Origin of the sequence: Arthrobacter sp. B1805 (genome assembly GCF_002929745.1) — a bacterium.
Classification (GTDB): Bacteria; Actinomycetota; Actinomycetes; order Actinomycetales; family Micrococcaceae; genus Arthrobacter_D.
The window spans coordinates 336548-451890 of the sequence record NZ_PJIQ01000001.1 but is presented as its reverse complement, the minus strand read 5'-3'; the positions used below and the strand labels follow the sequence as shown (position 1 = coordinate 451890).

The window sequence follows — 115343 nt, the reverse complement described above, 5'->3', positions numbered from 1 at the left end:
ACTGATCGCTCTCGCCCCGCATCGCTTCCCGCGCTCCGGCACGAGCCGCTTCTTCAATCCGCAGCTGAACCGTGCCCACGTGAGCTGTTCCCAGCAGGAGCGCAAGGAGCGCGACCAGGGCGGGAAGCACGACCGCAACCTCTGCGGTCACCGATCCTCGCTGATGTCCGTCGGCTACGACTGGTGGCTCGAACTGCATGGACGCTCGGCCCAGCCTGCTGGAGTGGCAGCGCCTCTCCGTAGGGCCAGGAATACCCGGTCGATGCTTCGAGCCGCCCTGGTCGCTCCTCACTAGCCGAAATTCAGTGCGGACGTGATCAGGGACATCAGGAGTCCTTTGATCTCACCGCTGGACAGGACAGCTACAAGAAGCGCGGCGAAACCTACCGCGGCAAGCGTCGCGATGGCGTACTCGGCAGTTGCCATTCCTGCCTCCCGGTCCAGCACTCCAGCCCGACGACGTCGTACTGTCCGTGCAATGGCTCTCTCCCGTCGTGCGTCGCGCCGGCGGGTCTCCCGGTCATCGCCGCTCGCCCCGTTCGCAGCACCCGGCGCTCCGTCCTGTGAGCCCGCGAAGAAGCCACCCCACTGCCGCTGTCCGATGGGACCGGACTCCACGGATCGCATGCGTGGCTCGACTTGCCCGCCCTGTGCCTCGTGCTCGCCTGCTGGCGAATCCGTATCCTGCTCACCGGACGCAGGCGTCGGCTGCAACAGCTTCCTGCTGCGCGGGCCGCCGGACGCGAGAACGCGTAGGCGGGTGCACTGCGTCTGCTCGGGCGAAGCACTGTCAGGCGGGTACTCGTCAATGCCCTGCCGTGTGCACTGAACCCGGAATGCCGAGCCATTCTTCGTTGTCGGCTGCGTTCCAATAGACATGGAGTCTCCCTCGATCGACGCGGGGTATCTTCCCCGCGTTCCGCTAGTAGCGACGGCTATCGCTGCAACAACTCTGGCGAAGCAGCGCCGGACACGGACTGCCGGGGCGGGCTAAGTGGACAACTGGAGCCGACCGTTCAGGCGTGTCCCCGCATCTAGCGTCTACGCGGGCATCGGCAGCAGGATCCGGCTGGTTCCCGTACCAGCACAGGGCACGTGGGAGTAGCGGACTCCACCTCGACGCCGGTGCCCGTAACGCCGGTGCTACAGGGCAGGAAGGAGCCCCAGAACAACAGGCACGACTCCCAGGCAGATGAAGGCCGGCAGTGAGCACAGTCCGAGTGGCAGGACGAGCTGCACTCCGAGTGCCGCTGCTTTCCTCTCCATCTCCCGGTTATGTCGCCGTCTCAACTGGGCCGCGTGAGCGTGCAGGAGCGCCGCGGAAGGTGCACCCGTGGACGTCGCGAAGCGCAGACCCTCCCGCACTTCTTCGGCGCTTCGCACTGCCTGGTCCGTCAGCGCGATCATTCTGGGAAGTCCGCGCCGCCGCTGTGGGAGACGGTGATGATGTGCGTCCAGTCCCGCGTCCCAAGCCGCGTTCCAGGACGCACCGAGCAACCTGGCTGCATGAACTCTCTGCAGTAGGAAGCCCATAGTGGGATCACAGGACGCCGCGACGACGGACAACGCGTGCTCGACCGACGCGCCGCCAGTGAGGAGAGCGCCCAGGAGGTCGAGAATGAGCGGCGCCTCACGGACGCCACGCTGAGTGACCGCGCTCCTCGGTCTCACAGCGTGGCGCTTCACGCCCGCGGATCGAGCGTCGAGAACGCTCGCTGCGCACGCCAGGAGGAACGACACCAGCAACCCCGTCACCGCGGCGTCCCTCCTCCAGCCCGCTGTACCAGACGCCGGGACCACACTCGTCCGGCAAGCATCAGCAGCACTCCTGCCCCAAGAGCCCACCGTCCCAGCGGTGAAGCCACCAGCACCTCTATCGGGTTGACGCCGAGTGCGAAGCCGAGAACGATACCGACGGCCGGAAGCCAGGCGAGGAGAACGACTGTCGCGCGTGGTCCAGCCAGTGCTGTGTCCCGGGCTGACAAGCCGTCGAGCTGGGCGTCGAGCTGAGCGGCATAGTGCTCGAGAATCCCTGCCAGCGGTGCCCCGCTGCGCTCTGCCACCTCAAGGCATCCGGCGAGATCGATCCACATGCGGTCGGTGTGCTCCGCCGCGGAGATTCGACGACCGGTGCATCCCACGGAATCATCACGGAGCGCATCGGGGACACTCAGGCCGAGTTCAGCAGCACGACGTGCCCTGGCGATGACGGGAAGCACCGCACAGGAGAATACGGTGCGCCCGTCGGCATGGACCTGCTCCATGTCCGCCCAGAGGACACGCGGCGGTCGCCCTGCTCGAAGGAGCCCGGCGAGTTGATGGACGAAGAGCGGGAGCTCATGCGGATCCATCGTCGGAGACTTGCCTGACAACCGCTGGACGAGCCTCTGCACGCCCGTCGGTGCCGACGCCATCGCATCATCCCGACGCTGCCCGGCACTGCCGCCGGCACCGGGGAACCGCACAAGTTGGTCACGACGCCACTGCCCCGGACCCTGCAGGACGGTCACCGCGCACGCTGCGACCAGCAGAACGGCCACCGTCATCCCTGTCATATGTGGACTCCGGTCCAGCCGACGCGACGGGCGAACTCCGGCCATGCTGTGCCTGCTCGGCACGCTGTCCCGTCATTCACCAGAACGGGCCTGACCACGAGTGTGTTGTCCGGACTCAACTCCAATAATCCGAGGCTTTCGACACGGCGACCCCTGGAATCACGCACCACGTGCACGAGGGCATCGAGGGCACTTGCAGCCTGGAGAGCCAGGGCCTCCGGGCTCAGTCCCGCGAGCGCTGCAAGTGCCCCCAGCCGTGCCGGTACCGCGTCCGCCGAATTGGCATGCACAGTCCCTCCGCCGCCGTCGTGCCCGGTATTCATCGCCGACAGCAGTTCCCGGACTTCCGCTCCGCGACACTCTCCGACGACCAGGCGGTCCGGCCTCATCCTGAGGGCTTGTCTCACGAGCTCGGTGAGGTCAAGCACGCCAGTCCCCTCCAGATTGCCGTGGCGGGACTGGAGCCCGACAGTGTGTCGGTGGGCAGGGTTCAGTTCCGCTGCGTCCTCGACCAGCACCACTCGCTCATCCGGGGCAGCCAGGCCGAGGAGCGTGGAGAGCAGTGTCGTCTTCCCTGTCCCCGTGGCGCCGCTGATCAGGAAGTTCAAGCGGTGCTGCATCATCGACGTGAGTGCCTGAGCCATCACGGGCGCCACGGTTCCGCTGTCCACCAGTTCTGGCAGGGAGAAGACGCGGGAGCGTCTGATCCTTATCGACAGGAGCGTTCCCGCAGTCGAGATCGGTGGAAGCACAGCGTGGACCCGGAGGTTTTCCACCCGCACGTCGACCGCCGGACTTCCATCGTCGAGCCGCCTGCCACCTGCGGCTATCAGTCGGACGGCGAGCGAACGGACCTCGTCATCGTGCTGGAAGACGCGGTCGATCTGCCGCAGGCCCGTCGCCCCGTCGACCCAGACGTCGTCCGGTCCGTTGACGAGGATGTCCGTGACCGTCTGGTCCGCAAGGAGGTGCTCGAGGGGTCCAAGTCCCTTGAGTTCTGCTCGGACACGATCCAGAACCGAGAGGGTGCCCTCGGAACCGAGAAGCCTGCCACTCGACCCGACGGCGCCGGCGAGCGCCGCACTGGTTGCCGGCACGGTTCCCGCAAGGACCGCCCTGCGCACGGTGTCCACCATCGACGCCGGGCCCTGGCCATCCTGCACGGCATGGCCCTCCTCGTGCCACCCCTCACCGCCCCGGTACCCCGTGTCGTTTCTCATTACGCGCATCTGACGTCTCGTCAGCCCACCCTGCATATCGCCGCGAGTGTTCGCCTCTGTCATTCCAACAGCTCGATCGCGCTCGTGACGGAGCGAACAACCTTCCTCACGGATCGAGGCACCACGAAAGACACCATCCGGCCGGCTGCCTCGGCCTGGTGGGCGCCCCGCACGAACGGAAGGAACGGAAGCGGTCCGGGACGCCCCATCAGGTCCGCGACGAGCCACGCATCCAACCCTTCCTGTACTGGCCCGCGCAGGACGACCGTCGTGGGTACCGAGTTGTGAGCGCGGAGAACCCCACCAGCTGCGGCGACGCTGCGCGGCCTCGACGGAACGAGGAGCACGACGTGGTCGCAGACCGCGGCGAGAAACCGGGCAGCGGGACCGTTGCCGAGGTCGATGACCGTCACGTCGAAGGCTCCACGGGCGGCGTCGACGACCGCTCCGGAGGACGGCATGGCGTCACCGGGCCCGCCGCCGGCCGTCCCCGCCCGCGCTGCATGCGACAGCACGGAGAGCCTGCCATCGCTGGGTAGGGCAGACGCGAGCTGCTCGGGGTTGAGCGTGCCCCGGATGTCGCTGAGGTCGTGCCACCGCACACCCGGGCGGTCCTCGATGCCGAGGGCGAGGTCGAGCCCGCCGTTCAGGGGATGTCCGTCCACCAGCACGGTCGACTTGCCCGCGCCCGCGATCTGGCGGGCGCACCAATAGGCGAACGTGCTGACCCCACAGCCCCCGGCAGCTCCGAGGAACCCGACGACGGACCCGGACGTGGCCGAGCCCAACCGGCGTCCCAGATACTCGGCAAGCCAGCCCGCCCCCTGCGGCAGGATGGCTACTCGGGAGGAGGCGAGGTTGGCGGCAGTCCCCCAGACCGAGTTTTCGTCCTCGGTCATGCCCACCACGATGACGTCCCGCTGACCCGTCGTCCCTCCGGCCGCTTGCTCGGGCCCGACGAGCAGCACCACGGGATTCAGGGCCAGACCTTCCTCGAGACCAGGAACGAAGACGGGCGCCACCCCGGCCGAGGCGCACGCTCTGGCCACCAGGTCCCGAACGCGCTGAGAACCTCCGGCGAGGACTACCGGCTGCCGTCGGGCGTCCACGGCCCACGTCTGCTGCGTCATGGACACAGCCTCGTCCCGCAGACCGCTCCCACCTACTCGCCCCGGTCCTATGTGGACAACACGGATTGCAGGAATGGCACCGGGTCGGCCGACAATGAGGGGATGTACATAGCCGTGGGGCCCGTCCCGTCGAGTGCCGGCGGCGGGGCCGGCATCGCCCTTCAGGACCTCGATGCACGCGGAGTCCGACGCGGTGACGCAGTCGTCGTCGACCCCCAGCAGCTTGCGGAAGCGGTAGCACGTGCAGACGAACGGCGTCCTCGGTGGGTCTGGAACAGCACGCGGGAATGGTACCCGGACCTCCTGCGCGCGGGTGTCGACGTCGACCGGTGCTGGGACCTGGGCCTGACACGGAACATCCTCGCGCACTCGGGGTCGTGTCGGCCTTCCCCGTACATCGACGCGGCGAGGGCAAGCGCGACGACGGACGACGGTACCGAGCCGCCCCGGATCCTGTTGCCACCTCCACCGCCGCCGAACCAGCATTCGCTGTTCGATGAGCCTCGCGACCACGCCGGCCCCGCACTCGACGCTGTGATCGAGGAGTTCGGCGAGCAGCTGGCCACCGCTGCCGAAGCGACAGAATCCGGACGACTCAACCTCCTGCTGGCGGCCGAGTCGGCGGGGTCCCTCATCGCCGCCGAGATGGAACACTCGGGGCTCCCCTGGCGCAAGGACGTCCACCAGGACCTACTCGAACGCACCCTCGGACCGCGCCCGCCGGAGGGCAGGCGGCCGGCAGAACTCGAAAGGCTCGCCGGTGAGCTCCGGACAGTACTCGCGAGCCCTTCGCTCAACCCGGACTCACCGCAGGAGGTTCTGCGCGCGCTGCACAGGGCCGGAATCGAGGTCACGACGACACGCTCCTGGGAGCTCGAGCGGCAACAGCACCCTGCCATCGCGCCACTCCTGACGTACAAGAAGCTCTCGAGGCTCATGACGGCGAACGGCTGGAACTGGCTCGACGCGTGGGTGCACGACGGCCGGTTCCGGCCCGAGTACGTGGTGGGCGGCGTGGTGTCCGGGCGGTGGGCGTCACGCGGTGGCGGTGCCCTGCAGATTCCCCGACAGGTCCGGGACGCGGTCCGTCCCGACGACGCGCATGTCTTCATCGTGGCCGACGCGGCGCAACTCGAACCGAGGGTCCTGGCGGCTCTCGGCCAGGATTCCGCGCTCGCCGCCGCAGCCAGGGACAGGGATCTGTATCAGGGGATTGCCGATCAGGGGTTCGGCGGCGACCGGGCCAAGGCCAAACTCGCGATGTTGGGAGCTATGTACGGCGCGACGAGCGGCGAGTCCGGTCGGCTGATGCCGCAGTTGACGCGCGCGTACCCGCGGGCGATCGGTGTCGTCGAGGCGGCCGCGAGATCAGGGGAAGCGGGAGAGGGCGTGTCGAGCTACCTCGGCCGGGGCTGCCCGCCCGCCTCGGATGAATGGCGTGCCAGGCAGCGGACGACGACGGCGGAGGAGCAGCGCCGCGCGGATGCAGCCGCGCGCGCCCGGGGTCGTTTCACGAGGAACTTCGTGGTGCAGGCTTCTGCGGCCGAGTGGGCGCTGTGCTGGCTCGCCGAGATCCGGCGTCGATTGAGAGCCAGCAGCATTCCGGAACCAAGGAGCCGCATCGCCCTCTTCCTGCATGATGAGGTGGTCCTCCATGTCCCGTCGGAGCAGGCGGGCGATGCAGCAGTCATCCTGGAGGACGCTGCCCGGGCAGCCACCCATCTGATCTTCGGCGACATCCCCATCGAGTTCTCCATCAACACCGTCACCGTCATGTCCTACGCGGACGCGAAGTAGGCAGACCGTACCGTCCGCGCGCCGCTTGTCCACATACCGCGGCCACCTTTCCCGGTACTCCTGGAGTGCCCGTACGGTGACATCACGAACGGGGAAGGACGGTGCGCGTGAGCATCCTGAAAATCGATACGAACCGATACGGGGAAGCGGCAGGCCTCGCTGCTGTAGCGGGACAGGGAATCTCCGAAGCGGTGGTGTCGACGAACTCCGCGCTCATGCACACTGCCGGCATGGCGGGATGGGATGCGATGGGTGCGGAGTGGTCGGTTTCGTACGACAGGGCGGCCCGTGAAGTCCTCGAAGCCTGTCGGGAGCTCGCGCTCGCATCGTCGGACACATCGCGGGCGCTCACCTACTCCGCCGGTAACTACATCGATGCCGAGTACGTAGCGTCCATGGGGTTGTCCGAGCTTGTCGTGCCGCTGCTGCCGGCATCTGTGCCGGATATGACTGCTCCGAACCTGCCTTCCGCCGGTGGCGCCAACCCAGGGTGGCCCCCGCCGTGCTGGGACATCATCGCCGGCTTGGCAGGCGTCGTCTGGCCCACGGGCAGCCCGGAGATGCTTCGGGTAGCCGGTACTGCGTGGTGCACTCTGGCCGACGACGTCGAGGCGAGCGTCAGTGGTCCTGTCCGCTCGGCGCAGGACGCGGTGAACGGCCTGATGGCCGAGGATCTCACTCTCCTTCGTGAGCGCAGTGCTGCAATCAATTCAGCCGGAGTCGAGACCGCACGTGCCTCGCGCGACATCGCAGCTGGCTGTACGTCCCTCGCCGAGGCTGTAGAAGCGGCTCATCAGGAGTTGATCCACGAAACGCAGTCGTTCGCCCTGGAGTGCGCCGGCCTGGTTGTGGCCGGCACCGCACTGAGCCTCGTCACACTCGGAGGGTCGGCAGCCATCACCACGCTCATCGGCGCCGCCCGCACCGCGCAGATGATCGCACGGGTGCATCAGGTGCTCACGCGGCTCGCTGCGCTCGCGCGCACCGCCTCGGTATTCGCGTCGCGCATGCCAGGAGCTACTCGCCTCACAGCCGGGCTGCAGGCCCTCGCCAGGACACCGGCTGTGCTCGGAACAGCCGCGCGCTCCGCGGAACGGACACTCGTCCCCGCGCTGCGCTCCCCGGTCATGACGGCTACGTTGTCGCGGCTTGCACCCGCCGTCCGCATCGTCCGTCCGCTCGGGAAAGCCGGCATCCAGATCCTCGACTCGAAGGCGGTGTCCGTGGCCCTGTCCAGCCCGGCGGCGCTCGCCCGGGAGCAACTGGCGTGGCACGTCCGCCGAAACGTGCTGGGTTCGAGTGCGGTCAAAGGTGACCTGACCGAGCAGGCGTTTGCGGTGCTGCGGACGACAGGCTTCCGGGCGCCCCGGACGATGCCCGCGCTCGAAGCGACCCTTCGCGCCAAGGACCGGGTCGAGACCGTCATAGACCTCGCGGCGCTTCCCGCGTCATCCGTGGCGCGCTATGCGCCAGGGAGGATCGAAGGCCCAGCGGCCAGCGCAGCGGGGCCTGGCCGTCTCACAGCGGTGCAGGCATCTCCCGCGACCGGTCCCAGGCCCGCGTCCAGCCGAGGCCATCGAACATCGCGTCCAGCATCAGCGCCGTGAAACCCCAGATAACTGCATCGGACGTCAGGAAAGCGGGCGTGCGACTCACGAATCCGTCTCTGCGCACCACGGCCGTTCGCCGCCGTGACGGATCCAGAAGAGTGCTGACCGGACATCGGAAGACCAGTTCGGACTCGGCCGCGTCGACCGCGTGGACGGGTGACTCCTCCGCCCACCAGGCGAGCACCGGAGTGACCAGGAAGTTGCTGATCGGGAGCCCGACTTCCGGCAGCGTTCCCAGAATCTCGACGCCCTTCGGATCGAGCCCGGTTTCCTCCCGCGCCTCGCGTAGCGCCGCTGCCCCCTCGTCCACATCGCCCGGGTCGATAGCACCTCCCGGAAACGCGACTTGGCCCGGATGGTTGGCGAGCGACGCTGCGCGCATCACGAACAGGATGTCGAGGTCATCACGGGCGGCTTCCCCGGCCGAGCGGTGTATCACGCCTTGACGAACTCCGACGAGGATGAGGACGGCGGCGCGACGGGTCCTCTCGGGGTCCAGCGCCCCGAACTGCCAACCACTCGGCTGCAGCAGCACGGCATCGGGGCTTCCCATCCGTCCGACCCACTCGGTCAGCTCGCCGCGAGCGCTCATGCCAGGACCAGGGGAATGTGCTCCACCAGAGCACGTCGGGATTCAGGCACCCAGACCGTACCCGGCCTCGCGCAATTCTGCACGCGTTCGTCCTGCGCGCATCAGGTCGAGCAACTCTTCCCTGCCCGGAGCGAGTTCGTACTTGAGAAGCTTCGCAGCCTTCATGGGATCCGTCTCTCCCTCCCCGTAGGACGGGCACAGCGCAGCGACCGGGCACACGCCGCATGCCGGTTTCTTGGCATGACAGATCCGACGCCCATGGAAGACGACGTGGTGGGACAGCATCGTCCAGTCCTGGCGGTCGAAGAGAGCTCCGACCTCGAGCTCCACCTTGACCGGATCCTCGGAGGCCGTCCATCCGAACCGGCGGGACAATCGGCCGAAGTGCGTGTCGACGGTGATGCCAGGGACACCGAAGGCGTTACCGAGGACGACGTTCGCGGTCTTGCGCCCCACACCTGGCAGAGTCACCAGATCCTCCAGCCGGCCCGGCACCTCGCTGTCGTACTCATCGACCAGCCGACGGGACAACGCGAGGAGGCTGTTGGCCTTCGCCCGGTAGAACCCCGTGGGCCGGATGATCTCCTGCAACTCGAGCTCGTCAGCCTCCGACAGCGCCTGGGCATCGGGGTAGCGCTCGAACAGCGTGGGCGTGGTGAGGTTGACCCTGACGTCGGTGGTCTGCGCCGAGAGAACCGTCGCCACCAGCAACTCGAAGGCGTTGCGGAAGTCGAGCTCCGCCACCGCGTAGGAGTAGGTCTCGGCCAGGATCCTGTTGATCTTCCGCGCCCTGCGCTTGAGGGCGACCGGTGACTCTTCCTCGGTCTTCGCTTTCCTGCCTGCCACGTGCACCTCTCCTTCCAGCGATACCTCTCGAACACTGGGAATCAGTGGCGGAGGTCCAGGGTTCAGTCGCGGGGCGCGCGCTCGATGTTGCGCAGGTCGCGCAAGATGCCGACCGCGCCCGTGCGCTTGTCCTGCACGAGGAATTCACTTCCGCGGTCCTCGATTCCCACCTCCCAGTCGCCCGGCTGCAATGCGAACACTTCTCGCCCGGCCTGCTCGTCGAACACGGGCCTCGGGGACCCGACGGCAAACCAGAAGGCCTCGACAACAGGCTCTTCCTCCGCCGATCGCGTCGCCGTGATGGGCTCCTGCCGACCCCGGTCCTCCGAGTGGCCGACCGTCGCGTACGTGCGCGTGGAGTCGTCGGCTGCGACGTCCTGCAGGCGCGTCTGGTCGTTGGACGGGGACTGCGACGAGCGCGCCTCCGGTGTGCCGGCCGCGACCGGGTGATCCCGGCCCTCGCCTGTCTCGTCGTGAGCGGATTCCCGATCGACGTCCTGATCGACATCCTTACCGAAAGCGTGCACGCCGGCCGGTGCTCCGTCCAGGCCCTGCCCTGCCTGCCTGCCTCCCGTTGCCGCCAGCCCAGACTGCCCGGATGCGGCAGCACCTGCTCCCACGGCGCCGGCCCCGCCGGCCCCGTAGAGACCCGCACCGTTCTGAAGGACCGCGGCGGCAGCCGGGTTCACACCCGCCTGGCCGGGGTGCCCGGAGCGAGGGCCCACTGCTCCAGGGATCGTGCTCGCTTCGGCGGGCTTCGGCGGCTTCGGGGGGCGGGGACGCGCGGCGGCGATGGGGCGTGCCAGACGATGCGCCGGCACCTCCGGCCGACCAGCGAAGTCGTCCTTGATGATCGGCAGGAACGGCCCGACGACAGTCGCGGCCACCATGCCCAGTGAGCCGATCAGCGCCACCATCGGTCCGGCATGGAAGTCCGTGGCCGTCTGCAGGAAGAAGAAGGTCGCCGCCAGAACCGCTGAAACGGATGCGAACTGGTCGACGGACAGCGAACCGACGCGAAGGCCAGTGCCCCCCAGCCGACGTCCCGCAAGGAGTGCGAGCGCGATGACGGGCAGCAGTATCCCGATTCCCACGAAGAACAGCGGGACGCTGTTCCAGAAGTTGATGTACCGCACAATGCCGTCGACGAAGGGCAACAACGTACCGATGAACACGAGCGCAACGCCACCGCCGAACACCAGTTCCCGCAGTGTGAAGGGACCCAGGAGGGCCTTGCTCGGACCCGAACCCTGTTCCTGGTCCGGCCCAGGCGCTCCGGACGCAGCGGTTCCGACCGGCTCCGTAGCGCTGGATGGAGAACCGCCAGCAGTGGACTCAGTCGCGACAGGCGATCGGCCAGCACCCTCGAGGTTCGCCTGTCGAGCCGTCTCGGAGGGGCCAGCATCGCGCTGCCCCTCGGTTGGTTCGGTCATGTCGTACTCCCGTTCGTCGCGCTGGTGCCGCCGACCATGGCCGAAGGCGTCGTTTACCTCCTTCCACCCTAGCCACCGGCCCGGGCCTTCTCCACCGACGCACTGCGCGGGCAGGAAGCCGCTCATCGCACAATCACCGCAACTCGGCTAGGGCCTGTGACGCGGGGCACACGCGCAGGCGGAGAACTCGATAGGGTTCCCCTAGAGCACGTGGTGGTGCGGCAAGCCGTCGCACCAGACTGGGTCCCGTCCCGTCCACCACCGAACACGTCACAAAGGGGTAGAACATGAGCGCTGAACGGCAAGGCGACGCCTTCGAGAACCTGCTGCACGAGGAGCGTCGCTTCCCGCCCAGCGAGGAGTTCGCCGCGGATGCGGTTGCCCAACCGTCCCTCTATGACGAGGCTCGGAACGAGGGAACGGACTTCTGGGCGCGTCAGGCCCGGGAACTCCTCACGTGGGACAGGGACTTCACCGAGACGCTCGACTGGTCGGACGCACCTTTCGCGAAGTGGTTCGTGGGCGGAACTGTGAACGCCGCGTACAACGCCTTGGACCGTCACGTCGAAGCCGGTCTGGGCGACCGCGTGGCGATCCACTTCGAGGGCGAGCCGGGCGATACGCGCACCATCACCTATGCGGAGCTGACCCAGGAGGTCAAGAAAGCATCGAACGCTTTCGAATCACTCGGCGTGCAGAAGGGCGACCGCGTCGCCGTCTACCTGCCGATGATCCCCGAAGCCGTGATCACGATGCTTGCGTGTGCCCGGATCGGCGCCGTCCACTCCGTGGTCTTCGGGGGGTTCTCGGCGGACGCTCTTCGTAGTCGCATCGACGACGCGGAGGCAAAACTCGTGGTCACCTCCGACGGAACCTACCGCCGCGGGAAGCCCAGCTCCCTCAAACCGGCCGTCGACGGCGCCCTTGAGAGAGAGGGCCACACCGTGACGAACGTCGTCGTGGTACGCCGCAACAACGAGCCCGTGGAGTGGACCGAGGGCCGCGACGTCTGGTGGCACGACGTCGTCGGCAACGCGCCGGACGAGCACATCGCGGTGGCGCACGACGCCGAGCACCCTCTGTTCATCCTGTACACCTCGGGGACCACCGGAAAGCCGAAGGGCATCCTGCACACGACCGGCGGCTACCTCGTCCAGACGGCATTCACGCACCGGAACACGTTCGATCTGCGCCCCGAGTCGGATGTCTTCTGGTGCACGGCGGACATCGGGTGGGTCACCGGCCACAGCTATGTCACCTACGCCCCCCTCGTGAACGGTGCGACGCAGTTGATGTACGAGGGCACACCGGACACGCCGCACCAGGGTCGGTGGTGGGAACTCATCGAGAAGTACAAGGTGTCGATCCTCTACACGGCCCCCACCGCCATCCGCACCTTCATGAAGTGGGGCCGCGACATCCCGAAGAAGTACGATCTCTCGTCGATCCGGGTGCTCGGTTCCGTCGGGGAGCCCATCAACCCCGAGGCGTGGATGTGGTACCGGGAGGTCATCGGCGGCGGAAAGGCTCCGATCGTCGACACGTGGTGGCAGACGGAGACCGGTGCCCACATGATCGCGCCGATGCCCGGAGTCACCGCGACCAAGCCCGGCTCCGCGCAGGTGGCCGTCCCCGGCATCGCCGTGGACGTCGTGGACGAGATGGGCGAGTCGGTGCCCAACGGATCGGGCGGCTACCTCGTGATCCGCGAACCGTGGCCGGCCATGCTGCGCGGCATCTGGGGTGACCCGCAGCGGTTCAAGGACACGTACTGGTCCCGCTTCGACGCGATGTACTTCGCCGGTGACGGCGCGAAGAAGGACAGCGATGGCGACATCTGGCTCCTCGGCCGGGTCGACGACGTCATGAACATCTCGGGCCACCGACTCTCCACGACCGAGATCGAGTCAGCACTGGTGAGTCACCCGTCCGTGGCGGAAGCGGCTGTCGTCGGGGCGAGCGACGAGACGACGGGCGAGGCGGTGGTCGCGTTCGTCATCCTGCGCGGTTCCGCGAAGGACGACGACGACATCGTCACCACGCTGCGCAACCACGTCGGCAAGGAGATCGGCCCGATCGCGAAGCCGCGGAACATCCTGGTGGTCCCCGAACTGCCGAAGACACGCAGCGGGAAGATCATGCGCCGGCTGCTCAAGGATGTCGCCGAGGGTCGGGAAGTGGGCGATGCGACCACGCTGTCGGATCCCACGATCATGCAGCAGATCGCAGTCTCGCTGAGGAAGTAGGGCTCGCTCAGGAGGTAACGGGGCGGGTACGGCCCCGGGGCTCGAGGCCGGGATAGGAGAAGGACCCCTGCATCTGCTGGGGTCCTTCCTCCTACCGGCGGGACGACACCGGTGACGCGCGGGACAGAAATCAGCCGATCGTCGCGTCGACGGTGACCTCGATGTTGCCGCGGGTCGCGTTCGAGTACGGACACACCTGGTGTGCCTGCTCGACGAGCCGGTCCGCCGTCTCCTGGTCCACCCCGCCGATCTCCGCATGCAGGGCGACGGCGAGCTGGAACGCACCGCCCTCGACCGGAGCGATGCTGACCTCCGCTGTGACGGCTGTATCACTGATCCGAGCCTTGCTGCGGCTCGCGACGAGCTTCAGGGCACTGTGGAAGCACGCTGCGTAGCCGACGGCGAAGAGCTGCTCCGGATTAGTTGCTCCTCCAGGACCGCCCATCTCCCTGGGCACGGCCAGGTCGACGACGAGTTGCCCGTCGTCGGTGCGGGCTGCACCGTTCCGCCCGTCGCCGGTTGCCGTGGCCACTGCTGTGTACAGAGCACTCATGCTGTCCATCCTTCGGTCGTGGAGCCTGGCTATCCGCCCGCCCCGAGGGTTACCAGCTGGTAACCCTACCTCCGGCCGGATTCGCGGAATGCAGCGCGGGAAGTCGCGCCCCGGGAAGAACCCTCAGTGGAAGGCGACGAGGAGCATTTCCAGCGCCGGCCCGCGCTCCCGAAAGCGGCAAATCACAGGGCAGTGTGATGTTCGTCGTGAAAGATGGCCCAGGGCAGAGGGCGAGAGGACAATTTCACCGTGTCCACAACCGTGCAGCAGCCCCCCGTATCGAATCCGCGCATGGCCCGTCGCGTCGCCGGAGCCTCTTTCGTCGGAACCGCCCTCGAGTCCTACGACTTCTATGTGTTCGGCACAGCAGCCGCGCTCGTCTTCAACACAGTCTTCTTCGCTGAGCAGGATCCGTTGGCCGGCACCCTCTCCGCTTTCCTCGTCTTCGCGATGGGCTTCGTCGCCCGCCCTCTCGGCGCGATCCTCTTCGGTCACCTGGGCGACAGGATCGGGCGCAAGCGGACCCTCATCTGGACCATCACGCTGATGGGTGTCGCGACCGGGACCGTGGGACTGCTGCCCGACTACAACACCATCGGCATCTGGGCACCGATCATCCTCACGGCGCTGCGGTTGCTGCAGGGTCTTTCACTCGGTGGTGAATGGGGCGGTTCCATCCTCATCGCAACCGAGCATGCCGAGCCCCGCAAGCGAGCGCTCTACGCGTCCATCCCGCAGCTCGGCTCCCCCGTCGGCACCATGCTGATCTCGGCCATCTTCCTGATCCTCGCCGTCGTCGCACCCGATGTCATGACCACGTGGGGTTGGCGGATCCCCTTCCTGCTCGCCTTTCCCTTCCTTGCCGTGGCGATCTACCTCCGCCTCGCCATCGATGAGACGCCCGTGTTCAAGGAGACGAGCCGGAAGCAAGCACTGCCCCGCGTCCCGTTCCTGGAAGTCCTGAAGTCCCAGCCCGCCGCCATCGTGGTCGCGATCGCCTCAGCTGTGCTCGGCATCGGGTCCTACTTCCTGATGGTCACCTACACGCAGGCGTACGGCACCCAGACGCTCGGGTTGTCGCAGGAGACGGTTCTGAATGCGGCCCTCGTCGGGTCGATCCTGCAACTCGTCACCATCCCGGCCTTCGGCTTCCTCGCGACGCGCATCGGCTCGGCGAAGGTCGTCGCGGGGGGCGCTCTCGGAACCGCGCTCATCGCCTTTCCGCTGTACTGGATCATCAGCATCGCCACCGAACCGATGTACATCGCCGCGATCATCCTCGGCGGAATCCTCCCGACGGCCAGCTGGGCAGCGCTCGGCGGACTGATGGCTGACATCTTCAAGCCTGCGACGGCGTTCACAGCGCTCTCCTTCGCCTACAGCATCGCCGCGATCGTCGCCGGCTTTGCGCCGTCGATCACGCAGCAGTTCGGAATCGCCACGGACGGCGCCTGGTGGCACCCCGGCGTCGTGCTCGCGTCCATGAGCCTCGTGACGGTTGCCGGCGCCCTCGGCGCGGTACGCCTGCGTTCCCGCCTCATCGATCCGGTGGGTACCCGAGCAGGTGCGGCATAGTTAGGGCATGACCCCCGCGCGCGCACCCAGCATCCTCGTGATCAACGGACCGAACCTGAATCTGCTCGGCAGCCGGGAACCGTCCGTCTACGGCTCGTCCACGCTCGACGACGTCGTCCGCCTCGCGGAGACCGCAGCGCAGCAGCACGGCTGCACCACGACGGCGATGCAGTCCAACCACGAGGGCGAGATCATCGATGCGATCCACGCCGCCCGGCTGACCGTGGACGGCATCGTAATCAACGCGGGGGCGTTCACCCATACCTCGATCGCGATCCGTGATGCCCTGTCCGGCGTAGCGCTACCGGTCGTGGAGGTCCACATCAGCAATGTGCATCGACGCGAGGAGTTCCGTCACCACTCCTACATCTCCGCGGTGGCCGACACCGTGATCGTGGGAGCGGGCATCGACGGCTACCGCCTGGCGGTGGACCATCTCGCCGGACGGCTCGTGGCGACGGCTGCCGGTTCCGCATCGTCACCAGAAAGTTAGCTCCGTCGCCGCCCGTTGGACGGTGACGAGATCGCTCATAGGGCACGATGGTGCTATGACGGACATCACTCCCGCCGAGAGCGCGACCGACCAGCCCCATGACCCCGACGCACCCCTGCTCGAGGTGCGGAATCTCGCAGTGAGCTTCCGGACGACGCATGGCGAGGTGCAGGCGGTCGAGGACGCGAGCTTCACGCTCAAGCGCGGCAGCGCCCTGGCGATCGTCGGCGAGTCCGGCTCGGGCAAGTCGACGACGGCGATGGCGTGCATCGGATTGCTGCCGGGCAACGGCAGGGTCACCTCGGGCAGCATCCTGTTCGAGGGACAGGACCTCGTGAAGCTGTCGGAGGCGAGGATGCGCTCCATTCGCGGCAGGGCCATCGGCCTGGTGCCGCAGGATCCGATGTCCAACCTGAATCCGGTGACGAAGATCGGCACGCAGGTCGCCGAGACACTCCTGGTGCACGGCATGGCGACCAAGAAGGACGTCAAGCAGCGTGTCATCGAGGTACTGACGGCCGCCGGGCTCCCGGATGCGGGCGAGCGCGCCAAGCAGTACCCGCATGAGTTCTCGGGCGGCATGCGCCAGCGGGCGCTCATCGCGATCGGCCTCGCCTGCCAGCCGCGGCTGCTCATCGCCGACGAGCCGACGTCTGCCCTGGACGTGACGGTGCAGCGCACCATCCTGGACCAGATAGAGACGATGACCGAGCGACTCGGCACATCGGTTCTCCTGATCACCCACGATCTCGGCCTCGCCGCCGAGCGTGCCTCGCAACTCGTGGTCATGCACCGGGGCCGGGTTGTCGAGACCGGCCCTGCGGACCAGTTGCTCAACGACCCGCAACACCCCTACACGCAGTCACTCGTACGGGCTGCGCCGAGTGTCGCGGCCGTGCGCCTGCGGCCGGGCGCATTCACCGCGGATGCGGCAACCCGGCTCAAGCTGGCTGAAGCCGTGTTCGCGGAGCACGAAGCCGGGCACCAGAGCGGGAGCACGGGCGCGGTGCTCCCGGACGGCAGTGGCCGACGCGTGGCTGATTCCGTCACCGCGGGCTCCGACTCCGATTCCTCCCGCGGAGGCACCGGAACCCACGTTGCGACGTCGTCGTCGGACCGCCCCGCAGCTCCGGTCGGGGCCGGCAGCTCCGAAGGGCAGGCGGTTCCGGCCGCTCCCGCCAACATCGTCGAGATCCGGGACCTCACGAAGATCTACAAGCGCCGGGGCAGCAAGGAGGACTTCTACGCGGCGAAGAACGTCACGCTCGACGTCCCGCGCGGAAAGACTGTGGCGATCGTCGGAGAGTCGGGCTCGGGCAAGACGACGACGGCCCGCATGCTCCTGAAGCTGATCGAGCCGACGTCGGGCACCATGACCTTCGACGGCATGGACGTCGCGACCCTCGACAAGGCGCAGCTCAACGACTTCCGCCAGCGCGTGCAGCCCATCTTCCAGGACCCCTACTCCTCCCTGAACCCGATGTTCACGATCGAGCGCATCGTCGAGGAGCCGCTCAATGCCTACAAGCGCGGGTCGAAGAAGGAACGTGCGGCGCGCGTGCGTGAGCTGATGGACCAGGTGTCGCTGCCGCAGAACGCCTTGCGGCGTTATCCGGCGGAGCTCTCGGGCGGGCAGCGGCAACGCGTGGCGATCGCGCGCGCCCTCGCCCTGCAGCCGGAGCTCATCGTGTGTGACGAACCGGTCTCCGCGCTCGACGTGCTGGTGCAGGCGCAGATCCTCAAACTCCTCGGCGACCTGCAGTCCGAACTGGGGCTGAGCTACCTCTTCATCTCGCACGACCTCGCCGTGGTGCGCCTCATCTCGGACTACGTCTGCGTGATGAAGGACGGCGAACTGGTGGAGGCGGCAAGCTCCGAGGAGGTCTTCCAGAACCCGCGACACCCCTACACGCGGAAGCTTCTGGCCTCGATCCCCGGCAACGAGCTCAATATCCCCCAAGAGCTGGCGTCCTAGCGCCACTTGTCAGCTGATCGGAAACGGAAGCCTGCGCGTGGGGGCCGTCATGGCATCCCGGCACCGGCTGCCGTCGGGCGACTGTGGGTGCCCGGGAGCATGAACGACAGGCACATCACGACGACGGAGGACATGATGACCGAGCGGGGCACCACGGATGGAACGACGGGCGAATGGCCCGAGTTGCGCGTAGCGGACTGGCAGGACACCCAGGCGACCCTGCACATGTGGATGCAGGTGGTCGGCAAGATCAGGATGGCGCATGCTCCGCTGGTGAACCACTGGTGGCAGGTGCCGCTCTACGTGACCCCTCGTGGTCTCGGCACGTCGTCGATCCCCTACCGGCACGGCATGTTCGACCTGGAGTTCGACGTCGTCGCCCACCGCCTGCTCGTGAGGAGCTCGTCCGGTGAGGACCGCAGCGTGCCCCTCGAGCCGCAGTCCGTGGCCCGGTTCCACGAGCGGACACTGACGGCCCTGGCCGAACTCGGCATAGATGCACCCATCCGGCCGGTACCCACCGAGGTCGATCCCGCCGTTCCTTTCGCGGAGGACCACCACCACGCGTCCTACGACGCGCAGGCCGTGACGGCATTCTGGCGGCAGCTGATCCAGGCGGAGCGCGTGATCACCCGCTTCCGCGCGGAGTTCCTCGGAAAGGTCAGCCCCGTGCACTTCTTCTGGGGAGGCATGGACCTGGCGTGCACGCGTTTCTCCGGCCGATCGGCTCCCACCCATCCCGGTGGCGCCCCGAACTGCGCCGACTGGGTCATGGAGGAGGGATACTCCCACGAGCTCTCCAGTTGCGGGTTCTGGCCGGGCGGCGGGGAGGAGGGCGCGTTCTACTCGTACGCGTACCCGGAACCCGAGGGCTACCGCGAGACGCCCATCGACGTCGAAGGCGCCTACTACAGCGCCGAGTTCCGACAGTTCCTGCTGCCGTACGAGGCAGTGCGCCGTGCGGAGGATCCCGACGCCGCACTGCTCGAGTTCCTGCGCGCGACGTACCGGGCTGCGGCGACGGCGGGCGACTGGGACGCCGGTCTACTCACCGACCCACACCGCCTGGACAGGCACGCCCGGTCCTCGACCTCGGCATAAGCGACCGCTCCGCCGGAACAGGCATGCCCGGTCCTCGACCGCGGCACAAGCGACCGCTCCGCCGGAACAGGCACGCCCGGTCCTCGACCGCGGCACACTCCACCTACCCGGCAGCCGCCGTCGCACGCGGAAGCGGCCACCGAATCCCCGTTCGGTGGCCGCTTCTCGTATTCGCAGATGCCTACTTCTTGCGGGTCTTCGGATCGAGGGCCTCGCGCAGGGACTCCCCGAGCAGGGTGAACCCGAGCGCCGTGATGGCGATGCAGGCGCCGGGCAGGAAGGCCAGCTGCGGGGCGACCGCGAGCTCGACCTGGGCGTAGGTCAGCATGCGCCCCCATTCGGCTGCCTGGGGCAGTCCACCACCGAGGCCCAGGAAGGACAGCGCCGCCGCATCGATGACGGCGGTCGCGAGCGTGAGGGTCGCCTGCACGATCACCGGCCCCATGCTGTTCGGCAGCAGGTGGCTCATCGTGATAGTCCGGCGGCTCAGGCCGAGGGTCTGAGCGGCCAGGATGTAGTCCGCGCCGCGCTGGGAGAGCATCGAGGACCGCAGGAGCCGCGCGAAGATCGGGATCTGCGAGACACCGATGGCGATCATGATCGCGTAGGAACTCTGCCCCAGCACCGCAGCGATACTGACCGCGAGCAGGAGATTGGGAACGGACAGCAGGATGTCCACGAAGCGCATGATCACGTTGTCCACCCACCCTCCGAGGCCGCCGGCGAGGATGCCGAGCAGCATGCCGCCGGCGAGTCCGAGCGCCGTCGAGACCACCCCGATCAGCAGGGAGGCCTGGGCGCCCCAGATGAGCTTGCTGAGGACGTCACCACCGAAGCGGTCGAGACCCAGCGGGAATCCCTCGATCTCGCCCGGACCCGGAATGGTGGTCGGAGTGATCGAGGTGCGCCCCGGGAGGTCGTTGCCGCCGTACGGCGCGAGGAGAGGGGCGAGGATCGCGACGAGCAGGAACAGTCCGATGATGACGGCGCCCACGATCGCCTGCGGGTTCTTGCGCAGCCGGAGGAAGGCGTCCTTCCACAGGCCGGTGCCCCGCCCCGTGTCGATGGCGGGATCGTTGGGAGCCGCTGAACCGCCGGCGGCGGGAGGCAGGATGGTACTCATTGCACACGCACCCTCGGGTCGATGACGGAGTAGGAGAGGTCGACGATCAGGTTGATCAGCGCGTAGAGGATCGCGATGAAGATGATGAAGCCCTGAAGAACCGGATAGTCGAGCCCGAAGATCGCATCACGCAGGAACCGACCGATCCCATTGAAGGCGAACACGGTCTCGGTCAACACCGCGCCCGAGATCAGCAGTCCCAGCTGCAGCCCGATCGTCGTGACGACGGGAAGCATTGCGTTCCGCAGGATGAAGCTCCCGCGGATGGTCCGCTCCATGAGTCCTTTTGCCCGCGCCGTGCGGACGTAGTCGGCATTCTGTACCTCGAGGACCGACGCCCGGGTGATGCGGACGATGATCGCCAGCGGGATGGTGCCGAGAGCCAGCCCGGGGAGGATGAGGTGGAGGAAGGCGTCCCACGCGGCGTCGTACTCGCCCGTGAGCAGTCCGTCGAGGACGTAGAACTGCGTGTAGTGCGTCGCGTCCATGCGGGGGCTCTGCCGGCCGTCCGGAGGCAGGAGGGACCACTGGATGGCGAAGAGGTATTTCAGGATGAAGGCCAGGAAGAAGACGGGCACGGTGATGCCGACGAGGCTCAGGACCACGGAGCTGTGGTCGAGGAACCGGCCGTAGTGCCGCGCGGCGAGGTAGCCCAGCGGCACCCCGACGCCGATGGCGAAGATCAGGGCGATCACCGTGAGCTCGAGGGTCGCCGGGAAGCGGGTGGCGAACTCCTCGAGGACGGGACGCCCGGTGTTGATCGACACGCCGAAGTCGCCCTGGAGCAGCTTGCCGATGTAGGTCAGGTACTGCGTGATGAGGGGCCGGTCGAAGCCGTAGAGCTCGTTGACCCGGGCGATCGCCTCGGGGGTCGCCTTCTCCCCCAGCAGCGCTGTCGCCGGACCGCCCGGGAGGCTGCGCACCCAGAGGAACAGCAGGATGGACAGTCCGAACAGGGTGGGGATGAGCAGCGCTAGCCGCTTACCGATGACGCGTAACACTCAGTTCCTTCCGGGTTGACCGGCTGCTGCCGGACAGGGGTTGTGCACAGCACGGGCCGGCCACCTCGTCGATGGCCGGCCCGGACGACGGTACTGCTGCTACTCGCTCAGCTCGATATCCGTGAAGACCTCGTCGTTGACGGGGCTTGCCGGGTAAGAGGTGACGCGGGGCGCGAAGGCCAGCGAGGGGGCCGGATGGGCGAGCGGGATGGCCGGGTTGAACTGGGCGATCTGCTCGTTGATGTCCTTGTAGAGCTCCGTCTGCTGGTCGCGGTCGCTGATGCCGCGGGCCTCGTCGAGGGCCGCGAACAGTTCGGGGTTGTTGAAGCCGAATTCGAGCTTCTCCTGACCGAAGAAGACGCCGATGAAGTTGTCGGTGTCGTTGTAGTCGCCGGTCCAGCCGAGCAGGTGCAGGCCGTGGTCCGGTGTGCCCTGGACCTGGTTCAGGTAGTCGGGCGACCATGCGGCGGGAGCCGGGTTGACGGTGATGCCCACCTCACTGAGCTGTGCCTGCAGGTTCGTGAAGACCTGCTCCGGGGTCGGCATGTACGGACGCGAGACGTTCGTCGGGTAGTTGAACGTGACCTCGAAGCCCTCGGGGTAGCCGGCCTCGGCGAGGAGCTCCTTCGCACGCTCGGGGTCGTACTCGTAGGTCGTGACGTCCTCGTTGTAGCCGTCGACGACCTCCGGGATGAACTGCGTGGCGACCTTCGTGCCCTCGGGCAGGGTCTGCGAGACGAGCGCGTCCTTGTCGATCGCGTGCGCGATGGCTTCGCGGACCTTCGGGTCCTTCAGCTCGGGGATTGCCTGGTTCATGCCGAGATAAAGGATGGTAAACGGATCGCGGGGCGTGATGTTGTAGCCCGCATCCTTGAGCGATTCGGTGTCCGCGGGAGCCACGAGGTCGTAGCCGTCGATGTCGCCGGCCTCGAGGGCCTGGCGGCGTGCCTGGGGATCGTCGATGATGCGGAAGATGGTGTTGGTGATCTGGCCCTTGTCACCCCAGTAGTCGTCGTAGATCGACAGTTCGAGCTGCTGCCCGACGTCCCAGGAATCGAACTTGAAGGGACCGGTTCCGACGGGGTGGCCCAGGGCGTACTCGCTCAGGGACGGCGCCTCGGCGGTCCCACCGATCTCATCCGCGGCGAACTCCTCGAGCGCCGTCGGGCTCTGCATGGCGAAGGCCGGAAGCGACAGCGCGGCGATGAATCCAGCGAACGGCTTGGCGAGATTGACGGTGACCTCGTTGTCGCCGTTGGCTTCGCACGACTCGTAGACGGCGTTCTCCGGGCTGTCTGCGAAGCCGCGGAACAGGGAGCCGTAGTAGTAGGACGTCGTCTCGGCCTGCTGGATCCCGGTCCAGTTGTACCAGCGGTCGAAGTTGAAGCAGACCGCTTCAGCGTTGAACGGGGTGCCGTCGTGGAAGGTGACGCCTTCCTTGAGCTGGAAGTCGGTGGACAGACCGTCCTCGGCAGTCTCCCAGGACTCCGCGAGCAGCGGAGCCGGGTCGGCGGTGCCGGATTCCACGCCGACGAGGCCCTCGAAGATCTGGCGGCTGACACGGAAGGACTCGCCGTCGCTGGCGAAGGCCGGGTCGAGCGACTTCGGGTCCGAGGACGCGGCGAAGACGAAGGTGGAGTCGACGGCGCTCTCGCCCTCGGCACCGGTGTTCTCCTCACGCTGGCTCTGCACGCAGCCGGTCAGGAGGAGTGCGGCGATGGAGAATCCTGCGGTGAGCGCAGCGCGTTTCCTCGCGAAACCTGCACCTCGCACGGATGTGCCTCGGTTAGACATGTGTTGCTCCCTGGTGAACGAGTGATTCCTACCGGATGTAACCGGTATCCATGGGGACCACAGCGGCGAACGCGCTGATCCGTGTGACGAGCCTAACTTCCGGAGAGTCCCGTGGCGGTATTTTCGGGGCATCCATGGTTACGATTTGGCATCGCGGAACACCCGCCCGGAGGACGTCATCCTCTCGATACATCCCCGAAACCGGAGGACTGATGACTGAAACAGACGCCGCAACATCGGTACGCTACAGGCGGTTCGCGGAGATCGAGGCTCGGGGCTACTCGCCGACGTACGACGAGTGGTGCATCGGCATCAGCGGCGACCCGGAACTCCTCGCCCTGCTCGACACCCTTCCCCCCCCCCCGCCGCCAGCCCAACCTGTTCCTGGGCGCGGCCCGTTTCGTGGGTGCCCCGCTGGGCGACTACGCCTCCTTCCGCTCGTTCGTCCTCGACCGCTGGCCCGGCATCCGCGACGTCATGGCGAGCCGCAGCACCCAGACCAACGAGGCCGGCCGTTGCGCCGTCCTCCTCCCGTCCCTGGCTGCGATCAGTGCGTCCGAGGGAAGGCCGCTGGCCCTGATCGAGGTCGGTGCATCGGCCGGCGTGTGCCTGTACCCCGACCGGTACGCCTATTCCTACTCCCCCGGCCCCGTGCTGGAACCCGCAGGAGGATCCCCGGTACCCCCTCTGACATGCTCTGCGTCGGGGGACGTGCCGTGGCCGTCCCGGCTCCCCGAGGTCGTGTCGCGGAGCGGCGTCGACCTGAACCCCCTGGACGCCGAGAACGACGACGACACCCGGTGGCTCGAGGCGCTCGTCTGGCCGGAGCACGGCTTCCGTGCCGAGCGGTTGCGCGCCGCACTGGGGGTCGTCAGGGCAGACCCGCCACTGCTCGTCCGCGGCGACCTCAACGAGCACGTCCTTCCGCTGATCGACCGTGCGCCGTCGGACGCCGTCGTCGTCGTCTTCCACAGCGCGGTGCTCGCCTACCTCGACCCCGCCGGGCGGGAGCGCTTCCGTACCACGATGCTGCGGCTCGCGGAGGACCGAGCCCGGCCGCTGCACTGGCTTTCACACGAGGGCCAGGGCACCCTGGCCGGCGTGGCCGGGGCGATGGAGAAGGCGCCCGGGGAACGGGATGGCCGCTTCGTCCTGCAGCACAACGGGCGGACCGTCGCCCGGACGGGACCGCACGGGCAATCCATCGAGTGGCTGTAGCCGGGCGTCAGCCGCGGGTGCACTGCCCTGCCGAGACGGCGTCATTCAACGCCGGAGCACTCTCGGCGATCGGCCGGAGCTCCTCCAGTGACAGGGCGTACCCGACCGGGGCCTCTGCGGTGGATTTGGCGAAGACCACTCCGGCGACGCGGCCCTGCAGGTCGAGCAGCGGGCCGCCCGAGTTCCCCTGCTGGACATTCGCAGCGAGGCTGTACACCTGTAGGGGCCGAGGGTCGGCGCCGTAGATGTTGTTCACGAGCACGGGCGACAGGCCCTGCACGCTCGCGGGCTGGATCCGGTAGGGCCCACCCGCCGGGTAGCCGGCAAAGGCGACCGTCGATCCGTTGTCGAGTTCCTCGCCGAGCGGAAGCGGCGCCGCCTCGAGGTCGTCCACGGCGATGACGGCGATGTCGCGGGCCGTGTCGAGCTGGACGACGCGGCCGGGCAGCGCGCCACCGCCGGGCACCTCGACGACCGGCTCGTTCACTCCGGCGACGACGTGCGCGTTGGTAACCACCCGGCCCGGCGCCACGACGAACCCTGAGCCCGTCTGGTTCTGCCCGCACTGGAAGGCGGTGCCGGTGATCCGGACGACAGACGCGGCGGCCGCCGCGAGCTCGGGAGTGTCCACCGACTCGTCGGGGATTTCGGCAGGGGCCACGGGGCCGACGCTCTCGAGGATCGTGGGGATGCCGTCGTCGACCGCGATAGTCCTCAGTTGCGCCATCCAGGTGCGGACCGGCCCGGGGGTCGCGGTGTCGATGGCACGGATGACCTGCGAGGCTGCGAGTTGCTGGGACAGGAACGGGACGCCGAGCGTCCCCACGCTGAAAGCGAGCATCGACAGGACCAGAGCGGCGACGACGACGTTCACCACGCCGCCGAGGATCCGGTCGATGACGCGCAGCGGCGGGAAGTCGGACCAGCGGCGGATCGATGCGCCGAGCGCTGAACCGACGGCCTGTCCGACGATGATGAGGACGATGACCGTGCCGATGACCGCGATCAGGCGCCAGGGGTTGTCGGGCACCCAGGCGCTGACGAGGGGGATCGCGAAGAATGCCGCAATGGCTCCTGCGACGAAGCCGGCGATGCCACCCAGCGTCACGAGGAACCCGTTGCGGAGACCGCTCACGAGGTAGCCGAGGAGGACCACCACCAGGATGAGGTCGAGGAGGGTGAACTCGGCGAGGTTGAATTCCGGCACGTACATTCTCTCCTGGCTATGAACGACGGGGCGCGGCATGGCTCCCGGCACTGCGAGCGATTCTAGCCGTCAAGCATGGGAGCACGGTGGGAGGAATGGGTGCACTGCCGGCAATACGGGCCGCACGCCGTGTATCAGTCGTCACAGCCGCTCCCGTACGGCAAGATGGACAGGAGAAGACAGCGGGGACAGCCGCAGGACGACGCACTAGAGACGCATCAGGAGAATTCATGGACATCGAGGTACTGCGCCGGGCGCCCCTCTTCGCATCACTCGGAGACGACGTCTTCGCCGCACTCACGGACGAGTTGATCGAGGTGGACCTCCCCCGCGGCTCGTCGGTCTTCCGCGAGGGCGACCAGGGCGACCAGCTGTACTTCATCGTCTCCGGCAAGATCAAGCTCGGCCGCACGGCGCAGGACGGGCGCGAGAACCTTCTCGCGATCCTCGGCCCGGGCGAGCTCTTCGGCGAGATGGCCCTCTTCGATCCCAGCCCCCGCACCGCGACAGCGACCGCAGTGTCCGAGACGCGACTCGCGGGCCTGAAGAACGAGAACCTGCGCACGCTCCTCGAAACCCGGCCGGAGGTGTCGGCCCAGCTGCTGCAGGCCCTCGCCCGACGGCTGCGCCGCACCAACGAATCTCTCGCCGACCTCGTGTTCAGCGACGTCCCCGGCAGGGTCGCGAAGGCTCTGCTCGATCTCGCGGACCGTTTCGGCAGGCCTGCCACGGACGGCATCCTCGTTGCCCACGAGCTGACGCAGGAGGAGTTGGCTCAGCTGGTCGGCGCTTCGCGTGAGACGGTCAACAAGGCCCTCGCCGAGTTCGTGCAGCGTGGCTGGCTGCGCCTCGAGGCGCGCGCCGTCGTCATCCTCGACATCCAGCGCCTGCGGCAACGCAGCCGCTGACCCATCGGTCGCATACAGGAACGGCACCTGCCCCTGGCAGGTGCCGTTCCTGTATGCGAGACCCTTCGTCCTCCACCATTGCCGGGAGGACAGGCGGAACCGTCGACGCGAACCCTTGCGGGCAGTGCCCGTCGGTACGCGCCCTGCTGTCAGCGACCGCGCTGGAACGATCCGCCCTCGGTGAGCTTCGGACACTCGACCTGCAGCATGAGGTTCCCCTCCTGCTCGGACAGCTGCGGGTGGTACACCTTCACCGGCCGCTTGTGCGAGAGGTACGCGATGCAGCCGCGCGATGACCCGATCTTCTCGAGGATGATCTCCACCGCGGGGACCGCGAGCTCGCTGAGCGTCCGGCCGACTGTGTTGGGCTGCCCCACCTCGTCACCGAGCTTCGTGGTGTCACGGTCCGCGACCTCCTGCGCAGCCCAGCGCCATTGCCCCCAGACACCCTTGCTGGCGAGGATGCTCGGTTCCTGATTCACCGGCTGCGCTGCAGCGAAGTAGTGGGTGTCGAAGCGGCGGTGCGCGAAGTCGGGGGTGAGCCAGTGCGAGAGCGGTTTGATCAGGTCCGTGCGAACGCCGAGGCCCCGACGCGTGAGGATGTCGGTGAAGCGGCACTCACCCTCGTTGATGGCCACGCGGGCCTTCATCCACTCCTTGGCCTGCGTGCCCTCGACCATCGACGACGCATCGGGGCCGGCGAGCAGCACTCCTGTCTCCTCGAAGAGCTCCCGGATCGCGCAGAGCACATGCCGGCGCGCCACGCGGTGATCGTCGACGCCGAGCGTCTTCGCCCAGGCCGACGGCGTGGGGCCGAACCACGGGAGGTCGTCGTCGTCGGATTCCTCGATGCTGCCACCAGGGAACCCGATCACTCCGAGCGGCGACTGCCCGCGGCGGTACGAGAGGTAGGTCTCCGTACCGATGGCGCTGTCGCGAAGCAGGACGACCGACGACGCCGGCCGGGCCTTGAGGGGCGTGCGCTCCCCGTGTTCGATCCAGCTCTGCGCCGCGGTGCGCTGGTCCGGGTGCACGGGGAAGAGCCTGGTGCTGAGACGGTCCACGGCTTAGACGAACTCCGCGATGACCTCGACCTCGACGGGCGAGTCGAGTGGAAGGACGGATACGCCGACGGCAGAGCGGGCGTGGACGCCTGCGTCGCCGAGGACGGCGCCGAGCAGCTCCGATGCGCCGTTGATGACGCCGGGCTGGCCGGTGAACGAAGGGTCGGACGCGACGTAGCCCACGACCTTCACGATGCGTGTGATGCGGTCGAGATCGCCGATCTGGCTCTTGATCGCAGCGAGGGCGTTGACGGCGCACGTTGCGGCCAGCGAGGTCGCGGTCCCGGCGTCGATTCCGCCTCCGGGTGCCCCTACCTTGCCCGAAACTGGGAGTTTGCCCTCAATAAAGGGCAGCTGGCCGGAGGTGTACACGTAGGAGCCCGTGACGACGGCGGGAACGTAGGCGGCTACCGGCGGAGCTACGTCCGGCAGGGTGATGCCGAGACCTGCGAGACGCGTCTCGACCGCCGAAACCGCTGTGTTTCCAGCAGACACTGCTAGCTCTTCTCCCTCTTGAGGTAGGCGACGAGACCATTGCCGTCCGGACCGGGAACCACCTGCACGAGCTCCCAGCCGTCATCGCCCCACTGGTCGAGGATCTGCTTCGTGGCGTGGATGATGAGCGGAATCGTCGAGTACTCCCATTTCGTCATGGGGAAAGCCTAGCGCTTGCTTGTAAACTGGAATAATGGCTGCGCGCAAATCACCCCTCTTCGACACGGCAACCACCCTCGGCAAGATCATTGCGTTCCTCGGAATCAGTGGACTCGCCGGCGTGCTCGCCGCAGGCCTCCTCGTTCCCGTGGCCGCGGCTGCCGGGACCGGGGCATCCGCCTCGATCCAGTTCTTCGAGGAACTGCCGGCCGAACTGGAGCGTGAGGCGCTCGCGCAGCCGACCAATATCCTGGCCGCGGACGGTTCGCTCATCGCGACTCTCTACGAGGAGAACCGGCAGCCGGTGACGCTCGACCAGGTGTCGCCGTTCATGAAGGACGCCCTGATAGCCATCGAGGACTACCGCTTCTACGAGCACGGCGGCGTGGACCTCGAAGGCATCTTCGGTGCGATCGCCAGCAACGTCTCCAGCGGGACACAACGTGGCGCCTCGACCCTCACGCAGCAGTTCGTGACCAACGTCCTGAACGACTCGGCGCGGCAGAACGGCGGGCAGGTCACCCTGAACGGCGGCGGCAAGTCGGTCGGCGACAAGCTGCGCGAGATGAAGCTCGCGATCGCGGTCGAGAAGGAGCTCTCGAAGGACGAGATCCTCGAGGGCTACCTGAACATCGTGCAGTTCAGCGGCACGAGCTACGGCGTCCAGGCGGCCTCGAAGTACTTCTTCAACGTGGACGCGAAGGACCTCAACATCCAGCAGAGCGCGTTGCTCGCCGGCGTCGTGAACGGACCGACGTACTACAGCCCGACGGACAACCCGGAGCGCGCGCTGCAGCGTCGGAACCTGGTCATCGATGCCATGCTGACGCGCGGGAAGATCACGCAGGAGGAGCACGACGCCGCCATCGCCACAGACCTGGGCCTCGTCGTCACGCCGACACTGAGCGGGTGCGTCGGCGCAGCTCAGGCCCCGTACTTCTGCGACTATGTCTCGCACCTCATCCTGAACGATCCCGCCTACGGAGAGACGGAGGCGGACCGCAGGAAGGTGCTCGAGCGCTCGGGACTGACGATCAGGACGACCCTCGACCCCCGTGTCCAGGCCGCAGCGCAGACGGCCGTCAACGAGACGGCCAACCCGGACACCACGGACGGCGCCGTCGGCCACACGATGCTCAGCCTGGACCCGAAGACCGGGAACATCCTGTCGATGGCCCAGAACACGCGCTACAACCCGGAGGTAGCCCAGGGGAACACGGTCCTGAACTTCAACGTCGACCAGTACGCGAATGGCGACCCCAGCAAGAGCCTCGGTGGCGGCGGCGGTTTCCAGCCCGGTTCAACCTACAAACCCTTCACGGTCGCCGCGTGGGTGGAGGCCGGCAAGGCTCTCAATCAGCAGGTGGACGGACGCAAGCGGACCTACCCGGAGGGGGACCGCTGGCGTGCAAGCTGCGTCGAGGGCGGCAATTACGTCATCAACACCCCGGAGCTCGAGGGCTACACGCCCCAGAACTACGGGGACGAGAACTACGGCACCAACACCGTCCTGTACGGTCTCGCGCAGTCGCTGAACACCATCACGATGGCCACTGCGAAGCAGCTCGATCTGTGCCGCATCCGTGACATCGCCTACGAGATGGGCGTCCACGAAGCGAGCAGCAGCGACGGCTCCCTCGCGGCCCCGTCCATCAACCCCCCGGCCCTCATCGGTGGCGGTGTAGCCGCCGCTCCGATGTCCATGGCGAAGGCCTTCGGTGGATTCGCCAACGAGGGGACGGTATGCGAGCCGCGGGCGATCACGGAGGTCACCGCGGTCGACGGAACCAGCTACCCCGTTCCTGCTCCCTCCTGCAAGCAGACCATCTCCAAGGAGGTCGCACGGGGCGTCAATGCAGCCACGCAGGAGGTCATGCGGATCGGATCGGGTTCGACACTCCAGTACGGAGGGATCCCGATGGCCGGCAAGACCGGCACGAACGATGCCCGATCGCAGACCTGGTTCATGGGCTACAACTCGGACATGGTCACGGCGAGCTGGGTCGGTAACTGGCAGGGCGAGGGCGAGGGCAGCTCCCTCGGTGGGCTGCAGATCGGCGGCCAGGTCTACCCGGAGATCGACGGTTCCCTCATCGCGGCACCTTCCTGGGCGCGCTTCATGCAGCAGATTCCCGGCCTGTACGTGGGGACTCCCTTCGCTGCACCGCCTCCCGCCATGCTGAACGGCACGCAGCGCAGCACTACACCCGTCAACCCGCTCCGTCCGGCCTTCCCGATCGCCCCCGGCTCGAACACCGGGACCAACACCGGGACCAACACCGGGACCACCATCAACCCCGGTACTGGCACCGGTACCAACCCCGGTACTGGCACCGACAGTGGCACCGAGAGTGAGACCGGTGGTAACACTGGAGGAGACGCCGGCAACGGCACCGACAACGGCGGAGGGAACGACTAGCGTGACACCGACTCAGACATCCCGGAGCGGGGCACCGCTCGGCTGGGCGGCAGGTCTCACCCTGACTGCCGCCGCCGCAACCCTCGCCTACGCCTCGGCTGTCGAGCGCACGCTCTACCAGGTACGTGAAGAGACCCTTCCGATCCTTCCGGAGGGTGCCGCTGACCTGCGGGTCCTGCACCTCTCGGACATCCACATGGTGCCCGGCCAGAAGTCGAAGTCCGACTGGCTCCACAGCCTGGCCGGGCTGAAGCCCGACCTCGTGGTCAACACGGGCGACAACCTCAGTTCCAGGAAGGGATTGGGCCCGTTGCTCGAGGCGCTCGAGCCCCTCCTGCAGGTTCCCGGTGTCTTCGTACCGGGCTCGAACGACTACTACGCCCCGATGCTGAAGAATCCCCTGCGGTACTTCGCAGGTCCGTCGATCGCACCGAAGGAGTCGACACCCGAGGACCTGCCCTGGGCGGAGATGTTCAGTGCGTTCGGTTCTGCCGGCTGGGTGGACCTGACCAACAGGTCGCAGTCGATGGGGTTCAAGAACATCCGCATCGACTTCACCGGGGTGGACGATCCCCATCTCGACCGGGACCGCTACACTCCCTACCCTCCGGGCAGCAGCACCTCGGCGGAGGCGCCGCACATCAAGGTCGCCGTCGCACACGCCCCCTACCAGCGCGTCCTCGACTACTTCACCGACGGTGGAGCGGACCTGATCCTCGCCGGCCATACGCACGGCGGACAGGTGTGCGTCCCTGGCTACGGTGCGCTGGTCAGCAACTGCGACCTCCCGACCTGGCGCGCGCGCGGCCTGACCCAGTGGGAGGCGAACGGTCGGACCGTGCCACTGAACGTGTCGGCCGGCATCGGAACCTCCCGTTTCGCACCGTTCCGGCTTGCCTGCCGCCCGGAAGCCGTGCTGCTGACGCTTACTCCCCGAAGCGCGCGGTAGCCAGCACTTCCTGGCTTCTTCGGGTCCTGCACATCGTGATCTGCTGTGCAGCGCCCTGACCTAGAATGGTTGCTGAGGGACACCAACAACTATCGATGACCGAAGAGTTGGCATGAAGAACCAGACCACGCTGTGGGAATCGCTCGGACGGCTCTACCCGCATGTCAAACCCATCATTCCCCGGCTCGTCCTGGGTCTGCTGTGCGCCCTCGGAGCGAGCGTCATGGCCCTCGCCATCCCCCAGGTGCTGCGCGTCCTCATCAATGACGCCCTCGCCGAAGGCGCCTCCGCCCGCACTGTCTGGATCGCATCCGGCGTCGTCCTGCTGCTCGGAGTCCTCGAGGCGACGTTCGTAGCACTACGCCGCCAGTTCGTCATCGCCCCGGCAACGACCGTGGAGACGAGGATGCGCACGTCCTTCTACCGCCATCTGCAGAACCTGACCGTCGAGTTCCACGATCGGTGGGGCAGCGGGCAACTCCTCTCGCGCGCCATGAGCGACCTCAACCTGATGCGGCGCTGGATGGCATTCGGCCTCATCATGCTGGTGGTCACTTCGCTGACCGTGGTGATGGGCGTGATCGTCATGTTCATGACCAGTTGGGCCCTCGCCTTGATCTTCGTCGCGGCCGCCGTTCCACTGATGATCTACGGCTACCGCTTCCGTACGTCCTACAGCCGGGTATCGCGCAAGAGCCAGGACCAGGCCGGAGACCTCGCCACGACGGTCGAGGAGTCCGTGCACGGGATCCTCGTCCTGAAGGCCTTCGGTCGGAGCGGCGAGGCGCTGGAGGACTTCGAGGAGCAGGCGGAGGAGCTCCGTCGGACCGAGATCTTCAAGGCGAAGTCGCTCGCCAACTTCTCCATGGTCGTCACCCTGCTCCCCGAGCTCGCGCTCGGCGCCTCGCTCGTCGTCGGCGTGACACTGGCGGCCAGCGGTGACGTCTCCATCGGGGCGCTGGTGGCCTTCTTCGCGACGGCGGCCGCGGTGGCCGGGCCCGTGGAATTCATCGGTCCGCTCCTCGCCATGACCTTCACGGCGAAGACCGCCATCGACAGGCACTACGAGGTCATGGAGTCGGAGAACACCATCACCGACCCGGCGGAGCCCGTCCACCTCGAGGCACCGCGCGGTGATGTCGTGTTCCGCGACGTGCACTTCCGGTACCCGGATGCGCAGGACGACAGCGATGACGTCCTCGACGGCATCGACCTCCAGCTACGGGCGGGCGAGACGATGGCACTGGTCGGCGTCACGGGATGCGGCAAGAGCACGCTCCTCCAGCTGGTCCCACGCCTACACGACGTCACGGGGGGCAGCATCAGCATCGACGGGGTGGACCTCCGCGCTCTCAGCCTCGACGAGCTGAGGACGCTCGTCGCCGTGGCCTTCGAAGACACCACCCTCTTCTCCAGCTCGGTGCGGGACAACGTCCTCATGGGCTCCGACGCCGTCGGCTCGGCCGCAGACAGGGTCCTTGCGGAGGCGATCGAGGTCGCGCAGGCGCAGTTCGCCTACTCCCTGCCCGAAGGTCTCGACACCCTCATCGGAGAGGAAGGCCTCAGCCTGTCCGGTGGCCAGCGCCAGCGGATCGCACTGGCACGTGCGATCGCGGCGCGTCCCACGGTGCTGGTGCTGGATGATCCGCTCTCGGCACTCGATGTCGCCACGGAGGAACGCGTGGAAGAGGGGCTCCGTGCGGTCCTGAGCTCGACGACGACGCTCATCGTGGCGCACCGTCCTTCCACCGTCGCCCTGGCCGACCGCGTGGCACTCCTGCAGGAAGGCCGCATCACGGACGTGGGAACGCACTCCGAACTGCTGGCCCGCAGCGACCACTACCGCTACGTCATCGCCAGCCTGGATGACGAGGAGATCGCGCAGCTCGGTCGCGCCGAGCAATCCGTGCACGACGACGAGGAGGCGTTGGCATGAGCCGTACCACCGCAGCACCGGGGGACGGCCCGAAGAGCGCCAGAAACGCCAGGAACGCTCAGGGCCCCACGTCCGCCGGGGTCCTGAACGAGGACGATGTCCTCCTCGACCGCGCGCAGAGCAGGTCGGTCCGCTCGAGGTCCTTCCGGCTGCTCGGCTCCCTCATCCGCCCGAACCGCCGGCAGTTCATCTGGACGGTGGTGCTCGTGGTCATCTCGCAGGCTGCCCGGGTCGCGGGGCCCGCCATCATCGCTTTCGGGATCGACCGCGCGCTTCCCGCACTGATCGCGGGGGATCCGCTTCTGCTGTGGTTCGCCGGTGGCACCTACCTGCTGGCAGCCGTGCTCGCCTCGGTCCTGACGGCGGGATATGTCCGGGCGACGGCCCAGCTCAGCCAGGCGATGCTACTGGACCTCCGCGTGCGGGTCTTCAGGCACACGCAGCGGCTGAGCCTCGAATTCCACGAGAAGTACACGTCCGGGCGCATCATCTCCCGGCAGACCTCGGATCTCGAGGCGCTGCGGGAGCTCCTGGATTCCGGCGTCAGCTCCCTTGCCTCCGGAGCTGTCTTCATGCTCTTCACGGCGGCCACCATCTTCGCGCTCGACTGGCGCACCGGCTTCCTGATCCTGGCCGCGGCAGTACCCATGTTCTTCCTGGCGCGCTGGTACCAGAAACACTCCCAGATCGCGTACCGCGAGTCGCGCGTGGTGTCGGCGAAGCTGATCGTCCACTTCATCGAGACCATGACCGGCATCCGCGCCGTGAAGGCCTTCCGGCGGGAGGCAGTGAACGCGGAGCGCTACGACGAGCTCGCGGAGGACTACCGCAGGGTGACGGTCCGCTCGATCAACCTGAACGGCGTCTTCCAGCCCGGTCTCGTGCTGATCGGCAACGTGACGGTCGCCGTCGTGCTCGTGTTCGGCGGGTTCAGGGTGCTCGGAGGCACGCTCGAAGTGGGAGCCCTCCTCGCCCTGATCCTCTACAGCAAGCGCTTTTTCCAGCCCGTGGACCAGATGGCGATGTTCTACAACTCCTTCCAGTCCGCCTCCGCTGCGCTCGAGAAGGTCTCCGGCCTGCTCGAGGAGGTGCCCACCGTCCGGCCGCCGAAGAACCCGGTATCCCTGCCCAGCCCACACGGTGCCATCGAGTTCCACGACGTCGCATTCCGCTACGGCAGCGGGCCCGTGGTGCTGCCGACGATGAACCTGTCCATCCAGGCGGGGCAGACCGTCGCGCTCGTGGGACAGACGGGCGCCGGGAAATCCACCCTCGCAAAGCTCATCGCCCGCTTCTACGACGTGTCCGAGGGCAGGCTGACGCTCGACGGCGTGGACCTCCGGGACCTCGCATCGACCGACCTGAGGCGCGCGGTCGTCATGGTCACGCAGGAGGCCTTCCTCTTCAGCGGCTCAGTGGCGGACAACATCGCCCTGGGAAAGCCCGACGCGAGCCGTGAGGAGATTGTCGCTGCGGCCCGCGCGGTCGGCGCGGAGCAGTTCATCCTCGAGCTTCCCGAAGGCTTCGACACGGACGTCAACAAGCGCGGTGGTCGGGTCTCCGCGGGTCAGCGGCAGCTCATCAGCTTCGCCCGTGCGTTCCTGGCCGACCCGGCCGTGCTCATCCTCGACGAGGCGACGTCCTCGCTCGACATCCCGAGCGAACGCCTCGTGCAGGAGGGGTTGCAGAAGCTGCTGGGCAAGAGGACGGCCCTGATCATCGCGCACCGGTTGTCCACCGTGGCGATCGCCGACCGCGTACTGGTGGTGCATGACGGCCACGTCGTGGAGGACGGCACGCCGGCCGAGCTGATCGCCGGTACGGGCCGGTTCGCGACCCTGCACGCCGCGTGGAAGGACTCCCTGGTCTGATGGCCCGCGGAATGGTTCCGCCCGGTTTTCCTCGCCGCTGATCCTCGGCTATTCTTGGACAGTTGCCGATCGGGAGGCTTGGCCTTACGGACGCGACATCGGGGTGTGGCGCAGCTTGGTAGCGCGCGTCGTTCGGGACGACGAGGTCGCAGGTTCAAATCCTGTCACCCCGACCAGTGAGGAAAGGCCCGCCGGCATCTGCCGGCGGGCCTTCATCTTTCGAACTCGGTCCTGGTCCGGCACGGTGACCGGGCGAACCCGGCACCAGCGGCGATCAGACGAAGGTGCGGCCCGTCAGCCGTTCGTAGGCCTCGATGTAGCGGGAGCGCGTACGCTCGACGACGTCGTCGGGCAGCGCAGGGGGTTCCGACCGGCGGTCCCAGCCCGAGGCATCGGAGGTCAGCCAGTCCCGGACGAACTGCTTGTCGAAGGAGGGCTGCGCCTGCCCGGGCGCGTAGAGCGCTGCGTCCCAGAAGCGTGACGAGTCGGGCGTCAGCACTTCGTCCCCGAGGGTGATTCGGCCCGAGACGGGATCGAGCCCGAATTCCACCTTGGTATCGGCGAGGATGATCCCCCGCTCCCGCGCGATGGCCTCGGCCCTGGTGTAGATGTCGAGCGTGAGCGACCGGAGCTGCGCGGCGGCGTCATCGCCCACCGTCATGACGACGGCGTCGTACGTGATGTTCTCGTCGTGCTCGCCCACCTCCGCCTTGGCCGACGGCGTGAAGAGCGCGGGTTCCAGACGCCATCCGTCCACGAGCCCCTCCGGCAGCGGCAGGGAGCACACGGTCCGGGACGCCTGGTACTCCAGCAGGCCGCTGCCGGTGAGGTAGCCGCGGGCGATGCATTCGATCGGGTACATGACGAGCTTCCGGCAGATCATGGCCCGGCCCTCGACCTCGGCGGGCACACCTCCGGCGACGTCGGAGGCGATCACGTGGTTGGGAATGCCCTCGAGCCGCTCGAACCACCACAGGCTGAGCTGCGTCAGGACGCGTCCCTTGTCGGGGATAGCTGTCGACAGGACGTGGTCGTAGGCGCTGATGCGGTCACTGGCGACCACGAGCACGACGTCGTCGGTCCCGTCCTCCGGCTCGTACAGGTCACGGACCTTGCCTGAATAGACATGCCGCCAGCCGGGCAGTTCGGGGTGCGCGGGCGCGAAGACGCTCATGCCGTCGCCGCTGCGGGGCCGGTGACCGTGACCTCGGCGCGTGAGGCCTTGAGGGCGATGTCGGTGCGGAACTGCCCACCCTCGAGCTCGATGTGGGAGAGGCTCTCGTAGGCGGTGGACCGCGCGTCCTGGAGTGAATCGCCGAGACCGACAACAGCGAGCACCCGGCCGCCCGCACTGACCACCTTGCCGTCGCGGGAAGCAGTGCCTGCGTGGAGGACCTGGGCGCCCGCCACCTTCGCGGCCTTCTTCAGTCCGCGGATGCGGCGCCCTGTGGCGGGAGCGTCCGGATAGTTCTCGGACGCCAGCACGACGGCGACCGCCGTTTTCGGCGACCAGTTGAGCTGGTCGATCTGGTCGAGGGTTCCCTTGGCTGCGGCGAGCAGCACGCCCCCGAGCGGCGTCGTCAGGCGGGCCAGCACGGCCTGCGTCTCCGGGTCGCCGAACCGCGCGTTGAATTCGATGACGCGCACCCCGCGCGTGGTCAGGGCGAGGCCCACGTAGAGGACACCGGCGAAGGGGGTTCCGCGATGGGCCATCTCGTCGATGACGGGTTGCGCCACACGCTCGATGACCTCGTCCACCAAACTCGCGGGAACCCACTCGAGCGGTGAGTACGCGCCCATTCCGCCGGTGTTCGGTCCCTGGTCGCCGTCGTGGATGCGCTTGAAGTCCTGTGCGGGCGCCAGCGGGACCACCGTGCGTCCGTCCGAGAGCACGAAGAGGGATACTTCGGGACCGTCGAGGTACTCCTCGATGACCACACTGCCCCCGGCCTGGAAGCACGCCGACGCATGGGCCAGTGCAGCGTCGAGATCGTCCGTCACGACCACACCCTTGCCCGCGGCCAGTCCGTCGTCCTTCACCACGTAGGGGGCTCCGAAGGTGCACAGCGCCTCGTTCGCCTCCTCGTCCGTGGTGGCGACGCGTGCCATGGCTGTCGGGACGCTGGCTGCCGCCATGACCTGCTTCGCGAAGGCCTTGGACGCCTCGAGCTGGGCTGCTGCCCTCGTGGGACCGAAGACGGGGATGCCTGCGTCGAGCAGTGCATCGGCGACACCGGCCGCGAGCGGCGCTTCCGGCCCGATGACCACGAGGTCGGCAGCGAGGCTGCGCGCGAGGTCGGTGACGACGGCGGGATCGTTCGCGTCGACGTCGTGGATCGGGACGTCCTCAGCGATTCCGGCATTGCCGGGTGCCGCATGGACCTCCCGCACGAACGGGTCGGCCACCAGGGCCCGGACGATGGCGTGTTCGCGGCCTCCGGGGCCCAGCACAAGTACCTTCACAGTAGGACAGCGTACTGGAGGCACTCAGGGCGACACAGTGTGCGTCCTCGTGAGGGCCTCGGTACCCATACTGCCGGCGTCCCTCTCCGAATACCTCGCATGAGCAACTCCATCAAGCCCCGCCGCGGCATCACCCTCCTTGCCGCCCTCGCAGGGGTCCTCTCCGCCGGCGTGGTGCTCGGTATCGCCGAGCTCGTCGGCGCCTTCTTCCGCGCCAGTGCGACCCCGGTCATCGCGATGGGTTCGACGTTCATCGACTTCACACCACCCTGGATGAAAGATTTCGCGATCCGGACGTTCGGTACCAACGACAAGCTGGCGCTGCTGGTCGGGATGGCTGTCACCATCGCGATCCTCGCCGCGATCCTTGGCATCGTGGCGATGAAGCGCTGGATCCTCGGGGTCGCGGGAGTGCTCCTGATGGGTTCGATCATCGTGGCGTGCGTCCTCACCCGCGCGGGGGCATCCCTCCCCGACGCGATCCCCACCGTCGTCGGCACGGCCGCCGGGCTCCTTGCCCTTCGCTGGCTGACCGCTCGCCTGCGCCACGCCGCCGTCGCCGGCCCCTCGGGTTCTCCCACCACCGGGGTCACGACGGACGGTTCCGATCCCGCCGGTGTCGCCATGGCGCGACCACGGTTCCGCGCTGCGTCCCGCACCCCGTCCCGCACCCCGTCCGCCCGGCACGTCGACGGCACCCCGGTCAGCGCACGGGCCGCGGCTGCGGCGACGGGAACGACCGGCACCACCTCCCGCCGCGGGTTCTTCGCAGCGGCGGGAATCACCGCCGTCGTTGCCGTGGCAGCAGCAGGGGGCGGGCGACTGCTGGCCGGCGCCCGCAACAACATCGCGGCGGTGCGGGACAGCCTCCAGTTCCCCTCGCCCGCCAGTCCAGCGCCGGCGTTACCCGCCGGAGTCCAGTCTCCCGTTGCGGGCGTGACACCCTTCGTCACCCCGAACAGCGAGTTCTACCGCATCGACACCGCGCTCAGCGTTCCCCAGCTCACCACGGACGACTGGGTGCTCCGCGTCCACGGCATGGTGGAGGAGGAATTCGAGTTGTCATTCCAGGATCTTCTCGACGCCGATCTCATCGAGCGGCACATCACGCTGACGTGCGTCTCCAATCCCGTCGGTGGCTACCTCGCAGGCAACGCGAAGTGGTTGGGCTACCCGTTGCGGGAGGTGCTGGCCCGTGCCAAACCGCTCGACGGCGCCGACATGGTCCTCTCCACGAGCTCCGACGGCTTCAGCGCCTCGACTCCCCTTCCCGTGCTGCAGGACGACCGCGACGCCATCCTCGCCATCGCCATGAACGACGAACCGCTGCCGGTGGAGCACGGTTTCCCCGTCCGCATGGTGGTGCCGGGGTTCTTCGGCTACGTCTCCGCCACCAAATGGGTCGTCGACCTGGAGGTCACGCGGTTCGCGGACAGGAAGGCGTACTGGACCGATCGCGGCTGGTCCGAGATGGGACCCATCAAGACGATGGCCCGCGTCGAGGTTCCGCAATCCTTCGCGTCGCTCGACGCCGGACCGGTCATGATCGGCGGCGTGGCCTGGTCCCAGCAGCGGGGCATCACGAAGGTAGAGGTCTCGGTGGACGGCGGGGACTGGGAAGCGGTGACACTCGCGGCCGAAGCATCGGTGGACACCTGGCGCCAGTGGTCGCACGAGCTCACCCTGGAGCCCGGCCTCCACACGGTGAGGGCACGGGCGACGGACGCTGTCGACGGCCTCCAGACGGACGAGCGGGCCGACACGGTCCCCAACGGCGCGTCGGGCTGGCAGTCGGTGCAGTTCACGGTGAAGTAGGTGAAGCAGCAGCATCCCCGCGGAGATCTCCAGGACCTGCGCCCACCGGATGACCGTCCTCTCCGGTGGGCGCAGTTGCCCCGGGGGCGTCATCGGTTCCACGGAGACGGATAGGGAATACTGGAACCATGCCCTCCACCTTCACTACGGCTGATGCCGTGGACTTCGCCGTCCTCGAACGCAACGGCTTCATCGAGTCCCGCCACGTGGGTTCTGCCGTCGTCCTCGCCGCAGACGGCTCGGTCGTGACAGAACTCGGAGACATCGCCAGCCCGATCTTCCCCCGCTCCACGCTCAAGCCCTTCCAGGCACTCGCCAGCATGAAGGCCGGCGTGCCGCTGCGGGGCCCCCAGGTGGCCCTCGCGGCGGCCAGCCACGTCGCCAGCAACGAGCACATGGCCGTGGTCCGCAGCATGCTCGATGCCGCGGGTGTCACGGAGAACGACCTCCAGTGCCCGGCGGACTGGCCCCAGGACGAGGACGCGCGCAACGAGCTCGTGCGCAGCGGCAAGGGCAAGCAGCGCATCGCCTTCAACTGCTCGGGCAAGCACGCCGCCTTCCTCTGGGCCTGCACGGAGAACGGATGGGACACGGCGACCTACCTCGAGCCCACGCATCCCCTCCAGCGTTCGGTGGCGTCGGTCATCGAGGAGTACACGGGAGAGCCCGTGGCCGCGTGGGGCGTGGACGGCTGTGGCGCCCCGGTAGCCGCCGTGTCCCTCACGGGCCTTGCGCGCGGCATCGGCAAGATCGCCAAGGCGCCGTCGGACAAGCACGCCGACGCGCGCGCGGCGACGATCGCCACCGCGATGCTCGACTACCCGTGGGCCGTGCACGGCAACGGGAGGGAGAACTCCGTGGTCATGGAGGACCTGGGGGTCATCGCGAAGAGCGGTGCCGAGGGAGTCCTCGTGCTCGCTGCCCGGACCGGCGCATCCCTCGCCCTGAAGGTCCTGGACGGCAATGCCCGGGCGGCCACGCTCGTCGGCCTGACGCTGTTCGCCGCATCCGGCGCGATCGATGCCGACAAGGTCGGGCCCGTACTGGAGAAAGTCGTTCCCCCGGTCCTCGGCGGCGGCCGCGCCGTCGGCAGCCTCCGCCTCGCCGCCCCGATCATGGCACTGCTCGACTAGGAGCGGCAGAACCATGGCACGGCGACGTATTCCACGCGAGGACGGCCACCACGCTCTGGACCTGGTGGCGGCAGGCTCGGCCGGGCGTTCCGAGCTGGCGACCGCGGTGCGCTTCACGCTCGAGGAACTCGCCGAACTGGCGCCCGGCAACAGCGTCGAGGTACGGGTGCCGCCCTTCGGCGTCACCCAGTGCGTGGAAGGCCCACGCCACACGCGCGGCACTCCGGCCAACGTCGTGGAGACCGATGCCGCCACCTGGCTCGCCCTCGTCACCGGCTCCACAACCTGGTCCGACGCCGTCGCTGCCGGAAAGGTCGCTGCCTCGGGACTGCGTGCCGACCTGAGCGACTGGCTGCCCCTCTTCGGGCGCCCCGCGTGAGCGCCGGTGCTCCTACGAGGAACACGGTCTCCGCAGGCTGGGCAGCCACTGTCGCGGCGGTGCGCCGCCAGCCCCCCGGCGCCTGGCTGACCGGCCTCCTGGCTGCCGTCCTGTATTCCGTCTTCTCCGTCACGCACTGGCACAGGTTGAGTTCGCCCTCCTGGGACCTGGGCATCTTCACGCAACTCGCCAAGGCCTATGCCGACCTCGCCACCCCGATCGTGCCCATCAAGGGCGAGGGCTTCAACCTGCTCGGCGACCACTTCCACCCGCTGCTCGTGCTGCTGGGACCGGCGTACGCCGTCGCGCCGTCAGGCCTGACCATCCTGATCGTGCAGAACCTCCTCTTCGGCCTGTCGGTCGCCGTCGTGAGCCGGGTCGGCATCCGGCTCATCGGCACGCCGGCCGGGGTCGCCGTCGGCGCCGCCTATGCCCTGTCCTGGGGACTGCAGTCGGCGGTTGCCGCGCAGTTCCACGAGATCGCGTTCGCCGTGCCGATCCTGGCGCTGAGCCTCGAAGCGGTCCTCCGGCGTCGAGCCCTGCCCGCCGTCCTGTGGGGCGGGCTGCTCGTGTTCGTCAAGGAGGACCTCGGGCTCACCGTCATCGCGCTCGGCCTGGTCATCGCGTTGCGGCTTCGCACCGCCGTCGGTCTCTGGCTGGCCGTCTGGGGTGCGCTGTGGCTGATCATCTCCGTGCGGCTGATCCTGCCGGCGTTGAACGCCGGCGGGCAGTACGACTACTCCGACCGCATCGACGTCAGTGCGATGATCGCGGATCCCGTCGGTGCCCTCGTCGACCTCGCATCCGGCACGGCGAAGCACCAGACCCTCCTGCTGCTCCTCCTGGCCGGCGGATTCCTGTTCCTCCGCTCCTCACTCACCCTGGTCCTGTTGCCGACCCTGCTGTGGCGATTCGCCTCGGGCCAGGAGGGGTACTGGGGACCGGAGTGGCACTACAGCGCCGTCCTGATGCCGGCGCTCTTCCTCGCACTGGTGGACGGCGTGCACGCTCTTCGGAGAAGCCGCCGCGACTGGCTGCGCAGCACCGCAGTCGTGGGCGTTCCCGCCGCCGTCGTCGGCTGCCTCGTCCTGCTGCCAACCCAGAAGTTCGGCGTGCTCCTCGAGCCGGAGACGTACCGGCAGTCCGAGCGCTGGGACGCCGCCCACCGCATGATGGACCTCATTCCCGAGGAATCCAGCGTCGAGAGCGGCGTGGTGCTGATGGCCTACCTCGTCCCGGACACCCGCGTGTACTGGCTCGGGAACGCCAATCCGCCGCCGGACTATCTCATCGTGGACGCCGATGACTGGAGCTGGGGACCGGTCCGGCCGAGCGACGCCGAGGCCCACGCCGAGGAGCGGTACGCCGGCACAGACTACGCGCTCGTCTTCAGCGAAGCGGGTTACCAGCTCGTCGAGCGGCAACGCTGATGCCCGGTAGCCTTAAACCATGACCTCCGAGCAGCACTCGCCGAACAGCACTCCCGAGCAGCCTGACACGCGCGGCGCGGTGCCTGCGGACCGGCAGCCCGCACCCGCCGACCGCGGTGTTGCTCCGGCGTCGGTCCCCGAGGTCGACGCCGCTTCCGTCGCGGAGGCTCCCGGCGCCGCTCCCGTCGCCGAGGCTCCCGCCTACCGCGAGGTGACCGTCCGGAGAGCGCCAAAGTTCGTGCCCTTCATGGCGATCGGCGCGATCCTCGGTTTCCTCGGAGCACTCGTGGTCGCCTATACCGGCCCGGCCGATCCCACGCTCACCCGCGAGTCCATCCTCGGTTTCTTCACCGTGGCCTTCGCCATCCCGGGCCTGCTGCTCGCGGCGCTGCTCGTGCTGATCTTCGACCGGCGGAGCGTGAGGAAGGCGGAGCGGGCCCGGGCGGAACGCACGTACGACGACGACGCCGCCTGAGACCCAGCGCCGGCTCCCGCGTCGGCACGACGCCGGCTTCCCTCCCGCGAGGGCGGCATTGCCCGCCGTGAGAGAATGGGCCCATGGTGCGCGGCGACGGACAACTCTCCCATGATCTACTTCCCGGCGAAAAAGGACCACAGGATGCCTGCGGTGTTTTCGGCGTCTGGGCGCCCGGCGAGGAGGTGGCCAAGCTCACCTACTACGGGCTGTACGCGTTGCAGCACCGCGGCCAGGAGTCCGCAGGCATCGCGACGAGCGACGGCCGGCGCATCAACGTCTACAAGGACATGGGCCTTGTATCCCAGGTCTTCGACGAGGCGACACTCAACACCCTGACCGGGCACATCGCCGTCGGTCACTGCCGCTACTCCACCACCGGATCCTCGCACTGGGCCAACGCACAGCCCACGCTCGGTGCAACCGCGGCCGGAACCGTCGCCCTGGCGCACAACGGCAACCTGACCAACTCCGCCGAGCTCTACGACATGGTCCTCGCCCGGCATGGCAAACCCCGCTCCGGGGAGCTGGCCCAGGGCAACACGACGGACACCGCACTCGTCACCGCACTCCTCGCCGGCAATGACGGCCGCTCGCTGGAGGAGACGGCCATGGAGCTCCTACCCAGCATCCGCGGTGCCTTCTGCTTCGTCTTCATGGACGAAGGAACCCTCTATGCCGCCCGCGACGCCTATGGAGTCCGTCCCCTCGTCCTCGGCCGCCTCGAGCGCGGCTGGGTGGTTGCCTCCGAGCAGGCCGCCCTCGCGACCGTGGGCGCGAGCTACATCCGCGAGATCGAGCCCGGCGAGTTCATCGCGATTGACGAGGACGGCGTGCGCAGCAGCCGCTTCGCCACTCCGACCGCCGCCGGCTGCGTCTTCGAGTACGTGTACCTCGCCCGGCCGGACGCCGCGATCGCCGGCCGCTCGGTCTACGAGTCCCGCGTCGAGATGGGCCGCCAGCTGGCCCGCGAGAACTCGGCGCAGGCGGACATCGTGATCCCCGTCCCCGAATCCGGCACGCCGGCCGCCGTCGGCTTCGCGGAACAATCGGGTATCCCGTTCGCCCACGGCTTCGTCAAGAACGCCTACGTGGGCCGGACGTTCATCCAGCCCAGCCAGACCCTGCGCCAGCTCGGCATCCGGCTCAAACTGAACGCCCTCGAGTCCGTCATCCGCGGCAAGCGCATCATCGTCGTCGACGATTCGATCGTCCGCGGCAACACGCAGCGAGCCGTCGTCCGGATGCTGCGCGAAGCCGGCGCAGCCGAGGTCCACGTCAAGATCTCCTCGCCGCCCGTGCGCTGGCCATGCTTCTACGGCATCGACTTCGCCTCCCGCGCCGAACTCATCGCCAACGGCGCTGCGATCGACGAGATCAGCACGTCCATCGGAGCCGACAGCCTCGCGTACATCTCCGAGGACGGCATGATCGACGCGACCCAGCAACCGCGCGAGCGCCTGTGCACCGCGTGCTTCACCGGGAGCTACCCGATCGAACTGCCCGACGACGACCGCCTCGGCAAGAACCTGCTGGAGCGCTCCAACCCGGCCGACAAATCCGGCGCCACGGGATGCGACCCCGGACCGGACGCCGAGTTCGAAGCCGTACTGACTGACGAAGACAAGAAAGAGCGGGTATGAGCCTCGAGGACCAGATGTCCAATCCCATCACCTATGCCAGTGCAGGAGTGGACGTCGAAGCGGGTGACCGCGCCGTCGAGCTCATGAAGGATGCCGTCCGCGCGACGCACGGGGAGCAGGTCATCGGTGGGGTCGGCGGCTTCGCGGGTCTCTTCGACGTCTCCCGCCTCCTGACGTACACGCGGCCGCTCCTCGCGACGTCCACCGACGGAGTGGGCACCAAAGTCGCCATCGCGCAGGCCATGGACATCCACGACACCATCGGTTTCGACCTCGTGGGGATGGTCGTGGACGACATCGTGGTGGTCGGTGCGGAGCCGCTCTTCATGACGGACTACATCGCGTGCGGGAAGGTGGTCCCCGAGCGGATCGCCGACATCGTCCGCGGCATCGCGGCAGGCTGCTCGGCGGCCGGTACCGCCCTGGTCGGTGGCGAGACGGCCGAACATCCGGGCCTGCTGGGTGAGCACGAGTACGACGTCGCCGGCGCTGCTACGGGTGTCGTCGAAGCCGATCGCGTCCTCGGACCCGACCGTGTCCGCCCGGGCGACGTCGTCATCGGGATGGCGTCGTCGGGCCTGCACTCCAACGGCTACTCCCTCGTGCGGCGCGTCATCAACCAGGCGGGCTGGGCCCTCGACCGGCAGGTATCCGAACTGGGCCGGACGCTCGGTGAGGAGCTCCTGGAACCCACGCGCGTCTACGCCGCGGACTGCCTCGCGCTGGCCCGGAACGACGCCGCCCAGGTGCACGGCTTCAGCCACGTCACGGGCGGTGGACTCGCAGCGAACCTCGCGCGTGTCCTTCCCCGCGGGCTGGAGGCAACGGTGGACCGTGCCACCTGGGGCCTGCCCCCGATCTTCACCCTCGTCTCGCAGCTCGGCAACGTGCCCCTGCCGGACCTCGAGCGCACCCTCAACCTCGGAGTGGGAATGGTGGCGATCGTCGGAGCAGCGGGTGCCGACACCGCGCTGGCCCAGCTGAATGCCGCTGGTGTCCCCTCGTGGGTAATGGGCACGGTGCAGGCCGCGGGTACCGGAAGCACGGACGGACCGGACTACGTGCAGGGCGCCAAGGGCGTCGACGGCGGATCAGTGCGGCTGGTCGGCGCCTACGCCTGACGAATCTTCCACTCCCGCTCGACTCGGAGTGGGCACGTTCGAACATCCCCACTCGTCGAGGTGCCGGAATGGGATGGAAGCCGCAACCTCACGAACTCGTGCGACATCGCTGGTCAGTCCCGGACCGTCAGGGCCTACCGGCCTGCTTGCGGGTCACGATGACGTCGAACGACGTGGTGCGGGTGTTGCCCACTCTGTCCGTCGCCGTGCACGTCACCGTGGTGGTGCCGACCGGGAAACGCGTGCCCGGGGCAGGCGTGCAGGTCAACTGCACGGGGCCGTCGAGCGTGTCGATGGCGGACGGCAGGGAGTAGTTCACCTTGACCCCGCTGGCACCGTTCGACACCGCCCGGATGTCCGACTGGTCGGCGATCCGCGGCGGCAGCACGTCCGCCGGACGGGCAGGCAGGCGGCTCGGGTCGACGATCCCCCAGTAGGCCGGGGTGACCTGCAGCTCATCGTCGAAAGGCAGCGGCTGCTCCCAGGGACGTGCCATCGGCCAGGTGCGGAGCCATGTCCGGGCGTTGCTGATGCCCCAGAAGGTGACCGAATCGACGGACGCGTTGTGCTCCCGCAGCATCGCGAAGAGGTCGCGGTAGTAGTAGCCGACCTCCGCAGCTGCGTCGGCGTCGTCCTCGAATGCGGGACTGTACGGGTCCGCCGGAGCGCCGCTGACATCGGCGCCCTGATTCTCAGTGGACGAGTTCACGTCGAGCTCCGTGATGGCCTGCAGGAGCTTCGGGTCCAGTGCCTCTACGGCCTTGATGGAGTCCTCGAGCCACTGCACCGGACGCGCTACGTCGACGTGGGCCTGGTGACCGACGCCGTCGATGGGCACGCTCCGGGCCTTGAGTGCTCCGATCAGCTCGAGGTAGTCGGCGCGCTTCTCCGGCATCTCCGTGTTGTAGTCGTTGATGAACAGGGCTGCATTCGGGAAGTAGCGGTCGGCGAGTCGGAAGGCCTCGTCCACGAATCCCTCGCCGAGGACCTGGAACCAGCGGCTGTCGCGCATGTCGTGCGGGTTGGCCGTATCGCCGTCGGCGATGACCTCGTTCACGACGTCCCACGCCCAGATGGGGCTGTCCCCGTTGGGGTAGCGCGCGTCGATGTGGTCCGCGATGCCCCTGATGTGCGCTTCCATCCGGGCCTTGAGAAGCGCCTGATCTGCCGCACTGTTGGTGAGATCCCGCGTGCCGTCCTTGAAGAACCAGGCCGGGGTCTGCGAGTGCCAGGCAAGGACGTGTCCGTACACCTGGATATCGTTGGCGTCCGCGAAGTCCAGCAGCTGGTCGAGCTGCGTGAACGCGAACTGTCCCTCGACAGGCTGCACGCTCTCCGGCTTGCCGGCATTCTCGGGTGTGAACGCGTTGAAGTGCTTGCGCACCAGGTCCGCGGCCGTGCCGACGGTCTCCCGCGCGTCGATGGCCACACCGACGTGCTCGATCCCCCCGGCGCCGAGGACGTCCTTCAGCCCGGGAACGTCGGTCTGGATGGGCTTCTCGACGATCGCGGCAAGGCTGAAGTCGTCCAGCAGGAAGCTGACACCGGCCGGTCCTTCGACGTACACCTGCGCCTTGTCCGCGGCAGCGCCGAGAGTGTAGGTGCCCCTGAGCTGTGTCCAGCCGTCCGCGGTGACCGAGGCACCGGCACCGGCGACGCCGTCGTACGCGCTTCCCCCGCCGTTGTCCCGCTGCACGGAGACCTTGAGCGACGCCGGCGACTGACCCGGTGCGAGCTTCGCCCATACCGAGATCTCCACCGCCGTACCGACAGGCATGCCCACGGTCACGTCGAGGGCGGCGCCGTGCCAGGGCTGGGTACGGTTGGTCACGAGCAGGCTGCCGGTGCCGGAGTGGGCGTCGCTGCTTGCAGCGATCTGTACGCCGTCGCCACGCGCAGTCCAACCGTCGGTACCCGTCTCGAAGTCGGAGGTGACACCGGCGGGCGCGTCTGCCACGCCCCCCTGAGGGAGCGTGAAGGTCCAGCCCTCCGCGATCTTCTCCGTGACGACCGTGGCCACGGCCTTGACGGTGTTCGAGCGGTCGCCGCCGCCGTCGTGGGCTAGGACCACAGCGCCGGGGCTGAAGGCCTCGCGAAGGTTGGCTGTGAGGGTCGCCTCGCTGAGATCGTTGCCGTCCCAGTCGGAGATGACCTTACCGAGGCCCAGCGGCTGCATGCCGAGGGCGGAGGCCACCTCGCCGGTAGAACCCCAGCTACCGTTCGGCGCCCGGAAGTACGGCACCTGCAGCGCTGAATCACCTGCGGCTGCCCGGATGATCCGGAGGTTCTCCTTGAGATCGGCCTCGACCTGCGCCTGCGTCCAGGATCCCATGTCCGCGTAGGACGTACCGTGGTTGCAGAGAGTATGCCCCTCGGCGACGATGCGGCGCAGCAACTCGGTGCCGCCCGGTGCCGTCACGTTCTGTCCGATGACGCAGAACGTCGCGGTGATTCCCTTGTCCTTCAGGAAGTCGAGGAGGGCGGTGGTCTCACCCGGGTTCGGGCCGTCGTCGAACGTCAGGGCTGCGACATTGCCCGTGCCGCGAGCGGCTGCGAGGGGCGTTGTCGTCGGATTGGTCGCACCGCCGGGAACGAAGGCCGGATCGGGGGTGGGCTGCCAGGCGCCGCCGTCAGCAGGTGCACCCGTACCGCTGATCACGACGTCGTCCACGAGGTAGTCATAGGGCGCACTCAGATTTCCTGTTCCGAGGTAGGCCCGCAGCGCGGCAGGGCTGGCACCGGCAGGGGCATTGAAGGTTCCCGTCACAGTCGTCCACGCGTCCGCCGAGACGGAGGTGTTGCCGACCCACGTGTAGGCGGGCTCCACGACGAACCGGGCCGACGTCGTCGTGCCTGCTGCCGCCGAGAGCTTGACCTGCGCGGAGAAGGTGTAGCTGCCTCCCGCCTGCAAGAGGTTGGCCGGCGTCTTGAAGCCGTCGTAGTCGTTCGCCCTGCCCTGTACCAGCAGGGCCTTGTCGCCGTCGGCATCGACGATCGACAGCGCGGACCCACCGTTCTGGCTCAGCGGGCCGAAGTCGCCATCCTCGAAATCTTCCGTCAGCAGCACCGCCGGTTCGTCGGCGGAGGCAGCCGGCAGCGCGAGCGCGCCGGCGCCGGTCATCAAACCGAACGCCGTGGCGCCCGCGATCAGACGTCGTTGTCTCATGATTCTCCTGTCGTTGCGGCCCGCCCCCGGGATGGGGACGGGCCGCCGTGCTTCTTGTGGGGGGAGGTGCTACACGTTCCTAGCGGTTACCGCGGCCTGGGGATGCCTGCTCCAGGGTGTCCTGCAGCGCGTAGTAGGCCGGCTTGCGGGTGAAGTCGTTCCACATGACCGTCGCTTCACCTTCATTCGCGAAGAAGACCGGGACCCAGGAGTACTTGTCGGTGAATCCCCAGATGGTGAAGGAGTTGCACTCGTCCACGTTCACGCACGCCTGGAGGGCACGCTGGTAGTACGAGGCCTGCTCAGCGAGCTGGGCTGCCGTCGGCTGGGTGCCGGCGGGCACTCTCATGCGCACGTCGATCTCGGTGATGGCCGTCTCGAGCCCCAGGTCGTCGAAGCGCTGGAGGTTCGCCTGGAGGTCCGCAGGGAACCCGTACTGGGTGCTGAGGTGCCCTTGGACGGCGAAGCCGTCGACCGGAACACCCTGGGCCTGCAGCTTCGGGATGAGGTCGAGGTAGGCATCGCTCTTGGCGTTCAGGCTCTCCACGTTGTAGTCGTTGAAGAACAGTTTCGCCTGCGGGTCGGCTTCATGTGCCCAGCGGAACGCATCGCCGATGATCTCGGGCCCGAGTTCCCGGATCCAGATGTTGTCGGTCGTGCGCAGCTTTCCGCTGTCGTCGAAGATCTCGTTGGCGACATCCCACTGCTGGATCTTGCCCGCGTACCGACCCACGACGGTCTGGATGTGCTCCTTGAGGATCGCCCGCAGTTCGTCCTTCGAGAAATTGCCCTGCTCGAGCCATGCGGGGTTCTGGCTGTGCCAGAAGAGGGTATGTCCGCGAACCACCTGCTTGTTCTCCTGTGCGAACTGGACGATCGCGTCCATCTCGGCGAAACGGTAGGCGTCGCGGGCTGGGTGCACGAACTCCCACTTGAGCTGGTTCTCGGGCGACACCGAGTCGAACTCCGCGGCGAGGTGCCGCAGGTATTCCTTGTCATTCGGGAACGGAGCGGGATAGCCCTGGGTCTCGTGGTGGCCACCGCCGGCAACGGCCGTTCCGATCTTGAGATCCTGCGGCGCGACCCACCGGAGGGTGTCCTGCTTCTGGATGCCCGGTGCCTGGGATCTCTGGTCCTGTGCCGCGAAGGCGGGGACCGCGGTGGGAAAAATCATCGCCGAAGCCAGGACTGCCGCGGCAATGGATTGGTAAACCTTCATGAGCTCTCCTTTGAGGTACCTGAGGTGCGGCAGTCCGATACTTTGATCGGAACGTTTCCGGAAGTTTCCGGAAATACCGTTGCTGTAGGTTAGGAACACCGCGCAGGTGAGGTCAAGGGTGCGGCGGAAATATGTCCCCGGGGTGTACGCCAGCGTCTTCGGGTGCCCGAGGAGGATTCGTGCAGGAGAACACCCAGCAAGCCGTGACGATCTCGGCCATCGCCTCGGCGGCCGGAGTATCCGTCCCCACGGTGTCCCGCGTGCTCAACGGTCGCTCCGATGTCGCCCCCGCGACGCGCGAACGCATCGAGAACCTGCTTCGTGAGTACGGCTACCGCCGCCGTGGAGCAACCCAGGCGCCGTCACGCCTGGTCGACCTCGTGTTCAACGACCTCGACAGCCCCTGGGCCGTCGAGATCATCCGGGGCGTCGAGGAGGCGCTGAACGCTGACGGGCTGTCCGTCGTCGTGTCAGCCATCCACCGGCGCGGCAGCGCCGACTCGACGCGGAAGTGGCTCGACAACCTGGGAGCCCGGACGAGTGATGGCGCCATCCTCGTCACCACCGACCTGGATTCGTTCCTCCACGCGGAACTGCAGCGCCTGAACCTACCCGTGGTCGTGGTGGATCCCGCCGGAGTTCCGGACCTCGAGGTACCCACGATCGGCGCCACCAACTGGACCGGGGCGGTCACGGCCACCGAGCATCTCATCCAGCAGAACCACCGTCGGATCGGGTTCGTCGCCGGGCGGCCGGGGCTCTGGTGCAGCCGCGCCCGCCTCGACGGCTACCGGGCAGGGCTCGACGCCGCGGGCATCGGCTTCGACCCGGCACTCGTCATCAGCGGCGATTTCGACTACGAGTCGGGATTCTCCGCCGGAACGGAACTGCTCGCGCTCCGCGACCGTCCGAGCGCGATCTTCGCCGCAAGTGACCAGATGGCGCTCGGCGTCTACGAGGCGGCACGGCAGCAGGGACTACGCATCCCGGACGACCTGAGCGTGATCGGATTCGACGACCTGCCGGAAGCCGGCTGGGCGTCTCCCCCGCTGACGACCGTCCGGCAGCCCCTGTCCGAGATGGGCACGCTCGCAGCCCGGACGCTTGTACGCCTGATCAGGGGCGAGGCCGTCGAGAGCCCCCGGATCGAACTGTCCACCCGCCTCGTCACCCGAGCGAGCGTGCGGGCGGCCGGCTGATACGGCCTCCGGCAACTTCCGCTTGACTTCGGGCGTAAACCCAATATGTTTATTAGGACAACATATTGGTCACACACCCCTGGAGCACTCAATGGCGATCGAGCCCACCCGCGACGACAAATTCTCCTTCGGCCTCTGGACGGTGGGCTGGGAAGCCCAGGACCAGTTCGGTTCCGCAACCCGAGCGCCGCTCGACGTCGTCGAAGCGGTCAACCGCCTCAGCGACCTCGGTGCCTACGGAATCACCTTCCACGACGACGACCTCTTCCCCTTCGGTTCGAGCGCCACCGAGCGCCAGGCGCAGATCGACCGGCTCAAGGGCGCCCTGGAGTCGACCGGACTGATCGTTCCCATGGTCACGACGAACCTCTTCAGCCACCCGGTCTTCAAGGATGGCGGCTTCACGAGCAACGATCGCGGCGTCCGCCGCTTCGCCCTCCGCAAGGTCCTCGACAACATCGACCTCGCGGCAGAGCTCGGCGCCAAGACGTTCGTCATGTGGGGCGGCCGCGAAGGCAGCGAGTACGACGCCGCCAAGGACATCCGCGGCGCACTGGAGCGTTACCGCGAGGCCGTCAACCTGCTCGGCGACTACGTCACCGACAAGGGTTACGACATCCGCTTCGCGATCGAACCCAAGCCCAACGAACCACGCGGCGACATCCTGCTGCCCACCCTCGGGCACGCGATGGCCTTCATCGAGACGCTGGAACGTCCCGAGCTCGTGGGCATCAACCCCGAGACCGGCCACGAGCAGATGGCCGGGCTGAACTTCACGCACGGCATCGCGCAGGCCCTGTACCAGGGCAAGCTGTTCCACATCGACCTCAACGGCCAGCGCAGCATCAAGTTCGACCAGGACCTCGTCTTCGGACACGGCGACCTGCAGAACGCTTTCTCGCTCGTGGACCTGCTCGAGAACGGCGGCCCCGCCGGCGGCCCGTCCTACGACGGCCCGCGCCACTTCGACTACAAGCCGAGCCGCACCGAGGACATGGACGGCGTCTGGGACTCGGCTGCAGCGAACATGCAGACCTACCTGCTGCTCAAGGAACGTGCCGCAGCATTCCGCGCCGACCCCGAGGTCCAGGCCGCACTCGCCGCATCACGCGTATCCGAGATCAATGAGCCGACCCTGAACGAGGGCGAGGGCTACGAGGCACTGCGTGCCGACCGCGCCTCCTACGAGGAGTTCGACACCGACGCCTACTTCAACGGCAAGGGCTTCGGTTTCGTGAAGCTCCAGCAGCTCTTCATCGAGCACCTGCTCGGGGCCCGCTGACCCATGGCCGTCGTTGCCGGAGTCGATTCGTCGACGCAGAGCTGCAAGGTCGTCGTCGTCGACACCCTGTCCGGCGCCGAGGTCCGCAGCGGCCGTGCCCTCCACCCGGAGGGCACGGAGGTGGACCCCGCGGCGTGGTGGCAGGCCCTGCTGTCCGCACTGGACGGCGCCGACGGACTAGGGGATGACGTCGACGCCCTCTCCATCGCGGGACAGCAGCATGGAATGGTGCTGCTGGGCTCCGACGGCAGGGTCCTCCGTGACGCGCTGCTGTGGAACGACACCCGGTCAGCGGACGCTGCGCGGGACCTCATCGGCGAGTTAGGTGCCGATGAACTCGTCGCTCGCACCGGTCTTGTTCCCGTGGCGTCGTTCACCGGCACCAAGGTGCGGTGGGTGCGCGATGCCGAACCCGGGATCGCGGCGGCGATCGCCGCCGTCGCGCTCCCCCACGACTGGCTGACGTGGCGGCTGAGAGGCTTCGGCCCCGAGGGCGAATCGCCGCTCGGCCCTGTGCTGGAGGAACTCGTCACCGACCGCTCGGATGCGAGTGGTACCGGCTACTGGAACCCCGCGACGGATGGCTACGACCTCGAGCTGTTCGAGCGGATCCTCGGGCGCCCTGCGCGCGAGGCGCAGAGCGACGCGCACAAGGACAAGGGCAAGGACGCGGTGGTTCTCCCCCGCGTCCTGCAGGCGGACGCCTCCGCCGGCACCGTGCATGCCTCGTACCTTGCTTCGGCAGACCGGCGGATCGTCCTCGCGCCAGGCGCAGGCGACAACGCGGGTGCTGCGCTGGGGCTGGGCGCGGAGGAGGGCGACGTCGTCGTGTCCCTCGGGACCAGCGGTACCGTCTTCGCGGTCGCCGCGGATGTCGTAGCCGACCCGTCCGGCGCGGTGGCGGGGTTCGCCGACGCCAGCGGACTGTTCCTGCCCCTCGTGGCAACCCTCAACGCGGCTCGCGTGCTGTCCTCGGTGTCGGGGATCCTGGGCGTGGACCATGCCGGTTTCGCGGCCCTGGCCCTGGCTGCCGCTCCTGGATCCGGCGGCGTGGTCCTGCTGCCCTACTTCGAGGGCGAGCGCACCCCCAATCTCCCGACGGCGAAGGCGAGCTTCCACAACCTGAGCATCGCCTCGACCACCCGGGAGAACGTCGCCCGGGCCGCGATCGAGGGGATGCTGTGCGGGCTCGCGGATGCCCTCGATGCCGTGCGGGCTACCGGGGTCCTCCCGCGCCATCTGCTGCTGATCGGCGGGGCGGCGCAGAACAAGGCCGTGCAGGAGGTCGCCGCGCAGGTGTTCGACCTCCCCGTCCGCGTTCCCGCTCCCGGCGAGTACGTCGCACGGGGCGCTGCCGTGCAGGCCGCGTGGGCACTCACGAGGTCCCGGCCGCAGTGGCGGGTGGAGGCCGCGGATGACCGCCCCGTCGACCATCGGCCGATCATCCGGGAGCAGTACCACGCTGCGGCACGATCGGTGACCTTCTAGGGTCGCGGATCGCGACGAGAAGGAGGCGCCGCCCCTCGTGGAGTGGCGCCTCCTTTCTCGTTCCGGCAGGCTGCCGTCGTGTCGGGGCCGGTCGGGCGTCGGGTCAGCCGGCCGCCTGCAGCCCGGCGACGCCGTCGTCGATGCGGAAGGACGCCTTCGTGCCGATCGGCGATCCCGGCGTCGTCACGTAGTCGAGAACCCGGAAATCGACCGCCATCGAGTCCTTGGTGATGCGGGTGTTCACGTAGCCGCGCTGGTCGTTGTAGAACTTCAGGTGCGGATTCCATGCCTGCACCGGATCGCTCGTCGCGCCGTTGCCGTTGCCCGTGGAGGTTACGGACGTGCAGACGAGCTCGGTCCCGACGGCCGGTGACTGGGGATCCTTGTAGTCCACCTTCACGTCGTTCGCCCAGTTCCTGTGCACGTCACCCGTGAGGACCACGGCGTTGCGCACGTTGGCGTCGACCCAGCCCTGGGTGATCCTGCGTCGCGATGCCGCGTACCCGTCCCAACCATCCATGGACACGTCATCGACCTCGGGGGCTCGGTCGCGGTCCCGCTCGGCGAAGAAGACCTGCTGCCCGAGGATGTCCCACTGTTGCGTTGAACTCCTGAACCCGTCGAGCAGCCACTTCTCCTGCTCGTCTCCCGTGATGGTGCGGTTCTCCGCGAGCCGCTCCGCCACGTTCTTCTTCCAGCCGTCGCCGGCAAGCTGGTCGTCGCGGTATTGACGCGTGTCCATCATGTGGAAGTTGGCGAGCTGTCCCCACTGCAGGGTGCGGTAGATCTTCATGTCCGGGCCCGTCGGCACGGACGAGGCGCGCAGCGGCATGTTCTCGTAGTAGGCCTTGAAGGCTGCGGCACGCCGCAGGCGGAAGCGCTCCAGCGTGTCGTTCTGCTCCGCGGCGTTCACGTTCTCGGGGACGTCATCGGCCCAGTTGTTGTCCACCTCGTGGTCGTCCCACACCACGAGCCAGGGAGCGATCGCGTGCGCCGCCTGCAGGTCGGGGTCGGACTTGTACTGGGCGTGACGCTGCCGGTAGCCCTCGAGGCTGACCGTCTCCGGCCCCGCATGGTCGCGCGGGTTCCCTCCGTCGATGACGTAGCTGTCCTTACGGTACTCGTACAGGTAATCGCCCAGGTGCAGGACGAGGTCGGGGTGGTCCTCGGCGAGGCGCCGGTAGCCCGTGAAATAACCGTGCTCGTACTGGGCGCAACTGGCGAAGGCCATCGCCAGGGCTGCGGGTGTCTCACGCGGCGCGGGGCTCGTGAGCGTCCTGCCGGTCATGCTGAGGTGGCGGCCGGCGCGGAACCGGTAGAAGTACTCGCGTCCGGGCCTCAGGCCCGACACCTCCACGTGCACCGAATGCGCCTCGTCGATGGTCGTCCGCCGCACACCGCGCGCGACGATCCTCGCCATGCGGGCGTCCTCCGCGACCTCCCATGCCACCACGACGGGACGGGTGGGCATGCCACCCAGCCCGTTCTCGGCGAGCGGATCGACGGCGAGGCGCGTCCAGAGGACGAATCCGTCGGGTGAGGGCTCACCCGAGGCGACGCCGAGAGTGAACGGATCAGTACGGAGACCGGAATCCTGAGCGGTCGAGACGTTGGCGGAAGCAGCGCCCGGAAGGGCGATGATGGCACCGGCACCGAGGCCGGCGCCGAGGAGTGTTCTGCGGCTGATGGCGTCCATGGCTCCGACGCTAGGCACGGCACCATGACACCGATTGTTGCCCCGATGAACGAAAAATGAACTCCCCGCGACGTGTCGACGGTGCGCAGCATCATCGACATGTCGCGGGGAGAACAGGCGTACGGTGGGTCCGCCGCCCGTCCGGGCTGATGCCAGGGCTGCCCGTGGCCCGGCGTCAGACGGCGCTCACCCGCACGTCGCAGTGCAACCGGCGGGTGTGGTCCACGGTCCGCACCGTACCCGTCAGGTCGAGGGGCAGGGCTGCGCGGATGTCACTGCTCGACGCTCCCAGCCGCAGCTCGAGCGCCCCCGGCTCGACGATCCTCGCCCCGTCGCGACCCGTGAAGGACGTGACATCCGCAGGGACGGTGAAGGCGACGCGCGCCGACGCTCCAGCCGCCAGTTCCACCCGGGCATAGCCGATGAGCCGCTGCACGGGCCGGACGACCGACGCCACCGGATCGTGCAGGTAGAGCTGGACCACCTCGACGCCGTCGCGCTCGCCCTCGTTGGTCACCGTCATCGTGACCGTAACCTCGCCGTCGGTCGCGGCGGTGTCCGCCGTCGACCCGGCATCGTGCCACGTGAACCGGGTGTAGCTGAGGCCGTGCCCGAAGGCGAAGGCCGCCGTCGGATCGATGTTGGACACGCCGCTCGACTGTGCCAGCGGCGCGGCAAGGTAGGTGGACGGCTGGGCACCCGGTGTCCCGGGAATGCTGACGGGCAACCGGCCGCTCGGGTTGGTCCGCCCGCTGAGCACACCGGCCACGGCCGCTGCACCCTCCTCCCCCGGGAAGAATCCCTGGACGACGGCGGCAGCACCCCTGGCAGCGGAGCCGAGGGCGTACGGGCGACCTGTCAGCAGGACGACCACGACGGGCTTGCCGGTCGCGATCAGTGCGTCGAGCAGCTGCTGCTGGACGCCGGGCAGCGCCAGCGATTCCGCATCACACCCCTCACCGCTCGTACCGCGCCCGAAGAGTCCGGCCCGGTCCCCCAGCACGGCGACGACGACGTCGGACCCGCCGGCGACGGCGAGCGCTTCGTCGAATCCCGTGGTCGCGGTGCCGTCGACGGTGCAGCCAGCCGCGATGGTGATGTCGCTCTCGGAGAACTCACGCTGGAGCGCGTCCGCGACCGTCGGGATGGTCAGCCCCATGGCGACGTCGGGATGCTGCTCGCCGACGTGCGCCGGGAAGGAGTAGCAGCCCAGGAAGGCGCGGTGGGTATCGGCGTTCGGTCCGATCAGGGCGATCCTCGGAGCCTTCGAAAGGGGAAGGATGCCGTTGTTGCTGACCAGGACGATCGACTGCTCGGCCAGCTCGCTCGCGATCGCACGGTTGCCCGGCGGATCGAGGTCGATCGACGGCACGCCCGCTCCGCTACCGCGAAGGGCCGACGGGACGGGCGACCAGTCAGGATCCAGCAGCCCGAGGTCGAGTTTCTGCCGCAGGACCCGGCGGAGGGCGCGGTCGACCAGTCCCTCGTCCAGCCTCCCGCCGTCGATCTCGGCGATCAGGTGCTCGCCGAAGGTGTGGACGGTAGGGAGCTCGACGTCGACGCCGGCAGTGAGGGCCGCGGCCGCTGCCTCTCCGAGCGTCGCGGCGACCCGGTGGAGCTCCTTGAGGAAGGCGATGCCGAAGTAGTCGGCGACGACCGTGCCGTCGAAGCCCCACGTGTCGCGGAGGAGCGAGGTCAGGAGCGAGGCGTCGGCCGCCGTCGGAACCCCGTCGATGTCCGTGTAGGCGTGCATCACCGAGCGTACTCCGGACTCGCGGACAGCCATCTCGAACGGAGGCAGGAGGACGTCCGCCCGCTCACGCTCGCCGATGGAGACCGGGGCGAGGTTGCGGCCCGCCTTCGACGCCGAATAACCGACGAAGTGCTTGAGCGTGGCGACGATGCCGGCCTGTTCGAGTCCCTGCACGTACGCCGTCGCGATCGTTCCGATGAGGTACGGATCCTCGCCGATGGTCTCCTCCACGCGACCCCAGCGAGCATCGCGCACCACGTCCAGCACGGGCGCAAGGCCCTGGTGCACGCCCACGGAGCGGAGGTCGGAGCCGATGGCGGTGGACATGGTCCGGACGAGGTCGGGGTTGAAGGTGGCGCCCCAGGCCAGGGGCACGGGGTACGCCGTCGCCTTCCACGCGGCGAAGCCGGCAAGGCACTCCTCGTGCACGAGGGCAGGAATGCCGAAGCGGTTGGCTGCCGCGATGCGCTCCTGCGTGCGCTGCAGCGACAGCGCGCCGAGACCCGGCTCCACCGGGGCGGTGCCGAAGGGGCGCGTGAGCTGGCCGAGCCCGTGCGGCAGCAGCTCGTCGAGATCCACGGCCTCGTTCATCTCGTGCTGGTGCGGGGCCACCTCACCGCCCTCGGTGTTGGCGCCGACCCACACTCCGACGAGCTGCGACACCTTCTCCCGCAGGGTCATCGCCCCGATCAGCGCCTCGACGCGTTCCTCGGGTGCGGTAGCGGTGTCCCGCCAGGGGGCGTCGTTCAGTGTTGTCTCAGTCATGGTTACTTTCCGCCAGCGCCCATGAGGCCCTGGACAAGTGCGCGGCGCGCAAACAGGTAGACGAGCAGCACGGGCACCATCGAGAGCGTGACCGCGGCGAGCAGGCCGGGGATGTTGATGCCGTACTGGGTCTGGAAGTTGAAGAGGCCGAGAGTGACCACACGGGTGCTCTCGGACTGGGTGAGGATCAGCGGGAAGAGGAAACCGTTCCAGGCCTGGAGCGCGGAGAAGACCGCGATCGTGGAGATCCCGCCCTTGGACAGCGGGAGGACCAGCCGGAAGAAGGCACGCGCCGGGCTAGCACCGTCCATGGCCATCGCCTCGTACAGCTCGCCGGTGATGTCACGCATGGTGCCGCTCAGGATCAGCGTGCAGATCGGCAGCGCGAAGGCCGCGGTGGGCAGGATGACGCCGATCAGGTTGTCGTAGAGCCCCACCGTGTTGATCAGGTAGAACACCGGGACGATCACCGCCTGCGCCGGGATGGCGAGGCCCAGGAGGAAGAACCGGAACACGAACGACGCCGCGCGGCTCTGGCTGCGCACGATCGCGTAGCTGAGCGGCGGTACGAGCAGCAGGACGATGGCGACGACGCCGACCGTCACCACGACGGTGTTGAGGAAGTATCTGCCGAAACCGCTCGTGATCGCGTCCACATAGTTCTGCAGCGTGAAGCTGGTCGGGAAGGACAGCGGGCCGTTGTCGCCGAATTCCTCGCGCGTCTGGAAGGTGCCGGAGAGCATCACGTACAGCGGGATCGCGACGATCAGCAGCCACAGGAACGAGCCGATGCCGGCGAAGTAGTTTGGGCGGGTCTTCATCACAGTCCTTCCAGGGAGCTGTTCATCTTGTCGTAGCCGGACACCTTGACCACCACGAGGGAGATCACGGTCGCGACGACGACGAGCACCAGGGCGATCGCGCTACCGACACCGAAGTCGAAGCTCTGGAACGCCTCCTGGTACATGTAGAAGGCAGTGATGGTGGTGTCGGTGCCGGGTCCGCCGTTGGTCAGGATCAGCACCGTCTCGAAGGTCGTCAGGCCGCCGACCACCATGAGGATGATCGACGTGATGGCCGTGTTCCGCAGCTGCGGAAGCGTGATGGAGAAGAACTGGCGCATCATGCCCGCGCCGTCGATCGCTGCCGCCTGGTACAGGACGGTCGGGATTCCCTTCGCGGCGCCCTGGTAGATCAGGGTGTGGAAGGGCGTGAACTGCCACATCCCCACGAAGATCAGGACGCCGATCGCGCCGCTCTGGGTGCCCAGCAGGTTGCCGTCCCCGAAGAGCCACGACAACTGCCCCGGGATACCGAAGTTGGGGTCCAGCAGCGCCCGCCAGAGGACGGAGATCGCCGCCGAGGACAGCAGCAGGGGAATGAAGTAGATGGCGCTGAGTACCGCGCGGTTGCGCTGGTTGCCCGCCGCCCATACGCCCAGCAGGATGCTCAAGGGTGTCTGCGTGACCACGCCGAGGACGATGAACAGGAGGCTGAGCCACAGGCTCTTGAGCATCACCGGGTCGGCGATCAGGGTCTCCCAGTTCTCGAGCCCCACGAACTTCGGATCACCGAGGCCGCTCCATGAGGTGAAGGACAGGACGGCGACCGCCGCGAGCGGAACCAGGGCGAACAGTGCGAAGAAGATGGTGGCGGGCAGGGCCCAGGCGAAGCCAGGGCGGCCCACGGACGAAGCGCCCGAGCGGGCCGGGCGGCTCTGGGGGGAGCCGCCCGGTGCTGGACGCTTGCGGGTGGCAAGCGTTGTCATGGGATGTCCTAGAGGCTCTGCATGGCCTTGATGAAGCCGTCTTCATCGATCTGGCCGCTGAAGAACTGGGAAACGGCGGTGTGGATGGTCACGGTCGCCTCGGGCGGGTAGGCCTGGTCCCAGGAGAGCTGGAAGTGGGGTGCTTCCTTCACGAGGTCGAACTGGTACTTCGCGTACTCCGGGTTGGAGGCCTCGTCGAGGAACTGCTCGGTGTTGGTGGTGGTGGGCAGGTTGCCGATGGCGATCTGCTCCTGCACGAACTCGTCCGAGTACATGAGCTTCAGGAACTCGGCTGCCTCTTCGGGGTAGCGGGTGTCCTTGTGGACGGAGTAGAAGTTGTTCGTGTTGCCGGCGAGGTTGTCCGGATCGCCCTCTCCGCCCTCGATCGCGGGGAACTCGCTGTAGCCGAGCACGTTCTCGGCGAACTCGGGGTTGGCATCGAGGTGGGTCGCGTAGGCCCACGATCCCATGAGCTCGAAGCCGGCCCGGCCGCTGGAGAGCAGTGTGGGTGACCCTCCGTCGGTGAACTTGACGGAGTCGAAGTTGGTGCCGAAGGCTCCTGCGTCGACGAGTTCGCGCAGCATTCCGAGCGCCTTCCGGCTCTCCTCCGACTCCCACACGTCGGTGTCACCGTCGAGTGCTGCCTGGAACAGGCCTTCGCCGGCTACGCGGTCGAACATGTACTGGAACCACATCTGGGTCGGCCACTGGTCAGCGCCGCCGAGCGCGATCGGCGTGACACCTGCGGCCTTGAGCTTCTCCACGGCGTCGAGGAGCTCGTCCCAGGTGGCGGGAGGTGCGTCGATACCGGCCTGCTCGAGGACCTCGGAGTTGTTGAAGAGCATGACGGGCTGGGTCCCGCGCATGGGAATGCCGTAGCTCTTGTCGTCGATGACGGCGGTCTCGAAGACCGACGGCAGGAATGCGTCCTTGAGCTGCGCATCCTCCTCGATGAAGTCGTCGAGGGGCAGCAGCAGGTCGGCCTCGACGAAGTTCGCGATGCTTCCCCCGCCCCAGTTGAAGAAGATGTCAGGAGCGGAATCGGTGTCGATGATGGTCTGCAGCTTGGTCTGGTAGTCCGCGCCGGGAATCGTGTCGAGCACGATCTTCACGTCGGACGTCTCGTTGAACTTGTCCACCATGGCCTGCTCGACCTTGTTGCTGGCATCCCCGTAGACGGCGAGGTGCAGTTCGTTCTCGGGCCGGCTTGACGCGTCGCCGCCGCCGCCACCGCATCCGGCAAGGGTGAAGCCGAGCATCATGACCGCGGTGCCCGCAAGGCTGCGTGACATCCAGGTTCGGTTGTTCATCGTTGAACGCCTCTCGAAAGTTTCGATGTTATTATCGAAAGTTGTGTGATGGCATGAGTGTATGTATCGACACCGTGAATGCGCAAGACCATGTGTGCGAGCGGTCACATGACGAGGCGAACGGCAGCTCCTTCTCGGCCCAATGCCCGGATGTAAGCTGTCGACATGTCGATTCCGGCGGAAGAACCGCGCGTCACACTGGCCCAGCTGGCTACGGCGGCAGGCGTGTCGCTCTCGACTATCTCGAAAGTTCTCAACGGCCGTGCCGACGTGTCGCCGAAAACCAGGGCGAAAGTTGAGGAGCTCCTCGAGGAGCATGGCTACCGCCGACGCAAGGTGTCGGCAGCGAAAGCCGGTCTCGTCGAACTCGTCTTCCACGAACTCGAGAGCGCGTGGGCGCTCGAACTCATCCGCGGCGTGGAGAACGTGGCGCGCGAGCACGGCATGAGCGTCGTCCTCACCGAGACCGGCACGCGGCACGCCCCGGGAGCGGAGTGGATCGAGGGAGTGATGGCGAGGCGCCCGGCCGGCGTCGTCCTGGTCTTCTCCGACCTGCCACAGGAGTTCCGCAGGAAGCTCGATGCCCGCGCCATTCCCTTCGTCATCATCGACCCGGCCGGGGACCCGGCCCCCGACGTTCCATCGGTCGGCTCGGCCAACTGGTCGGGCGGGATGATCGCGACCCGCCATCTGATCGACCTCGGCCATACCCGCATCGCGGCGATCAGCGGCCCCGAGGACATGATGTGCTCCCTCGCCCGGATCGACGGCTACCGCTCGGCGATGAATATGGCGTCCCTGCCCATCGAGCCGGACTTCATCCGGTACGGCAACTTCCACGTCGACGGCGGGCGCGACCACGCCTTCACCCTCCTGCGCGGCCCTGAGCGCCCGACGGCGATCTTCGCCGGCAGTGACCTCCAGGCTTTGGGAGTGCTCGACGCCGCACGCCAGATAGGGATCCGGGTTCCGGATGAGCTCTCCATCGTCGGCTACGACGACCTGCAGCTCGCGCAGTGGTCCAGCCCGGCCCTGACGACGGTGCACCAGCCGCTGATCCAGATGGCGGAGGAGGCCACGCGCATGGTCCTCCGGTTGCGTGACGGGGAACGGCCGAACAATCTGCGCCTGGACCTCGCGGTCAGCCTCGTGGTGCGGCAGAGCACGGCGGCGCCGGCCGAGCCGAGAGGACGGGCAGCGCGAGCCGCCGAGCAGCGGGCCTGACCCGGGGGGCCGCAACCTCGTCTGGATACGATAGGACAGTGCCAGGTGCGCCAGGGCCCCTGCAGGACGAAGGAGAACGCAGGGCTGTGCAGTCGCTATCAGGCGTGGTGAACGGCACCGAGGGTCTTCGTACCCAGAACCTCTCCCACATCCTGACCATGGTGCACCGCAACGGACCGCTGTCCCGCGCCGAGTTGACGCGGCGGAGCGGATTCAACCGATCGACCGTCGGTGCGCTGGTGTCCGCGCTCGTCGAGAAGGGGCTCGCACGCGAGACCGAGCCGGCGATGGGCGGGCGCGTAGGGCGCCCGAGCCCCATCGTGCAGGCGAATCCCGACGTGGCGGTCATCGCGGTGAACCCTGACATCGATGCGCTGACCGTCGGCGTCGTCGGACTCGGAGGGCGAGTGCACGAGCGGGTGCGTCGCGAGACCGGTCGACTGCCCACCCTTGACGATGCGGTGCAGCTGACGCGCGCCATCGTGGCCGATTTGACCCCCGCACTCGATCGGCTCGATCGCATCGTGGGCGTGGGGATCGCCCTTCCCGGACTAGTCAATGCGGGCTCCGGCCGCGTGCTCATCGCACCACACTTGGGCTGGCGGAACGCCGACCTCACGGGCCCCTTCGAAACCGCGCTCGGCCTTCCCTCGGTCGCCGCGAACGATGCGTCGCTCGGCTCCCTCGCTGAGAGCATCTTCGGCGCGGCGCTCGGCGTGGGTCATGCCGTGTACCTCAACGGAAGCGCGAGTGGAATCGGTGGCGGCGTCGTGGCCGGTGGCACCCAGCTGGTGGGCAGCCGCGGCTACGGGGGCGAGTTGGGCCACACGCTCGTAAGCCCCGGCGGGAGCCCGTGCCACTGCGGACGCTCGGGCTGCCTCGATGCGGAGGTGCGCCTTGAGCGCCTGCTCGACGCCGCAGGCCTTCAAGGCGGCGGCATCGAGGCGCTCGAGGGAGTGCTGTCCGACGATCCCGGCCCGGCGGTCCGGCGCGAAGCAGAGCGACAGCTGGAACTCCTGGCCGTCGCCCTGGTGAATTTCGTCAACATCTTCGACCCGGAGCTGATCGTCCTCGGAGGTTTCCTCGGCTCCCTCTTCGGCTTCCACGGCGATCAGCTCGGGGACGCCGTGAATGCGCGGGCACTGGCCGGCGGAGTCACCGTGCGCCGTGCAACGCTCGGCCCCGAGCTCCTGCTCGTCGGCGCGGCGGAACTCGCCTTTCGACCCCTGCTCGCATCGCCCTCCTGATCATGCGAGAGGAGGGCAGCCGAGTACTTCCGGACACACAAAACGGCGCATCGTCCCGAGGGACCTGATGCGCCGTGTGTGGTTCACAGAAGAAGGACTGACCTGAATCAGCCGATGCGGCGTGTGCCGCTCTCCCCACCGTCGTCGTCGAGCTCATCGGCGTACTTGTCCGCATACTCCGAGTAGTCCGGTTCAACCGGCTCGAGAGGTTCGGTACGTCGAGTGGAAGCGCGACTACCCGGGCCTGTGAGCTCTCGCTGCAGTGCCGAATAATCTGTGGCCGGGCTGAAGTACTTCATGTCCCGGGCCTGCTTGGTAGCTTTTGCCTTTTGACGGCCGCGCCCCATGGCGTGACCCCCTTTGTGCGTCGATCCGGAGGTGGTCACTGGGGCACGAGGCCCAAGGCTGCAGCGAGGCCCCGGAGTATTTGGTCAGTTTGTCGTGACTATAGGTTACATGCTTTCCGTGGCATCCGAGTGCCCTGTCCATCAGGTGGGAGCCACGACACGTGCGGGGGAACTGGTGCAGGGGAGTACATGACGTGACCGGCTCCACCTAGGCCCGTGTGCGGGTGATCTTGGATAGAGTCGAAGCCAGACCAGAGCCCCGGCTTCGCGGCACCAGGAATCCAAGGAGACAGCGCCCCACCATGAGCAATGAGGAGCAGGTACCCGGGGGACCCGGGCAGGGGCCCGCGCAGGAGCCCGGACAGGGTCCAGGGCAGGAGCGCGGGCAGGAAACCAGGCAGGAGATTAGTCAGGAGCCCGCTCAGGACGTCCCGACCGTGGTCGATCCCGACGACGTCGTGCTGGACGACGGCGAGGTCTCCGCCGAGTCCCTGGAGCCGGAACTGTCGGTATCGCCTGACACCCTGGATCTGGCAGAACCTGCGCTCGAACCCGCGCAGATCAGCAGCGACACGGCGGAAGCAGCGTCCTTGGAGGACGCGGCCGCCGAGGCCCGCGCCGTGGCCGCCGAGGCGGAGAAGACCGGGACCCTCGTCGGTGGTCCGATGCCCGCGGACGCACCCGTCGTCGAGGCGGCCCCGGACGGCACTGCTCCCCCGGGCGGCCCTGCGGGAGATACGGATCAGGACGCCGACACGGGCACGCAGACGGACCTCGACACAGCCGCGGCCGCTCCTTTCGACGGGGAACCGGAGAACACGGGCGACGAGCGGTCCGTGACACCCGAGCTCGATGCGGACGCTTCGCGCGAGGAGATGCCCGATACCGGAGGAGGATCCGGCGACGCCATGGAGGAGGGTGCGACGTCAGGGACACGCACGCGTCCCGGCGCGAGCGAAGAAGAGCTGGATCAGTCGGCCCAGGACAACCATGAGGGCCACGAGGGCCAGGAGGCGGACCACGAGGGCCAGGGCCTTGAGACGGACCACGACGCGGACGGTCCGGTCGGTGGTCCCTACGCGTTCTCCCCCGAGGGCGGCGAGCCCGGGCTCGGTCACCCGGGGCTGTACCCGGGCACCGATCCGGGTGCAGTCGGCCGCACCGGATCGTCTGCTGTCAGCCCTTCCCCGGCACCTGACGCCGACATCGACGGGCCCCGCAGCTGGATCCCGTCAGCCTCCGGAGTCGATCAGGAGACGGACGGGCATCCCAAACGGGACCGGACACGGACCAAGAGCAGCAACCTGCCGCTACTCCTCGTTCTCGGGGGCGCCGTCGTGCTCGTCGGGCTCCTCATCTGGCTCCTGGTGTCGCTGTTCGGCGGGTCCGGCGATGAAGGGCGCGTCGATCCGTCGTCGCTGGCTGCCGGTGAATGTCTCGCCGACTTCACGGACATCACCGAGGATGCCGTGCTGGTCGACTGCACGGAGCCCCACAACGCCCAACTCCTCGCCAGCGAGAGCTATCCGGACGCGGCGGAGTTCCCCGGCCGCGACCAGCTGGGCCTGCGCGCGGAAGCCGCCTGCGCAGCGGCCTCCGCGGACATCAATCCCGAGGTCGTCGTGGACGAGCTCGACGTCACGCTGCTCCGCGCGACCCCGACGGCGGAGACCTGGGCGGACGGGGACCGCAGGGTGGACTGCTTCGCCGTCATCGAGAACGGCGGCACCGTGAGCCAGAGCCTGCTCAATCCCTGAGTCTCCACCGGGGCAGGACGCACGAAGGGGAGGAACGCATGTTCCTCCCCTTCGTTCATCCGGGCCGGGACTACCGGGCGGCGTGCACCAGCAGCCCGCCGGCGTCGAGGCCGGCGTCACCGTCGACGTCAGGGTCCTGGCGGTCGACGACGACGGTGTCACCGTCGACGATCTGGCCGGCGAGGATACCCTTTGCCAGCCGGTCACCGATCTCGCGCTGCACGAGCCTGCGCAGCGGCCGGGCGCCGTAGGCGGGATCGAACCCGGTGAGGGCGAGCCACTCTCTGGCAGCGGCACTGACATCGAGCTCCAGCCTGCGGTCACGCAGCCGGTCACCCAGCGCCTTGACCTGCAGTTCCACGATCCGCGAGAGCTCGTCCAGGCTCAGCGGGTCGAAGATCACGACGTCGTCGAGCCGGTTCAGAAACTCCGGCCGGAAGTTCGCGTTCACCGCGGACATCACGGCCGAGCGCTTGGCGGCGTCGTCGAGCGACGGATCGACGAGGAACTGGGAACCGAGGTTGGACGTCAGCACGAGGATCACGTTCCGGAAGTCCACCGTCCGGCCCTGGCCGTCCGTGAGTCGCCCGTCGTCGAGCACCTGCAGGAGCAGGTCGAAGACCTCCGGGTGTGCCTTCTCGACCTCGTCCAGCAGCACCACGCTGTACGGGCGGCGCCGCACGGCCTCGGTGAGCTGGCCGCCCTCCTCGTAGCCGACGTATCCCGGCGGGGCACCGACCAGCCGCGCCACGGAGTGCTTCTCCGAGTACTCGGACATGTCGATCCGGATCATCGCACGCTCGTCGTCGAACAGGAAGTCTGCGAGCGCCTTGGCGAGCTCCGTCTTGCCCACGCCCGTGGGGCCGAGGAACAGGAAGGAACCGGTGGGGCGGTTCGGGTCGGACACGCCTGCGCGGGCCCGGCGGACGGCGTCGGACACGGCTGCGACGGCCTTCTGCTGGCCGATCAGGCGCGCTCCGATGACCTCCTCCATGTGGAGGAGCTTCTCGCTCTCGCCCTGGAGCATTCGCCCTGCGGGGATGCCTGTCCACGCGGAGATGACCTCCGCGATGTCGTACGCGGTGACCTCCTCCGCAACCATGAGCTCCGGCGCGTTGGCTGACTGCTCCTCGGCGGCCTGGGCCTCGCGGAGTTCACGCTCCACCTGCGGGATCTCCCCGTAGAGGATGCGTGACGCCGTCTCGAGGTCACCTTCGCGCTGGGCGCGGTCGGCCTGCGAGCGCAGATCGTCCAGGGACGCCTTCAGGTCGCCCACGCGGTTCAGGCCGGCTTTCTCGGCCTCCCACCGCGCGTTCAGCCCGTCGAGTTCCTCCTGGCGGTCGGCCATTTCGGCGCGCAGGGCCTGCAGCCGTTCGGCGGACGCCTCATCCTTCTCGCGGGACAGCGCCATCTCCTCCATGTGCATGCGCTCAAGGGCACGGCGCAGCTCGTCGATCTCCACCGGCGCGGAATCGATCTCCATGCGGAGCCTCGACGCGGCCTCGTCCACGAGGTCGATGGCCTTGTCGGGAAGCTGTCGGCCCGGGATGTACCGGTGCGACAGCTTCGCCGCGGCGACGAGGGCGGAATCCGCGATCGACACCTTGTGGTGCGCCTCGTACCGCTGCTTCAGCCCGCGCAGGATGCCGATGGTGTCCGCCACCGATGGCTCGCCGACGTAGACCTGCTGGAACCTTCGCTCCAGCGCCGGGTCCTTCTCGACGTTCTCGCGGTACTCGTCCAGCGTCGTCGCACCGATGAGCCGGAGCTCGCCGCGGGCGAGCATGGGCTTGAGCATGTTCCCCGCGTCCATGGAGCCCTCGGACGCACCCGCTCCGACGACGGTGTGGAGTTCGTCGATGAACGTGACCACCTGCCCGTTCGACCCCTTGATCTCCTCGAGCACGGCTTTCAGCCGCTCCTCGAACTCGCCGCGGTACTTCGCGCCCGCGATCATCGAACCGAGGTCGAGGCTGATGAGGGTCTTGCCCCGCAGCGATTCGGGCACGTCACCGGCGACCATGCGCTGGGCGAGACCCTCGACGACCGCGGTCTTCCCGACGCCGGGTTCACCGATGAGGACCGGGTTGTTCTTGGTGCGGCGGCTGAGCACCTGCACGACGCGGCGGATCTCGGCGTCACGCCCGATCACCGGATCGAGCTTGCCGCTGCGCGCCACCTCCGTGAGGTCCACGCCGAACTTCTCGAGCGCCTGGAAGGTGTTCTCGGGATCAGGGGTCGTAACGCGGCGGTCACCCCGGACACCGGGCAGCGCGGATGCGAGGGCCTCCCGTGTCAGCCCGGCCGAGCGCAGTAGGGTGCCGGCGGTTCCGCCATCGGCCGCGAGGGCGAGCAGGAGGTGCTCGGTGGACACGAACTGGTCGCCGAGGGTCTCCGCTTCCTGCTTCGCTGCATTGACGACCTGCAGGGCGCCACGGGAGAACTGCGGCTGAGCGACGGACGAGCCCGACGACGACGGCAGGGCCTTGATCGCTGAACTGGCCTGCACGCTCACGGAGTCGGGGTCCGCTCCGGCAGCCTTCAGCAGCGCGACGGCGATGCCGTCCCGCTGATCCATGAGCGCCTTCAGGAAGTGTGGCGGCTCGATCTGGGCGTTGCCCGCCGTGGATGCGTTCATGGCGGCGGCCGACAGCACCTCACGGCTCTTGGTGGTGAAGTTGGTATCCACGCGCGGTTCCTTTCTCTCCGACAGGGGGAATCCTCGATCATGTTGAGTGTACTTGACTCAACTTTGCCCGGGGAGAAATTATTCCATCACACCGAGGTTTGGCAAGCCCTCCTATATCGGGCAATCTGGGGCCAGTACGCCCGATATACCGACGGCGCCGGCAACACCGGCGTTGAGATTCCCCTCCGCGGCACACCTCCCCCGCAAGGGGGCGTCAGGTGTTCTCGGACATAATGGGCCCTATGGGGAAATACCAGCGCGCCACCTGTGTCCTGACTACTGCAGTCCTGGCCCTCACGCTAGCGGGGTGCACCGATGACGGTCCGACCGCCGAGGACGCCGCAAGCACGCTCGCCGAGGGACTGGCCCAGCTCGACGTCGGGCAGTCCGCCTTCACCTCCGTGGAACCCGCCGAGGTGACCGGCCAGCTCGCCACGATCACCGAAGGCTTCGGGCCGCAGGCACCGCAGGTCGAGGTCGCCGGCGTCGAGGAGACCGGTGATGACAGCGCGACCGCGACCCTCGACTACACATGGGACCTCGACGACACCGATCAGGACTGGACCTACAGCACGACGGCGGAGCTCACGCGCGTCGAGGACGTCTGGCAGGCAGCCTGGGAACCCGCCGTCTTCGTCCCGAACCTCATGCCGGACGAGAAGCTGACCCTGACCAGCGTGCCGGCGGATCGTGGGGAGATCACCGGAGCGGGCGGCGAGGTCATCGTCACCAAGCGGCCCGTCGTCCGGGTCGGCATCGACAAGACGCGCGTTCCCGAGGAGCAACAGGGCGCTTCGGCACGCGCCCTCGCAACGCTGCTCGAGCTCGATCCGGCCGCCTACGAGGAACAGGTGCTGTCCGCGGGAGCGGAAGCGTTCGTCGTGGCCCTCGTCCTGCGTGACGACGCGACCAGGACCGTGACCGATGCCCAGATCGCTGCCATCCCGGGAGCCCTCGGCCAGGCCGACACACTGGAACTCGCCCCGACCCGCAACTTCGCACGCGAGCTCCTCGGCAGCGTCGGCGAAGCCACCGAGGAACTGGTGGAGCAGTCCGGCGGCGCCGTCAGGGCCGGCGACATCACAGGGATCAGCGGGCTGCAGTTGCAGCACAACGCCCACCTCGGGGGCACGCCCGGCCTCGAGGTCAATGCCGTCGCCGTGGAAGCCCCGGGACAACCGACGCAGCGGCTCTTCGCGAAACCCCCGGTCGACGGCGAGGACCTCGCGACAACGCTCGACCCGGGGCTGCAGGCCCTGGGCGAGGAAGTGCTCGCAGACGAGCCCTCGGCGTCGTCGATCGTGGCGATCCGCCCCAGCACCGGCGAGATCCTCGCCGCGGCCAACGGGCCGGGCAGCGAGGGCCTGCAGACCGCGCTCCTCGGCCAGTACCCTCCAGGCTCCACGTTCAAGGTGGCCACGAGCCTCGCCCTCCTGCGCAACGGTTTCACGCCCCAGTCGCCCACGGAATGTGCCGAGGAGGTCACCGTGGACGGCCGGCGGTTCAACAATGCCAGCACCTACCCCGCCCAGTTCATCGGCACCATCCCGCTTCTCGAGACCTTCGCCCAGTCCTGCAACACGGGATTCATCTCCGCGCGGGGCGAGATCACCCAGGCCGACCTCGCGAAGGCCGCCACCGACCTCGGAATCGGCGTCGAGGCCAGCATCGGCACGCCCGCCTTCTTCGGTTCCGTCCCGAGCGAGGCCGAAGGAACAGCACATGCCGCCGCGATGATCGGGCAGGGAGAGGTACTCGTCTCGCCACTCTCCCTCGCCACGATGGCCGCCTCCGTCGGAGCCGGCTCGCGCATCACGCCGACGCTCCTGGCGCCCGGTGAGTCCACCGAGCTCGAACCCGGCTCGGAGAGCGCCGCCGCGAGCCAGGCGCCTTCCGACGACGCGAGGGCGAGTGCTTCCGCCGATACCGAGCCGTCCGGGGACGCTGCGCCGAGCAGCTTCACGGCCGCGGAATCGGACACGCTCAAGACGCTCATGGCCGCCGTCGTCGCGCAGGGTGGCGCCCAGCTGCTGCGGGACGTTCCGGGCGAGCCCGTGCTCGCGAAGACCGGTACTGCCGAGTTCGGCAGCGAGGATCCCCCGCGGACGCACGCGTGGGTCGTCGCCCTGCAGGGTGACCTCGCCGTGGCGGTGTTCGTCGAGGAGGGCGAACTCGGATCGACCTCGGGGGGCCCGCTGATGCAGGCGTTTCTCGCCGGAGCGGCCGCGCGGTAGGACTCAGCGTCCGCCGGGGTCGCGGGTTATCCACTTCGAATGACATGGGGGTCAGATCACACAGTGCTTGCAGTAGCTTGATCATCCTCCGGCGGGCAGAAGCTGCGCCGGAGGCAATTCGAAGACCGTTGAAAGGGTCGCAGTGGATCTCACGTTCATCCCGCTCATCATCGGCGCGGTGGTATTGCTCGTCGCCATCGTCGTCGCCATCGTGCTCGCCCGCATGGCTCTGCACATCGCGAGCCCGGACCAGGCGCTCATCATCTCGTCCAAGGACAGCAAGGGGCAGCCGGATCCGGACAGCCAGCGCGTTGTCTTCGGCCGCATCTTCATCAATCCGTTCTCCCAGCGGGCCTATCCGCTGTCCCTCGCTTCCCGCCAGGTCTCCCTGCGCATCGAGGGCATCTCCAAGAACGGCATCAAGCTCCACCTCACGGGAGTGGCCCAGGTCAAGGTGGGTGGTGATGCGGACGCCGTCCGCAAGGCGGCCCAGCGCTTCCTCAACCAGCAGGACGCCATCGACCACTACACCCAGGAGACCCTCTCGGGCTCGCTGCGCTCCATCGTCGGCACGCTGACCGTGGAGTCGATCATCCGTGACCGCGCCACCTTCGCGAAGAGCGTGAAGGAGGAGGCGGAGCACTCCATGCACAACCAGGGCCTGGAGATCGATACCTTCCAGATTCAGTCGGTGGATGACGACTCCGGATACCTGAAGAACCTCGGCCGCCCGGAGGCCGCCCTCGCGGAACGCAACGCGAAGATCGCCGAGGCACGTTCGATGCAGGAATCCGAGCAGGCCCGCGCGCTCTCCGACGAGCAGGTGGCACTCGCCCAGCAGCAGCTGATCATCCGCCGCGCGGAGCTGAAGGAAGAGGCCGACGCCCGCCAGGCCCGCGCTGACGCGGCCGGCCCTCTCGCTCAGGCGGAACAGCAGGAGCAGGTAATCATGCGCGAGCAGCAGGTTGCGCAGCGCCGCTCCGAGCTTCGCGAACGCGAACTCGACACCGAGGTGCGCAAGCCGGCGGATGCCGAGAAGTACCGCCTCATCCAGCAAGCCGACGCAAAGCTCGAGGAACGACGTCGCGCTTCGGAAGCGACCGAGATCGAGGCGCGCGTCGACCTCGCGCGCCGCAAACTGGTTGCCGAGGGTGACCGCGTGGCGGCCGAGGCGGACGCCGCCGCGAACACCGCACGCGGTACCGCCGAGGCTGCTATCGACGAGGCGAAGGGCCGCGCCGATGCCGCTGTTATCGCTTCGCGGGGTCAGGCCGAGGCCGGCTCGACGGAGGCGCGGGGAAAGGCGGAAGCCGCAGGTATCGCCGCGCAGGCCGAGGCCTACGAGAAGTTCAACCAGGCAGCCATCCTGTCGAAGGTCCTCGAGGTCCTGCCCGCGATGGCCCGCGAGATCGCAGCACCGATGGCGGCGATCGATACCATGACCGTCGTCTCGAACGACGGTGCGGGCCAGCTCAGCAAGAATGTCTCCAGCGGTGTCCACCAGACCACGCAGATGGTGAAGGACACCACGGGCCTCGACATCATAGCGCTGCTGGGTGATCTGCTGAAGAACGCGGACAAGCCGAGCATGAACGGCTCCAGCGGTCCCGCCGTCGTGTCCGGCTCCGACTGATCCTGGTGGAGGGACCGCTGCCGCTCCGTCGGTGGCGGTCCTTCCTGCTCTTCAGCACCGTCGGACCCGCGTCCGCTCCTTGCCGTGCCAGAATCGACGTCATGGCCAGCTTCCGTATCAGGGCAGAGTTCGATCTCGACGTTCTCGACGAGGGTTCCGCCCGCGAGATCGCCCGGCAGTTCCTGATCGCCCAGATCGATGACGCGACCATGAAGGGTGAGGAGATCCGGACCGGCACGCAGACACCGGCCGAAATGTTTGATGGAGTGCTGGACTCACCGAAGGCGCTGGCCTCACTGATGGCGACCTCCGTGATCACCCGCGGCGCGTCGTTGACGCAGGCGGTGAGGTGTTCAAGCCTTACTGTGGAGCACCTTGATCCCTGAGTGGTCCGGGGACCGAGAGCCCCGATGCAGGACGGTAGGTGCGTCCGCATGGCCACCGTGACTCCTTCTATATCCCTGCCGGAAGTCGTTCCGACCGCCCTCCCGGTCCTGCCCTGCCTCAGGGAGACTTCCTGCCGATGCTCGCACTACGAGGATCGAAAAACTGATACCAGAACGCTTGGTTCTGATTCCTGCAGTGAGCACGAGGGATGGGTCCCGAAACGGCTGCACAGCTCCTGTTATCCCTGGCGTTGATCGCAATTGTTCGCTTGTTCAATCCATCCCCAACGGCGCGACAGTCTCCGGCTTGCTCTGTCAAGCTTCGACAAATCTTGTGGGTAATGTGAGTCCTGAAGCCTCGTGCACAACAGGTTTCTGGAATAACGTCGGTGCCAGCGGCTGATTCATGTGCGGGAAGCTCGTCTCACTCCTGCTCGGCCGTCAAGCACTACTCACAAGGGGATATCCACGTGGTAAACGTCGCGCCGAAACAGGCCATTTCCGCACCCGTCACTGCGATCACGTCGCGGCGGCGCAGGTCCGGGGGCCGAACGAGTGCCAGCATCGCGCTGGTCGTCTGTTTCATCGGCGTCCCCGGTGTCGTGCCGTCTCCAGCCCATGACGCCATCAGCCTCGGGATCGGCAGCAGCCAGGACATCACGGGCACCCCGGCCGACCCTGCGACAGGTTCCGTAGGCACCCCTCTCCTGCCGACGGACACAACCACCAGCGGAACCCACGAGAGCCTCGAAGCACAGGCCAAGGTTCGCGCGGCATCCTTGAAGGAAACCGGAGCCGACGCAGCCGCGTCTGCGAGGCGACCGGCCGAGGGCATGCTTCTCGCACCCTTGGAGGTTCTCGTTCCGACGTCGGCGTTCGGCTACCGGATCAGTCCCATCACCGGTGAAGCAGGAGAGTTCCACACCGGCCAGGATTATGCGGCCCCCTGCGGCACCCCGGTCCAGTCAGCCGACGCAGGCACGGTACGAGCCGTGGGCTGGCACCCTTGGGGTGGAGGAAACCGTGTCGAAGTTGACCACGGGAACGGCCTCATCACCACCTACAACCACCTCCAGGGCATCTCCGTCAGCACCGGAGACACCGTCAACGGCGGCCAGACCATTGCGACGATCGGAACAACCGGGTCCTCCACCGGCTGCCACCTGCACTTCGAGACGATCCTGCACGGCGAACACGTCGACCCCCAGCGCTGGAAGCTGCAACTCACCGCACCTGACAGCAGCGCACAGCACTTCAAGGACTACACGCCTGGTGCCGGTTCACCAACGGACATCCCGTCCTGGGCGCAATCAGTCACCCGCGCAGGCCACACGACACCCGCTGCACCTTCTGGGCTCGGGATACCGGAGCTTCCTCAGACACCGCTCTCTTCAGGAACCCCGGTAACACCGGAGAAGCTGCCCACCGGAACTACCCCGGATCCCCAGACACCACCGACGTCACCACGGCCCGGGCCTCCGGTCACGGTTCCTCCGCCTGTCCCGAACCCCGATCGACCACAGGCGGCACCTCCAGCAGCCGTTCCCGATGCCAAACCGAAACCGAAGCCTGAGCCGACACAGGAAGCCGCTCCAACGCCAATCCCTACGCCCAGCCCTGAGCTCACGCCCACGCCCACGCCGGGTTCTGAGACTACGCCTACGCCTGACCTTGAGCTCACGCCCGAACCCGAGCCTAAGTGCGAGGTCGTAGAGGACGTGCGGGCTCCTGTTCCGGCGCCGGGCACCGGGCAGGAGATCCAGGGCGATCCAACTCTCCCCCCGTGCGAGGATGCCGAGGAGGACGTCGAGCAGGATGGCGCTCCTGTCGCCGCCGGTGCGGCGGGACCAACAGATCCTTCAGCGACGGATGACGTCCTTGATGGCGCTCGTTAGTGCTCTCCCCGTGCGGGTCTTGCTCGTGATCAGGGAGAAGTAGCGTGCTGGGCGGCTTCGCGCAGCGGTGGAGCACCATCAACGCCGTCGAGGCGTCGGGCCTGGAACCCGATGACGTCGTCGCGGCGTACATCGACGCGACCGGGCGCGCCGACGCCCCGGAGGTTCGGCAGTATCTCGAGGGCGTGGTGATGCTGCCCGAGAGGGAACGTGACCTGCTCACCCAGACCATCAACGAACTGCTCGACTATGCCGATCTGACGATCGGTGGCGCCTACTACAGCGACGACGACTCATTGCTCGTACCCGAACACATAGGGCACCTGGACTCATTGACCCTCGAGGCAGGAGAAGACGACTTCCTGGGTACGTCGGCGACTGAGGAACAGGATACGAGCGCCCAGGATTTCCCCTGATCTCCCTTCCGCCGAACGTCACTCCCATACCGACTCAGCGCCCTGACGTTCAGGAGAACGGCAGATGTGCCCGCAAGCACCTTCGGAATCTACCTGGGGTCGCGTCCGCAGCCGACCTCACGGGCAAGGACATCACGAACACCGCGACCGGAACAGGCACCGTTCCCGGTGAGGACCCGGTCACCTCGGATCCGTCGACCGCGAAGGCCGACCGAAGCACCTGTGGTCATCGCTCCGAAGGAGCCGGCACCTCCGGCGAAGGGCAAGCTGGTACACCGGCTCCACCGCCGGCCAGATCGCCCTCGGCGGCCTCGCGGTCCTGCTTCTCGGAGCAGGCGCCGTCGCACCATCCAGGGTGCGACGCAGCGGAAACGCCTGATCACCCTGACGGGTCGCCCGGCCACAACAGGACGGGTCGAGCTGCCCGGAACGCACGACTGGTAGATACGACAGCACCTGGGGGCGAGATTCCGCCCCCAGGTGCTGTCGTCGTCAGGGCACCACGTTGAGTCAGCGGTAGGTCGGCAAGTACGTCCCGGACGACGGCACGATGACCTTGCCGAGGGGCGCGAGTGACACCGGGATGAGCTTGAGGTTGGCGATTCCCAGTGGAATCCCGATGATGCTGACGAACATCGGGATGGCCGTGAGCACGTGGCCGATGGCGATCCAGATACCGGCGACCAAGAGCCAGATGACATTGCCGATGGCGGAGAAGGCACCGGTCCCGCCGCCCCGATTCACGACGGTCTGACCGAAGGGCCACAGCGCATACACGCCGATCCTGAACGAGGCGATCCCGAACGGGATGGTCACGATGAGGAGACAGCAGATGATGCCTGCCGCGAAGTAACCGAGTGCAAGCCAGATTCCGCCGAACAGGAGCCAGATGACGTTCAGGAGTGCGTTCATGCGCCCATTGTTCCGCACCCGGTCCTTCACCGCACGCAACGCGGACGAGAAGGGCCTCCTACCCCTCGGGTAGGAGGCCCTTCAGGCACTCGTCGTTCGGGGAACGCTAGTGCGAGCGTCGGTCGTTCGACGCCGGAGCGCTGGCCCTGCGTGATCCACCTGCGCGGCGGGCGCCGCCCTCGGCCCGGGGGGCAGACGACGGCGCGTGGCTGCGCTGACCGCCAGCGGCGGGTGCACCCGCGGCCGGGCGACGCACGGCGTCACCCACTCGCTGGCCCGTTGCAGGACGGCGGCTGCGTGTCGCCGTCTCCGACGCGGTACGCGGCTCCTCTGTCCGACGGCGCGATCCACCCGACTTCGCAGCAGCACCAGCATCGGTGCCGAAGCGAGGCGCCTGTGGCTGGTCCTTGCGGCGCTCGGCCCGGTTGCCCTGCGCGGACTGCGGGTCAGCGGACACGCGGCCTCGTCCACCCCTGCCACCTCGTCCGCCTGCGGCGGGAGCAGCAGCACCACGACGCGCACGCTTGCGCTCCGCGTTGGCCCCTGTCGAGGTACCCGCACCGCGCGATGCCTCGCGGGACGCGAGGAGAGCTGCTCGAGTGCGGGGATCGATCTTGTCCGCGAGGTCACCTGTCAGGGACAGGACCAGCGGCGAGGTCGCCTTGACGTTCTCGAAAGCCACGTCGACGCCGGCAGCCTTCATGAGCTTCTGCACTTCGGACTTCTGCTCGGGCAGGGTGATCGTGACCACCGTTCCCGAGGAGCCCGCGCGCGCCGTGCGGCCGGAGCGGTGCAGGTACGCCTTGTGCTCGGTGGGCGGATCGACGTGGACCACGAGCTCCACGTCGTCGACGTGCACGCCGCGAGCCGCGACGTCGGTCGCCACGAGAACGCGGACATCGCCCGAGGAGAATTCGGCGAGGTTCCGGTCCCTGGCGTTCTGTGACAGGTTGCCGTGCAGGTCGACAGCGGGGATCCCGGCGTCGGTCAGCGTCTTGGCGAGCTTCCGCGCGTGGTGCTTGGTGCGCATGAACAGCAAGCGGCGACCGGTGCCCGAGGCCAGCTGGACGATCAGCTGCTTCTTCTGCGTCTGATCACCGATCAGGAGCACGTGGTGCTCCATCGTGGTGACCGCGGCCTGGGGATCGTCGACCGAGTGGGTGACCGGGTTGGTCATGTAACGGTTCACGACCTTGTCCACGCCGTTGTCGAGCGTCGCCGAGAACAGCAGGCGCTGACCGTCGGCCGGCGTCGTGTCGAGCAGCTTCTTGACCACCGGCAGGAAGCCGAGGTCGGCCATGTGGTCGGCCTCGTCGAGGATCGTGATCTCCACCGATTCGAGCGTGATGAGCTTCTGGCGCATCAGGTCCTCGAGGCGTCCGGGGCAGGCGATGACGATGTCCACGCCCGCGCGCAGGGCCTTCTCCTGGCGCTGCTGGGATACACCGCCATAGATCACGGTGGTGTTCAGGCCGAGTTCCTTCGCCAGGGGTTCCACCGTGGCGTTGATCTGGGTCGCGAGCTCGCGCGTCGGGGCGAGGATCAGCGCCAGGGGACGGCCCGGCTTGCGGCGGTAGGCCGCTTCCTGCTCGGAGAGGCGCGCAACCATGGGAAGCGTGAAGGCCAGGGTCTTGCCCGAGCCGGTACGGCCGCGTCCGAGGACGTCGCGCCCGGCGAGGGAATCAGGAAGGGACTTGACCTGGATGGGGAAAGGTTCGGTGATTCCCTGCGCGGCGAGGTTCTCGACCAGCGCTTTAGGCACACCAAGGGCGGCAAAAGTAGTCATGTAGTTAGCACGAACTTTCTTCTCATCTTCCCCGGCGCCGGTTGGCGCAGGGGTTCGCCGAAGGAAAGTCAGACAGTGTCCACCGCGCTCACGAAATTGGGAGCTGGATGCGGGACAAAAGAATGCGTTCATCGACGCAGGCTGCGCGTTGAACTCGCCGGACTGATCCGGCGTGCGCAGGCAAGTAGGGCCAGTTTATCAGGAGGGGTGCCCGATCCCCGCATCGGCAGGCGTCCGCGGCCTGTTGCCCCAGCACCGACGACCGCCCGTTCCGTGCGCGGCCGCTCCGCTGCACCTGCCGGTAGCCTTGACGGTGATGGAGCCACAAGAACAGACCCCCGACCAGCCGCACCGCACGCAGCCCGTGTCCTTCGTCAGGCGGGGCTCGCGCCTGCAGGGCCGGCGTCGCGAAGCCTGGGACGAGCTCGCGGAGGCTTTCCTCATCGACGTGCCGCGCATCGACACTGCCGACACCTCGGTGGCGCCGGGCTTCGTGCTCGACGTCGACGCCACCTTCGGGCGGTCCGCTCCGCTCGTCGTCGAAATCGGGTCGGGACTCGGCGAGGCCATCACGCATGCCGCCGAACTCGACCCGGACCGCGACTACCTGGCGCTCGAGGTATACCGTCCGGGACTGGCCCAGACCATGCTGCGCATCAGCCAGAAGGACCTGACCAACGTACGGACCGCCCAGGTCAACGCAACGGAAGCCTTCGCGGGGATGATCCCGGCTTCGTCCGTCACCGAACTGTGGACGTTCTTCCCGGATCCCTGGCACAAGGCGCGCCACCATAAGCGCAGGCTCGTCAAGAACGATTACGTGGAGCTCGCAGCACGCGTCATCCAGCCTGGCGGGATCTTCCGCCTCGCCACCGACTGGTCCAGCTATGCGGTGCAGATGCGCGCCGTGCTCGACGCCAGCGGGCATTTCGAGAACCTCCACGACGGCGAGCGCGCCGGTGCCGAGAGCCCTCTCACCCAGGTATGGGAGAGCGGCGTGGAGTCGGTGGTCGGCGGTGCGCCCGTGCGCGAGGGCCGGGACCCGGTCAGTACCGGGAACACCGGCGTCAACGAGGGCATCGACGAGGTCGGCGGATGGGCACCACGCTTCGACGGCCGGACCCTCACGAGTTTCGAGAACAAGGCGATCAAAGCCGGGCGGATGGTTTTCGACCTCGCCTACCGCCGCCGCTGACCGGACAGCACCCGTGATCGGACGTCCGCCTTCGGGAGTGCTCGCGTGACGGAAGGGACCTGGCCGGGTCATGCGCAGGGCTCCCCTGCCTACAGGAGGATCCTCGCCGCCCTGTTGTTCGCCGGTGTGGCCACCTTCGCGCAGCTCTACTCACTGCAGGCAGTGCTGACGGGTGTCGCCGCCGAGTTCGGGGTGTCCCCCGCCGATGCGGCGCTCTCGGTCTCCGCCGCCACGCTGGGACTCGCCGTCGCGGTCATCCCCTGGTCCGCCGTCGCGGACCGGGCGGGGCGGAGGCGGACGATGGCGTGGGCCATCAGTGGCGCCGTCGTCCTCGGTTCCGTCGCGGCGCTGGCGCCCACCTTCGAGCTGCTGATCATCCTTCGCTTCCTCGAGGGCGTGGCCCTCGGCGGGGTTCCCGCCACCGCGCTCGTGTATCTGTACGAGGAAGTGCAAAGGCTCCACGCCGCCGTCGCTGCCGGCACCTACGTCGCAGGAACGACACTCGGCGGACTTGCCGGACGTCTCGTGGCCGGACCGATCGGAGACGCGTTCGGCTGGCGCTACGGCGTGCTGGCAGTGGGCATCATGGCCGGTGGATCCGCGGTGGCGTTCATCCTGCTCGCCCCCCGGCCCCGCGGTTTCCGCGCTGTCATCCGTGGTGCGGGACCCTCGCTGGTCGGGCGCATCACCACGAACCTGCGGTCGCCCGGGCTGGTGGCCGTATACGCGCAGGGTTTCCTGCTCATGGGCGGGTTCGTCGCGGTCTACAACTATCTGGGCTTCCACCTCGAGGCGCCGCCCTTCGTGCTGCCCGCCTCCCTCGTCAGCCTGTTGTTCCTCGCCTATCTCTCCGGCACGGCGACGTCGCGCCTCGCCGGTGGGCTGAGTGCACGGTTCGGCCGCCTTCCGGTGCTGCTCACGGCCATACCGGTGATCATGGTCGGGCTCACGGCCACCCTCACGGCGTTCCTTCCGCTCGTGGTCGTCGGCCTCGTGGTCTTCACCGGCGGCTTCTTCGCCGCTCACGCCGTCGCGTCGGGATGGACGACGGTCCTGGCGACCGCCGGCCGGGCACAGGCATCGGCGCTGTACAACGTGGCGTACTACGCCGGGTCGAGCGTCCTCGGCTGGCTGGGCGGCCTGTTCTTCGGGCAGTTCGGCTGGCGGGGTGTGGCTGTGTTCAGCGGTTCCCTGGCTGCTGCAGCCGGGATTATCGCCGTCGTCGCGCTGCGGGGTGCTCCGGGGAGCGGGCCGCGCGCTCCGAGGAACGAGTGAGATTCAGCGCTGCAGCGCCCGGAGTACCGCCCGGCCGGCCGGGCGGCGGGAGGGGCACGAGCGGGCGACGGCCGGGGCCATGGAGGGTGTAGCGTCGCTGGAGTCGGAGCAGGCCGGACGATCCCGGCTGCGAGCACCAGGGGAACTCAGGAAGCATGGGTATTTTGAGGCGTCGTACTACCTCCCGCCGGGCGGCAGGAAAGGACCCGGTCGCGGCGTTCTGGCAGTGGTGGGCCGACGACGGCGAGGACCTGCTGACGACCGCTACGCGTGCCGGCGACTTCGATGCCTACGTCGATGTCGTCACCCGACGGGTGAAGGCGATCGCCCGTGGTCTGGAGTGGGAGACACGGGCCGGCACGGATGCCGAGCACGCCCTCTGCGTCTCGAGCGGTGGTGACCCGTCGCTGCGCCCGATCGCCGAGCGATGGTACAGGGCGTCACCACCGCGGACCAGGCGCTGGGAATTCATCCCGGCCCGCAGCGCCAAGCCGGACATGCTGGACTCCACCATCACCTACCGCGGCAGGACTTTCGACCTCAGCCGCACCAAGGTCCACGTCGCCACGACCCCCGCCGGCTACGGGTTCATGGTGTCCGTCCACAATCCTGGATTCACCGGTCAGTGGGACGACGAGTACGGGCTCTGTGTCCTCATGCTCGAATGGCTGCTCGGCGAGGACGACGTCGAACGTTGGGTGAGACGCATCGACTGCATCGCCTACGACGTCGTCGACAGCATTCCCGCCTCAGAGTTGCCCGATCGCGTGGCGGCCCTCGCCCGGACCCTGCCCGAGCCTGGCTGGCTCCTGATGCAGGGCACGCTGGGCGGGGGCGAGACCATCCTCGTCCGCGTATTACGGCCGCTGCGCTGGATCGATCATCCGCGCTTCGACCTGCACACCGCGCTGCGGGCCTCCTTCGAAGCCGATGCCCAGGGCCTTCCTACCCCGGAGTCGTCCGAAGCACTGGACGGATTGGAGGACGCGCTCGTGCGCGCTATGGGTGCCCGCGGGATGCTCGTCGCCGTCGAGAGCTCGAAGGGAATCCGGACATTCCATTTCTACTCCGATTCCGAGGACCAGAACGGCCGCGATGTCCTCGACTCCGCCGCCCGCGAGCACCCCACCGTTTCGGCACGCCACGTCCTCGACCCGGGCTGGAAGAAAGTGCAGGACTTCGCATGACTGTTGGTAGACCTACCTTTGTCGGCCACCTCATCGGTGCGTCCTTCGGCGTGGTCTTCGTCATCGTCAACGCTGCGGGACTCGAGGCTGCTGCCGCCGTTCCGCTGCGGATCCTCGCGGTGGCGGCGTTCGCTGTCGTCCTCGTGGCCTTCGTCCGCACCATGCGCATCCTGCGTGCAGCAGGCGACCGTCCCCCGGTGGGCTTCACGCGGTTCTTCTGGCTGGTGGTGGTGATCGAGGCGGTCGCGCTGTTCGGTGGGCTCGCCGTCCTGAGCCAGATCGAACCCGCTGCGGCACTCGGCTGGATCGCACTGGTGGTGGGCGTGCACTTCTATCCCCTGGCGCGGCTGTGGCGCGAGGGGCGGCGCCAACTGCTCTCCATCGCCACCGCGATGACCATCCTCGGAGTCATCGGGCTGCTCCTGGCGTTCACGCTGCACGACGCCGTCCTCGTTGCCGCGGTCTCGGGCGTCGGCTCCGGCGCGGTGCTGCTGGGCTGGTCGCTCCTGCAGGCGGTCGGAACGCTGTCGGCGCGGAGCGCTGTCACACCGGGATAGTAGACACGCGGGGTGCAGGCGTCAGAACGACGTGGACGGGAGGTCCCGTTCACCCTCGCGGATCGCCGCGACGATGCGCCCGGCCACGGCCACCGGGTCCTTGCCCTGCGGCAGTCTGGGCGCCTGCCCCGCGATGGGTCTGGCGGCCAGCCCGGTCTCGGTGTGCGGCGGACGTGCATCCAGGACCCGGACGCCCTGCCGGCGCAGTTCCAGCGTGAGTGCTGTGCCGTAGGCGCTGAGGCCGGCTTTCGAGGCCGAGTACGCGGCCATCCCCGCCGTCGGGCTCTCCGCGACGACGGCACTGATCTGCGCCACGAACGAATCCCTCGGAAGGCGTGGGGCGACATCCCGCATCAGTCGCATGTATCCGAGAAGATTCACGAGCATGAGCTCGTCCAGGGTGTCGTCGTCCACCTCGACCGCGGGACCGAAGGCGACGACGCCGGAAGCGAAGACCACACCGTTCAGTTCGCGTCCGTACACGGCAGCGGCGATGTCCGCAGGGCCGCTCGGCTTGCCGAGATCGGCAGCGACCTGATCGACGACGGCGTCGCCGAGCTCGTCCGCCAGCCTCGACAGCTTCTCCCTCGACCGCCCCGACAGCGTGAGCTGGGCCCCCTCGAGAGCGAGCTGTCGGGCCAGCTCCGCTCCGAGGACGCCGGTAGCACCGACGACGAGGACGTGGGAACCGTTCAGTTCAGCCATGGGCCGAGTGTAGCTCCCGGAATGCGAACCGAACGCGGCTGTACTTCTGGACGGCGGTGGCGTACCCGTCCGGGCTCGTGGCCGTCCGGGCTCGTGGCCGTCCGGGCTCGTGGCCGTCCGGGCGACGAACAGTCCGGTTACCTGGCACATCCGGGTCCGTCTCGCGGAGGACGTCGACGCCGCCCTCCGCGCCATCATTGCTGCGCGGGTGGGTAGCCTCGGGAATTCCTTCGCTTGAGGTCCTCCAGTTCCTGCTGCGCCTCTGCTTCGGCTTCCAGCTCCTCGAAAGCCTGCTTCAGGCGCGGCGATGACGGATCGGTCCAGGACAGCTCCTCGCGCGCCCTGGCCTGGGCTTCCAGGCGTCTGACGTCGAGCTCGGCGTTGCGGCGTGCAGCGTCGAGCGCGGTGGCTTCGCCGGTAGACGAAGCGAGCGCGTCGTGCACACCGAGGGCGGCCTGCGCAGCAGCACGGCGAGCAAGCATGGTGTCCCACTCCATCGCGCTCTGCTGCACACGGTGCTCGATCCGTTGGACGTCGTCATGGAGCTGCCGTGACTGCCGTTCGGCTTCGCGCAGCTGGGCGACCAGGGCATCGAGGCGGCGTCGAGCTGCCATCGACTCTCGGATCGCGTTTCGGGCGGCGTCGTCGTCGCCCCTCTGCACGGCCGCAGCCGCGGCAGCCTCCACGCGGTCGAGATAGGCCGCGGCCTCGTTGGCGGCGAGGCCCACACGGTGGTGGTGTGCCGCGACATCAGCTGCGCCGCGCCGTGCCTGATCGAGCAGCGTCCGCTGCACCTGCTGTGCGTTCTGCGCCTGGGCCTGGGGGTCCTGCCCGGCTTCGGCCGCCGCAGTGCGGTTCGCCCGCACGATGCGGGTGATGCGGCGTTTGATCGACATGGTCGGACCCCCGGAGCTGGAGCGGATGGTTGAGGTTACCTGTTGAACCGGTTACCAGACCTGCCGGTTCCCGTACGAGTCCCGCCACGTCGACATCGCCGATATCTCCGTGCGAAGCCTCTTCGTCGCCTGCTCGAGCTGGAGGGTGTCGATGGACCGCGACGTCTGCAGGAGGGAGCGGCGCAGATCGGCCGAGAGCTCGTCGAGCGCGCGGGCCTGAGCCGCGAGGTCCGTGGTCAATTCCTGCTTCAGGGCCCGGTTGGGCTCGCGGTCCGCCACCCTCAACAGGTCCTCCAGAGATGCCGCTGCCTGGTCGATCTCCGCGGCCGCCCGGGGCAGGTCGCCGACGGGGCGGCCCTGGGCCGCGGCTTCGCCGAGTGCGAGCTGGGTGGCGTGCGAGGATCGCTTCAGTTCGCCGATCAACCGGGCGGGCTCCCGCGTCAGCTTGTCCGGGGCGTAGGCGCGGGCAGCCAGCATCCCACGATCCTTGGTCCGCTCGATGATCCGCGATCGGCGGATCTTGCGTACCGCCAGCCACCCGGCCACACCGGTCCCGGCTCCCAGCGCGGTCAGCACACCGAGTCCGACCACGAGGGCCTCGACGAATTCCTCAATCATGGTGTGACTCCGCGGCGTTGTCCATCACTCCAGTCTGCCTGCGTACCCTGACAATTTCCACCGGTCATGACCCTGCAACGAGCGTCGACAGCGGCCCTTCCAGCGCATGCTGTCGGGAACGGCGAGCAGCTCCTGATCGAAGCGACCGAACGCACCATGCGGCTGCTGCTCCTCGGCGCAGCGGTGTCCTCGTCGGTCGACACGCGACGCCAGGAAGTGCGGCTGGCCGATGCTCCCCGATAGCCCGGCACAGGCTACGGACGCGTCGCCCGCCGGCGGGCAGTAACCCGACCCGCCTAGTTCGCCCGGGCAGTATCCGTCCGGGCGGAATCCGGTCGCCAGACGACCAGCGCCTGGCTGCGCGGGCGCGGGCGCTGCCCCCGTGACAGCGTGATGACGTCGCCCGCCAGCCCCGCCGCGAAGATCCTGCTCGACTCGGACTGGACGCGGCGGCTGGCCAACTCGGACGAGAGCTCGCTGACGCGCGACTGCAGCGCCGACACCTGGTTCTCGAGATCGAGGATGCGCCGGATGCCCTCGAGGGACACTCCCTCCTGCGAGAGCCTCTGGATCTCCCGCAGCGTGCTGACGTCCTTCTGCGAGTATCGCCGCGCACGGCCGGGCGCCCGGCTCGGCGTCACGAGGCCGAGCCGGTCGTACTGGCGCAGGGTCTGCGGGTGCATGTCGGCGAGCTCGGCGGCCACGGAGATGACATAGATGGGCATTGAGTAGTCCATTGCGTGCCTCCTTCCGTTGCCGGTGTGCCCGGCGATCGCTCAAATGTACTGTTACAGGCGGGCCTTCGCGGCCAGACCCGCCCGCGGATCGGCATCCTTCGTGGCATCCCGAAACGCCTCGACGGCGGCCTCAGCCTCTTTCGAGAGATTCTGTGGGACGACGACGTCGACGGTCACCAGCAGGTCGCCCGTTCCCTTCGCTGTCTTCACGCCCCTGCCCTTGAGCCGCAGGGTCCTGCCCGACGGCGTTCCGGCCGGGACGCGCATCTTCACCATCTCCGCGGTGAGCGTCGGCACCTCGATCTGCGCACCGAGGACCGCCTCGGGAAAGGTGACGGGCACATGGATGCGGATGTTGTCCCCGTCGCGCGTGAAGACCGGGTGCTCTTTCACGTGGACGGTGACCATGAGATCACCCGGACCGGCCTGGCCGGGCTGTCCCTTCCCCTTGACGCGGACCTTCTGCCCGTCCCGGATGCCCGCCGGGATGCGCACGTCGATCTGCTCGCCCGAGGGCTCTCGCAGGCCGATCGTCGTCCCGTTGATCGATCCCGAGAACGAGATCGACGTGCTGGCGGTGCGGTCGGCGCCCTTCTGCGGGCGCGTCGACTGGAATCCGCCGGGGAAGCCGTTGCCCCCCATACCGCCGCCGAACAGGTCGGCGAATTCCGGAGGGAGGTTGCCGTTCGAGAATCCCGTGCGCTGGCGCGTGCCTGCGCCGCCCTGACCGAAGAGATTGCCGAACACGTCCTCGAAACCGGCGCTGCCACCGGCGTTCCCACCGGCACCGCCGGCCGAGAAACGTGCTCCGCCGCCCATCGCTCGAATGGCATCGTACTGCTGGCGCTGCTCGGAATCAGACAGGACGGAATACGCCTCCGACACGTCCTTGAACATCCGCTCGGAACCGGCGTCGCCCTGGTTCTGGTCAGGGTGGTGCTTGCGCGCAAGCTTCCGGTACGCCTTCTTGATGTCGTCGTCGGACGCATCTTTGGAGACACCCAGGATCTTGTAGAAATCCTTGTCGACCCAATCCTGACTAGCCAATTGGCGTCTCCTTTCGTCGTTCTTCCAATTCATTAGTGAGTAAGCGGCGTACGCCGGGACAGTTCCCGAGGAAGGCGGCTTCAATATTCCAAGGGCCGCCAGGCCCGCAGGAATTTCGTTGCCGCCGTTCGGGGACTGTCCCGGCGTTCATGCTGCCTACTCCGGTACCGCCACGATGACCTGCGCGGCCCTGAGGACGCGCTCGCCCTTGCGGTAGCCCGCACGAAGGATCTGGCTGACGCTGTCCACCTGGACATCCGCGCTCGGCTGCTGCATAAGTGCCTCGTGGATGTTCGGGTCGAACGCGACGCCCACCTCGTCGATCCGGGTGAGCTCGTACGTCTTGAGGACGTTCTCGAGCTTGCCCGCGATCGCCGCGAACGGTCCCTCGGCGAGGTCGCCGTGCTGACGCGCGGCGTCGATGTCGTCGAGGACGGGCATCAGCGAGTTGATGACGCCGATGACCGCCTGGTCCCGGGCGACGTCACGATCTCGCTCGACGCGGCGCCGGTAGTTGACGTACTCCGCCTGCAGGCGGAGCAGATCATCGCGGAGCTCCGCGACGACATCCACCGCAGGATTGCTGTCCCCCTCGGCGCCGGCCTCGTTGAGGATCGCCTCCGCCTGGGCCAGGGCGTCCCCGTCGATCGCGTCATCAGCGGGACCGGCCTGCCCTCCGGCCGCGGATTCCTCCGCGGCCGGAGTGCCGGCATCGTTCTGCTGCCCACGGACTTCGCCCGTCTCAGGGTCGATCTTCCGGTTGTCGGTAAAGCTCACCGGCTCTGACTGGTGCTCTTCTTCATTTCCGTGGTGCGGCATGGCTACTTCTTCTCGTTGGCGTCTTCGTCAACCACCTCGGCGTCGACGATGTCCTCGTCGCTGCCCGTGGCGGATGGCTGGTCATCAGCGGTCGCGCTTCCTGCCTGGCCGGCGTCCTGCTGCGCGGAAGCGTAGATCGCTTCACCGAGCTTGGACTGTGAGGCCTGCAGCTTCTCGAAGGCCGACTTGACCTCGTCGTCGTTGTCCTGCGACTCGAGCGCCTTCTTGAGGGCGTCGACGTCGGCCTGGACATCGTTGCGGACGTCCTCGGGCAGCTTGTCCGAGTTGTCGGCGATCAGCTTGTCCACCGAGTAGGCGAGCTGCTCGGCACCGTTGCGGGTGTCGGCGGCCTCGCGACGCTTCTTGTCCTCGGCTGCGTGCTCCTCGGCCTCGCGCACCATGCGGTCGATGTCCTCCTTGGAGAGGGAGGATCCACCGGTGATGGTCATCGACTGCTCGGTGCCCGTGCCCTTGTCCTTAGCGGATACGTGGACGATGCCGTTGGCGTCGATGTCGAAGGTAACCTCGACCTGCGGGACGCCGCGCGGGGCCGGCGCGATGCCGGTCAGCTCGAACGTTCCGAGCGGCTTGTTGTCGCGGGTGAACTCGCGTTCGCCCTGGAAGACCTGGATGGCCACGGACGGCTGGTTGTCGTCCGCCGTGGTGAAGGTCTCGCTGCGCTTGGTCGGGATGGCCGTGTTGCGCTCGATCAGCTTTGTCATCATGCCGCCCTTGGTCTCGATGCCGAGGGACAGCGGGGTGACGTCGATCAGGAGGACGTCCTTGCGCTCACCCTTGAGGACACCGGCCTGCAGCGCGGCGCCGACTGCGACGACCTCGTCCGGGTTGACGCCCTTGTTGGGCTCCTTGCCACCGGCGAGTTCCCTCACGAGTTCGACGACGGCGGGCATGCGGGTGGACCCACCGACGAGGACGATGTGGTCGATGTCGGCCACCTTGATCCCGGCCTCGGCGATGACGTCGTTGAACGGCTTCCTGGTGCGGTCCAGCAGGTCCTTCGTCAGGTCCTGGAACTTGGCACGCGACAGGTGCTCGTCGAGGTGCACGGGGCCGTCCGCGGTGACGGAGAGGTACTGCAGCGAGATGTTGGTGGATGTCGCCGAGGACAGTTCCTTCTTCGCCTGCTCTGCGGCTTCCTTCAGGCGCTGGAGCGCGATCTTGTCCTTCGAGAGGTCGGCACCCTTCGCCTTGGCCTGCGAGAGCAGGTAGTCGACGACGCGCTGATCCCAGTCGTCGCCGCCGAGGCGGTTGTCACCGGCGGTCGCGCGGACCTGGATGGTGGAGAACGCATCCTCGTCCTTGCCGACTTCCAGCAGGGAGACGTCGAACGTTCCGCCACCGAGGTCGAACACGAGGATGAGCTCGTCTTCCTTGCCCTTGTCGAGGCCGTAGGCGAGCGCTGCCGCGGTGGGCTCATTGACGATGCGCAGTACCTTCAGTCCGGCAATCTCGCCGGCTTCTTTGGTGGCCTGGCGCTCGGCGTCGTTGAAGTACGCGGGCACGGTGATCACGGCGTCCGTGACCTTCTCGCCGAGGTAGCTCTCGGCATCCGTCTTCAGCTTCTGCAGCGTACGGGCAGAAATCTCCTGCGCGGTGTACTTCTTGCCGTCGATGTCGACGGTCCAGTCGGTGCCCATGTGGCGCTTGACCGACGCGATGGTGCGGTCGATGTTGTTGACGGCCTGGCGCTTGGCGATCTCGCCGACCAGCACCTCACCGGACTTTGAGAAAGCGACGATCGACGGCGTGGTGCGCGCGCCCTCGGCGTTCGCGATGACGGTGGGCTCGCCACCTTCGAGGACCGAGACGACCGAGTTGGTGGTTCCGAGGTCAATACCTACTGCACGTGACATGCAATTTCCTTTCGACTGCCCGGGATTTGCGAGGCGCTCATCCGCCGGGCGCGTAGATTGAGCGTTCTGCACTCAAGTATAGCGCCGGGCCGGCCGAGTTCAAAATGAAGTTGAGCGTGCTTGGCTCAACTCCTCCTCGTCAGGCCGCCGGGACCGCGGTGATGAGCCCTTCGCGGAAGGCGTCGACGAACAGTGCGTGGTCCTCCCTGACAGTGTCGGCGTAGCGCTCACCGAAAGCGATGATGTCCTCGATGAAGTCGGCACGGGAGCGGTCGACAGCGGCGATGATCGCGGTCTCGGTGCGGAACGGCACGAGATCGTGGTCGCTGTCCTCGTCCGTCGAGCAATGGATCTTCGCGGTAGCCTGCCCGAGCGCTTCGAGTACGGGCCCCATCTGTTCCGGCTCCGTCAGGTCCTCCCAGGAGAGGTCGCGCTTGTAGGGCGACAGCTCCGAGACCACGAACGAGACGCCGCGGATGGTCGTGTAGCCGAGGAAGGGATCGGTATGGGGCTGGAGGGATCGCTGGCTGATGACCGCGCGATGGCCGTCGTCCCTGAAGTAGCTGCGGACGCGCTCGTCATGGACGATGCGGCTGGGTGCGGCGATGTTCGACTGCTTCATCGTCAGGATGATGTCGTTCTCCTGGGCCTCGTCGAAACCCTCGATCAGCACGTTGTACGTCGGCAGGCCGGCGCTGCCGATACCGAAGCCCTTCTTCCCGACGATTCCCTTGACCCGGTAGAACACACGTCGGCGCGAGCGCTCGCTGTCGGGAATGGTGCCGAGATAGTGGTCGAAAGCTGCTGCCACCTCGGTGTACTCGCCGTCGTCCAGCGTCCGGATGGTGCCGTCGTCGCGGAACTGGCGTTCGTAGTCCTCGATCAGCGTGAGCGAGTCGAGCAGGCGCGTCCGCCGTGCCGCCCGGGCCTGCTGCAGGACGTGATGGATGGTGCCGTCGGTGTTGTCGAGACCGAAGGCGAACGCGGACTGCTCGTCGTCCACATAGTCCTCGACGCGCCCCAGGTACGCCTCGAGGTAGATGCGCGCGAGGTCCCTCACCGCCTGCGACGGCAGGGCCTTCTGCCAGCAGAGCAACGTCAGCGAGGCGACGAAGCGGCGCAGGTCCCAGGAGAAATGGCCCACGTACGCCTCGTCGAAATCGTTGACATCGAACGTGAGCCTTCCCTCGTTGCTCATGTAGGTCCCGAAGTTCTCCGCGTGCAGGTCACCGTGGATCCACACGCGGCCCGTGCGCTCGTCGGCCCAGGCATCGTCGAGCGTCGCCATGTCGGTGTAGAAGAGCGAGGCGCTGCCACGGTAGAAGGCGTACGGATCCGCCGCCATCTTCCGGAATCTCGCCCGGAAGGCCAGCGGATCGACGCTCATGAGGTCCTGGTGCGCTTCGACGAGGGTGCTGACGATGTGCTGCTGACGGGAATCTGTGGCTGCCATCCGCCCACGGTACCCGCGTTGCCTGTGCGGTAGGCGGGGAGTCAGCAGAGCGGGCCGGCCGACGCTGCCCCGCCCGACCCCGCGTCCGCGCCGTTCTCCACGACACCCGCGGGCGTGCATGGTGTCGAGCAAGCCGATGGCCGTGTTGCTCGACGCCTTCTACTTCAGCATGACCGTCGCGTGGGCATCCGCACGCTTCCCACCAGAAGGTCGGTAAGTGACTCCGCCATGGGTGGCATCGTAGGCTACCCGCCTAGATGCCGATGAGCGTGAGCCATCCTGCGAGGGCGAGGAGGGTGATGATCAGCACGGGGATGGTCAGGACGATGCCGACGCGGAAGTACTGGCCCCAGCCGATGTGGATGCCCTTGCGGTCCAGAACATGCAGCCACAGGAGGGTCGCGAGGCTGCCGATGGGGGTGATTTTCGGGCCGAGGTCGGAGCCGATGACGTTGGCGTAGATCATCGCTTCCTGCGTCAACCCGGCGGCTCCGGCGGACCCGATGGCCAGCGATGCAATCAGGACTGTGGGCATGTTGTTCATCAGGGACGCAAGGACCGCGACGATAACGCCGACGCCGAGAGCGGTGATGAGCACACCGTTGTCGCCGATGGCCGAGAAGACGCCGGCGAGCTCATTGGTGAGGCCCTGGTTCCGCAACCCGTAGACGACGAGGTACATGCCGATGGAGAACAGGACGATCTGCCAGGGCGCCTCACGGAGGATCCGCGGTACCGAGATCCGCCCGTTCGGAAGCACCGCACCGCCACCAGCTGAGGAGAGGGACAAGCCGTCGTTCACGTCCGAGTTGCTCTTGTCGGAGGCTGGGTGAGCACTGCTCGCGATGCCACCAGTAGAGCGGTGAACTGCACCGATTGATTCGTAATCGGGGTCCGCAGTCCGACCAGGAGCATCAGCTCCGGACATTTCCGCCTGCGTAGCTGCGGCCCGGGGAAAGAGGAAGGCAGGTTTGCGGGATGCGACGATCATGAGGACGACGGCGCCGAGGCCGGCGACGGCCGAGAGCGGGATGTGCAGTGGTTCAGCGGCGAAGTAGCCGATGAGCAGGACGCCGAGAACCACCCAACCGGTCGTGAAGGTCAGCGGATCCGCGATGGCCGTCTTCGGGGTCTCGAGGGCGGTGACGTCGTAGGTTCGGGGGATGACTTTGCGGAAGAACAGCAAAAGCACACCGAGACTGGCTGCGACGGACGCGATGCCGACGGGAACCATGACGACGGCGTAGCGGGCGAAGCTGATGTCGAAGAAGTCCGCGGTGACGATGTTCACGAGATTCGACACCACCAGCGGCAGGCTGCCGGCGTCGGCGATGAACCCGCATGCAATGACGAACCCGAGGGATGCCTTGGGCGGGAATTTGAGGGCCAGGAGCATCTGAATGACGATCGGGGTGAGGATCAGGGCCGCCCCGTCATTGGCGAATACCGCCGCGATCGCTGCCCCGAGCAGGACGATCAGGGTGAACAGAAGGCGCCCGTTGCCCCGCCCCCAGCGGGCGACGTGCAGGGCCGCCCATGTGAAGAACCCGGCCTCGTCGAGGATGAGGGAGATGATCACGATCGCTACGAACGCGAAGGTCGCGTTCCAGACGATGTCCCACACGACCGGGATGTCCGACAGGCTCACGACTGTCGTGATCAGCGCGACCGCGGCCCCACCCAGGGCCGACCAGCCGATGCCGAGGCCCTTGGGTTGCCAGATGACCAGAGTCAGGGTGGCGAGGAAGATCAGCACAGCGACCACGGTCATGGCAGTCATGGCAGCAGGGCTCCTAACAGGAGGGCAGGAAGAAACGCACGGACGAACTCACCTGCGGATGCGTGGTGAGGTCGCGACGGGCTCGGAATTGAACACCAGGCGAACAGGGCAGTCGATCGTAACCGTTGTCGCCCGGGCGAGAAGCGGTGGGGTTGGGGTTAGCGGGTGGTGAGGGTGGTGTGGAGGGCAGTGACGCGCTCGAGGATGTCGTCGCGGACAAGGCGCATGCGATCGATGCCGTCGATGCCGCGGTCGCTGGGCTCGTCGGTGTTCCAGCGCTCGTACAGGGTGCCTTCGACCTCGTCGACCTGGGCTTCAGGACCGAGGATCACGACAAGGTCCGCCTGCTGCTGATCCTCGGCGGTGATGTGACGAGGCACGTTCTGGGTGATGTCGACCCCGACTTCGGCCAGGACCTGGGCGGAGAGGTCGTTGACCGCGGACCCGGGCTTGGACCCGGCGGAGGCGGTGGTCACGGACTCGCCGGCAACCTTGTCCATGAGACCAGCGGCCATCTGCGACTTGCCCCCGTTCTTCACACACACGAACAGGACAGAGGGTTTGTCGGCCTTGAAACTCACAGGAGTACTCACTTCTGGTCGGTAGGGAGGAAAACAGGGTCAGGCAGGAACCGGTCAGGACCCAGGGAGGCTGCCGGGGGTGTTACTTGGGTTCGGTGAGGACGCCGGCGAGAACGTCCAAGGCCCCGGGCACGATGGAGAAGTACGCCCACACGCCGCGCTTCTCACGGTGCAGGATCCCGGCGTCGACGAGGATCTTCAGATGATGTGACACCGTGGGCTGCCCGAGATCCAACGGCTCGGTGAGGTCGCACACGCAGGCCTCGTTCTCGGCGCTGGAGGAAATCAGCGAGACCAGACGCAACCGGTTCGGATCAGCGATCGCCTTGAACTGCTTGGACAACGCCTCAGCCCGCTCCGCGCTCATCGCCGGCGCCCCGGACGGCACGCAGCACCGACCCCCATCAACAAGATCATCCGCTGCAGCATCAGCCAGTTCGGTGGTTGCGAGGTCCGCGGTTCGGCACTCGGAGATCGTCGTCATGCCACCCAGCATACCCATACATTGACAACCGTCGATATAGCTCCTCATACTCACTATCGAAGTCAGTCAATCTCTCTGAAGGTGTCCGCATAGGCGAGTACCAGTGAGCTGTTCGACTCCTATCCACTGTTCACGAGGCCTGTCCGAAGCACCGGGACAGAGCGAGACCCGAAGGATCACCATGACCACCGAGACAGCAGAAGATACCCCTGAGACCAACGGTTCGGCTGATGTTCTGGCGGGGAAGAAACCGTCGGTCCTGTTCGTGTGCGTCCACAATGCGGGCCGGTCGCAGATGGCCGCGGCCTACCTGAACCACCTGTCCGAGGGGCGCATCGAGGTCCTGTCAGCCGGCTCCCAGCCGGCCGAGCAGGTCAATCCGGCAGCGGTCGCGGCGATGAAGGAGGAGGGCATCGACATCACCGCCGAGACCCCGAAGATCCTCACCCCCGAAGCCGTGAAGGCCTCCGACGTCGTCGTCACGATGGGCTGCGGAGACGAGTGCCCGTACTTCCCCGGCAAGAGGTACGAGGACTGGGTCCTCGAAGACCCCGCCGGCAAGGGCGTCGAGTCCGTCCGCCCGATCCGCGACGAGATCAAAGGCCGCATCGAACAGCTCATCAGCGAACTCCTGCCCATCAACGGGACCAGCACCACGGCCTGACGTCGGCGCTGCGCGTTCATCAGGCACAACGGCTGCAGCACATGCGGCCCATTCCTTAGGTAGAAAACCGGCAAGCCATCGCTGCGGCAGGATTGGGCTGCGCTGCAGCCCTGGATGCGGAACGAAACCTTGCAGCACTCGAGGACGCCCCCAGTATCGCGACCGCTCTCATCGAGGAGAACGCCCATGTCTGACACCACCGTCACCGCAAACATCCACGCAACCGAGGACGCCATGAAGAATCTGCCGGTCGCGGTGATCGGCGCCGGTCCGATCGGCCTGTCCGCAGCCGTGAACCTCCTCGAGCAGGGGTTGACCCCGATCGTGTTCGAGCAGGGTGACAGCGTCGGAGCGGCTGTCCGGCAGTGGGCGCACATCCGCCTCTTCTCACCCTGGCAGTACAACATCGACCCCGCAGCCCGGCGCCTGCTCGAGCCCAGTGGGTGGGTCGAGCCCCGCCAGACCGCCCTTCCGTATGGGCGTGAGCTCGTAGAGTCCTACCTCGAACCCCTCGCCGCCACCCCCGCAATCAAGGAGGCCCTGCACTTCAGAAGCACGGTCACCGCTGTCACTCGGCTTGGGATGGACAAGACCCGCACGAAGGACCGTGACACCACCCCGTTCCTCGTTCGCGTCAGCAGCCACGAGGGCACCACGGATCACCTCGTTCGTGCCGTCATCGACGCCTCCGGAACCTGGAGCCAGCCCAACCCGCTCGGTCAGGCAGGACTCCCGGCACCCGGCGAAGATACAGCAGGCGCATTCATCACCACCGCGCTGCCCGACGTCGTCGGTGCCGAGCGGGAGCGTTTCGCCGGGAGGACTGTCATGGTCGTCGGCGCCGGACATTCGGCCGCGAACACCCTCATCAACCTCGGCCAGGTTGCCAAGAACGAACCCGGCACCCGCATCCTCTGGGCGGTCCGCGGCAGCGGATCCGCTCGGCGCCTTTACGGAGGCGGGGTCCTCGACGGCCTGCCCGCCCGCGGGCAGCTCGGCAGCCGGCTACGGACCCTCGTGAACGATGGCGTCATCGAGCTCGTCACGAACCTCACCGTCACGAACCTCGACCCGACCGATTCCGGCCTGGCCGTGATCGCGTCGACGCCGGAAGGGCCCCGCACCATCGACGTCGACGTCCTCGTACCCGCTACCGGATTTCGGCCGAACCTGGACATGCTGCGCGAACTACGCCTGGAACTCGACCCGGCAGTCGAAGCGCCGCGTGCACTCGGGCCCCTCATCGACCCGGAGTTCCACTCCTGCGGTACAGTCCCAGCCCACGGCGCGGGTGTCCTCGCCCACCCGGAAAGAGACTTCTATCTTGTCGGGATGAAGTCCTACGGGCGAGCACCTACCTTTCTGCTCGCCACCGGGTACGAGCAGGTCCGCTCCGTGACAGCCGCGATCGCCGGTGACTCAGAGGCCGCGTCCAGGCTCCAGCTGGAACTGCCCGAGACAGGGGTCTGCAGCACCGACCTCGGGGGCTCTTGCGACACACCCGCAGCAACTCCATCCAGCAACACCAGTGAGACCGCTGGTGCGTCCTGTGGAACCGGTGCACCTGGTGCTGATGCTGGTGGGTGCTGTTCCGCGCCGCAGCTGGTCACGATCGGCTTCCCCACCGGCACAGTTCATGGCCGTTCCGGCGCCCCGACTACTGACCGAACCCCAGGCGGGCGTCCGGGCTGATGCACTCGCCTCCGCGCTCACCGCTTCAGACCGCAGCAGCGCCCGATGACCTTCAAGACCCGGAAGCCGGCCGCCATCTGCGTGAAGAACGCAGGCAAGTCGCAGATGGCAGCGGAGGGAGACCGGGTACGCGCGGCATCGACGGCATCGAGCGCGTGCGGCTGGTACGCGACGACATCGACAGGCATGTCCACGAACTGTTCCGGCAGCTCCCCCTAGCCCGTCCGTGGCCGAGCGATACATACTGCCGATATGGACCTTGAACAGTGGTGGACGCGCGTCATGCCCGGAACGCGCGAGTGGCTGGTTGCCCACAACGGTGAGGCGCTGACGCCCGAGGTCGTCGCCGACATCAGCAGGGCCGGCGGCCTCGTGGCGTCGGACGCATGGTGGCTGGGACAGCGAGGCCCCGCTGGTGTCTTCCTCTCCGACGCGGCGACGGACTGGATCGAGGAGCACGCCAACGGCGAGGACCAGGCCGGCCAGGACACCTGAATCCTGACCGGGAGCCGTCGTCAGCGGCGCCGGGACCGGCTGCCTTCACCCCTTCTTGTGCCGTGGCCGTGAGACCTGCATCTTCTGGTCAAACGACCAGCGTGACCGCCAGGGCGAGCATGACGACGGCGATCAGCGCGTCGAGCACGCGCCATGCAGAACGCCGCTCGAAGAGTGGCGCGAGGTACCGGGCACCGACGCCGAGTGCGGTGAACCAGAGGAGGCTTCCAAGTCCCGCACCCGCCGCGAACCACCACTTGCCCGGCGTACCGTGAGTACTCGCCAGGGACCCGAGCAGGAGGACTGTGTCGAGATACACGTGCGGGTTCAGCCAGGTCAGGGCGAGGCAGGTCCCGAGAGCGGTGCGCCAGGACATCTCGCTGCGCTCCCCGGACGTGTCGAGCTCCTCCCCTGTCACGGCTCGTCGCGCGGCCAGCACGGCGTACCCGGCCAGGAAGGCAGCACCCGCCCACCGCACCACCTCGAGGAGAATCGGCATCCGCTCGATGACAGCCCCGAGGCCCCCGACCCCGAGCGCGATGAGCACGAGGTCCGAGAACGCACAGACGGTCACGACGAGCACCACGTGGGAGCGCCGCAGCCCTTGCCGGAGCACGAACGCATTCTGGGAACCGATGGCGACTATCAGGGTGAGGCCGGCAGCGAGGCCGGTGGCAGCGGAAGCGAGCACCGACTCAATCTAGGCTGATCCGCTCGTTCAGGCCAGCTAAACGTTCTTCGGCGTGGTAAGAGTTGCTAATGAAGCCGATCGATCCTGCTCAGGCGCATGCTCTTGCAGCAATCGTGAGCGGGGGCAGTTTCGAAGCCGCAGCCGCCGCCCTCTCGGTGACTCCCAGCGCGGTCAGTCAGCGCATCCGTGCCCTGGAAGTTGCCGTGGGACGCCCTGTCATCACGCGGAGCAGGCCACTCCGTCCGACGGAGGCCGGTCTCGCCATCGTCCGATTCGCCCGCCAGTTCGATCTGCTCTCCGCGGACCTGGCTTCCGAACTCGAGGCGTCCGACGACGGCCCGCGGCAGCGCATAACGATCGTGGTCAACGGCGATTCCCTGCACACCTGGGTGCTTCCCGCCCTGGTTCCGGTTGCCGAGTCGCTGCAGATCGAAATGCTGCGCGAGGACCAGGAGTACTCCCTCGAACTGCTGCGCAGCGGCGCGGCGGCCGCGGCCATCACGTCCGTCAGCGCGCCCATGCCCGGCTGCTCCTCCCATGCACTGGGCATCATGCGCTACATCCCCGTCTGCGCGCGTGAATTCCAGCAGACATGGTTCCGCGACGGCGCGACGGCGGAGCAGCTCGCCCTGGCCCCCGTGATCGTGTTCGATCGGAAGGACGACCTTCAGGACCAGTACCTCCGGTCACGGACGCGCCGCGTCCTCGATCCTCCGCGCCACTACGTGCCTGCAGCCCAGGAGTTCACGGACGCCATCAGGCTCGGCATGGGCTGGGGACTCGTCTCCGAGCTGGAACTGGGCGACGACCCGCAGGGCCTCGTGCCGCTTTCCCCCGGGGGCCCCGTAGACGTTCGCCTCTACTGGCAGCAGTGGCGCCATGGCTCATCGGCCCTGGCGACGGTCGGCGAGGCTGTGCGGCAGGCCGCCGCCGTCCTCCGCCGGCCCGCGCCCGTGGTTCCGTGAAGGAGCGGATACCGCCCCGAGCCGAGCACAGGCGCGGTGTATCCGGTCGCGCGAGTACCCCCTGCGGTTGCTAATATCGAGGAGCGGGCAACCGCTCGTCGATAAGGGCAAACCCGGTGCGAGCCGGGGACGCAAAGCCACGGGACCCACGCGGTCAGCCGGGCCGCCGAAAAGAACAGGTCCACGAAGAATGCCTCGGACACCTCACTTTCATACGGTCCCCGCAGCAGCCCATCTCGCCGCGCTCGCATACCCTGATCCCGGCAGGCGTTGGCCACTGCGGAACCGGCGCGGAGCTCCGGGTCATGAGTAGCTCCCCCTCCACGGACTACCGCTCGGCCGTCGTCATCGAGGACGATCTGGACATCCGGAACCTCGTCTGCGCCATCCTCGAGCAGTGTGGTTTCAAGGTCAGCGGCGCCGCGACCGGCAGGGACGGGGTCGCCGTCGTGCGCAGCGAACATCCGACAGTGGTCACCCTGGACGTCGGCCTGCCCGACATCGACGGGCATGAGGTCCTACGCCGGATCCGGTCGACGACCGACTGCTATGTCATCGTCCTGAGCGGACGAAGTGAGGAGATGGACATCCTGACGGCACTGCAGGCGGGAGCGGACGACTACGTCCTGAAGCCGTTCCGCCCGCGCGAGTTGCGCGCGCGTATCGACGCCATGCTCCGACGGCCCCGCATCGGACGGAAGCCGCAGGTGGAGGAAGCCCAGGACGTCCCGCTCCAGTCGTCCGTGCCTATCGCTTCGAGTGGGACGATCGCAGACCTCACGGACAAGGACCCTACGGGTCACCTCGTGACACACGGCGCCCTCGTACTCGACGGCGATGCCCGGACCGTCTCGTGCACCGGCGTCGAACTGCCATTGACCAAGACCGAGTTCAACCTGTTGCACGAACTCCTGAGGAGCAACGGGGCGGTCCGGACGAAGGAGGAACTGGTCCGGGTATCTCGGGGCGCGGACTACCGCGGCTACAACTTCGTCAGCCGCACGGATGAGCGGGCGATCGAGGTGCACATCGCCAATCTCCGCCAGAAGCTCGCGAGGGCGGACGCGGACCCTGACCTCATCACCACAGTGCGCGGCGTCGGCTTCCGCATCATGCCCCGGAGCGCCGATCCCCGCTAGGCGGCCGTCGGAGTCAGGGGCGCCTCGGGTAAGTGGTGCGGAGCTCGTGCTCGGTGTCGGAAGCACAGGCGCGCAGCAGCGTGATCGAGCGCCGGCAGGCGTCGAGGTCTGCGGCCGAGACGAACCGCTGGACGGCCAGCGTCGCGTGGGCAAGCTGTCGGGCCCCCACCATCACCGACGACGTCGTCAGGCTGAGGACGGCGTCCTGGGCTCCTGCCAGGTCATCGTCCTGGAGCCGCTGCTCCAGGCGGCGAATCTTCCCGTCGAGCGTCGCCGAGAAGTCCAGCGCGAACCGCTCGACCACGGACGGGTCGTAGAAGTCGTCCTCCAGGTCCTGAAGGACATGGAGATCGATCAACGGGGCGGCTCTGCCTCCCGCGCCCGGATCGTCGACGGCGTCCTTCGGCAGGGTCGACGGCCCGCCGTCCTGCTGCAGGCCATGACGTGGCGGGATGGGAGGGCTGGACATGGTACAAGGGTATCGATCCCTGCTGCCCCCGACCGAGGAGCCGCAGCTTCTTGCGCAAAGCCTGCGGAAGGACCTGCCCGTCGGTGCGCGGGTTCTGCCCGAGGACCGCTCCCCACCACGGCAGGCGGGCAGGCGAGCTCTGCCTAGGGCAGTTCCTGGCCGGGCTCCTGGTGGCGCTGTAGGCCCGGCTGCACGAGCGGCAGCTCGACGCGGAACTGTGTCCTGCCGGGCTCACTGGTCACAGAGATATCGCCACCGTTGGCCTCGACGAGGGCCTGGACGATCGCGAGGCCGAGCCCGGTGCTCCCCGCATGCGCGGACCGTGCGGCGTCACCCCTGCTGAATCTCGTGAAGATGGTGCCCAGGAAGGCGGGATCGATGCCGGGCCCGGAATCGGTGACGGAAATGCTCGCCTTTCCTTCCTCCACGGCCAGTGCCGTGGAGACCACGGTGCCCGATGGCGTGTGCTTCGCGGCATTCGAGAGCAAGTTGATGAGCACCTGGCGTATCTCCGCCTCGACGGCCCGCACCTCGACGGGCTCGTCCGGCAGGTCGAGGTTCCATGCGTGGTCAGGGGCAGACACCTGGGCGTCGCTCGTCGTCTCGATCACGAGTTCCGTGAGGTCGACGTCGGACACCTCCCCACGCTGGCCCTCATCGAGGCGTGCGAGAAGCAGGAGATCCTCGACAAGGGAGGACATGCGCTTGGACTCGCTGTCCACGCGTTCCAGGGCGGACCGTCCGGAGGGACTCACCGTCTCGCTCATCAGGATCAGCTCGGTGTAGCCGCGGATCGAGGTCAGGGGCGTGCGCAGTTCATGGCTCGCGTCGGCCACGAACTGCCGCACCTTCATCTCGCTCGCATGGCGTTCACGCAGTGCGCTCGTGACGTGGTCGATCATCTCGTTCAGGGCCAGGCCAACGGTACCGACCTCCGTACCGGGCTGCGCCGCGGCAGGCGGTACCCGCACCGGGATGACCACTTCGCCGGAGGACAGCGGAAGCTGCGAGACGGAGGTCGCGACGGCGGACAACTCCTCGAGCGGGCGCAGCGACCGGCGGATGATCACCGTCCCGGCCAGCCCTGTCAGCACGAGGCCGGCGAGGGAGAGGCCCGCCACCGTGACGTCGAGGGATACCAGGGTGCTGTCCCGCTCCGCCGTGGAAAGGCCCGTCACGAGCACATCCCCATCGAGGTCGGCCGGGAGTTCGGCTGCATCCACGCGGTAGCGACCCGTGCTCAGGGCCAGTTCCTCGGGCCCTCGCGCGGGGTCGACACCTGCCAGCAGTTCCAGGTCTGCTCCCGTGAGCGGTTCGGTGCTGCCGTCGTCCTGCACGAGCGCGGAGCTCTGCGCCTCGCCGTCGCCGTCGAACACGGCATTGAGGGTGCCGGGGCGCTGGCCCGCGGCATTCTCCGGATCGACGTCGCGGAACGGGCGATCGTCACCGCCGGGTGGACGCCCGCCGGGGAAGCCGGCCCGTCCGGCCGCGGGAGACAACGCCTCGTCCAATTGCGCGGTGAGGTAGCTGCTCATGGCGACATGGCTGAAGACGCCGATCGCGACGCAGATTGCCGTGAGCAGGGCGAGCGTCGCAAGGATGAGTTTAGTGCGCAGGTGCAGGGGGCGCCTTCCTCCTCCCGGCTGGCGGCGCGCACCGTCCGCACGGTCCGGGTGGGTCACGGGGCAGCGGGCTTGAGAACGTACCCGGCGCCGCGGACCGTGTGGATCATCGGCGTGCGTCCGGCGTCGATCTTCTTGCGCAGGTAGGAGATGTAGAGCTCGACGATGTTCGCCTGGCCGCCGAAGTCGTAGTTCCAGACGTTGTCGAGGATCTGGGACTTGCTGACCACGCGGCGCGGGTTCTCCATGAGGTAGCGCAGCAGCTCCCACTGCGTGGAGGTCAGGGCGATGTCCTCGCCGCCGCGGGTCACTTCGCGGGTGTCGACGTTCATGACAAGGTCCCCGACCACCAGTTCCGCTGAGTCGGATGCTGCGACGCCCGAACGCTGGACGAGCCGGTGCAGGCGCAGCATGAGCTCCTCCATGCTGAACGGCTTCGTGACGTAGTCGTCTCCTCCCGCCGACAGGCCGGAGATACGGTCCTGCACGGCGTCCTTGGCCGTGAGGAACAGGGCTGGGACGTTGGGCGCGAAGGTGCGGATCTTCGTGAGTGCCTCGATGCCGTCCACCCCGGGCATCATGACGTCGAGGACGAGCACATCGGGCCGGAAGTCCCGCGCCGCTGTCACCGCGGTCAGGCCGTCGTTCGCCGTCGTCACGCTCCAGCCGGCCATCCGGAGGCCCATGCTCACCAGCTCGGCGAGGCTCGTCTCGTCGTCGACCACCAGGGCGCGGATGGGACTGCCGTCCGGATGCGCGAGGCGAGGCAGGTTGTCGGTCATGGAGTGGTGCGTGGCGTCGGCCATCGTGTCTACCTCGGTGTCGTCCTCGGATCCGGGCTGTGCCCGGAGCGGGAGGGGGTGTGCAGGTGGTGCGTTGCGGTCCAGTATCCCGTAGGACGTCCTGCTCCGCTGGTCCGCGGTCTCAGGCGTCGAGCGGTCCGGCGGCCGCGCCCTGGTCGAGCGAGCCCCCGGTGTCCTCACGCCGCACGATCGCCTGCTCCGCGGGAACGGTGGAGCCGACGACGACGGCGGTGCGGGCCGCCGAGGCGGCAGGGGCTTCGGCTCCGATCGGCGCGAAGGCGGTAGTCCCCAGGACTGCTGCCAGCGCCATGGCGCCGATCGCCGCCCTGAAGCCCCTGCGTCCTGCGGTGAGTTCGGGGATGGGTCGGTAGCTGATCATGGTGTCCTCCTGGCGGTGGTGTTGTTCCTCCACTGTGGCGGCCGGAGTTAGGCCGCGGCTTTCGCGAAGCTGTGCAGCACCTGTGCAGGCAACTCCCAGCTCCTGCACGGGTGCCGCCTGCGGGAACTACCGCTGCGACGGCACAGCGCCTAGCTTCGAAGGCCACCAGATCCTCGGTCCGATGTCGTAGGCGAGCGCGGGGATCAGCAGCGAGCGCACGAGGACGGTGTCCAGCAGGACCCCGAACGCTACGATGAACGCTATCTGCGCGAGGAACAGGATCGGGATGACGCCCAGTGCCGCGAAGGTCGCGGCGAGGACGACGCCGGCGGATGTGATGACCCCTCCCGTGATCCCGAGCCCACGGAGGATGCCGGGCCTCGTACCGATCCGCAGTGACTCCTCACGCACCCGGGTCATCAGGAAGATGTTGTAGTCCACGCCGAGCGCCACCAGGAAGACGAAGGCGAAAAGCGGCACGGAGGCGTCGGCGCCCTCGAAGCCGAGGATGCCGTTGAACACCAGGGCCGATACCCCCAGCGCCGTCGCATTGGACAGCGCGACGCTGGCCACCAGGAGCACGGGCGCAAGGATCGAGCGCAACAGGATGATCAGCACCACCAGGATGACCAGCAGCACGAGGGGGATGATCTTCACGAGGTCAGCGAGTGCCGTGTCGTTCGTGTCGATCGCCGTCGCCGTGACACCACCCACAAGGGCGTCCGGGCTGACGTCGTCGAGCTCGGTCCGCAGGGCGCGCACCACGTCCTCGGCCTGGTCGGAGTCCGCCTGGTCCACGAGGGTCCCGCTGATGAGGACGCGCCCGTTCATGACGACAGCCGCACCGCTTGGATCCGAGGTCACCCCCGCGTCCGAGATGCCGGGCTGTGACGTGACCACCTCGAGCACCGCACTCTGATCAGCCTCTGGAGCGACGACCTGGACGGGGCTGCCGGAGCCGGCGTCGAAGTGGCGCGCGAGGGCCTCCTGGCCGTCCACCGCGTTCGACGGCGCCAGGATCAGCGCGGATTGCGGTACTCCACTGGCCTGCAACTGAGTCAACCCGAGGGCGCCCGTGACGAGGAGGAGCAACGAGGCGATCCACAGGACACGAGGGCGACGCGCGACGAGGAGGGCGACGCGCTTCCAGACGCCCCTGAGCTGCTCGAGTCCCGTCTCCGGACCCGCCTCGCTCGGCGCCGCATGCATGCCCTCGTGCCGGGCGGCGTTCTTGGCCACGTCATAGCGCGGACGCAGCGGCCAGAAGGCCGACCGGCCGAAGAGCAGCAGGAGGGCGGGGAGGAGCGTGAGGGCCGCCCCGAGGGAGAAGACGATGCCGATCGCGGCGATGGGGCCAAGGCTCCGGTTCGAGTTGAGGTCCGAGAACAGGAGGCACAGCAGTCCGAGGATCACGGTGGCGCCGGAGGCCAGGATCGGTTCGACGGAGCTGCGATAGGCCACGCGCATCGCCTCCCACGTGGTCTCCTTCTCGACGAGCGCTTCGCGGAACCGGGCGACGAGCAGCAGCGCATAATCGGTGGCTGCCCCGATCACGAGGATCGACAGGATGCCCTGGCTCTGGCCGCTCAGCTGGATCCAGTCCAGCTTCGCGAACGCGAAGACGAGCAGGATCGATGTTGCCAGTGCGGCCACCGAGGTGAGGAGCACCAGGAACGGCAACACGATGGAGCGGTAGACGGCGAGGAGAATGATGAACACCGCTCCGAGCGCAACGCCGAGCAGGATGCCGTCGATGCCGCTGAAGGCACCCGCCAGGTCCGCCGTGAAGCCGGCCGGTCCTGTGACATACCCCCTGACCCCGCTGGGCAGCTCGTCCGCCAGGACCGCGCGTAGACCGTCCACGACCTCGGTGGGTTCGGCATCGGCGGAAACGAAGGCGACGTACTGCACCGCGAATCCGTCCTCGGAGGGGATGGGGCCTGCGACGGACGGCGGCCCCCCGGCCGGGGCATGGAGCCCCTCGACCCCGCTGAGCGCGGAACCGAGTGCTTCATAGGGGCCGAGGTCGCGCGGCTCGATCGGGCTCTCGAACTCGGCGACGATGACCGCTGGAACGGCGTCGGAGTCGCTGAACTGCTGCTGCAGCTCGCCGGCCTCCGTGGACTCTGCACTCGCCGGGAGGAACGATGCCTGGTCGTTGCTGGACACCTCCTCGAGCCGCCCGAAGGTCGGGCCGCCCACGGCTGCGCCCACCAACCAGATCAGGACGACGACGACGGGCAGGAGCACCCGCACCCAACGGTTCCTCATGGCATGCAACCCTCTCCTCGACTTATCTCTGTAATCGAGTATATCCATCATGGAGATATCGGGGGTCTGCCTAGACTTGGAGAAAGAAAGACGAGGATTCATGGCCACGCGGGACGAGCTCATGGCTCTCATGCAGCAGTTCACCATCGAGACGGACCGGTACGTCGAGGCTGCCGGCGAGCGCGACAGCCTGTACCGCACCGATCTCCAGGCCCTCAGCATCATGGTCGGGGCGGCACGCGCAGGGGTCACTGTGACTCCCGGACTGCTGCGCGAGGAGCTCAACCTCAGCTCGCCCGCGACGACCGCCCTGATCGACCGCCTCGACGCGGCGGGGCACGTCACCAGGCGTCGCAGCGACGTCGACCGGCGGCAGGTCCACCTGGAGATGACGGAGAAGGCCCGTGTCACCGGCGCAGCACTGTTCGCTCCGCTGGCGCGGCACATCAGAGCCGTCCTCGACCAGTACCCGGAGGAGCAGTTGGAACTCCTGCGCGACATGATGCGGAAAATAACCGAAGCCACCGTTGCCGCCAAGAATGAGGCGCGGGAAGACGCCGGCGCTGACTGATCAGCCCGCTGCGCGCTAGCCTTCGAAGCATGAACGACGAGGTCTACTCCCACGGTCACCATCCCAGCGTGACGGCAGCTCACGCGACGCGCACCGTCGCTTCGTCCGCGGCCTATCTCGAACCCTTCCTCGAAGCCGGCATGGACGTCCTCGACATCGGCTGCGGGCCCGGCAGTATCACTGCCGGGCTGGCCGACATCGTGGCACCGGGGACAGTGCTCGGGATCGACAGCTCGGCGGACGTCATCGCGCAGGCAGCCGAGGGCCACGCCGATCTCGCGAACGTCGAGTTCCGCGTCGGGAACGTGTACGACCTCGACGCCCCGGACGAGTCCTTCGACGTCGTCCATGCACACCAACTACTGCAGCACCTCGCCGACCCCGTGGCGGCGCTCCGTGAGATGCGGCGCGTCGTACGTCCCGGCGGAATCGTCGCCGCCCGCGACGCGGACTTCGGCGCGATGACCTGGTACCCCGCGGTCGACGAGCTCGAGGAGTGGCGGGAACTGTACCGGGACCTGGCACGCGGCAACGGCGGCGAGCCGGACGCGGGCAGGAGGCTCCCGGGGTGGGCGACCGAAGCCGGGTTCGCCGTCGTCGAGGTGTCGTCGTCGAACTGGGTGTATGCGACGCCCGAGGAGCGGAACTTCCACGCGGAGTCGTGGGCGGAGCGTGTGCTGCACTCGGCTTTCGCGGAGCAGACCCTGGAGCGCGGCATCGCGGACCAGCAGACCCTGGAGCGGCTGGCCGCGGGCTGGCGCAGGTGGGCCCGTACGGACGATGGCGTGTTCCTGATGCCGAGCGTGGAGATCCTCGCCCGGGATTGAGCGCCGGACCCCCGGCGGCGACCACCGCAGCTAGGCTGTCCGGATGTACCGCATCGTCACCGTCTGCACCGGGAACATCTGTCGCTCGCCCATGGCAGAACTCATGCTGGTCCACGCGTTCGCGAAGGCCGGCATGGAAAACGACGTCGTCGTCGACTCCGCGGGTACCACCGGCTGGGAGGCCGGCAGGCCCATCGACGAGCGGGCGGCGGCGAAGCTGACCGAACTCGGCATCGAGAGCCACCTGCACCGGGCGCGCCAGTTCGAACCGGGCTGGTACCGCGAGCGCGACCTCATCCTCGCCCTCGACCTCGACCACTACCGGGAGCTGCGCGAGGAGGCACCCGACGACGACGCGCGTGACCGCATCCATCTCCTGCGTGAGTTCGATCCCTCGACGACGGACACCGACCTCGAGGAACTGGGCATCTACGATCCCTGGTACGGCGATGCCAGCGATTTCGAGGCCACGTGGAAGATGGTCGACGGCGCAGTGGACGGCGTCGTCCGGTACGTCCGGAACGAGCTCGATGCCGACGGTTCGGACGCCTGACGAGCGGCGCTTACCATGAACGGGTGAATCCCTCCCTCTGGCTGGCGTTGCTCGGCGCCCAGACACTCATCAGCTTCGTCCCTGGTGCCGGCGCCGTGAACACCATGAGCAATGCGTTGACCGTCGGATTCCGGCGCGCCATCTGGGGGGTCCTCGGCCAGCAGGTGGCACTGCTGGTGCACATCGCGATCGCCGCAGCCGGCGTCGGCATCCTCGTCAGCAACTCCCCCCTTGCCTTCAACCTGATCCGCTACACCGGAGCCGCCTACCTCGTGTACCTCGGCGTGCGCAAGTTCCTGCAGCGGCCCGAGCCCAGCGACGTCCGGGCGCTGCAGAGCAGTGAGAGACCGTTCTCGATGTTCCGACGCGGCGTGTGGGTCAACCTGCTCAATCCGAAGGCCATCGTCTTCTTCCTCGCCCTGATCCCCCAGTTCATCCGGCCGGAACAGCCCCTGCTCGGTCAGTACGGGGTGCTCGCGGCAACCGTCATCGCCATCGACCTGCTGGTGATGTGGTTCTTCTACGCGGGCACCGCACGCTCATTCCGGCGCTTCACGCGCGACGACCGCGGCCAGGTCATCCTGAACCGCACCTTCGGGTCGCTCTTCGTGGGCGTCGGCGCGCTCCTCGCGCTGGCCTGAGCCGTGCCCGGCACCCGACCCCTCCTCATCGCCGTCGACGGCCGGTCCGGCGCCGGGAAGACGACCCTCGCCGTGGAACTCGCGGCACTCCTCCGGGAGCACCACAGCGTCAGCCTGTTCCACCTCGAAGACATCTATCCCGGTTGGGACGGGCTCGCCGACGGGATCAGCCGCTATGTGGAGCATGTCCTCCGGCCGCTCGGCGAGGGGCGCGCCGCCCGATGGCGCGCGTGGGACTGGACCCGCGGTGAGGACGGCGAGGAACACGTGACACCCGGGGCGGACATCGTGCTGCTCGAAGGCGTGGGCGCAGCGGCGTCGGCGGCCCGTCCCTACCTCGACGCCGTCGTCTGGGTGGAGGCCGACCCCGATGTCCGGCGCCGGACGGCGATCGAGCGGGACGGCGCCACGTACGCGCCGTTCTGGGAGCGGTGGGCCGAGCAGGAGGTTGCCTGGCTGAGCGAGGACGACCCTTCCGTCTCAGCGGACATCATCGTGCAGGGCCACCGGGGCCCACCTTCGCCCCGTGCGGTGCGCCTGGCCCTGACCGGCCTGCCGTCGTGCGCGGTCCTGCTGGCTCCGGAGCGCGCGGGCCGTCGTGGACTGACCCTCGACCACGAGCGCATCGACGCCGCCCCGAACACCGCCGAACTCTTCACCGCGCTGTACGGGGAGTCGCCCGCAGCGGTCTGGCTCGACAGCTCCGATGCAGCCACGACCGGCCCGCCCACGGACCGTAACCGTTTCAGCATCCTGGCGGATGCCGGCGGGGCGTTCGGGCAGCAGGCGCTGCACCGTGCCGGCGTCACGGAGATCAGCGCCGGCGCGGTCACCGCCCGTGTCCGGGCACCCTTCTTCCGCTGGCTCGACGACGTCTGGGGGCGCCGGGCCGTGCGTCTGCCCGAGGGCTTCGGGTGTGAGTTCGGGCTGGGCTGGCTGGGGTACCTCGGGTACGAGTTGAAGCGGGAGACAGGCGGTTCGGACACCTCGACGCCCGACGGCGCGCTTCCTGATGCCGCCCTCGTCTTCGCCGGGCGGGCCGTCGTCGTCGACCACCTCGAGGGCTCCGTCTTCCTGCTGTTCCTGTCCGACGGGCGGCCCGATCCCGAGCGCGACGACTGGCTCGAACGTGCACGGGCTGCGGTCGAAGCGACGGCCCCTGCGACGGACCGGCTACCGCTACCGGTGCCAACCTTCCGGACCCGTGACAGCCGCGAGGAATACCTCGCGAAGATCGACCTGGCCAAGACTGAGATCGCGGACGGAAACACCTACGAGGTGTGCCTGACGACGGCGCTGTCCGCGCACGCGGAGAACTTCGACGCCCTGCAGGCATACCTTCGGCTGCGTGCCGTCAGTCCTGCCCCCTTCGCGCATTTCCTCCGCTTCCCCGGTTTCGCTGTCGCGAGTACCTCGCCGGAGCGCTTCCTGAAGCTCACGGCCGGAGGCCTCATGCGGGCGGAGCCCATCAAGGGGACCCGGGGCCGGTCCGCGGATCCCGCCGCCGACGCCGCGCTCCTCGAGGACCTCCGGGCCTCCGCGAAGGACCGCGCGGAGAACATCATGATCGTGGACCTCCTCCGCAACGACCTCTCCCACCATGCGCTGCCCGGCTCGGTCACGGTCAGCCGGCTCTGCGACATCGAGACCTACGCCACCGTGCACCAGATGGTCAGCACCATCGATGCCCGGCTACGGCCGGGCAGCGCGAGGGCCGGCGTCGTCGCCTCCGCGTTCCCCGCCGGATCGATGACCGGAGCACCCAAGATCAGCACGATGGACATCCTCGACCGGCTGGAGCGGACGCCTCGCGGACCGTACTCGGGAGCAGCAGGGTACTTCAGCCTCACGGGTGCGACGGATCTCGCCGTCGTCATCCGGACACTCGTGGTGCAGGAGGACGACGGCGGAGCCCGGCTCACGCTCGGAGTCGGCGGCGCGATCACGGCCGACTCGGATCCGGCCGAGGAGTGGGACGAGGTGCGGACGAAGGCGCGCGGGGTCCTGTCGGCCCTCCATTCGGTATTCCCCGGTGGAAGCGCCGCAGGGAGAGACAGGACCGTCGAGCCGTGACCCTGTCCGCTACTGGCTCGGTGCGGTGACCCTGGTTGCCTGGGCGGCCGGAATCCGGATCGGAAGGTCGTCCGAACGGGTGGCCTTCGCCGCGAGCCAGGTGGCAAGCGCACCCAGGGCCGCGCCTGCGAAGACATCGACGACGTAGTGCCAGCCGAAGTAGACGGTCGCGAGGGCCGTCAGCACGACGTAGGCCCACAGGGCTGCCCGGACCACGAGCGGAAGGCGGATGAGGTGAGCCACGAGGGCCGCAGTGAAGACGACGGAGACGTGAAGGGAAGCGAACGCCGCGATGCCGTGCACCGACTCCGTGGCATGCGGATCCGCGAGCACCCGCACCCGGTTGCGGTACAGGGACTCCTGCAGGCTGGTGACCCCCGTGTCGGCCAGGTCCGTGAAGTGCCTCGGTTCGATGTAGATCGGGCCCAGGGACGGTAATGCGTAGTAGCTTGCAGCGCCCAGTATCCAGTTGAAGGACAACGCGCTGACGTACCAGACTCCGTGTGAGATCGTGCGGGACCACACGAGCGCGGCGGCGACCGACAGGGGCACGAAGACCAGGTAGGACAGGTACACGGCGGACAGCACATGCGCGCTCACTCCGGTACCCAGCATCTGCTGGAGCACGTCACCTGGGTGGTCGCCACCCATGAGCCACCGGTCGGTCTCCTGCAGGAAGGGATCCACCACCCGGTCGCGGACGAACGGGAGGAAACTCTTCATGTTGCGGTACGAGACATACGCCAGATAGAAGGTTGCGAGGCCCACGGACGTCAGCACGAGCCGTGGCCCGGGCCAGCGACGCCGGAACTCGACCAGCGCCACACGATGCACGGTCCGCAGGGTGGGCTTCCTCCACAGGGTCCGGGGGAGGACGTCAGCAAGGATCATCGCTACCAGCAGCAACGGCAGGCGGATATAGCTGGGACCGAGGAAACCGTCGGGGTCGCGCAGTGGCAGACCGAAAACAATCGCCGTGAAGCCGGTCAGGACGGCAAAGGAAGCCGCCACCGCGAACGGGACGTGGAAGAGCCCGTACGGGGAGCGCCTCGACGACGAGGTTTTGAGCGTCATTCAACACTTTTAGCGCAATTAAGGGGAAATAGTGAAAAAAGTTGACTATTGCTCACCCGGCCACTGTGCTTCAGGGACCAGGGCTCCGTCTCTATGGCATGGTTCACCCCATGACTGATCCTTCAGTACGGACCGACCAGGGGAATCGGACGCCGCTCGGGCCGTCCTACTGGAAGTTGTGGGTTTCCTCCGGGCTGTCCAACCTCGCGGACGGCGTCCTCAAGATCGCGCTTCCCCTGCTGGCCATCCAGGTCACCCAGTCTCCGACGCTGATCGCCGGACTCACGGTCGCGGCAACGCTCCCCTGGCTTTTCTTCGCCCTGACCGCCGGGGCTCTGGCGGACCGGATGGATCGGCGCAGGCTCATGGCGTGGGCCAACCTCAGCCGTGCAGTACTTCCCGCGCTGCTGGTCGCGGTGCTCCTGCTGGATTTGGGCTCCATCTGGGCTCTCTACGTCGTCGCCCTGATGGTGGGGGTGGCGGAGACTCTGTACGACACGTCAGCGCAGTCGATCCTGCCCCAGGTGGTGCACCGGGACCAGCTTTCGCGCGCCAACGGCCGCCTCTACACCGTCGAGCTCACCACCAATCAGTTCGTCGGCCCCCCGTTGGGCGGGCTGCTGGTGGGCATCGGCGTTGTTGCGGGCCTCGTCGTGCCTGCAGCGCTGTGGTGCGCGGCCGTCGGTGGCCTGCTCCTGCTTCCGGGCTCATTCCGTGTGGAGCGGGAGGGGAGGACGACGTTGAGGTCCGACATCAGGGAAGGCCTGGGCTTCCTGTGGAACCAGAAAGTCCTCCGGACGCTGGCGGCGATGACCGGAGTGCTGAACTTCGCCTCCAGCGCGGCCTTCGCGGTCCTCGTTCTGTTCGCCGTGGGCCCGTCGTCGGAGATGGGGTTGTCCGAGGTGGGATTCGGGGTGCTCCTGACGACGTCGGCCGTCGGCTCCTTCATCGGGTCGCTGACCGCAGAGCGGATCGAGGCGGGACTGGGCCGCGCTGTGTCGCTGATGCTCACGATCGTGGGCTGTGCGCTGTTCGTGGGCGCACCCGCCCTGAGCAGCAGCCCCTTCGTCCTTGGCCCGATCTTCCTCCTGGGCGGCCTCCTCATCGTGCTGTGGAACGTCATCACCGTGTCGCTACGCCAGCGCATCACGCCCGACCGCCTGCTCGGCCGGGTCAACAGCGCCTACCGCCTGCTGGCCTGGGGCACCATGCCGCTCGGAGCGGCAACGGGAGGCCTCCTGGCCCAATGGCTGGGCCTGCAGGCGATGTTCGGGATCATGGGGTTGCTCACGCTCGCGCTGCTCGGGATGATGCCCATCCTCACCAACCGAGCGATCGCAGCTGCCGAAGCGCAGCCGAACGCCGGGTAGGCCTATGACCCGGCGCGCCACGCCGGGTGGCACAGGGAAGCGCAAGCCCAGCCGATACGATGTCCGCCATGACTGTTCTCGTGTTCCTGGACCCGGCGTACGACGACGGCAAGGTCGTCGACGCGTCGCAGCCGCAGTTGATGGCCACCGACCTCGGAGCAACCCGCGGGGACGGGATCTTCGAGTCCCTCCTCGCCGTCGGCGGCACACCTCGCAAGGAGCAGGCACATCTGGCCCGGCTGGCGTCGTCGGCTGCCGCCCTGGACCTCGTGGTGCCTGACGCCGCCGCCTGGAGCCGCGCGATCCGCACGGGCCTGCGCGAGTTCGCCGCGGCGGAGCCCGACGAGGACAGCGCCGTCGTGAAGCTCCTCGCGACGCGCGGGGTGGAGGGTGCCGGGCGCGCGACGGCATGGGTGCAGGTCGCGCCGGTCCCTGCGTCGACGGTGGCGCAGCGCGAGGCGGGCCTGAAGGTCCTCTTCCTCGAGCGGGGGTACGACAGCACCGTCGCCCAGCGCGCTCCCTGGTTGCTGATGGGAGCGAAGACGCTCTCGTACGCCGTCAACATGGCCGCGGTCAGGTACGCCAGGGCGCACGGCGCCGACGACGTCATCTTCACGTCCTCCGACGGGAAGGTCCTCGAAGGACCCACCTCCACGGTGCTGCTCGCCTACGACCGCGACGGGCAGAAGACCCTCCTCACTCCCCAGCTCGAGAGCGGAATCCTGGCGGGGACCTCACAGAGCGCACTGTTCGCCGCGGCGAAGGAGCAGGGGTGGGAGCTCGGCTACGGACCACTGGAGCCGCATGACCTCCTCGAGGCCGACGCCGTCTGGCTGATCTCGAGCATCCGTCTGCTCGCTCCCGTCCTCTCCCTCGACGGCCAGGAGCTCCGCACCTCGGCGTCCCTGACCGCCGAACTCACCGAGCTCGTGGACCGCTTCGTGTAATTTCCACCACATAAGTGCCCCTGCAGGCACTATTCCGGCGTCAATGGCGGGTTTCATGCCTCCTGCGTTTTGACCCGGGCCTTCGTGCTGCCCTAGCGTTTTTCATGCAATCAAGAGATCCAGCCATAGGCCCTGGCCGGCTGGACAGCAACCCTCTCCCGTAGTGGGGTGCTCCAGGTGAAGATTCGGCCGCCGGGCCAAGTCCCCCGGTCGGCAAGTACGGCGTCGTGCGGTCCCACCCGGAATTCCTCCGGCCGGTGCCGCCACAGCGCGCACAGCCCAGAACAGCGAGCGTGTCACCCAGCAGCCAGCCGTCTTCCTCCCTGCCGTCACCCGGCACTCCGCACCACCATCAGCGCCCGTACAACGGGCCAGCCTCCACGAAGGACATCATGAACATCTCCCGCAAGGTTCTCGCGGCTCTCGCCGTCCCCCTCCTCGCCCTGACCGTCTCCTGCGGCAGCACCAGCAGCGAGCCCGCCGAGACCACCGACGCCCTGGCCGGTAGCGACCAGCAGTCGCTGGACCAGTACACGACCGCCGACACCACGCCGATCGACGAGATCGATACCTCCGAGCTCGGGCTCGTCACCGACGGCACCCTGCGCGTCGGCACCCTCTCGGACGCACCGCCCAACATCTTCATCGAGAACGGCGTGTTCACGGGCTACGACAACGAACTCCTGCGTGCGATCGGCGACAAGCTGGGCCTCGAGGTCGAGTTCGCGTCCACCGACTTCTCCGCTCTGCTCGCGCAGGTGCAGAACAAGCAGTTCGACGTCGGATCCTCGTCGATCTCCACGACGGCCGCCCGCCGCGAGAACGTCGGCTTCACCAACGGCTACGACTTCGGCTACATGGCCGTCGTGACCAAGAACGGCTCCTCCGTGACGGGCTTCGACTCGCTGTCCGACGGCACGCGCATCGGCGTCGTCCAGGGCACCGTGCAGGACGACTACGTCACCAACACGCTGGGGCTCGAGCCCGTGCGGTTCGCGGACTACAACACGGTGTACGCGAACGTGAAGAACGGGCAGGTCGACGCGTGGGTAGCGCCGTCGCAGCAGGCCACCGGCCAGGTGAAGGAGGGCGACGACACCACCATCGCCGAGACCATCATCAACACCGAGAACTTCACCGCCTACGCGGTGAACAGCGAGAACCAGCCCCTCATCGACGCCCTCAATGCCGGCCTCGACGCCGTGATCGAGGACGGCACATGGACCGAGCTCACCAAGGAGTGGTACCCGGACCGCGAGATGCCTTCGGACTGGAAGCCCGGCAGCAAAGCCGTGGAAGTAAAGTAGCTGACCCTGCATGAATGCCTTTGAACAGCTTGCGCAGACCTTCTTCGACTGGGAGGCGATGGCCGCCGTCCTGCCGAACCTCCTGACGGTCGGACTGCCGAACACCCTGATCCTCGCCCTGGCCTCCGGCATCATCGGAACGGTCCTCGGAATGGTCCTCGCCATCATGGGGATCTCCCGCAACCGGGCCCTGCGCTGGGCTGCCCGCGTCTACACGGACATCTTCCGTGGCGTCCCGGCCGTGGTGATCATCCTGCTCATCGGCATCGGGCTCGGGCCGATCTTCCGGCAGCTCACGGGCAGCACCAGCCCGTTCCCCATGGGCATCCTCGCCCTGTCGCTCATGGCCGCGGCCTACATCGGGGAGATCTTCCGCTCCGGTATCCAAAGCGTGGAGAAGGGCCAGCTGGAGGCATCCCGTGCGCTCGGTTTCAGCTACCGTTCCTCGATGCAGCTCGTGGTGGTTCCCCAGGGCGTGCGGCGCGTGCTGCCCGCCCTGGTGAACCAGTTCATCGCCCTCATCAAGGAGTCCTCGCTCATCTACTTCCTCGGCCTCGTCGCCAGTGAGCGCGAACTCTTCCGGGTGGGCAACGACGCGGCGAGCACCACGGGCAACCTGTCGCCGCTCATCGCGGCCGCCGTCCTGTACCTGTGCCTGACGATCCCGCTGACGCACCTGGTCAACTTCATCGACCACCGGCTGCGCATGGGCAAGAAGGAGAAGCCGGAACCGGACGAACTGGCCGCGAGGATCGGCGAAGGAGCGAAGGCGTGAAGACGATCGAATCGGGAACCCTGACGGGGAAGAACCTGCACCTGTCCTTCGGGTCCAACCATGTCCTGCGCGGGATCGACCTGCATGTGGAGCGCGGCACGACGGCGTCGGTGATCGGCCCGTCCGGCTCCGGCAAGTCGACGCTCCTGCGCGTCCTGAACCGGCTGATCGAACCCGACCAGGGCGACATCCTGCTCGACGGCCGGTCCGTCCTCAAGGACAACCCGGACGAGCTGCGCCGGCGCATCGGGATGGTCTTCCAGCAGTTCAACCTCTTTCCCCACAAGACCGTGGTGGACAACGTCTCGCTGGCGTTGCGCAAGCTCCGGAAGATGCCGGCGGACGAGGCGCGGGACAAGGCTCTTGCGCAGCTGGACCTCGTGGGCCTGAAGCACAAGGCCGACGTCCGGCCGGGCAACCTGTCCGGTGGACAGCAGCAGCGCGTCGCGATCGCCCGCGCACTGGCGATGGACCCCGAGGTCATGTTCTTCGACGAGGCGACCTCCGCACTCGACCCGGAGCTGGTCAAGGGAGTCCTGGCCCTCATGGCGGACCTCGCGGCGGCCGGAATGACCATGGTCGTGGTGACCCACGAGATGGGGTTCTCCCGCAACGTTTCGGACACGGTCACCTTCATGGATGGCGGCGTCGTCGTGGAGTCCGGCCCTCCGGCCGCGATCTTCGACAATCCGCAGACACCCCGCCTGAAGTCGTTCCTCTCGGACGTCCTCTAGGCACGACGGCGGATCATCGCGCACCCCACCGAAGGACGGCGGTCGACCCGGTCAGGACAGGATGAAGTTCCACGTCCCGGCCAGGACGGCCGCCGTCATCGCGCCCGCAGCGATCAGGAGCCCGACGACAGCGACGACCGCGTCGAGCCGGGCGTAGGTACTCTCGCGTGCC

General features: G+C 67.8%; 101 protein-coding genes, 1 tRNA gene and 2 riboswitches (2 of these 104 running past the window's edge). Of the genes, 52 read left to right on the top strand and 50 right to left on the bottom strand.

Going from position 1 to position 115343, the window contains the following annotated elements; genetic code table 11:
• The 6 genes from CXQ96_RS02225 to ssd form a co-directional block, all read right to left on the bottom strand.
• Positions 1-151, bottom strand: the 5' portion of a protein-coding gene (locus CXQ96_RS02225; protein WP_258058744.1) for a TadE family type IV pilus minor pilin. It extends 173 nt beyond the left edge of the window; the window shows 151 of its 324 coding nt (coding positions 1-151); its start codon is at positions 149-151; the stop codon falls past the left edge of the window.
• A 140-nt stretch (positions 152-291) separates the two neighbouring features.
• Entirely contained in the window at positions 292-618 is a 327-nt protein-coding gene (locus CXQ96_RS02220; protein WP_258058741.1) for a DUF4244 domain-containing protein, read from the bottom strand.
• A gap of 525 nt (positions 619-1143) precedes the next feature.
• Positions 1144-1755, bottom strand: coding sequence for a type II secretion system F family protein (locus tag CXQ96_RS02215; protein ID WP_104116370.1), 612 nt, complete (start codon positions 1753-1755; stop codon positions 1144-1146).
• Positions 1752-2546, bottom strand: coding sequence for a type II secretion system F family protein (locus CXQ96_RS02210; RefSeq protein WP_219816067.1), 795 nt, complete (start codon positions 2544-2546; stop codon positions 1752-1754). Before CXQ96_RS02210 ends, CXQ96_RS02215 begins: the two co-directional genes overlap by 4 nt.
• 5 nt (positions 2547-2551) lie before the next feature.
• The gene (locus CXQ96_RS02205; protein WP_104116484.1) at positions 2552-3691 is read right to left on the bottom strand and encodes a TadA family conjugal transfer-associated ATPase; all 1140 of its coding nucleotides are present in this window, start codon (positions 3689-3691) and stop codon (positions 2552-2554) included.
• Positions 3692-3834: 143 nt separating this feature from the next.
• Positions 3835-4905 carry a septum site-determining protein Ssd gene (gene ssd / locus CXQ96_RS02200; RefSeq protein ID WP_104116368.1) on the bottom strand — a complete coding sequence of 357 codons (1071 nt, stop codon included), beginning with the start codon at positions 4903-4905 and terminating at the stop codon, positions 3835-3837.
• Positions 4906-5007: 102 nt separating this feature from the next.
• Here ssd and CXQ96_RS02195 point away from each other — a divergent pair, with 102 nt between their 5' ends.
• Both CXQ96_RS02195 and CXQ96_RS18005 read left to right on the top strand, forming a co-directional pair.
• The gene (locus CXQ96_RS02195; protein ID WP_104116367.1) at positions 5008-6702 is read left to right on the top strand and encodes a bifunctional 3'-5' exonuclease/DNA polymerase; all 1695 of its coding nucleotides are present in this window, start codon (positions 5008-5010) and stop codon (positions 6700-6702) included.
• Between the two features lie 107 nt (positions 6703-6809).
• Complete coding sequence (locus CXQ96_RS18005; RefSeq protein ID WP_146070793.1) at positions 6810-8309, top strand: hypothetical protein; 1500 nt, start codon at positions 6810-6812, stop codon at positions 8307-8309.
• Here CXQ96_RS18005 and CXQ96_RS02180 read toward each other — a convergent pair.
• The 3 genes from CXQ96_RS02180 to CXQ96_RS02170 form a co-directional block, all read right to left on the bottom strand.
• Positions 8221-8904, bottom strand: coding sequence for a CoA pyrophosphatase (locus CXQ96_RS02180; protein WP_104116364.1), 684 nt, complete (start codon positions 8902-8904; stop codon positions 8221-8223). The two genes, CXQ96_RS18005 and CXQ96_RS02180, sit on opposite strands and share 89 nt — an antisense overlap.
• A 42-nt stretch (positions 8905-8946) precedes the next feature.
• Positions 8947-9750, bottom strand: a complete 804-nt coding sequence (nth, locus tag CXQ96_RS02175) for an endonuclease III (protein ID WP_104116483.1) — start codon at positions 9748-9750, stop codon at positions 8947-8949.
• 62 nt (positions 9751-9812) lie between these two features.
• The gene (locus CXQ96_RS02170; protein ID WP_104116363.1) at positions 9813-11183 is read right to left on the bottom strand and encodes a PrgI family protein; all 1371 of its coding nucleotides are present in this window, start codon (positions 11181-11183) and stop codon (positions 9813-9815) included.
• Between the two features lie 287 nt (positions 11184-11470).
• Here CXQ96_RS02170 and acs point away from each other — a divergent pair, with 287 nt between their 5' ends.
• The gene (acs, locus tag CXQ96_RS02165) at positions 11471-13429 is read left to right on the top strand and encodes an acetate--CoA ligase (protein ID WP_104116362.1); all 1959 of its coding nucleotides are present in this window, start codon (positions 11471-11473) and stop codon (positions 13427-13429) included.
• A 130-nt stretch (positions 13430-13559) separates the two neighbouring features.
• Here the strand turns inward: acs and CXQ96_RS02160 are convergent, their stop codons facing one another.
• Positions 13560-13982: an organic hydroperoxide resistance protein gene (locus tag CXQ96_RS02160; protein WP_104116361.1), complete on the bottom strand. Its 423-nt coding sequence runs from the start codon at positions 13980-13982 to the stop codon at positions 13560-13562.
• A 291-nt stretch (positions 13983-14273) separates the two neighbouring features.
• Here CXQ96_RS02160 and CXQ96_RS02155 point away from each other — a divergent pair, with 291 nt between their 5' ends.
• The 4 genes from CXQ96_RS02155 to CXQ96_RS02140 all read left to right on the top strand — a co-directional run bounded on the left by CXQ96_RS02155 (position 14274) and on the right by CXQ96_RS02140 (position 19126).
• Positions 14274-15557 carry an MFS transporter gene (locus CXQ96_RS02155; protein WP_258058738.1) on the top strand — a complete coding sequence of 428 codons (1284 nt, stop codon included), beginning with the start codon at positions 14274-14276 and terminating at the stop codon, positions 15555-15557.
• 7 nt (positions 15558-15564) lie between these two features.
• Positions 15565-16050 (top strand): type II 3-dehydroquinate dehydratase, encoded by a 486-nt coding sequence (gene aroQ / locus CXQ96_RS02150; protein WP_104116359.1) that lies wholly within the window; start codon positions 15565-15567, stop codon positions 16048-16050.
• A 55-nt stretch (positions 16051-16105) separates the two neighbouring features.
• Positions 16106-18025 (top strand): ABC transporter ATP-binding protein, encoded by a 1920-nt coding sequence (locus tag CXQ96_RS02145; protein WP_104116358.1) that lies wholly within the window; start codon positions 16106-16108, stop codon positions 18023-18025.
• A gap of 99 nt (positions 18026-18124) precedes the next feature.
• Positions 18125-19126, top strand: a complete 1002-nt coding sequence (locus CXQ96_RS02140; protein WP_258058737.1) for a DUF5996 family protein — start codon at positions 18125-18127, stop codon at positions 19124-19126.
• A 181-nt stretch (positions 19127-19307) separates the two neighbouring features.
• Here the strand turns inward: CXQ96_RS02140 and CXQ96_RS02135 are convergent, their stop codons facing one another.
• The 3 genes from CXQ96_RS02135 to CXQ96_RS02125 form a co-directional block, all read right to left on the bottom strand.
• The gene (locus CXQ96_RS02135; RefSeq protein WP_104116357.1) at positions 19308-20249 is read right to left on the bottom strand and encodes an ABC transporter permease; all 942 of its coding nucleotides are present in this window, start codon (positions 20247-20249) and stop codon (positions 19308-19310) included.
• Positions 20246-21250 carry an ABC transporter permease gene (locus CXQ96_RS02130; protein WP_104116356.1) on the bottom strand — a complete coding sequence of 335 codons (1005 nt, stop codon included), beginning with the start codon at positions 21248-21250 and terminating at the stop codon, positions 20246-20248. Before CXQ96_RS02130 ends, CXQ96_RS02135 begins: the two co-directional genes overlap by 4 nt.
• A 99-nt stretch (positions 21251-21349) precedes the next feature.
• Complete coding sequence (locus CXQ96_RS02125) at positions 21350-23044, bottom strand: ABC transporter substrate-binding protein (RefSeq protein ID WP_104116355.1); 1695 nt, start codon at positions 23042-23044, stop codon at positions 21350-21352.
• 402 nt (positions 23045-23446) lie between these two features.
• Between CXQ96_RS02125 and CXQ96_RS02120 the strand changes: the two genes are divergently transcribed.
• Complete coding sequence (locus CXQ96_RS02120; protein WP_258058736.1) at positions 23447-24262, top strand: DUF2332 domain-containing protein; 816 nt, start codon at positions 23447-23449, stop codon at positions 24260-24262.
• 7 nt (positions 24263-24269) lie between these two features.
• On the opposite strand, the gene CXQ96_RS02115 is transcribed toward CXQ96_RS02120, so the two are convergent.
• The gene (locus CXQ96_RS02115; protein ID WP_104116354.1) at positions 24270-25475 is read right to left on the bottom strand and encodes a MarP family serine protease; all 1206 of its coding nucleotides are present in this window, start codon (positions 25473-25475) and stop codon (positions 24270-24272) included.
• 224 nt (positions 25476-25699) lie between these two features.
• On the opposite strand from CXQ96_RS02115, the gene CXQ96_RS02110 reads away from it, so the two are divergent.
• Positions 25700-26377, top strand: a complete 678-nt coding sequence (locus tag CXQ96_RS02110; protein WP_087028341.1) for a Crp/Fnr family transcriptional regulator — start codon at positions 25700-25702, stop codon at positions 26375-26377.
• A 149-nt stretch (positions 26378-26526) separates the two neighbouring features.
• Here CXQ96_RS02110 and CXQ96_RS02105 read toward each other — a convergent pair whose 3' ends face one another.
• The 3 genes from CXQ96_RS02105 to CXQ96_RS18000 are packed head-to-tail and all read right to left on the bottom strand — an operon-like array spanning position 26527 to position 28094.
• The gene (locus CXQ96_RS02105; protein ID WP_104116353.1) at positions 26527-27441 is read right to left on the bottom strand and encodes an NUDIX hydrolase; all 915 of its coding nucleotides are present in this window, start codon (positions 27439-27441) and stop codon (positions 26527-26529) included.
• 3 nt (positions 27442-27444) lie between these two features.
• Positions 27445-27936, bottom strand: a complete 492-nt coding sequence (locus CXQ96_RS02100) for a RidA family protein (protein WP_104116352.1) — start codon at positions 27934-27936, stop codon at positions 27445-27447.
• 2 nt (positions 27937-27938) lie between these two features.
• A complete protein-coding gene (locus CXQ96_RS18000) occupies positions 27939-28094 on the bottom strand; it encodes a DUF4177 domain-containing protein (RefSeq protein WP_137370103.1) in 156 nt (51 codons plus the stop codon).
• A gap of 35 nt (positions 28095-28129) precedes the next feature.
• Between CXQ96_RS18000 and CXQ96_RS02095 the strand changes: the two genes are divergently transcribed.
• The 5 genes from CXQ96_RS02095 (at position 28130) to CXQ96_RS02075 (ending at position 35446) form a co-directional block, all read left to right on the top strand.
• Positions 28130-30514, top strand: a complete 2385-nt coding sequence (locus CXQ96_RS02095; protein WP_104116351.1) for a transglycosylase domain-containing protein — start codon at positions 28130-28132, stop codon at positions 30512-30514.
• Between the two features lie 61 nt (positions 30515-30575).
• Positions 30576-31463, top strand: coding sequence for a metallophosphoesterase (locus CXQ96_RS02090; protein WP_258058772.1), 888 nt, complete (start codon positions 30576-30578; stop codon positions 31461-31463).
• Positions 31464-31575: 112 nt separating this feature from the next.
• Positions 31576-33399, top strand: coding sequence for an ABC transporter ATP-binding protein (locus CXQ96_RS02085; protein WP_104116349.1), 1824 nt, complete (start codon positions 31576-31578; stop codon positions 33397-33399).
• The gene (locus tag CXQ96_RS02080) at positions 33396-35270 is read left to right on the top strand and encodes an ABC transporter ATP-binding protein (RefSeq protein WP_104116348.1); all 1875 of its coding nucleotides are present in this window, start codon (positions 33396-33398) and stop codon (positions 35268-35270) included. Before CXQ96_RS02085 ends, CXQ96_RS02080 begins: the two co-directional genes overlap by 4 nt.
• Positions 35271-35369: 99 nt before the next feature.
• Positions 35370-35446: transfer RNA gene (locus tag CXQ96_RS02075), tRNA-Pro, on the top strand.
• Positions 35447-35544: 98 nt separating this feature from the next.
• Here the strand turns inward: CXQ96_RS02075 and CXQ96_RS02070 are convergent.
• The gene (locus tag CXQ96_RS02070; RefSeq protein WP_104116347.1) at positions 35545-36444 is read right to left on the bottom strand and encodes a phosphoribosylaminoimidazolesuccinocarboxamide synthase; all 900 of its coding nucleotides are present in this window, start codon (positions 36442-36444) and stop codon (positions 35545-35547) included.
• Positions 36441-37733: a phosphoribosylamine--glycine ligase gene (purD, locus tag CXQ96_RS02065; RefSeq protein ID WP_104116346.1), complete on the bottom strand. Its 1293-nt coding sequence runs from the start codon at positions 37731-37733 to the stop codon at positions 36441-36443. Before purD ends, CXQ96_RS02070 begins: the two co-directional genes overlap by 4 nt.
• A gap of 99 nt (positions 37734-37832) precedes the next feature.
• Between purD and CXQ96_RS02060 the strand changes: the two genes are divergently transcribed.
• The 7 genes from CXQ96_RS02060 (at position 37833) to purM (ending at position 45729) form a co-directional block, all read left to right on the top strand.
• Positions 37833-39548: a molybdopterin-dependent oxidoreductase gene (locus CXQ96_RS02060; RefSeq protein ID WP_104116345.1), complete on the top strand. Its 1716-nt coding sequence runs from the start codon at positions 37833-37835 to the stop codon at positions 39546-39548.
• A gap of 128 nt (positions 39549-39676) precedes the next feature.
• Positions 39677-40681 (top strand): asparaginase, encoded by a 1005-nt coding sequence (locus CXQ96_RS02055; RefSeq protein WP_104116344.1) that lies wholly within the window; start codon positions 39677-39679, stop codon positions 40679-40681.
• Positions 40682-40694: 13 nt separating this feature from the next.
• A complete protein-coding gene (locus CXQ96_RS02050; protein ID WP_104116343.1) occupies positions 40695-41060 on the top strand; it encodes a sterol carrier family protein in 366 nt (121 codons plus the stop codon).
• Positions 41057-42490: a DUF2079 domain-containing protein gene (locus CXQ96_RS02045; protein WP_181036328.1), complete on the top strand. Its 1434-nt coding sequence runs from the start codon at positions 41057-41059 to the stop codon at positions 42488-42490. Before CXQ96_RS02050 ends, CXQ96_RS02045 begins: the two co-directional genes overlap by 4 nt.
• Before the next feature lie 19 nt (positions 42491-42509).
• The gene (locus tag CXQ96_RS18755) at positions 42510-42965 is read left to right on the top strand and encodes a hypothetical protein (protein ID WP_258058734.1); all 456 of its coding nucleotides are present in this window, start codon (positions 42510-42512) and stop codon (positions 42963-42965) included.
• A gap of 83 nt (positions 42966-43048) precedes the next feature.
• The gene (gene purF / locus CXQ96_RS02035; RefSeq protein ID WP_104116341.1) at positions 43049-44608 is read left to right on the top strand and encodes an amidophosphoribosyltransferase; all 1560 of its coding nucleotides are present in this window, start codon (positions 43049-43051) and stop codon (positions 44606-44608) included.
• Positions 44605-45729 (top strand): phosphoribosylformylglycinamidine cyclo-ligase, encoded by a 1125-nt coding sequence (gene purM / locus CXQ96_RS02030; protein ID WP_104116340.1) that lies wholly within the window; start codon positions 44605-44607, stop codon positions 45727-45729. Before purF ends, purM begins: the two co-directional genes overlap by 4 nt.
• 127 nt (positions 45730-45856) lie before the next feature.
• Here the strand turns inward: purM and CXQ96_RS02025 are convergent, their stop codons facing one another.
• Positions 45857-48895 (bottom strand): endo-1,4-beta-xylanase, encoded by a 3039-nt coding sequence (locus CXQ96_RS02025; RefSeq protein ID WP_104116339.1) that lies wholly within the window; start codon positions 48893-48895, stop codon positions 45857-45859.
• Between the two features lie 79 nt (positions 48896-48974).
• Complete coding sequence (locus tag CXQ96_RS02020; RefSeq protein ID WP_104116338.1) at positions 48975-50114, bottom strand: endo-1,4-beta-xylanase; 1140 nt, start codon at positions 50112-50114, stop codon at positions 48975-48977.
• Positions 50115-50293: 179 nt separating this feature from the next.
• On the opposite strand from CXQ96_RS02020, the gene CXQ96_RS02015 reads away from it, so the two are divergent.
• From CXQ96_RS02015 to CXQ96_RS02005, 3 genes are all read left to right on the top strand, one after another.
• Positions 50294-51313 (top strand): LacI family DNA-binding transcriptional regulator, encoded by a 1020-nt coding sequence (locus tag CXQ96_RS02015; RefSeq protein ID WP_219816065.1) that lies wholly within the window; start codon positions 50294-50296, stop codon positions 51311-51313.
• A 91-nt stretch (positions 51314-51404) separates the two neighbouring features.
• The gene (xylA, locus tag CXQ96_RS02010; protein WP_104116336.1) at positions 51405-52595 is read left to right on the top strand and encodes a xylose isomerase; all 1191 of its coding nucleotides are present in this window, start codon (positions 51405-51407) and stop codon (positions 52593-52595) included.
• Positions 52596-52598: 3 nt separating this feature from the next.
• Positions 52599-54083: a xylulokinase gene (locus CXQ96_RS02005; protein WP_104116335.1), complete on the top strand. Its 1485-nt coding sequence runs from the start codon at positions 52599-52601 to the stop codon at positions 54081-54083.
• A 103-nt stretch (positions 54084-54186) separates the two neighbouring features.
• Here the strand turns inward: CXQ96_RS02005 and CXQ96_RS02000 are convergent, their stop codons facing one another.
• The 5 genes from CXQ96_RS02000 to CXQ96_RS01980 all read right to left on the bottom strand — a co-directional run bounded on the left by CXQ96_RS02000 (position 54187) and on the right by CXQ96_RS01980 (position 61375).
• The gene (locus tag CXQ96_RS02000) at positions 54187-55779 is read right to left on the bottom strand and encodes an alkaline phosphatase (protein ID WP_104116334.1); all 1593 of its coding nucleotides are present in this window, start codon (positions 55777-55779) and stop codon (positions 54187-54189) included.
• A gap of 175 nt (positions 55780-55954) precedes the next feature.
• Positions 55955-58297 (bottom strand): glycoside hydrolase family 3 N-terminal domain-containing protein, encoded by a 2343-nt coding sequence (locus CXQ96_RS01995; protein ID WP_104116333.1) that lies wholly within the window; start codon positions 58295-58297, stop codon positions 55955-55957.
• A gap of 2 nt (positions 58298-58299) precedes the next feature.
• Positions 58300-59118 (bottom strand): carbohydrate ABC transporter permease, encoded by an 819-nt coding sequence (locus CXQ96_RS01990; RefSeq protein WP_104116332.1) that lies wholly within the window; start codon positions 59116-59118, stop codon positions 58300-58302.
• Positions 59118-60065 carry a carbohydrate ABC transporter permease gene (locus CXQ96_RS01985; protein WP_104116331.1) on the bottom strand — a complete coding sequence of 316 codons (948 nt, stop codon included), beginning with the start codon at positions 60063-60065 and terminating at the stop codon, positions 59118-59120. Before CXQ96_RS01985 ends, CXQ96_RS01990 begins: the two co-directional genes overlap by 1 nt.
• Before the next feature lie 8 nt (positions 60066-60073).
• On the bottom strand, positions 60074-61375 hold the full coding sequence (locus CXQ96_RS01980) for an extracellular solute-binding protein (protein WP_104116330.1): 1302 nt from the start codon (positions 61373-61375) through the stop codon (positions 60074-60076).
• Between the two features lie 165 nt (positions 61376-61540).
• Here CXQ96_RS01980 and CXQ96_RS01975 point away from each other — a divergent pair, with 165 nt between their 5' ends.
• Positions 61541-62599: a LacI family DNA-binding transcriptional regulator gene (locus tag CXQ96_RS01975; RefSeq protein ID WP_104116329.1), complete on the top strand. Its 1059-nt coding sequence runs from the start codon at positions 61541-61543 to the stop codon at positions 62597-62599.
• Positions 62600-62685: 86 nt separating this feature from the next.
• Entirely contained in the window at positions 62686-63846 is a 1161-nt protein-coding gene (locus tag CXQ96_RS01970; RefSeq protein ID WP_146070792.1) for an ROK family transcriptional regulator, read from the top strand.
• Positions 63847-63953: 107 nt separating this feature from the next.
• Here the strand turns inward: CXQ96_RS01970 and CXQ96_RS01965 are convergent, their stop codons facing one another.
• Entirely contained in the window at positions 63954-64193 is a 240-nt protein-coding gene (locus tag CXQ96_RS01965; protein WP_104116327.1) for a DUF3073 domain-containing protein, read from the bottom strand.
• A 302-nt stretch (positions 64194-64495) separates the two neighbouring features.
• On the opposite strand from CXQ96_RS01965, the gene CXQ96_RS01960 reads away from it, so the two are divergent.
• Complete coding sequence (locus tag CXQ96_RS01960; RefSeq protein ID WP_104116326.1) at positions 64496-65950, top strand: septum formation family protein; 1455 nt, start codon at positions 64496-64498, stop codon at positions 65948-65950.
• 70 nt (positions 65951-66020) lie between these two features.
• Here the strand turns inward: CXQ96_RS01960 and clpB are convergent, their stop codons facing one another.
• Positions 66021-68639: an ATP-dependent chaperone ClpB gene (gene clpB, locus CXQ96_RS01955; RefSeq protein WP_104116325.1), complete on the bottom strand. Its 2619-nt coding sequence runs from the start codon at positions 68637-68639 to the stop codon at positions 66021-66023.
• 242 nt (positions 68640-68881) lie between these two features.
• Between clpB and CXQ96_RS01950 the strand changes: the two genes are divergently transcribed.
• The 5 genes from CXQ96_RS01950 to CXQ96_RS01930 all read left to right on the top strand — a co-directional run bounded on the left by CXQ96_RS01950 (position 68882) and on the right by CXQ96_RS01930 (position 75203).
• On the top strand, positions 68882-70873 hold the full coding sequence (locus CXQ96_RS01950; RefSeq protein WP_181036327.1) for a penicillin-binding transpeptidase domain-containing protein: 1992 nt from the start codon (positions 68882-68884) through the stop codon (positions 70871-70873).
• Between the two features lie 142 nt (positions 70874-71015).
• Complete coding sequence (locus CXQ96_RS01945) at positions 71016-72506, top strand: flotillin family protein (RefSeq protein WP_104116323.1); 1491 nt, start codon at positions 71016-71018, stop codon at positions 72504-72506.
• A 101-nt stretch (positions 72507-72607) separates the two neighbouring features.
• On the top strand, positions 72608-72892 hold the full coding sequence (locus CXQ96_RS01940; protein WP_146070790.1) for a hypothetical protein: 285 nt from the start codon (positions 72608-72610) through the stop codon (positions 72890-72892).
• 470 nt (positions 72893-73362) lie between these two features.
• A complete protein-coding gene (locus CXQ96_RS01935; protein ID WP_258058731.1) occupies positions 73363-74787 on the top strand; it encodes a peptidoglycan DD-metalloendopeptidase family protein in 1425 nt (474 codons plus the stop codon).
• 44 nt (positions 74788-74831) lie between these two features.
• Positions 74832-75203: a hypothetical protein gene (locus CXQ96_RS01930; RefSeq protein ID WP_104116321.1), complete on the top strand. Its 372-nt coding sequence runs from the start codon at positions 74832-74834 to the stop codon at positions 75201-75203.
• Between the two features lie 510 nt (positions 75204-75713).
• Here CXQ96_RS01930 and CXQ96_RS01925 read toward each other — a convergent pair.
• Positions 75714-76115: a YccF domain-containing protein gene (locus CXQ96_RS01925; protein WP_104116320.1), complete on the bottom strand. Its 402-nt coding sequence runs from the start codon at positions 76113-76115 to the stop codon at positions 75714-75716.
• 106 nt (positions 76116-76221) lie between these two features.
• Complete coding sequence (locus CXQ96_RS01920; RefSeq protein ID WP_104116319.1) at positions 76222-77901, bottom strand: DEAD/DEAH box helicase; 1680 nt, start codon at positions 77899-77901, stop codon at positions 76222-76224.
• A gap of 316 nt (positions 77902-78217) precedes the next feature.
• Here CXQ96_RS01920 and trmB point away from each other — a divergent pair, with 316 nt between their 5' ends.
• The 4 genes from trmB to CXQ96_RS01900 all read left to right on the top strand — a co-directional run bounded on the left by trmB (position 78218) and on the right by CXQ96_RS01900 (position 82115).
• The gene (gene trmB / locus CXQ96_RS01915; protein ID WP_104116318.1) at positions 78218-79096 is read left to right on the top strand and encodes a tRNA (guanosine(46)-N7)-methyltransferase TrmB; all 879 of its coding nucleotides are present in this window, start codon (positions 78218-78220) and stop codon (positions 79094-79096) included.
• Positions 79097-79141: 45 nt separating this feature from the next.
• Entirely contained in the window at positions 79142-80371 is a 1230-nt protein-coding gene (locus tag CXQ96_RS01910; protein WP_258058730.1) for an MFS transporter, read from the top strand.
• A 155-nt stretch (positions 80372-80526) separates the two neighbouring features.
• Positions 80527-81558, top strand: a complete 1032-nt coding sequence (locus CXQ96_RS01905; protein ID WP_104116317.1) for a DUF695 domain-containing protein — start codon at positions 80527-80529, stop codon at positions 81556-81558.
• Positions 81555-82115 (top strand): hypothetical protein, encoded by a 561-nt coding sequence (locus tag CXQ96_RS01900; RefSeq protein ID WP_104116316.1) that lies wholly within the window; start codon positions 81555-81557, stop codon positions 82113-82115. Before CXQ96_RS01905 ends, CXQ96_RS01900 begins: the two co-directional genes overlap by 4 nt.
• Positions 82116-82136: 21 nt before the next feature.
• Here the strand turns inward: CXQ96_RS01900 and CXQ96_RS01895 are convergent, their stop codons facing one another.
• The 3 genes from CXQ96_RS01895 to CXQ96_RS18295 all read right to left on the bottom strand — a co-directional run bounded on the left by CXQ96_RS01895 (position 82137) and on the right by CXQ96_RS18295 (position 84334).
• On the bottom strand, positions 82137-82820 hold the full coding sequence (locus CXQ96_RS01895; RefSeq protein WP_104116315.1) for an SDR family oxidoreductase: 684 nt from the start codon (positions 82818-82820) through the stop codon (positions 82137-82139).
• Positions 82821-83014: 194 nt separating this feature from the next.
• Positions 83015-83716: a PspA/IM30 family protein gene (locus CXQ96_RS01890; protein ID WP_104116314.1), complete on the bottom strand. Its 702-nt coding sequence runs from the start codon at positions 83714-83716 to the stop codon at positions 83015-83017.
• Positions 83717-83767: 51 nt separating this feature from the next.
• Positions 83768-84334, bottom strand: a complete 567-nt coding sequence (locus CXQ96_RS18295; protein WP_181036326.1) for a hypothetical protein — start codon at positions 84332-84334, stop codon at positions 83768-83770.
• A gap of 66 nt (positions 84335-84400) precedes the next feature.
• On the opposite strand from CXQ96_RS18295, the gene CXQ96_RS18290 reads away from it, so the two are divergent.
• The gene (locus tag CXQ96_RS18290) at positions 84401-84577 is read left to right on the top strand and encodes a hypothetical protein (RefSeq protein WP_181036325.1); all 177 of its coding nucleotides are present in this window, start codon (positions 84401-84403) and stop codon (positions 84575-84577) included.
• Between the two features lie 53 nt (positions 84578-84630).
• Here CXQ96_RS18290 and CXQ96_RS01880 read toward each other — a convergent pair whose 3' ends face one another.
• The 8 genes from CXQ96_RS01880 to CXQ96_RS01845 all read right to left on the bottom strand — a co-directional run bounded on the left by CXQ96_RS01880 (position 84631) and on the right by CXQ96_RS01845 (position 92992).
• Complete coding sequence (locus tag CXQ96_RS01880; protein WP_104116313.1) at positions 84631-85071, bottom strand: heat shock protein transcriptional repressor HspR; 441 nt, start codon at positions 85069-85071, stop codon at positions 84631-84633.
• A 51-nt stretch (positions 85072-85122) separates the two neighbouring features.
• A complete protein-coding gene (locus CXQ96_RS01875; RefSeq protein ID WP_104116312.1) occupies positions 85123-86118 on the bottom strand; it encodes a DnaJ C-terminal domain-containing protein in 996 nt (331 codons plus the stop codon).
• Between the two features lie 156 nt (positions 86119-86274).
• Positions 86275-86937 carry a nucleotide exchange factor GrpE gene (locus tag CXQ96_RS01870; RefSeq protein ID WP_104116311.1) on the bottom strand — a complete coding sequence of 221 codons (663 nt, stop codon included), beginning with the start codon at positions 86935-86937 and terminating at the stop codon, positions 86275-86277.
• Positions 86938-86939: 2 nt separating this feature from the next.
• Positions 86940-88811 (bottom strand): molecular chaperone DnaK, encoded by a 1872-nt coding sequence (dnaK, locus tag CXQ96_RS01865; RefSeq protein WP_104116310.1) that lies wholly within the window; start codon positions 88809-88811, stop codon positions 86940-86942.
• Positions 88812-88950: 139 nt separating this feature from the next.
• Positions 88951-90264 carry a DUF2252 domain-containing protein gene (locus CXQ96_RS01860; protein WP_104116309.1) on the bottom strand — a complete coding sequence of 438 codons (1314 nt, stop codon included), beginning with the start codon at positions 90262-90264 and terminating at the stop codon, positions 88951-88953.
• Positions 90265-90517: 253 nt separating this feature from the next.
• Positions 90518-92035, bottom strand: a complete 1518-nt coding sequence (locus tag CXQ96_RS01855; protein ID WP_104116478.1) for an arsenic transporter — start codon at positions 92033-92035, stop codon at positions 90518-90520.
• A gap of 167 nt (positions 92036-92202) precedes the next feature.
• The gene (locus CXQ96_RS01850) at positions 92203-92637 is read right to left on the bottom strand and encodes a low molecular weight phosphatase family protein (protein ID WP_258058728.1); all 435 of its coding nucleotides are present in this window, start codon (positions 92635-92637) and stop codon (positions 92203-92205) included.
• 70 nt (positions 92638-92707) lie between these two features.
• On the bottom strand, positions 92708-92992 hold the full coding sequence (locus CXQ96_RS01845; protein ID WP_258058771.1) for a helix-turn-helix transcriptional regulator: 285 nt from the start codon (positions 92990-92992) through the stop codon (positions 92708-92710).
• Positions 92993-93290: 298 nt separating this feature from the next.
• On the opposite strand from CXQ96_RS01845, the gene CXQ96_RS01840 reads away from it, so the two are divergent.
• Both CXQ96_RS01840 and CXQ96_RS01830 read left to right on the top strand, forming a co-directional pair.
• On the top strand, positions 93291-93773 hold the full coding sequence (locus CXQ96_RS01840) for an arsenate reductase ArsC (RefSeq protein WP_104116307.1): 483 nt from the start codon (positions 93291-93293) through the stop codon (positions 93771-93773).
• A gap of 186 nt (positions 93774-93959) precedes the next feature.
• Positions 93960-95465 carry an NAD(P)-binding domain-containing protein gene (locus CXQ96_RS01830; RefSeq protein WP_258058726.1) on the top strand — a complete coding sequence of 502 codons (1506 nt, stop codon included), beginning with the start codon at positions 93960-93962 and terminating at the stop codon, positions 95463-95465.
• A gap of 17 nt (positions 95466-95482) precedes the next feature.
• Here the strand turns inward: CXQ96_RS01830 and CXQ96_RS18285 are convergent, their stop codons facing one another.
• Positions 95483-95653, bottom strand: a complete 171-nt coding sequence (locus tag CXQ96_RS18285) for a hypothetical protein (protein WP_181036324.1) — start codon at positions 95651-95653, stop codon at positions 95483-95485.
• A gap of 64 nt (positions 95654-95717) precedes the next feature.
• Here CXQ96_RS18285 and CXQ96_RS01825 point away from each other — a divergent pair, with 64 nt between their 5' ends.
• A complete protein-coding gene (locus tag CXQ96_RS01825) occupies positions 95718-95960 on the top strand; it encodes a hypothetical protein (protein WP_104116306.1) in 243 nt (80 codons plus the stop codon).
• An 88-nt stretch (positions 95961-96048) separates the two neighbouring features.
• Here the strand turns inward: CXQ96_RS01825 and CXQ96_RS01820 are convergent, their stop codons facing one another.
• Complete coding sequence (locus CXQ96_RS01820; RefSeq protein WP_104116305.1) at positions 96049-96651, bottom strand: LysE/ArgO family amino acid transporter; 603 nt, start codon at positions 96649-96651, stop codon at positions 96049-96051.
• A gap of 68 nt (positions 96652-96719) precedes the next feature.
• Here CXQ96_RS01820 and CXQ96_RS01815 point away from each other — a divergent pair, with 68 nt between their 5' ends.
• Positions 96720-97616, top strand: a complete 897-nt coding sequence (locus tag CXQ96_RS01815) for an ArgP/LysG family DNA-binding transcriptional regulator (RefSeq protein ID WP_104116304.1) — start codon at positions 96720-96722, stop codon at positions 97614-97616.
• 96 nt (positions 97617-97712) lie between these two features.
• A riboswitch (cyclic di-GMP riboswitch) is annotated at positions 97713-97787 on the top strand.
• Between the two features lie 134 nt (positions 97788-97921).
• The gene (locus CXQ96_RS01810) at positions 97922-98755 is read left to right on the top strand and encodes a response regulator transcription factor (RefSeq protein WP_104116303.1); all 834 of its coding nucleotides are present in this window, start codon (positions 97922-97924) and stop codon (positions 98753-98755) included.
• 13 nt (positions 98756-98768) lie between these two features.
• Here CXQ96_RS01810 and CXQ96_RS01805 read toward each other — a convergent pair whose 3' ends face one another.
• From CXQ96_RS01805 to CXQ96_RS01785, 5 genes are all read right to left on the bottom strand, one after another.
• A complete protein-coding gene (locus CXQ96_RS01805; protein WP_104116302.1) occupies positions 98769-99224 on the bottom strand; it encodes an Hpt domain-containing protein in 456 nt (151 codons plus the stop codon).
• A gap of 143 nt (positions 99225-99367) precedes the next feature.
• Complete coding sequence (locus CXQ96_RS01800) at positions 99368-100906, bottom strand: cell wall metabolism sensor histidine kinase WalK (protein ID WP_258058723.1); 1539 nt, start codon at positions 100904-100906, stop codon at positions 99368-99370.
• Complete coding sequence (locus CXQ96_RS01795) at positions 100903-101652, bottom strand: response regulator transcription factor (RefSeq protein ID WP_104116301.1); 750 nt, start codon at positions 101650-101652, stop codon at positions 100903-100905. Before CXQ96_RS01795 ends, CXQ96_RS01800 begins: the two co-directional genes overlap by 4 nt.
• Positions 101653-101770: 118 nt before the next feature.
• Positions 101771-102028, bottom strand: coding sequence for a hypothetical protein (locus CXQ96_RS01790; protein ID WP_104116300.1), 258 nt, complete (start codon positions 102026-102028; stop codon positions 101771-101773).
• Between the two features lie 126 nt (positions 102029-102154).
• Positions 102155-104299 carry an efflux RND transporter permease subunit gene (locus CXQ96_RS01785; RefSeq protein WP_104116299.1) on the bottom strand — a complete coding sequence of 715 codons (2145 nt, stop codon included), beginning with the start codon at positions 104297-104299 and terminating at the stop codon, positions 102155-102157.
• 100 nt (positions 104300-104399) lie between these two features.
• Between CXQ96_RS01785 and CXQ96_RS01780 the strand changes: the two genes are divergently transcribed.
• From CXQ96_RS01780 to pabB, 5 genes are read left to right on the top strand one after another with little or no spacing between them, the layout of a single operon-like run.
• Positions 104400-104870: a MarR family winged helix-turn-helix transcriptional regulator gene (locus CXQ96_RS01780; RefSeq protein ID WP_104116298.1), complete on the top strand. Its 471-nt coding sequence runs from the start codon at positions 104400-104402 to the stop codon at positions 104868-104870.
• 29 nt (positions 104871-104899) lie between these two features.
• A complete protein-coding gene (locus CXQ96_RS01775) occupies positions 104900-105697 on the top strand; it encodes a methyltransferase domain-containing protein (RefSeq protein WP_104116297.1) in 798 nt (265 codons plus the stop codon).
• Positions 105698-105740: 43 nt separating this feature from the next.
• Positions 105741-106250, top strand: a complete 510-nt coding sequence (locus CXQ96_RS01770) for a low molecular weight protein-tyrosine-phosphatase (RefSeq protein ID WP_104116296.1) — start codon at positions 105741-105743, stop codon at positions 106248-106250.
• A gap of 23 nt (positions 106251-106273) precedes the next feature.
• On the top strand, positions 106274-106891 hold the full coding sequence (locus CXQ96_RS01765) for a LysE family transporter (RefSeq protein WP_104116295.1): 618 nt from the start codon (positions 106274-106276) through the stop codon (positions 106889-106891).
• 3 nt (positions 106892-106894) lie between these two features.
• Positions 106895-108964: an aminodeoxychorismate synthase component I gene (gene pabB / locus CXQ96_RS01760; protein WP_104116294.1), complete on the top strand. Its 2070-nt coding sequence runs from the start codon at positions 106895-106897 to the stop codon at positions 108962-108964.
• Positions 108965-108973: 9 nt separating this feature from the next.
• On the opposite strand, the gene CXQ96_RS01755 is transcribed toward pabB, so the two are convergent.
• Positions 108974-110038, bottom strand: a complete 1065-nt coding sequence (locus tag CXQ96_RS01755; protein WP_104116293.1) for a phosphatase PAP2 family protein — start codon at positions 110036-110038, stop codon at positions 108974-108976.
• A gap of 110 nt (positions 110039-110148) precedes the next feature.
• On the opposite strand from CXQ96_RS01755, the gene CXQ96_RS01750 reads away from it, so the two are divergent.
• The 5 genes from CXQ96_RS01750 (at position 110149) to CXQ96_RS01730 (ending at position 115171) form a co-directional block, all read left to right on the top strand.
• Complete coding sequence (locus CXQ96_RS01750) at positions 110149-111408, top strand: MFS transporter (RefSeq protein WP_104116292.1); 1260 nt, start codon at positions 110149-110151, stop codon at positions 111406-111408.
• 68 nt (positions 111409-111476) lie between these two features.
• A complete protein-coding gene (locus CXQ96_RS01745) occupies positions 111477-112355 on the top strand; it encodes an aminodeoxychorismate lyase (protein ID WP_104116474.1) in 879 nt (292 codons plus the stop codon).
• Positions 112356-112463: 108 nt separating this feature from the next.
• Positions 112464-112581: riboswitch (SAM riboswitch) on the top strand.
• 166 nt (positions 112582-112747) lie between these two features.
• Positions 112748-113662 (top strand): ABC transporter substrate-binding protein, encoded by a 915-nt coding sequence (locus CXQ96_RS01740; protein ID WP_104116291.1) that lies wholly within the window; start codon positions 112748-112750, stop codon positions 113660-113662.
• 10 nt (positions 113663-113672) lie between these two features.
• Positions 113673-114437 carry an amino acid ABC transporter permease gene (locus tag CXQ96_RS01735; protein ID WP_104116290.1) on the top strand — a complete coding sequence of 255 codons (765 nt, stop codon included), beginning with the start codon at positions 113673-113675 and terminating at the stop codon, positions 114435-114437.
• Positions 114434-115171, top strand: a complete 738-nt coding sequence (locus tag CXQ96_RS01730; RefSeq protein ID WP_104116289.1) for an amino acid ABC transporter ATP-binding protein — start codon at positions 114434-114436, stop codon at positions 115169-115171. Before CXQ96_RS01735 ends, CXQ96_RS01730 begins: the two co-directional genes overlap by 4 nt.
• 51 nt (positions 115172-115222) lie before the next feature.
• Here the strand turns inward: CXQ96_RS01730 and CXQ96_RS01725 are convergent, their stop codons facing one another.
• Positions 115223-115343, bottom strand: partial view of an energy-coupling factor transporter transmembrane protein EcfT gene (locus CXQ96_RS01725; RefSeq protein ID WP_104116288.1) — the 3' end only. Its footprint extends 677 nt past the window's final position; the window shows 121 of its 798 coding nt (coding positions 678-798); its start codon lies off the right edge, out of view; it ends in the stop codon at positions 115223-115225.

What these genes read in the sequence shown, in the direction of transcription:
- CXQ96_RS02210 (WP_219816067.1), bottom strand. Translation starts at nt 2,546, where the DNA reads ATGACGGTGGCCGTTCTGCTGGTCGCAGCGTGCGCGGTGACCGTCCTG.
- CXQ96_RS02205 (WP_104116484.1), bottom strand. Translation starts at nt 3,691, where the DNA reads ATGGTGGACACCGTGCGCAGGGCGGTCCTTGCGGGAACCGTGCCGGCA.
- ssd (WP_104116368.1), bottom strand. Translation starts at nt 4,905, where the DNA reads ATGACGCAGCAGACGTGGGCCGTGGACGCCCGACGGCAGCCGGTAGTC.
- CXQ96_RS02195 (WP_104116367.1), top strand. Translation starts at nt 5,008, where the DNA reads ATGTACATAGCCGTGGGGCCCGTCCCGTCGAGTGCCGGCGGCGGGGCC.
- CXQ96_RS02180 (WP_104116364.1), bottom strand. Translation starts at nt 8,904, where the DNA reads ATGAGCGCTCGCGGCGAGCTGACCGAGTGGGTCGGACGGATGGGAAGC.
- CXQ96_RS02170 (WP_104116363.1), bottom strand. Translation starts at nt 11,183, where the DNA reads ATGACCGAACCAACCGAGGGGCAGCGCGATGCTGGCCCCTCCGAGACG.
- acs (WP_104116362.1), top strand. Translation starts at nt 11,471, where the DNA reads ATGAGCGCTGAACGGCAAGGCGACGCCTTCGAGAACCTGCTGCACGAG.
- CXQ96_RS02160 (WP_104116361.1), bottom strand. Translation starts at nt 13,982, where the DNA reads ATGAGTGCTCTGTACACAGCAGTGGCCACGGCAACCGGCGACGGGCGG.
- CXQ96_RS02155 (WP_258058738.1), top strand. Translation starts at nt 14,274, where the DNA reads ATGGCCCGTCGCGTCGCCGGAGCCTCTTTCGTCGGAACCGCCCTCGAG.
- aroQ (WP_104116359.1), top strand. Translation starts at nt 15,565, where the DNA reads ATGACCCCCGCGCGCGCACCCAGCATCCTCGTGATCAACGGACCGAAC.
- CXQ96_RS02145 (WP_104116358.1), top strand. Translation starts at nt 16,106, where the DNA reads ATGACGGACATCACTCCCGCCGAGAGCGCGACCGACCAGCCCCATGAC.
- CXQ96_RS02140 (WP_258058737.1), top strand. Translation starts at nt 18,125, where the DNA reads ATGAACGACAGGCACATCACGACGACGGAGGACATGATGACCGAGCGG.
- CXQ96_RS02135 (WP_104116357.1), bottom strand. Translation starts at nt 20,249, where the DNA reads ATGAGTACCATCCTGCCTCCCGCCGCCGGCGGTTCAGCGGCTCCCAAC.
- CXQ96_RS02125 (WP_104116355.1), bottom strand. Translation starts at nt 23,044, where the DNA reads ATGTCTAACCGAGGCACATCCGTGCGAGGTGCAGGTTTCGCGAGGAAA.
- CXQ96_RS02115 (WP_104116354.1), bottom strand. Translation starts at nt 25,475, where the DNA reads ATGTACGTGCCGGAATTCAACCTCGCCGAGTTCACCCTCCTCGACCTC.
- CXQ96_RS02110 (WP_087028341.1), top strand. Translation starts at nt 25,700, where the DNA reads ATGGACATCGAGGTACTGCGCCGGGCGCCCCTCTTCGCATCACTCGGA.
- CXQ96_RS18000 (WP_137370103.1), bottom strand. Translation starts at nt 28,094, where the DNA reads ATGACGAAATGGGAGTACTCGACGATTCCGCTCATCATCCACGCCACG.
- CXQ96_RS02095 (WP_104116351.1), top strand. Translation starts at nt 28,130, where the DNA reads ATGGCTGCGCGCAAATCACCCCTCTTCGACACGGCAACCACCCTCGGC.
- CXQ96_RS02085 (WP_104116349.1), top strand. Translation starts at nt 31,576, where the DNA reads ATGAAGAACCAGACCACGCTGTGGGAATCGCTCGGACGGCTCTACCCG.
- CXQ96_RS02080 (WP_104116348.1), top strand. Translation starts at nt 33,396, where the DNA reads ATGAGCCGTACCACCGCAGCACCGGGGGACGGCCCGAAGAGCGCCAGA.
- CXQ96_RS02070 (WP_104116347.1), bottom strand. Translation starts at nt 36,444, where the DNA reads ATGAGCGTCTTCGCGCCCGCGCACCCCGAACTGCCCGGCTGGCGGCAT.
- CXQ96_RS02060 (WP_104116345.1), top strand. Translation starts at nt 37,833, where the DNA reads ATGAGCAACTCCATCAAGCCCCGCCGCGGCATCACCCTCCTTGCCGCC.
- CXQ96_RS02055 (WP_104116344.1), top strand. Translation starts at nt 39,677, where the DNA reads ATGCCCTCCACCTTCACTACGGCTGATGCCGTGGACTTCGCCGTCCTC.
- CXQ96_RS02050 (WP_104116343.1), top strand. Translation starts at nt 40,695, where the DNA reads ATGGCACGGCGACGTATTCCACGCGAGGACGGCCACCACGCTCTGGAC.
- CXQ96_RS18755 (WP_258058734.1), top strand. Translation starts at nt 42,510, where the DNA reads ATGACCTCCGAGCAGCACTCGCCGAACAGCACTCCCGAGCAGCCTGAC.
- purF (WP_104116341.1), top strand. Translation starts at nt 43,049, where the DNA reads ATGGTGCGCGGCGACGGACAACTCTCCCATGATCTACTTCCCGGCGAA.
- purM (WP_104116340.1), top strand. Translation starts at nt 44,605, where the DNA reads ATGAGCCTCGAGGACCAGATGTCCAATCCCATCACCTATGCCAGTGCA.
- CXQ96_RS02025 (WP_104116339.1), bottom strand. Translation starts at nt 48,895, where the DNA reads ATGAGACAACGACGTCTGATCGCGGGCGCCACGGCGTTCGGTTTGATG.
- CXQ96_RS02020 (WP_104116338.1), bottom strand. Translation starts at nt 50,114, where the DNA reads ATGAAGGTTTACCAATCCATTGCCGCGGCAGTCCTGGCTTCGGCGATG.
- xylA (WP_104116336.1), top strand. Translation starts at nt 51,405, where the DNA reads ATGGCGATCGAGCCCACCCGCGACGACAAATTCTCCTTCGGCCTCTGG.
- CXQ96_RS02005 (WP_104116335.1), top strand. Translation starts at nt 52,599, where the DNA reads ATGGCCGTCGTTGCCGGAGTCGATTCGTCGACGCAGAGCTGCAAGGTC.
- CXQ96_RS02000 (WP_104116334.1), bottom strand. Translation starts at nt 55,779, where the DNA reads ATGGACGCCATCAGCCGCAGAACACTCCTCGGCGCCGGCCTCGGTGCC.
- CXQ96_RS01995 (WP_104116333.1), bottom strand. Translation starts at nt 58,297, where the DNA reads ATGACTGAGACAACACTGAACGACGCCCCCTGGCGGGACACCGCTACC.
- CXQ96_RS01990 (WP_104116332.1), bottom strand. Translation starts at nt 59,118, where the DNA reads ATGAAGACCCGCCCAAACTACTTCGCCGGCATCGGCTCGTTCCTGTGG.
- CXQ96_RS01985 (WP_104116331.1), bottom strand. Translation starts at nt 60,065, where the DNA reads ATGACAACGCTTGCCACCCGCAAGCGTCCAGCACCGGGCGGCTCCCCC.
- CXQ96_RS01980 (WP_104116330.1), bottom strand. Translation starts at nt 61,375, where the DNA reads ATGAACAACCGAACCTGGATGTCACGCAGCCTTGCGGGCACCGCGGTC.
- CXQ96_RS01975 (WP_104116329.1), top strand. Translation starts at nt 61,541, where the DNA reads ATGTCGATTCCGGCGGAAGAACCGCGCGTCACACTGGCCCAGCTGGCT.
- CXQ96_RS01965 (WP_104116327.1), bottom strand. Translation starts at nt 64,193, where the DNA reads ATGGGGCGCGGCCGTCAAAAGGCAAAAGCTACCAAGCAGGCCCGGGAC.
- CXQ96_RS01960 (WP_104116326.1), top strand. Translation starts at nt 64,496, where the DNA reads ATGAGCAATGAGGAGCAGGTACCCGGGGGACCCGGGCAGGGGCCCGCG.
- CXQ96_RS01950 (WP_181036327.1), top strand. Translation starts at nt 68,882, where the DNA reads ATGGGGAAATACCAGCGCGCCACCTGTGTCCTGACTACTGCAGTCCTG.
- CXQ96_RS01940 (WP_146070790.1), top strand. Translation starts at nt 72,608, where the DNA reads ATGGCCAGCTTCCGTATCAGGGCAGAGTTCGATCTCGACGTTCTCGAC.
- CXQ96_RS01925 (WP_104116320.1), bottom strand. Translation starts at nt 76,115, where the DNA reads ATGAACGCACTCCTGAACGTCATCTGGCTCCTGTTCGGCGGAATCTGG.
- CXQ96_RS01920 (WP_104116319.1), bottom strand. Translation starts at nt 77,901, where the DNA reads ATGACTACTTTTGCCGCCCTTGGTGTGCCTAAAGCGCTGGTCGAGAAC.
- trmB (WP_104116318.1), top strand. Translation starts at nt 78,218, where the DNA reads ATGGAGCCACAAGAACAGACCCCCGACCAGCCGCACCGCACGCAGCCC.
- CXQ96_RS01905 (WP_104116317.1), top strand. Translation starts at nt 80,527, where the DNA reads ATGGGTATTTTGAGGCGTCGTACTACCTCCCGCCGGGCGGCAGGAAAG.
- CXQ96_RS01900 (WP_104116316.1), top strand. Translation starts at nt 81,555, where the DNA reads ATGACTGTTGGTAGACCTACCTTTGTCGGCCACCTCATCGGTGCGTCC.
- CXQ96_RS01895 (WP_104116315.1), bottom strand. Translation starts at nt 82,820, where the DNA reads ATGGCTGAACTGAACGGTTCCCACGTCCTCGTCGTCGGTGCTACCGGC.
- CXQ96_RS01890 (WP_104116314.1), bottom strand. Translation starts at nt 83,716, where the DNA reads ATGTCGATCAAACGCCGCATCACCCGCATCGTGCGGGCGAACCGCACT.
- CXQ96_RS18295 (WP_181036326.1), bottom strand. Translation starts at nt 84,334, where the DNA reads ATGATTGAGGAATTCGTCGAGGCCCTCGTGGTCGGACTCGGTGTGCTG.
- CXQ96_RS18290 (WP_181036325.1), top strand. Translation starts at nt 84,401, where the DNA reads ATGACCCTGCAACGAGCGTCGACAGCGGCCCTTCCAGCGCATGCTGTC.
- CXQ96_RS01880 (WP_104116313.1), bottom strand. Translation starts at nt 85,071, where the DNA reads ATGGACTACTCAATGCCCATCTATGTCATCTCCGTGGCCGCCGAGCTC.
- CXQ96_RS01870 (WP_104116311.1), bottom strand. Translation starts at nt 86,937, where the DNA reads ATGCCGCACCACGGAAATGAAGAAGAGCACCAGTCAGAGCCGGTGAGC.
- dnaK (WP_104116310.1), bottom strand. Translation starts at nt 88,811, where the DNA reads ATGTCACGTGCAGTAGGTATTGACCTCGGAACCACCAACTCGGTCGTC.
- CXQ96_RS01860 (WP_104116309.1), bottom strand. Translation starts at nt 90,264, where the DNA reads ATGGCAGCCACAGATTCCCGTCAGCAGCACATCGTCAGCACCCTCGTC.
- CXQ96_RS01855 (WP_104116478.1), bottom strand. Translation starts at nt 92,035, where the DNA reads ATGACCGTGGTCGCTGTGCTGATCTTCCTCGCCACCCTGACTCTGGTC.
- CXQ96_RS01845 (WP_258058771.1), bottom strand. Translation starts at nt 92,992, where the DNA reads ATGAGCGCGGAGCGGGCTGAGGCGTTGTCCAAGCAGTTCAAGGCGATC.
- CXQ96_RS01840 (WP_104116307.1), top strand. Translation starts at nt 93,291, where the DNA reads ATGACCACCGAGACAGCAGAAGATACCCCTGAGACCAACGGTTCGGCT.
- CXQ96_RS01830 (WP_258058726.1), top strand. Translation starts at nt 93,960, where the DNA reads ATGTCTGACACCACCGTCACCGCAAACATCCACGCAACCGAGGACGCC.
- CXQ96_RS18285 (WP_181036324.1), bottom strand. Translation starts at nt 95,653, where the DNA reads ATGCCTGTCGATGTCGTCGCGTACCAGCCGCACGCGCTCGATGCCGTC.
- CXQ96_RS01825 (WP_104116306.1), top strand. Translation starts at nt 95,718, where the DNA reads ATGGACCTTGAACAGTGGTGGACGCGCGTCATGCCCGGAACGCGCGAG.
- CXQ96_RS01815 (WP_104116304.1), top strand. Translation starts at nt 96,720, where the DNA reads ATGAAGCCGATCGATCCTGCTCAGGCGCATGCTCTTGCAGCAATCGTG.
- CXQ96_RS01810 (WP_104116303.1), top strand. Translation starts at nt 97,922, where the DNA reads ATGAGTAGCTCCCCCTCCACGGACTACCGCTCGGCCGTCGTCATCGAG.
- CXQ96_RS01805 (WP_104116302.1), bottom strand. Translation starts at nt 99,224, where the DNA reads ATGTCCAGCCCTCCCATCCCGCCACGTCATGGCCTGCAGCAGGACGGC.
- CXQ96_RS01795 (WP_104116301.1), bottom strand. Translation starts at nt 101,652, where the DNA reads ATGGCCGACGCCACGCACCACTCCATGACCGACAACCTGCCTCGCCTC.
- CXQ96_RS01790 (WP_104116300.1), bottom strand. Translation starts at nt 102,028, where the DNA reads ATGATCAGCTACCGACCCATCCCCGAACTCACCGCAGGACGCAGGGGC.
- CXQ96_RS01785 (WP_104116299.1), bottom strand. Translation starts at nt 104,299, where the DNA reads ATGAGGAACCGTTGGGTGCGGGTGCTCCTGCCCGTCGTCGTCGTCCTG.
- CXQ96_RS01780 (WP_104116298.1), top strand. Translation starts at nt 104,400, where the DNA reads ATGGCCACGCGGGACGAGCTCATGGCTCTCATGCAGCAGTTCACCATC.
- CXQ96_RS01775 (WP_104116297.1), top strand. Translation starts at nt 104,900, where the DNA reads ATGAACGACGAGGTCTACTCCCACGGTCACCATCCCAGCGTGACGGCA.
- CXQ96_RS01770 (WP_104116296.1), top strand. Translation starts at nt 105,741, where the DNA reads ATGTACCGCATCGTCACCGTCTGCACCGGGAACATCTGTCGCTCGCCC.
- CXQ96_RS01755 (WP_104116293.1), bottom strand. Translation starts at nt 110,038, where the DNA reads ATGACGCTCAAAACCTCGTCGTCGAGGCGCTCCCCGTACGGGCTCTTC.
- CXQ96_RS01750 (WP_104116292.1), top strand. Translation starts at nt 110,149, where the DNA reads ATGACTGATCCTTCAGTACGGACCGACCAGGGGAATCGGACGCCGCTC.
- CXQ96_RS01745 (WP_104116474.1), top strand. Translation starts at nt 111,477, where the DNA reads ATGACTGTTCTCGTGTTCCTGGACCCGGCGTACGACGACGGCAAGGTC.
- CXQ96_RS01740 (WP_104116291.1), top strand. Translation starts at nt 112,748, where the DNA reads ATGAACATCTCCCGCAAGGTTCTCGCGGCTCTCGCCGTCCCCCTCCTC.
- CXQ96_RS01735 (WP_104116290.1), top strand. Translation starts at nt 113,673, where the DNA reads ATGAATGCCTTTGAACAGCTTGCGCAGACCTTCTTCGACTGGGAGGCG.